Origin of the sequence: Streptomyces sp. NPDC048196, assembly GCF_040652715.1 — a bacterium.
Lineage (GTDB): Bacteria > Actinomycetota > Actinomycetes > Streptomycetales > Streptomycetaceae > Streptomyces > Streptomyces siderophoricus.
The window spans coordinates 1-113421 of sequence record NZ_JBEZMM010000017.1 but is presented as its reverse complement, the minus strand read 5'-3'; the positions used below and the strand labels follow the sequence as shown (position 1 = coordinate 113421).

General features: G+C 73.0%; 103 protein-coding genes and 1 pseudogene (1 of these 104 only partly in view). 50 read left to right on the top strand and 54 right to left on the bottom strand.

The features are described from left to right. The 3 genes from AB0E02_RS19165 to AB0E02_RS19155 all read left to right on the top strand — a co-directional run. A protein-coding gene (locus AB0E02_RS19165) for an SH3 domain-containing protein (protein ID WP_362140835.1) crosses the window boundary here: on the top strand, positions 1-375 show its 3' portion. 27 nt of this gene lie to the left of the window's left edge; only the last 375 of its 402 coding nucleotides appear in the window; its start codon lies beyond the left edge, outside the window; it ends in the stop codon at positions 373-375. Between the two features lie 143 nt (positions 376-518). Next, positions 519-1577, top strand: a complete 1059-nt coding sequence (locus tag AB0E02_RS19160; protein ID WP_362140833.1) for a teichoic acid biosynthesis protein C — start codon at positions 519-521, stop codon at positions 1575-1577. A 154-nt stretch (positions 1578-1731) separates the two neighbouring features. Next, entirely contained in the window at positions 1732-2613 is an 882-nt protein-coding gene (locus AB0E02_RS19155) for a helix-turn-helix domain-containing protein (RefSeq protein ID WP_362140831.1), read from the top strand. A gap of 25 nt (positions 2614-2638) precedes the next feature. On the opposite strand, the gene AB0E02_RS19150 is transcribed toward AB0E02_RS19155, so the two are convergent. The 7 genes from AB0E02_RS19150 to AB0E02_RS19120 all read right to left on the bottom strand — a co-directional run bounded on the left by AB0E02_RS19150 (position 2639) and on the right by AB0E02_RS19120 (position 11126). Further along, entirely contained in the window at positions 2639-3334 is a 696-nt protein-coding gene (locus AB0E02_RS19150) for a GIDE domain-containing protein (protein ID WP_362140829.1), read from the bottom strand. Between the two features lie 235 nt (positions 3335-3569). After that, positions 3570-4535, bottom strand: a complete 966-nt coding sequence (locus AB0E02_RS19145; protein WP_362140827.1) for a pirin family protein — start codon at positions 4533-4535, stop codon at positions 3570-3572. Between the two features lie 91 nt (positions 4536-4626). After that, complete coding sequence (gene ddaH, locus AB0E02_RS19140; protein ID WP_362140825.1) at positions 4627-5403, bottom strand: dimethylargininase; 777 nt, start codon at positions 5401-5403, stop codon at positions 4627-4629. Between the two features lie 80 nt (positions 5404-5483). Continuing rightward, the gene (locus AB0E02_RS19135) at positions 5484-5873 is read right to left on the bottom strand and encodes a GntR family transcriptional regulator (RefSeq protein ID WP_030812404.1); all 390 of its coding nucleotides are present in this window, start codon (positions 5871-5873) and stop codon (positions 5484-5486) included. 129 nt (positions 5874-6002) lie between these two features. Further along, the gene (gene asnB, locus AB0E02_RS19130; protein ID WP_362140823.1) at positions 6003-7853 is read right to left on the bottom strand and encodes an asparagine synthase (glutamine-hydrolyzing); all 1851 of its coding nucleotides are present in this window, start codon (positions 7851-7853) and stop codon (positions 6003-6005) included. 974 nt (positions 7854-8827) lie between these two features. Next, entirely contained in the window at positions 8828-9841 is a 1014-nt protein-coding gene (locus tag AB0E02_RS19125) for an NAD(P)-dependent oxidoreductase (RefSeq protein ID WP_362140821.1), read from the bottom strand. Between the two features lie 115 nt (positions 9842-9956). Beyond that, positions 9957-11126 (bottom strand): lactate 2-monooxygenase, encoded by a 1170-nt coding sequence (locus AB0E02_RS19120; RefSeq protein WP_362140819.1) that lies wholly within the window; start codon positions 11124-11126, stop codon positions 9957-9959. Positions 11127-11301: 175 nt separating this feature from the next. On the opposite strand from AB0E02_RS19120, the gene AB0E02_RS19115 reads away from it, so the two are divergent. Together AB0E02_RS19115 and AB0E02_RS19110 are read left to right on the top strand one after the other, a co-directional pair. After that, positions 11302-12597, top strand: coding sequence for a helix-turn-helix domain-containing protein (locus AB0E02_RS19115; protein ID WP_362140817.1), 1296 nt, complete (start codon positions 11302-11304; stop codon positions 12595-12597). Between the two features lie 429 nt (positions 12598-13026). Further along, positions 13027-14109, top strand: coding sequence for a substrate-binding domain-containing protein (locus AB0E02_RS19110; protein ID WP_362140815.1), 1083 nt, complete (start codon positions 13027-13029; stop codon positions 14107-14109). Positions 14110-14183: 74 nt separating this feature from the next. On the opposite strand, the gene AB0E02_RS19105 is transcribed toward AB0E02_RS19110, so the two are convergent. Beyond that, positions 14184-14918, bottom strand: a complete 735-nt coding sequence (locus AB0E02_RS19105; RefSeq protein ID WP_362140813.1) for an HAD family phosphatase — start codon at positions 14916-14918, stop codon at positions 14184-14186. A gap of 140 nt (positions 14919-15058) precedes the next feature. Then, positions 15059-15538, bottom strand: coding sequence for an Lrp/AsnC family transcriptional regulator (locus AB0E02_RS19100; protein ID WP_362140811.1), 480 nt, complete (start codon positions 15536-15538; stop codon positions 15059-15061). A 327-nt stretch (positions 15539-15865) separates the two neighbouring features. Here AB0E02_RS19100 and AB0E02_RS19095 point away from each other — a divergent pair, with 327 nt between their 5' ends. Together AB0E02_RS19095 and AB0E02_RS19090 are read left to right on the top strand one after the other, a co-directional pair. Continuing rightward, positions 15866-17371: an FUSC family protein gene (locus AB0E02_RS19095; RefSeq protein WP_362140809.1), complete on the top strand. Its 1506-nt coding sequence runs from the start codon at positions 15866-15868 to the stop codon at positions 17369-17371. A 208-nt stretch (positions 17372-17579) separates the two neighbouring features. Beyond that, entirely contained in the window at positions 17580-18665 is a 1086-nt protein-coding gene (locus AB0E02_RS19090; RefSeq protein ID WP_362140891.1) for a lactonase family protein, read from the top strand. 16 nt (positions 18666-18681) lie between these two features. Here the strand turns inward: AB0E02_RS19090 and AB0E02_RS19085 are convergent, their stop codons facing one another. From AB0E02_RS19085 to AB0E02_RS19055, 7 genes are all read right to left on the bottom strand, one after another. Next, positions 18682-19023: a nuclear transport factor 2 family protein gene (locus AB0E02_RS19085; RefSeq protein ID WP_362140807.1), complete on the bottom strand. Its 342-nt coding sequence runs from the start codon at positions 19021-19023 to the stop codon at positions 18682-18684. A gap of 294 nt (positions 19024-19317) precedes the next feature. Continuing rightward, the gene (locus tag AB0E02_RS19080; RefSeq protein ID WP_362140889.1) at positions 19318-20184 is read right to left on the bottom strand and encodes a hypothetical protein; all 867 of its coding nucleotides are present in this window, start codon (positions 20182-20184) and stop codon (positions 19318-19320) included. A gap of 162 nt (positions 20185-20346) precedes the next feature. Further along, positions 20347-21372 (bottom strand): BadF/BadG/BcrA/BcrD ATPase family protein, encoded by a 1026-nt coding sequence (locus tag AB0E02_RS19075; protein WP_362140805.1) that lies wholly within the window; start codon positions 21370-21372, stop codon positions 20347-20349. Further along, positions 21365-22456 (bottom strand): phospholipid scramblase-related protein, encoded by a 1092-nt coding sequence (locus tag AB0E02_RS19070; RefSeq protein WP_362140803.1) that lies wholly within the window; start codon positions 22454-22456, stop codon positions 21365-21367. Before AB0E02_RS19070 ends, AB0E02_RS19075 begins: the two co-directional genes overlap by 8 nt. Before the next feature lie 23 nt (positions 22457-22479). Next, complete coding sequence (locus tag AB0E02_RS19065; protein ID WP_362140801.1) at positions 22480-23157, bottom strand: uracil-DNA glycosylase; 678 nt, start codon at positions 23155-23157, stop codon at positions 22480-22482. 174 nt (positions 23158-23331) lie between these two features. Beyond that, a complete protein-coding gene (locus tag AB0E02_RS19060; protein ID WP_362140800.1) occupies positions 23332-24417 on the bottom strand; it encodes an exo-alpha-sialidase in 1086 nt (361 codons plus the stop codon). Positions 24418-24595: 178 nt separating this feature from the next. Next, positions 24596-25699 (bottom strand): NADH:flavin oxidoreductase/NADH oxidase, encoded by a 1104-nt coding sequence (locus AB0E02_RS19055; protein WP_362140798.1) that lies wholly within the window; start codon positions 25697-25699, stop codon positions 24596-24598. A 183-nt stretch (positions 25700-25882) separates the two neighbouring features. On the opposite strand from AB0E02_RS19055, the gene AB0E02_RS19050 reads away from it, so the two are divergent. Next, entirely contained in the window at positions 25883-26254 is a 372-nt protein-coding gene (locus AB0E02_RS19050; protein ID WP_362140796.1) for a metalloregulator ArsR/SmtB family transcription factor, read from the top strand. 63 nt (positions 26255-26317) lie between these two features. On the opposite strand, the gene AB0E02_RS19045 is transcribed toward AB0E02_RS19050, so the two are convergent. Beyond that, positions 26318-27679, bottom strand: coding sequence for an FAD-dependent oxidoreductase (locus AB0E02_RS19045; RefSeq protein WP_362140794.1), 1362 nt, complete (start codon positions 27677-27679; stop codon positions 26318-26320). A gap of 136 nt (positions 27680-27815) precedes the next feature. Here AB0E02_RS19045 and AB0E02_RS19040 point away from each other — a divergent pair. Together AB0E02_RS19040 and AB0E02_RS19035 are read left to right on the top strand one after the other, a co-directional pair. Beyond that, positions 27816-28193: pseudogene (locus AB0E02_RS19040) on the top strand (DUF6214 family protein); the annotation flags it as partial. Positions 28194-28235: 42 nt separating this feature from the next. Beyond that, positions 28236-28997 (top strand): DUF6214 family protein, encoded by a 762-nt coding sequence (locus AB0E02_RS19035; protein ID WP_362140887.1) that lies wholly within the window; start codon positions 28236-28238, stop codon positions 28995-28997. Between the two features lie 60 nt (positions 28998-29057). Here AB0E02_RS19035 and AB0E02_RS19030 read toward each other — a convergent pair whose 3' ends face one another. Together AB0E02_RS19030 and AB0E02_RS19025 are read right to left on the bottom strand one after the other, a co-directional pair. Continuing rightward, positions 29058-29717, bottom strand: coding sequence for a helix-turn-helix domain-containing protein (locus AB0E02_RS19030; RefSeq protein ID WP_362140792.1), 660 nt, complete (start codon positions 29715-29717; stop codon positions 29058-29060). Between the two features lie 652 nt (positions 29718-30369). Next, positions 30370-31194, bottom strand: a complete 825-nt coding sequence (locus tag AB0E02_RS19025) for an SDR family oxidoreductase (protein WP_362140790.1) — start codon at positions 31192-31194, stop codon at positions 30370-30372. An 87-nt stretch (positions 31195-31281) separates the two neighbouring features. On the opposite strand from AB0E02_RS19025, the gene AB0E02_RS19020 reads away from it, so the two are divergent. The 5 genes from AB0E02_RS19020 (at position 31282) to AB0E02_RS19000 (ending at position 37482) form a co-directional block, all read left to right on the top strand. Continuing rightward, entirely contained in the window at positions 31282-32142 is an 861-nt protein-coding gene (locus tag AB0E02_RS19020) for a helix-turn-helix transcriptional regulator (RefSeq protein ID WP_362140788.1), read from the top strand. A gap of 197 nt (positions 32143-32339) precedes the next feature. Next, complete coding sequence (locus AB0E02_RS19015; protein ID WP_362140786.1) at positions 32340-33530, top strand: EfeM/EfeO family lipoprotein; 1191 nt, start codon at positions 32340-32342, stop codon at positions 33528-33530. Between the two features lie 5 nt (positions 33531-33535). Beyond that, positions 33536-34795: an iron uptake transporter deferrochelatase/peroxidase subunit gene (gene efeB, locus AB0E02_RS19010; protein WP_362140784.1), complete on the top strand. Its 1260-nt coding sequence runs from the start codon at positions 33536-33538 to the stop codon at positions 34793-34795. 160 nt (positions 34796-34955) lie between these two features. Continuing rightward, complete coding sequence (locus AB0E02_RS19005; RefSeq protein ID WP_362140782.1) at positions 34956-36794, top strand: alkaline phosphatase family protein; 1839 nt, start codon at positions 34956-34958, stop codon at positions 36792-36794. Positions 36795-37065: 271 nt separating this feature from the next. Next, on the top strand, positions 37066-37482 hold the full coding sequence (locus AB0E02_RS19000) for an Asp23/Gls24 family envelope stress response protein (protein WP_310726277.1): 417 nt from the start codon (positions 37066-37068) through the stop codon (positions 37480-37482). A gap of 74 nt (positions 37483-37556) precedes the next feature. Here the strand turns inward: AB0E02_RS19000 and AB0E02_RS18995 are convergent, their stop codons facing one another. From AB0E02_RS18995 to fdh, 10 genes are all read right to left on the bottom strand, one after another. After that, positions 37557-38540, bottom strand: a complete 984-nt coding sequence (locus AB0E02_RS18995) for an SMP-30/gluconolactonase/LRE family protein (RefSeq protein ID WP_362140885.1) — start codon at positions 38538-38540, stop codon at positions 37557-37559. Between the two features lie 38 nt (positions 38541-38578). Then, positions 38579-39223 (bottom strand): diguanylate cyclase, encoded by a 645-nt coding sequence (locus AB0E02_RS18990; protein WP_362140780.1) that lies wholly within the window; start codon positions 39221-39223, stop codon positions 38579-38581. Positions 39224-39225: 2 nt separating this feature from the next. Then, positions 39226-39594, bottom strand: coding sequence for a low affinity iron permease family protein (locus AB0E02_RS18985; protein ID WP_362140778.1), 369 nt, complete (start codon positions 39592-39594; stop codon positions 39226-39228). Positions 39595-39702: 108 nt separating this feature from the next. Next, positions 39703-40368 carry an HAD family hydrolase gene (locus AB0E02_RS18980; RefSeq protein ID WP_362140777.1) on the bottom strand — a complete coding sequence of 222 codons (666 nt, stop codon included), beginning with the start codon at positions 40366-40368 and terminating at the stop codon, positions 39703-39705. A 59-nt stretch (positions 40369-40427) separates the two neighbouring features. Further along, complete coding sequence (locus AB0E02_RS18975) at positions 40428-40742, bottom strand: DUF6479 family protein (RefSeq protein WP_362140775.1); 315 nt, start codon at positions 40740-40742, stop codon at positions 40428-40430. Positions 40743-40783: 41 nt separating this feature from the next. Beyond that, positions 40784-41722 carry a Ku protein gene (locus tag AB0E02_RS18970; protein ID WP_362140773.1) on the bottom strand — a complete coding sequence of 313 codons (939 nt, stop codon included), beginning with the start codon at positions 41720-41722 and terminating at the stop codon, positions 40784-40786. Positions 41723-41847: 125 nt separating this feature from the next. Next, the gene (locus AB0E02_RS18965) at positions 41848-43137 is read right to left on the bottom strand and encodes an NAD(P)/FAD-dependent oxidoreductase (protein WP_362140883.1); all 1290 of its coding nucleotides are present in this window, start codon (positions 43135-43137) and stop codon (positions 41848-41850) included. A 48-nt stretch (positions 43138-43185) separates the two neighbouring features. Continuing rightward, the gene (gene nrfD / locus AB0E02_RS18960; protein ID WP_362140771.1) at positions 43186-44208 is read right to left on the bottom strand and encodes an NrfD/PsrC family molybdoenzyme membrane anchor subunit; all 1023 of its coding nucleotides are present in this window, start codon (positions 44206-44208) and stop codon (positions 43186-43188) included. Beyond that, positions 44205-45122 (bottom strand): 4Fe-4S dicluster domain-containing protein, encoded by a 918-nt coding sequence (locus AB0E02_RS18955; RefSeq protein ID WP_362140769.1) that lies wholly within the window; start codon positions 45120-45122, stop codon positions 44205-44207. Before AB0E02_RS18955 ends, nrfD begins: the two co-directional genes overlap by 4 nt. Beyond that, the gene (fdh, locus tag AB0E02_RS18950; protein ID WP_362140767.1) at positions 45119-48388 is read right to left on the bottom strand and encodes a formate dehydrogenase; all 3270 of its coding nucleotides are present in this window, start codon (positions 48386-48388) and stop codon (positions 45119-45121) included. Before fdh ends, AB0E02_RS18955 begins: the two co-directional genes overlap by 4 nt. Before the next feature lie 197 nt (positions 48389-48585). Here fdh and AB0E02_RS18945 point away from each other — a divergent pair, with 197 nt between their 5' ends. After that, positions 48586-49233, top strand: a complete 648-nt coding sequence (locus AB0E02_RS18945) for a DNA polymerase ligase N-terminal domain-containing protein (RefSeq protein WP_362140765.1) — start codon at positions 48586-48588, stop codon at positions 49231-49233. A gap of 45 nt (positions 49234-49278) precedes the next feature. Continuing rightward, the gene (locus AB0E02_RS18940) at positions 49279-49818 is read left to right on the top strand and encodes an isochorismatase family cysteine hydrolase (protein ID WP_362140763.1); all 540 of its coding nucleotides are present in this window, start codon (positions 49279-49281) and stop codon (positions 49816-49818) included. Between the two features lie 92 nt (positions 49819-49910). On the opposite strand, the gene AB0E02_RS18935 is transcribed toward AB0E02_RS18940, so the two are convergent. Then, complete coding sequence (locus AB0E02_RS18935; RefSeq protein ID WP_362140761.1) at positions 49911-50390, bottom strand: DUF5709 domain-containing protein; 480 nt, start codon at positions 50388-50390, stop codon at positions 49911-49913. Between the two features lie 114 nt (positions 50391-50504). After that, positions 50505-50921 (bottom strand): DUF2795 domain-containing protein, encoded by a 417-nt coding sequence (locus AB0E02_RS18930; protein ID WP_030412664.1) that lies wholly within the window; start codon positions 50919-50921, stop codon positions 50505-50507. 308 nt (positions 50922-51229) lie between these two features. On the opposite strand from AB0E02_RS18930, the gene AB0E02_RS18925 reads away from it, so the two are divergent. Next, positions 51230-52372, top strand: a complete 1143-nt coding sequence (locus tag AB0E02_RS18925; protein WP_362140759.1) for a Vms1/Ankzf1 family peptidyl-tRNA hydrolase — start codon at positions 51230-51232, stop codon at positions 52370-52372. A gap of 37 nt (positions 52373-52409) precedes the next feature. On the opposite strand, the gene AB0E02_RS18920 is transcribed toward AB0E02_RS18925, so the two are convergent. Beyond that, entirely contained in the window at positions 52410-53873 is a 1464-nt protein-coding gene (locus tag AB0E02_RS18920) for an MFS transporter (protein ID WP_362140882.1), read from the bottom strand. Positions 53874-53896: 23 nt separating this feature from the next. Then, on the bottom strand, positions 53897-54844 hold the full coding sequence (locus AB0E02_RS18915; protein WP_362140757.1) for a nucleoside hydrolase: 948 nt from the start codon (positions 54842-54844) through the stop codon (positions 53897-53899). Positions 54845-55088: 244 nt separating this feature from the next. Here AB0E02_RS18915 and AB0E02_RS18910 point away from each other — a divergent pair, with 244 nt between their 5' ends. From AB0E02_RS18910 to AB0E02_RS18900, 3 genes are all read left to right on the top strand, one after another. Beyond that, complete coding sequence (locus tag AB0E02_RS18910; RefSeq protein WP_362140755.1) at positions 55089-56126, top strand: LacI family DNA-binding transcriptional regulator; 1038 nt, start codon at positions 55089-55091, stop codon at positions 56124-56126. Between the two features lie 79 nt (positions 56127-56205). Continuing rightward, positions 56206-56724 carry a lytic polysaccharide monooxygenase auxiliary activity family 9 protein gene (locus AB0E02_RS18905; protein ID WP_362140753.1) on the top strand — a complete coding sequence of 173 codons (519 nt, stop codon included), beginning with the start codon at positions 56206-56208 and terminating at the stop codon, positions 56722-56724. 188 nt (positions 56725-56912) lie between these two features. Then, positions 56913-57860: a hypothetical protein gene (locus AB0E02_RS18900; protein WP_362140880.1), complete on the top strand. Its 948-nt coding sequence runs from the start codon at positions 56913-56915 to the stop codon at positions 57858-57860. A 186-nt stretch (positions 57861-58046) separates the two neighbouring features. Here AB0E02_RS18900 and AB0E02_RS18895 read toward each other — a convergent pair whose 3' ends face one another. Together AB0E02_RS18895 and AB0E02_RS18890 are read right to left on the bottom strand one after the other, a co-directional pair. Then, positions 58047-58439 carry a DUF779 domain-containing protein gene (locus tag AB0E02_RS18895; RefSeq protein ID WP_362140751.1) on the bottom strand — a complete coding sequence of 131 codons (393 nt, stop codon included), beginning with the start codon at positions 58437-58439 and terminating at the stop codon, positions 58047-58049. Positions 58440-58556: 117 nt separating this feature from the next. Then, positions 58557-58985, bottom strand: coding sequence for a cupin domain-containing protein (locus tag AB0E02_RS18890; RefSeq protein WP_362140749.1), 429 nt, complete (start codon positions 58983-58985; stop codon positions 58557-58559). 152 nt (positions 58986-59137) lie between these two features. Here AB0E02_RS18890 and nsrR point away from each other — a divergent pair, with 152 nt between their 5' ends. The 4 genes from nsrR (at position 59138) to AB0E02_RS18870 (ending at position 62968) form a co-directional block, all read left to right on the top strand. After that, entirely contained in the window at positions 59138-59581 is a 444-nt protein-coding gene (gene nsrR / locus AB0E02_RS18885) for a nitric oxide-sensing transcriptional repressor NsrR (protein WP_362140747.1), read from the top strand. A 114-nt stretch (positions 59582-59695) separates the two neighbouring features. Further along, positions 59696-60910, top strand: coding sequence for a globin domain-containing protein (locus AB0E02_RS18880; RefSeq protein ID WP_362140745.1), 1215 nt, complete (start codon positions 59696-59698; stop codon positions 60908-60910). Positions 60911-60951: 41 nt separating this feature from the next. Continuing rightward, entirely contained in the window at positions 60952-61380 is a 429-nt protein-coding gene (locus AB0E02_RS18875) for a hypothetical protein (RefSeq protein WP_362140878.1), read from the top strand. A gap of 220 nt (positions 61381-61600) precedes the next feature. Beyond that, positions 61601-62968 carry an FG-GAP and VCBS repeat-containing protein gene (locus AB0E02_RS18870; protein WP_362140743.1) on the top strand — a complete coding sequence of 456 codons (1368 nt, stop codon included), beginning with the start codon at positions 61601-61603 and terminating at the stop codon, positions 62966-62968. Between the two features lie 21 nt (positions 62969-62989). Here the strand turns inward: AB0E02_RS18870 and AB0E02_RS18865 are convergent, their stop codons facing one another. Beyond that, complete coding sequence (locus AB0E02_RS18865) at positions 62990-63367, bottom strand: helix-turn-helix domain-containing protein (protein ID WP_362140742.1); 378 nt, start codon at positions 63365-63367, stop codon at positions 62990-62992. Positions 63368-63541: 174 nt separating this feature from the next. On the opposite strand from AB0E02_RS18865, the gene AB0E02_RS18860 reads away from it, so the two are divergent. The 4 genes from AB0E02_RS18860 to AB0E02_RS18845 all read left to right on the top strand — a co-directional run bounded on the left by AB0E02_RS18860 (position 63542) and on the right by AB0E02_RS18845 (position 67417). Continuing rightward, a complete protein-coding gene (locus tag AB0E02_RS18860; RefSeq protein ID WP_362140741.1) occupies positions 63542-64513 on the top strand; it encodes an NADP-dependent oxidoreductase in 972 nt (323 codons plus the stop codon). A 98-nt stretch (positions 64514-64611) separates the two neighbouring features. After that, positions 64612-65064 carry a VOC family protein gene (locus tag AB0E02_RS18855; RefSeq protein WP_362140739.1) on the top strand — a complete coding sequence of 151 codons (453 nt, stop codon included), beginning with the start codon at positions 64612-64614 and terminating at the stop codon, positions 65062-65064. 134 nt (positions 65065-65198) lie between these two features. Then, positions 65199-65804 carry a TetR family transcriptional regulator gene (locus tag AB0E02_RS18850; protein ID WP_362140737.1) on the top strand — a complete coding sequence of 202 codons (606 nt, stop codon included), beginning with the start codon at positions 65199-65201 and terminating at the stop codon, positions 65802-65804. 152 nt (positions 65805-65956) lie between these two features. Then, on the top strand, positions 65957-67417 hold the full coding sequence (locus AB0E02_RS18845; RefSeq protein WP_362140735.1) for an FAD-dependent monooxygenase: 1461 nt from the start codon (positions 65957-65959) through the stop codon (positions 67415-67417). Positions 67418-67511: 94 nt separating this feature from the next. Here the strand turns inward: AB0E02_RS18845 and AB0E02_RS18840 are convergent, their stop codons facing one another. Continuing rightward, on the bottom strand, positions 67512-68252 hold the full coding sequence (locus AB0E02_RS18840; RefSeq protein ID WP_362140734.1) for an SDR family oxidoreductase: 741 nt from the start codon (positions 68250-68252) through the stop codon (positions 67512-67514). Positions 68253-68523: 271 nt separating this feature from the next. On the opposite strand from AB0E02_RS18840, the gene AB0E02_RS18835 reads away from it, so the two are divergent. Genes AB0E02_RS18835 through narI form a run of 4 tightly spaced genes read left to right on the top strand, consistent with a single transcriptional unit; the run spans position 68524 to position 75284 of the window. Next, positions 68524-72255 carry a nitrate reductase subunit alpha gene (locus tag AB0E02_RS18835; RefSeq protein WP_362140732.1) on the top strand — a complete coding sequence of 1244 codons (3732 nt, stop codon included), beginning with the start codon at positions 68524-68526 and terminating at the stop codon, positions 72253-72255. Between the two features lies 1 nt (position 72256). Beyond that, entirely contained in the window at positions 72257-73918 is a 1662-nt protein-coding gene (gene narH / locus AB0E02_RS18830; RefSeq protein ID WP_362140730.1) for a nitrate reductase subunit beta, read from the top strand. Next, entirely contained in the window at positions 73915-74544 is a 630-nt protein-coding gene (narJ, locus tag AB0E02_RS18825; protein ID WP_362140729.1) for a nitrate reductase molybdenum cofactor assembly chaperone, read from the top strand. The genes narH and narJ overlap by 4 nt, the downstream gene beginning before the upstream one ends. Next, a complete protein-coding gene (gene narI / locus AB0E02_RS18820) occupies positions 74541-75284 on the top strand; it encodes a respiratory nitrate reductase subunit gamma (protein ID WP_362140727.1) in 744 nt (247 codons plus the stop codon). Before narJ ends, narI begins: the two co-directional genes overlap by 4 nt. Here narI and AB0E02_RS18815 read toward each other — a convergent pair. Beyond that, a complete protein-coding gene (locus AB0E02_RS18815) occupies positions 75262-77166 on the bottom strand; it encodes a chloride channel protein (RefSeq protein WP_362140725.1) in 1905 nt (634 codons plus the stop codon). The two genes, narI and AB0E02_RS18815, sit on opposite strands and share 23 nt — an antisense overlap. Positions 77167-77682: 516 nt before the next feature. On the opposite strand from AB0E02_RS18815, the gene AB0E02_RS18810 reads away from it, so the two are divergent. Beyond that, positions 77683-78036 (top strand): DoxX family protein, encoded by a 354-nt coding sequence (locus AB0E02_RS18810; RefSeq protein ID WP_362140723.1) that lies wholly within the window; start codon positions 77683-77685, stop codon positions 78034-78036. A gap of 84 nt (positions 78037-78120) precedes the next feature. Here the strand turns inward: AB0E02_RS18810 and AB0E02_RS18805 are convergent, their stop codons facing one another. Then, entirely contained in the window at positions 78121-79617 is a 1497-nt protein-coding gene (locus tag AB0E02_RS18805) for a prolyl oligopeptidase family serine peptidase (RefSeq protein WP_362140721.1), read from the bottom strand. Further along, positions 79614-80189 carry a helix-turn-helix domain-containing protein gene (locus tag AB0E02_RS18800; RefSeq protein ID WP_362140719.1) on the bottom strand — a complete coding sequence of 192 codons (576 nt, stop codon included), beginning with the start codon at positions 80187-80189 and terminating at the stop codon, positions 79614-79616. Before AB0E02_RS18800 ends, AB0E02_RS18805 begins: the two co-directional genes overlap by 4 nt. Before the next feature lie 228 nt (positions 80190-80417). On the opposite strand from AB0E02_RS18800, the gene AB0E02_RS18795 reads away from it, so the two are divergent. Continuing rightward, the gene (locus AB0E02_RS18795) at positions 80418-82865 is read left to right on the top strand and encodes a SpoIIE family protein phosphatase (RefSeq protein WP_362140717.1); all 2448 of its coding nucleotides are present in this window, start codon (positions 80418-80420) and stop codon (positions 82863-82865) included. A 9-nt stretch (positions 82866-82874) separates the two neighbouring features. Here AB0E02_RS18795 and AB0E02_RS18790 read toward each other — a convergent pair whose 3' ends face one another. Both AB0E02_RS18790 and AB0E02_RS18785 read right to left on the bottom strand, forming a co-directional pair. Further along, a complete protein-coding gene (locus tag AB0E02_RS18790) occupies positions 82875-84398 on the bottom strand; it encodes an aldehyde dehydrogenase family protein (protein WP_362140715.1) in 1524 nt (507 codons plus the stop codon). Positions 84399-84465: 67 nt separating this feature from the next. Then, positions 84466-85779 carry a GAF domain-containing protein gene (locus AB0E02_RS18785; RefSeq protein WP_362140713.1) on the bottom strand — a complete coding sequence of 438 codons (1314 nt, stop codon included), beginning with the start codon at positions 85777-85779 and terminating at the stop codon, positions 84466-84468. A 174-nt stretch (positions 85780-85953) separates the two neighbouring features. Between AB0E02_RS18785 and AB0E02_RS18780 the strand changes: the two genes are divergently transcribed. After that, complete coding sequence (locus tag AB0E02_RS18780) at positions 85954-86409, top strand: TetR/AcrR family transcriptional regulator (RefSeq protein WP_362140711.1); 456 nt, start codon at positions 85954-85956, stop codon at positions 86407-86409. Between the two features lie 93 nt (positions 86410-86502). Here AB0E02_RS18780 and AB0E02_RS18775 read toward each other — a convergent pair whose 3' ends face one another. Further along, positions 86503-87783: a glycoside hydrolase family 18 protein gene (locus tag AB0E02_RS18775; RefSeq protein WP_362140709.1), complete on the bottom strand. Its 1281-nt coding sequence runs from the start codon at positions 87781-87783 to the stop codon at positions 86503-86505. Between the two features lie 361 nt (positions 87784-88144). Here AB0E02_RS18775 and AB0E02_RS18770 point away from each other — a divergent pair, with 361 nt between their 5' ends. From AB0E02_RS18770 to AB0E02_RS18760, 3 genes are all read left to right on the top strand, one after another. Then, positions 88145-89317 (top strand): acyl-CoA dehydrogenase family protein, encoded by a 1173-nt coding sequence (locus tag AB0E02_RS18770; RefSeq protein WP_362140707.1) that lies wholly within the window; start codon positions 88145-88147, stop codon positions 89315-89317. Between the two features lie 161 nt (positions 89318-89478). Continuing rightward, positions 89479-90621: a hypothetical protein gene (locus AB0E02_RS18765; protein ID WP_362140705.1), complete on the top strand. Its 1143-nt coding sequence runs from the start codon at positions 89479-89481 to the stop codon at positions 90619-90621. Further along, positions 90618-91748 (top strand): phosphotransferase family protein, encoded by a 1131-nt coding sequence (locus tag AB0E02_RS18760; protein ID WP_362140703.1) that lies wholly within the window; start codon positions 90618-90620, stop codon positions 91746-91748. Before AB0E02_RS18765 ends, AB0E02_RS18760 begins: the two co-directional genes overlap by 4 nt. Before the next feature lie 75 nt (positions 91749-91823). On the opposite strand, the gene AB0E02_RS18755 is transcribed toward AB0E02_RS18760, so the two are convergent. Continuing rightward, positions 91824-92249, bottom strand: a complete 426-nt coding sequence (locus tag AB0E02_RS18755; RefSeq protein WP_362140701.1) for a hypothetical protein — start codon at positions 92247-92249, stop codon at positions 91824-91826. A 208-nt stretch (positions 92250-92457) separates the two neighbouring features. Between AB0E02_RS18755 and AB0E02_RS18750 the strand changes: the two genes are divergently transcribed. The 5 genes from AB0E02_RS18750 (at position 92458) to fxsA (ending at position 98184) form a co-directional block, all read left to right on the top strand. Next, complete coding sequence (locus AB0E02_RS18750) at positions 92458-92898, top strand: Lrp/AsnC family transcriptional regulator (protein WP_030412641.1); 441 nt, start codon at positions 92458-92460, stop codon at positions 92896-92898. Positions 92899-92965: 67 nt separating this feature from the next. After that, the gene (locus AB0E02_RS18745; protein ID WP_362140700.1) at positions 92966-94606 is read left to right on the top strand and encodes an amidohydrolase; all 1641 of its coding nucleotides are present in this window, start codon (positions 92966-92968) and stop codon (positions 94604-94606) included. A gap of 511 nt (positions 94607-95117) precedes the next feature. Then, positions 95118-96791 (top strand): apolipoprotein N-acyltransferase, encoded by a 1674-nt coding sequence (gene lnt, locus AB0E02_RS18740; RefSeq protein WP_362140876.1) that lies wholly within the window; start codon positions 95118-95120, stop codon positions 96789-96791. Further along, a complete protein-coding gene (locus AB0E02_RS18735; RefSeq protein WP_362140698.1) occupies positions 96788-97543 on the top strand; it encodes a polyprenol monophosphomannose synthase in 756 nt (251 codons plus the stop codon). Before lnt ends, AB0E02_RS18735 begins: the two co-directional genes overlap by 4 nt. An 80-nt stretch (positions 97544-97623) precedes the next feature. Further along, on the top strand, positions 97624-98184 hold the full coding sequence (gene fxsA / locus AB0E02_RS18730) for an FxsA family membrane protein (RefSeq protein WP_362140696.1): 561 nt from the start codon (positions 97624-97626) through the stop codon (positions 98182-98184). Positions 98185-98360: 176 nt separating this feature from the next. On the opposite strand, the gene AB0E02_RS18725 is transcribed toward fxsA, so the two are convergent. The 4 genes from AB0E02_RS18725 to AB0E02_RS18710 all read right to left on the bottom strand — a co-directional run bounded on the left by AB0E02_RS18725 (position 98361) and on the right by AB0E02_RS18710 (position 101916). After that, on the bottom strand, positions 98361-98738 hold the full coding sequence (locus tag AB0E02_RS18725; protein WP_026170122.1) for an RNA polymerase-binding protein RbpA: 378 nt from the start codon (positions 98736-98738) through the stop codon (positions 98361-98363). A 258-nt stretch (positions 98739-98996) separates the two neighbouring features. Beyond that, positions 98997-100397: an MFS transporter gene (locus AB0E02_RS18720; RefSeq protein ID WP_362140695.1), complete on the bottom strand. Its 1401-nt coding sequence runs from the start codon at positions 100395-100397 to the stop codon at positions 98997-98999. Positions 100398-100441: 44 nt separating this feature from the next. Further along, entirely contained in the window at positions 100442-101242 is an 801-nt protein-coding gene (locus AB0E02_RS18715) for a glycerophosphodiester phosphodiesterase family protein (protein ID WP_362140693.1), read from the bottom strand. Then, positions 101239-101916, bottom strand: coding sequence for a hypothetical protein (locus AB0E02_RS18710; RefSeq protein ID WP_362140690.1), 678 nt, complete (start codon positions 101914-101916; stop codon positions 101239-101241). The genes AB0E02_RS18715 and AB0E02_RS18710 overlap by 4 nt, the downstream gene beginning before the upstream one ends. Before the next feature lie 107 nt (positions 101917-102023). Between AB0E02_RS18710 and AB0E02_RS18705 the strand changes: the two genes are divergently transcribed. Then, the gene (locus AB0E02_RS18705) at positions 102024-103529 is read left to right on the top strand and encodes a PLP-dependent aminotransferase family protein (RefSeq protein ID WP_362140688.1); all 1506 of its coding nucleotides are present in this window, start codon (positions 102024-102026) and stop codon (positions 103527-103529) included. A gap of 32 nt (positions 103530-103561) precedes the next feature. On the opposite strand, the gene AB0E02_RS18700 is transcribed toward AB0E02_RS18705, so the two are convergent. Beyond that, positions 103562-105232, bottom strand: a complete 1671-nt coding sequence (locus AB0E02_RS18700; RefSeq protein WP_362140685.1) for a hypothetical protein — start codon at positions 105230-105232, stop codon at positions 103562-103564. Positions 105233-105387: 155 nt separating this feature from the next. After that, entirely contained in the window at positions 105388-105582 is a 195-nt protein-coding gene (locus AB0E02_RS18695; protein ID WP_030412631.1) for a hypothetical protein, read from the bottom strand. A 228-nt stretch (positions 105583-105810) separates the two neighbouring features. On the opposite strand from AB0E02_RS18695, the gene AB0E02_RS18690 reads away from it, so the two are divergent. Beyond that, entirely contained in the window at positions 105811-106251 is a 441-nt protein-coding gene (locus tag AB0E02_RS18690) for a YchJ family metal-binding protein (RefSeq protein ID WP_030804071.1), read from the top strand. 13 nt (positions 106252-106264) lie between these two features. Here the strand turns inward: AB0E02_RS18690 and AB0E02_RS18685 are convergent, their stop codons facing one another. Both AB0E02_RS18685 and AB0E02_RS18680 read right to left on the bottom strand, forming a co-directional pair. Continuing rightward, the gene (locus AB0E02_RS18685) at positions 106265-106648 is read right to left on the bottom strand and encodes an RNA-binding S4 domain-containing protein (RefSeq protein ID WP_362140681.1); all 384 of its coding nucleotides are present in this window, start codon (positions 106646-106648) and stop codon (positions 106265-106267) included. 66 nt (positions 106649-106714) lie between these two features. Beyond that, positions 106715-107839 (bottom strand): Ku protein, encoded by a 1125-nt coding sequence (locus tag AB0E02_RS18680; protein WP_362140678.1) that lies wholly within the window; start codon positions 107837-107839, stop codon positions 106715-106717. A gap of 30 nt (positions 107840-107869) precedes the next feature. Here AB0E02_RS18680 and ligD point away from each other — a divergent pair, with 30 nt between their 5' ends. Together ligD and murJ are read left to right on the top strand one after the other, a co-directional pair. Beyond that, positions 107870-108763, top strand: a complete 894-nt coding sequence (gene ligD / locus AB0E02_RS18675) for a non-homologous end-joining DNA ligase (protein WP_362140677.1) — start codon at positions 107870-107872, stop codon at positions 108761-108763. Positions 108764-108826: 63 nt separating this feature from the next. Continuing rightward, positions 108827-110464, top strand: coding sequence for a murein biosynthesis integral membrane protein MurJ (gene murJ, locus AB0E02_RS18670; RefSeq protein ID WP_362140875.1), 1638 nt, complete (start codon positions 108827-108829; stop codon positions 110462-110464). Between the two features lie 34 nt (positions 110465-110498). Here the strand turns inward: murJ and AB0E02_RS18665 are convergent, their stop codons facing one another. Continuing rightward, a complete protein-coding gene (locus tag AB0E02_RS18665) occupies positions 110499-110687 on the bottom strand; it encodes a hypothetical protein (RefSeq protein WP_362140674.1) in 189 nt (62 codons plus the stop codon). Positions 110688-110730: 43 nt separating this feature from the next. Continuing rightward, complete coding sequence (locus tag AB0E02_RS18660) at positions 110731-110901, bottom strand: hypothetical protein (protein ID WP_362140672.1); 171 nt, start codon at positions 110899-110901, stop codon at positions 110731-110733. Between the two features lie 139 nt (positions 110902-111040). On the opposite strand from AB0E02_RS18660, the gene AB0E02_RS18655 reads away from it, so the two are divergent. Next, the gene (locus AB0E02_RS18655) at positions 111041-111670 is read left to right on the top strand and encodes a class I SAM-dependent methyltransferase (protein ID WP_362140669.1); all 630 of its coding nucleotides are present in this window, start codon (positions 111041-111043) and stop codon (positions 111668-111670) included. A 229-nt stretch (positions 111671-111899) separates the two neighbouring features. Further along, on the top strand, positions 111900-113063 hold the full coding sequence (locus AB0E02_RS18650) for an MFS transporter (protein WP_362140873.1): 1164 nt from the start codon (positions 111900-111902) through the stop codon (positions 113061-113063). Positions 113064-113421: the final 358 nt, after the last annotated feature.

Sequence of the window (113421 nt, the reverse complement as noted above, 5' to 3'; positions counted from 1 at the left end):
GTGGTCGCCCTGGTGGCGGCTCTCGCGATGGTCCCCGCGGTGGCGGTGGCCGACTCCGGTCCGTGCCGCCATCCCGGGCGGCACACGGACGCGGTCCACCACAGCAGTGGTGTGCCGGTGGTCGCCGGCCGTCATGTCCGGTACGCCCAGGGGGAGGTGGTGACTCCGCCCGGTGTGCCGCTGAACGTCCGCTCGGGGCCGGGTGTCAGGTACCGGGTGATCGATGCGCTGCGTTCGGGGAGCGTGCACGGGCTGCGGTGCACGACGACCGGCAGCCGCGTGCACGGCAACCCGTACTGGTACAAGCTCGCGCACCGGCCGGGCTATGTCTCCGCCCACTACGTCCATGCGTTCGGCACCGTGCCGTGGTGCTGAATGCCGTGGTGCCGCTGTCCGTGGCGCTGATCCCGTCACGACGGGCGCCGCGCGGGCGCTAGCGGCGCCCGGATGACCTCCGGCCGCCCGCCCGTGCACGGCGGTGGGCGGGCGAGCGGCCGGACCGATTGCCTGGAGGCTTGATGAGCACGGACTTCTCCGCGGCGGGGCCGGGACGCCGAGCGGTTCTGGGGTGGCTCGGCGGTGCCGCGGTCGCGGGCGCGGTCGTCCCGGGGCGGCGGGCCCTCGCGGCGGCCGGTCCGCCGCGGACCGCGGCGGGGCGGGTGGGGGCGCCGCCGGACCGGGCGCTGCCCGCACTGGCCGCGGCGGGGCGGCAGTTCCTCGCCGGGCGGCTGCGGCACACCACCGTGCTGCAGTCGTTCGTCTTCGACGAGCGCCGGGGGCACGTCTATGCGCTGCAGGTGGTGGCGGGCGGCGTCCGGCTGGCGGGCGAGCGGGCGGCCGTCTCGCACGCGGCGCGGGTCCGGCGCGGCGATCTGTGCCTGAACCGGCTGGAGCTGGACGGGTCGCCGGCCGGGTACATGTATCTGAAGGGCTTCGGGCACGGGGGTTCGATCGGCCTGGAGGAGTCCTGGGACGGCGTCACGCTGTGGACCGAGTGGGACGCCAACCCCGCCTCCGGGTACGGCCGCGGGCTGTGCCGCTTCCGGTTCACGGACGGGCGGGTGCTGTCGCGGACCGCCCCCGGCCTGCGGACCTACCGGCCGCTGTCCGGATCCACCAGCAACTCCCCCGCCGTCGACCCGGTGCACCGGCGCCTGTTGCTGCGGTACAAGAGGCGGGGAGTACCGCACTTCGCGCTGCATGATCTCGACCGGTTCCGGGCCGGGTTGTTCCGGCCGCTGATCACCTTCGCCCAGCCCGGGGCCCACCTCGGGCTGCCCTTCCAGGGCATGGCCCTGCACGGCATATCCGCGTACCAACTGCTCGGCAGCGCGTACGGCGTCGGCAATGCGCCGTCCTCGGGCGGCAACGCCCGCCTCTACCGCATCGATCTGCGCACCGGCAGGTCGGTGTGGCAGCAGATCGACCGGACGGCGCCGGAGTTGTCCCCGCGCGAGCCGGAGGGGCTGGCCGTATGGCGGGGCGGTGACGCCGGCCTGCCGCGGCTGTGCCTGGGCTTCACCGAGGGCCCGGCGGGCGGCCGCAGCTTCCGTCTGTACGAAAAAGCGCTCAACTGACCTTTCCCTCCCTTTCCGCACGGTGTGTCATCAACCGCTGGTCATGGGTACACATTCCGCCATCCAGGAGGAATCAGACGCCCCGGGCAACCGGTTGGGGCCTCTGCGGGGGAACCACTGCCGCATCGGCGGCAGGGCGGTAAGGGAGGCGCACATGGTGTCCCGCTGGCGGCCGCTGCCCGACACACTCGATCCGGCCGGGCAGCTCCTGGCCCAGGAGCTGCGCGTACTCAAGGAGCGGACCGGGCTGAGCCTGGACGGGCTGGCCCGGAAGACGCCCTACAGCAAGTCCGCCTGGCACCGTTACCTCAACGGCGAGAAGCTGCCGCCGCGCGCCGCGGTCGAGGCGCTGGGCCGGGTGGCCGGGGCGGACCAGCTCCGGCTGCTGGGGCTGTACGAAGCGGCGCACCGGGCCCGTACGGCACCGGCACCGGCACCGGTGCCCGCCGGGAACGCGCCGGTCACCACGGAGTTCGGCCCACCGGCGGCGGCGACCGGCCCCGCGCGGCGGAAACTCCGCGGCGCCGCGGTCCTGATGGCCCTGACGGCTGTGCTCGCCACCATGGGGGCGGCGGCCTCGATCGCGAGCATCCCGGCGCACGCGGTACGGGCCGAGTGGACGGCGCCCGACACCTGCCACGGCCACCGGTGCCAGGGCCGCTACCCGAAACGGTTCGGCTGCCACCGCGACGCCCGGGTCCAGAGCACGATCACGGATGCCACCTACACCGTGCGGCTGCTGTTCAGCCCGGTCTGCGGCACGGTCTGGTCGGAGGTGCGACCGCGTTCCGGCGGCGCGGAGAAGGTGTCGATCTGGGTGGGCCGCGACGCCCGGCTCACCTCGCATCCGGGCGGCCGCGCGGGACGCGCCGTCAGTCCGATGCTGGCCACGGAGGACCTGCACAGCGCGGTGGCCTGCGCCCGGGTGGCCGACCGGGTCGCCTGCACCGGCGCGCTCGAACTCAGGACCCCGGCCCGCCCCGGCCCCGACCACGACCTGCCGGACCCCACCTTCCTGCTCCACGCGGCCCGCTGAGCCGCTTCGAGGTGGGGGCGGACGCTCAACGAACGATCGCCAGGACCAGGAACACCGTTCCCGCGACGGCGGCGAGCCCCGCCCCCAGCCCGAAGGCCCACACCTTGTTGTTCTCGCCGCGGAGCAGTTCCTCCTCGGACTTGACCGACATGACGAAGACCCCGCCCTCGACCGGCGCGCCGACCGCCAGCCGGCCGTCCCCGTCGGCGGCCTCGCCGTGTACGTAGAACCGGCTGCCGGGCCGGACGACCCACTCCTCGCGCTGGTACCCGATCGTCCCGTCGCCGCCCCCGAGGTCGAGGCTCAGCGGCCCGATCTGAAGGCGCCTGCCGCCTCCCCCGGTGTGCGGGTCGAACCGGTCGAGCACCTTCTCCGCGCCGACGACCTCGTGGTCCCCGGGGCGGATCACCATGCTTCCGGTCGCGTCCGTCACGAAGAACGCGGTGGAGCTGGAGTGCTCGGAGAGCACATCGGTACACGTCCGGCGCCTCCGGTTGCCGCTGCCGTCGCGGTAGACCTCTTCGTACTTGCGCGTGATCCGGTGCTTGTGCCACACGCAGTCCACGCCCTCCAGCTCGGAGCGCAGCACCCCGTCCTTGTGCGGGCGGGTCTGGCCCACGACCTCACAGCGGTACCGGAAGTGCCCGGCCCCGGCGGCTGCCGCGGCCGCCTCGTGCAACGCCCGCAGATCCGCCACCGGCAGGGTCTCGGTGCTCTCCATGGCCCGCGCCCGTGCGTGCGCCACCCGTACCGCGTACGCACAGAGCACCGCAACGACCAACCCGCCCAAACCTATCCAGACCACTTCGAACCCTCGCTTCGCCCGCCCCCCTCCGACCGCGCGACCTTATCCGGGGCGTGCCGGGGCGGGGCAACCCCGGCGGGCGCGGGCCGCCGGGGCGCGGGGCGGGGAAGCGCCGCCGGCGGATCGCCCGCCCCGGGCACCTCGCGGGTCGTCAGCGCTCCCGTCCCCGTGGCTTCAGGACCACCGGGGGCAGGTCGGGGGCCGGGAGGCGGGGGCCGGCGTAGCCGTGGACGGTGCCGAAGCGGGTGGTGTCCATCCAGTCGGTGCGGGCCTCGGCGATCTCCTCGTGGCTGCGGCCGACGAAGTTCCACCACATCACGATCTGCTCCTCGAACGGTACGCCGCCCAGGAGCAGCAGGCTGCTGTCGGAGTGGGCGCGGAGCGGAAGGTCGGTGCGGCCGCAGCCGAGGTAGAGGAGGGCGCCGGGGGCGAGGCGGACGCCGTCGACCTCGGTTTCGCCGGAGATGGTCAGGGCCGCGTACTCGAAGTCGGGGTCGAGGGGGAGGCGGGTGTCCGTGGTGGCGGCGAGGGTGAGGTCGGCGCCGACGAGGGGCGAGTAGGTGGTGCCCGGGGACGCCGCGCCGTCCAGTTCGCCGAGGATGACGGTGGCGGTGAGGCCGCCGTTGCCGCCGGTGACCCGCGGCAGGTCGGTGTGGTGCTCGAAGTGCGCTGCGGTGTGGCGGTGTTCGCCGGGGAGGGCGACCCACAGCTGGGCGCCGTGCAGCAGCGGGCCGTGGCCGCTCGGGGATTCCTCGGAGTGGGCGATGGCCGCGCCGGACGTCATCAGGCCGAGTTCGCGCGGGCGGATGGTCCGCAGGCTGCCCACGCTGTCGCGGTGCAGCACCTCGCCCGCGTGCAGCCAGCTGACGGTCTGCAGGCCCATGTGCGGGTGCGGCGGCACCTGCATACCGGGCTGGTCGACGATGTCGTCGGGGCCGTAGTGGTCGACGAAGCACCAGGCGCCGACCATCCGCCGGCCGAGGTTGGGCAGCAGCCGGCGGACCACGGTGCTCTCGCCGAGCGGCACCTGTTTCCCCGGCTGGAGGTCGCGGACCGGGCCGGTGCGGCCGGTGCCCCCGCACAGACTCGGCGCGGGTCTGGTATCGAGGTTGCTCATGGCGTCACGATAGGCCGGGTGCGGGGGCGGGCGGCGGCAGGCGCGAGGTGCCCGGGTGCGGCGGCGGGGACGGACCGGCGCGCGGCAGGGCTCAGGCGTAGAGGCCGCGCAGGCGCACGGAGAGGCAGGTGACGCAGCCCTCCAGTTTCTCGAACTCGGAGATGTCCACGGGGACGGGCCGGTAGCCGAGGTCGGTGAAGAGGGCGGCGGAGCCCGGGGCGCCGGCGGACATCAGGAGGGCGTCGCCGCCGAGGTGGACGACATGCGCGCCGGCCTCCTCCGGGACGGGCAGGAAGCGCGGGAAGGCGGCCGGGTCGTCGACCAGCGGCGGGTGGCCGATGACGGTGCCGTCGGGGAGTGCCGTCACCGCGGACTTGAGGTGCAGCACCCGGATGACCGGTACGGCGATCACGCGGGCGCCCAACGGCTCGAAGGCCGCGCGGAGTTGGCGCACCCCTTCGGCGTTGGTGCGGCCGCCGCGGCCCACGTAGACCGTGTCCCCGATCTTCAGGACGTCGCCGCCGTCCAGGGTGCCGGGCGACCGGATCGCGTTGACGGAGCAGCCGAGCGCCTCGACGGCCTCCCGGGCGGCCGCAATCTCGGGCCTGCGGGTGTCGGCACCGGGGCGGGCGAGCAGTGCGACGTTGCGGAACATGACCATGGTGTCCTCGACGAACACCGCGTCGGGGCAGTCATCGGCGGGGGCCACCTCGGTGGTCCGCCAGCCGTGGTCCCGCAGGGCCTGGACGTAGCCCTCCCACTGGCGCAGGGCGAGTGCGGGGTCGACCGGGCGCCGGGCGATGTGGGTGACCAGACCCTCGGCGAGGCGCGGGCCGGGGCGGCGGACGAGGGCCTGTTTGCCGGTCATGGGGTGGCGGTCCTTTCGGGAGGCGCGGTGGGGAGTGCCGTAGGGGGCCGGGTGTGTTCGGGCCCCCGTGGTCGTGCCCGTCAGTCCTCGGCTCCATACGTGGCGCGCAGGGCGTCCTCGACGGCGGTGCGGGCGGCGCGCCGGTCCAGGCCGAGGCGCTGGACGCGCCGGGCGTAGCTCTCGGCGGCCGCGGCGGCCTCCTTGTCCGCGGCGTCGCCGGCCGCCGCGATGAAGCTGCCGTTGCGGCCGCGGGTCTCGATCACGCCGTCGGTCTCCAGGGCGCGGTACGCCTTGGCGACGGTGTTGGCGGCCAGGCCGAGGTCCTCGGCGAGGCCGCGGACGGTGGGGAGCTTGTAGCCGACCGGCAGCGCGCCCTCCCGGGCCTGGTCCGCGATCTGGGTGCGTACCTGCTCGAAGGGCGCGACGGCCGAGGCCTGGTCGATGGTGATGCTCACGGTCTGGGGGGACACGGGGGCGCTCCTGGTGGTGCCGTGATGTGTTTGTGGCACCCATTGTGCGCCAGGAGCGCCCGGCCTGCCGGGAGCACGGCAGGGGCGGTGCGGACGGGAAGCCCGTAGGGGCGGGCTCCCCGGGGCTCGCTAGACCTCCAGGGTGGTGCCCGTGGTCCGCAGCCAGGCGTTCATGCCGAGGGCCAGTTCGGCGCCGGGGCGGATGTCCTGGGTCGCGCCGTCGGCGGTGACCTCGGCGAGCGTGCCGGGGTCCAGGAACGGCCGGACGGGGGCGTCGTGGTCGGCGGCCAGCGCTCTCAGTTCGGCGCGCAGCGCCTCGCCGTAGCGGGGGTCCTGGGTGCTGGGGTACGGGCTCTTGACGCGGTCGGCGACCACGTCGGGCAGGACGTCGCGGGTGGCGGCGCGCAGCAGCGACTTCTCCCGGCCGTCGAAGGTCTTCAGCGACCAGGGGGTGTTGAACACGTAGTCGACGAGACGGTGGTCGCAGAACGGAACCCGGACCTCCAGGCCGACGGCCATACTGGCGCGGTCCTTGCGGTCGAGGAGGATCTGCACGAAGCGGGTGAGGTGGAGGTAGCTGATCTCGCGCATCCGGCGCTGGTGGCCGGTGTCGCCGTCGAGGTACGGCACTTCGGCGAGCGCCTCGCGGTAGCGGCGGTTCTCGTAGCCGGGCAGGTCGAGCTTGGCGAGCAGTCCGGCGTCGAGCAGCGCCTCGCGGACCGCGGTGCCGCCGGCGAAACGGCCGGAGAGGCCCGCGGCGATCCAGGGGAAGGTGTCGGCGTGCACGGCCGCGGGGTCGTGGAACCAGCGGTAGCCGCCGAAGACCTCGTCCGCGGACTCGCCGGACAGGGCGACCGTGGACTGTTCGCGGACGGCCTTGAACAGCAGGTAGAGCGAGGTGTCGCCGTCGCCGAAGCCGTTGGGCAGGTCGCGGGCGGCGAGCACCGCGGCGCGGTGGCCGGGGTCCATCAGGGCGGCGGTGTCCAGGACGATGTCGTGGTGGTCGGACCCGACGTGCGCGGCGAGGGCGTGCGCGTACGGCCCGTCGGGGGTGCCGCGCAGATCGTCGGGCCGGAAGTTCTCGGTGTAGCCGGTGAAGTCGACGGCGAACGAGCGCACCGGGCCGCGGCCGGCTTCCGCCAGCGCTTTTGCGGAGAGCGCGGTGATGGCGGAGGAGTCCAGTCCGCCGGAGAGCAGGGTGCACAACGGTACGTCGGCGATCAGCTGACGGGTGACGATGTCGTCGAGCAGGGCGCGGATGTGCGCGACGGTGGTGGCCCGGTCGTCGGTGTGCTCGCGGGCTTCGAGGGCCCAGTAGCGGCGGACGGTCAGGCCGCCCCGGCGGACCCGGACGAGGTGGCCGGGGCGGACCTCGTGCATGCCCTTGTAGACGGCGTGGCCGGGCGTCTTGGTGAAGGTGATCAGCTCGGCGAGGCCCTCGGCGTCGACGACGGGCCGGACGTCGGGGTGGGCCAGGATCGCCTTGGGCTCGGAGCCGAACAGCACGCCGTCGGGGGTGGGGTGGTAGTAGAGCGGCTTGATGCCCATCCGGTCGCGGACCAGCAGCAGTTCCTCGGTGCGCGGGTCCCAGAGCGCGAACGCGTACATGCCGTTGAGGCGGTCGGCGAACGCCTCGCCCCATTCGAGGTAGGCGTGCAGCACCACTTCGGTGTCGCTGCTGGTGCGGAAGGAGTGACCCGCCCGCTCCAGTTCGGCACGCAGTTCGCGGTAGTTGTAGACCTCGCCGCTGTACGTCGTGACGAGCACGGTACGGCCGTCGTGGTCGACGGGCATGGGCTGCTTACCGCCGTCGATGTCGATGACGGCGAGCCGGCGGTGGCCCAGGGCGGCGTGAGCGCCGAGCCAGATCCCGGCGGCGTCCGGGCCGCGGCAGGCCATGGTCTCTGTCATCGCTTCGACGGTGGGGCGCTGGGTGGTGAGGTCGTTGTCGTAGGCGATCCATCCGGTGATTCCGCACATCGTGGCGGCTCCTCCTTCGTGGGCGGCCGGCCGGCACTCTCCGCTGACGGCCGACACGATCACCGTACGCCCAAATAGATGTACCCACCACCGAACCGCGCCCGAACCACCCCGATCGAGCCATGCGCTGCGCTTGGCTTTCCGCCCACGTACCCGCCTGTCCCGCCGCGGGTCTCGCTCGCCGTTGCCGCTTGGCGGCGCCCCGCACGTACCAGTCCGTCCCGCCGCGGGGCTGCTCCCGTTGTGTGCTTTGCGGCGCCTCGCACGTACCAGTCCGTCCCGCCGTCGGGCTTGTTCGCCGTTGCGCCTGCGGCGGGCTGGGTTTGTGGTGGGTGCGGTGACGGACCTCCGGGGCCTTGTTCGTGGACTGCTGTCGCTTTACGTCCACGAACAAGGCCCCTCCGGCCCGTCCCCTCCCGTTGGGGGAGTGTGCGGGCAAGTGGGGGCGCGCGTCGTATCGCGTACACCTGACGTCGCCGGTCAGCGGGAATAGCTCCGCCCGCGTGTCCGGTTGTGGCCCCGCAGGGGGCCTTCGTGACCCTTACGGGATCTGTTCGACCCACCCCTACGGGTCCCAAGAGCCCCTTGTATCCCCAACGCCCACCCCCACCCACCTTCTTCCCATCCCCAACGGGAGGGGACGGGCCGGAGGGGCCGGTGTTTGGGACGTAAAGCGACAGCAGTCCCAAACACCGGCCCCGGAGGCCCGTCACCGCACCCGACACCCACCCAGCCCGCCGCAGGCGCAACGGCGAGACCACCCGCGCCGCGGCAGACAGCCACGTACGCGGCGCCGCAAAGCGCAACGGTGAGCGAGCCCCGCGGCGCAGCAGACGGGTACGTGCGGGGGCGCCGCAAAGCGCAACGGCGAGACGACCCGCGACGGGACAGACGGGTACGTGGGCGGCGCCGTAAAGCGCGGCGCCCCGCGGCGCAGCAGACGGGTACGTGGGCGGCACCGCAAAGCGCAGCGACTAGCCGACTATGTCGCGCAGGGCGTTGCCCTCCAGGTGGGTGAGGACGTTGTGGACGGCCGCCAGGGCGATGCGGACCAGTGTTTCGCGGGTGACGCCCGCGACGTGGGGGGAGAGGACGACGTTCGGGGCCTTGAGGAGCCGGAGGGCCGCGGTGGGCGGTTCCGGGTCGAAGACGTCGATGCCGGCGCCGGCCAGGGTCCCGGCGGCCAGCGCGTCCGCGAGGGCTTCCTGGTCGATCAGGGCGCCGCGTGCGGTGTTGATGACGAAGGCGGTCGGCTTGAGCAGGGCCAGCCGCTCGGCGTCCAGGAGGTGCCGGGTCGCCTCGGTGAGCGGGGCGTGCAGGCTCACGTAGTCCGACGTGCGGAGCAGCTCGTCCAGGTCCACATGGCGGGCCCCGCCGAGCCGGGCGGCGGTTTCCGGGTCGACCGGACGCGGCCCGGCGTAGACGATGCTCATGTCGAACGCGACGGCGCGCCGCGCCACCTCCACGCCGATGTGGCCCAGGCCGATGATGCCGAGGGTCTTCCCGGACAGCTCGGTGATCGACTGCTGCAGACGCGGCAGTGCCCAGTCCGCCTCGGTCAGCGCCGTGTGGGCGGGGACCAGCCGCTTGGCGAGCGCGAGCATCAGGGCGAAGGTCTGCTCGGCCACGTTCTGCTTCTCGGCGCCGCTGGAGCCGATGTTGCAGACCGGGACGCGCTGCTCGCGGGCGGCGGCCAGATCGACGTAGTCGAAGCCGTGGCTGGCGCACTGGACCAGCTCCAACTCCGGTGCGGCGGCGAGGTGTTCGGCGGTCACGGGGCCGAGGCCGGTGATGATGACGTGCGCCGCGGCCAGCGCCGCGGGGTCCTCGTCGGTGCTCTCGACGACGGTGACCCGGGCCTGGCCGGGAAAGACGCCGGCCAGCGCGGCGCCGGCGGCGCGGCCGCCCACGTGCGGGGAGACGACGGCGAGGACGTTCTTCATGGTGGGCCTCTCGGTGTCGGGCGCGGTGTGCGCCGCGGTGGTCATGCGGTGGTCATGTGGTGGTCATGCGTGGTCATGCGGAAGGTGGGGTGGGGGAGTCGGCGCGGGGCGCACCGGACGCGACGGTTGCGTGGGCGCGACGGTTGCGTGGACGCGGCGGCTACGCGGACGCCGTGGTGAGGTCGTCGGCGGTCAGCGTGCCGGGGCGGGCGTGCCCGGACAGGGCGAGGGTGAGGTCGAACTCGGCGAGCAGACAGCGGATCACGTGCTCGACGCCGGCCTGGCCGTCGAGGCCGAGACCGTAGGCGTACGGGCGTCCGACCAGCACCGATTCCGCGCCGAGCGCCAGCGCCTTGACGATGTCGTCGCCGGTGCGGACACCGCTGTCGAAGAGCACGGTGAGCCGGTCGCCGGCCGCCTCGACGACGCGGGGCAACGCGTCCGCGGCGGCGACCGAGCCCGCCACCTGACGGCCGCCGTGGTTCGAGACGACCACGCCGTCCACGCCGGCGTCGGCCGCCCGCAGCGCGTCGTCCGGGTGCAGGATTCCCTTGAGCACGATCGGGCCGTCCCAGTTCTCCCGCAGGAACGCCAGGTCGGGCCAGGTCTTGGCGGGGTCGGCGAACATCCCGACGAAATGCATCACGGCCGCGTTCGGGTCCTCGTGGACCGGCTTGGCGAGCCCGGCCCGGAACGCGGGGTCGGAGAAGTAGTTGGCGGTGCCCACCCCGTGCAGGAACGGCAGGTACGCCTGGTCGAGGTCGCGCGGCCGCCAGGCGAGGAGCGGGGTGTCGAGGGTGACGAACAGCGCGGTGAAACCCGCCGCTTTCGCCCGTTGCAGAAAGCTCCGGGTGACCTCGCGGTCCTTCGCCCAGTACAGCTGGAACCACCGTTCCCCGTCGCCCATCGCCTCGGCGACCTGCTCCATGGGGGTGCTGGAGGCGGAGGAGAGGATGTACGGGACGCCGTGCGCCGCGGCGGCCCGGGCGGCGGCGGACTCGGCGTCCGGATGCAGGATCGACAGCACCCCGACCGGGGCGAGCGCCATCGGCGCCGGCAGCCGGCGGCCCAACACCTCCACGGTCAGGTCGCGTTCGTGCACGTCGCGGAGCATCCGCGGGACGATCCGCCGGCGGTCGAGGGCGGCCCGGTTGGCGGCCGCGGTGCTGCCGCTGCCCGCACTGCCCGCCACGTAGCCGACCGGGCCGGGGCCCAGGCGGTGTTCGGCGAGCTCCTCCAGCCGGGTCAGATCGGTCGGCAGCCCGGGTACCGCGCCCGTCATGCCGTTGAGGTAGATCTCGTACTGGAAGTCCGCCCAGTGCTTCGCCATCCGGCCGTCCCGCCTCTCGTGCGCTTCTCGCGTCTCCCTGGGGCCCGCGGATCGGGGGCGACCGCGCGTGGGTCGCGACCGCCGGTCCGTCGGGCCGTCCCCGCGATCCTGGCGACAGTGACAAGATCCGTCCACGGTGGTGCGCACATTCTTCCGCTGCGACTATCACCCTGTGATGAACGACCGCGAGCGGATCCGGCTGGAGCTGACCGCCACTCCCCGTGTCGTCGACGCCATCGTGGACGCGGTGCACGCGCAGGTCCCGGCGTACGCGGCGCTCGACGGCCGCCGGCTGTCGGAGGTGCGGGCGATCGCCGGCTGGGCGCTGGACCGGCTGCTGCACCTGTGGGCAACGGACGGCGCGATGGAGCCGGCCGATCTGCGCCGGTTCCGCGGTATCGCGGCGGCCCGGGCCGCCGACGGCCGCCCCGTACAGGCCGTCCTGCGGGCCTACCGGGTCGCGGCGACCGTCATCGCGGACGAGATCGCCCTCTGCACGCCCCGGCCCACCGCCGAGGACGCCTTCGCCCTCACCCGGATGCTGCTGACCGCGCTGGACACCCTGGCCGAAGAGATGGCGGGGACCTATGCGGCCGCGAACGAGGACCTCGCGGGGGACCGCGACCGGGCGCTGCGGCTGCTCCTCGACGATTTGATCGCCGGGCGGCACGCCTCCATCGGCGCCCTGACCGGTCGCGCCACCCGCTTGGGCGTCCAACTCCCGGAGCCGTACTGCCTGCTGGTGGCCGAACGGGCCGAACGGGCCGAACCGGCGGAACCGGCGGAACCGGCGGAACCGGCCGAGGCGGCCGAACCGCTCCAACCGGGCCAACAGGGCCGGCCGGGCCGGGCCTCCGCGCCGTTGTCGCCGGCCGGTGTGGACACCGGGCCGGCCGTTCCGGGGGAGCCGGCGGACGAGCTGCTCGCGGCCCTGACCGGTCATGCGGGTGCGGGGCCGTCCGACGTCACCGCGCTGGCGACGGTCCGGGGATCCCGCCTCGTCCTGCTGCTCCCGGCCGGCGCCGAAGCGGCCGTGCCCGCGGCGCTGCTTGCGCGGGCGCTGCGCGGCTGCGCGATATCCGGGGAGAGCCTGGAGCGGATCGCGGTGGCCCACCGCCTCGCCGCCGACGCCCTGGACACCGCCCCCGCGCACGCCCACCACCCCGCCCGCCTCCTCACCGACGGGGACGCCCAGGTCCTCGCGCTCCTCGCCGGCCGCCCCGCCACCACGCCCGACCAGATCGCCCGGTTGGTGCTCGATCCGCTTCTGCACCCCGGGCGGCGGCACCTCCTGGACGCGCTCACCGCCTACCTCGACACCGGCTCCGCGAATGCCGCCGCCCGCACGCTGGGCCTCCACCCGCAGTCGTTGCGCTACCGCCTGCGCCGCATCGGGGACCTCACCGGACGCGACCCCCGCGACCCGTGGCAGCGGCTCACCCTGGACATCGCACGCACCATCGGCCACTGACCGCCTATCGGGTGGGCCGCCGCTTTCGGCGTGAAAGTCGACCACCCAGAAATAGGGGAAGCAAGGAGCGAAAGCTGCCAGGAAAGCGTGTCTCTCGCTAAACGGACCTTTTGCGCCGATAGCTCGCCATGTGCGGTCCGCGGGAAAAAGGGGATGAGTCGCCGCCTCGATGTACACAACAGCGAAGTTGATGCTCGCTCAGGGTGATCAGGTAACTCCGGCCCGACGCAGGTCGGTTGAAGTTCTGGCGGTCCGATAGGGGTGGAGTGTTCACTCCGCGTATCCGGACTCCTGCTTCCTTCGGAGCCTCAATGCGCACTCCGCTTTCGCATCGTTATTGCTTCGATTCTTGACGATCGGGCAGGTGGTGGCGTTCACTTCAGCCGTTCTGGGCCGGGTCAGGCGGCCCCAGTGGGAGGTACCGAAAAAATGAATGCAATAATGCGGCGTGCGCTCACCGGCGCAATGGCGCTTTCTCTTGCGGCGCCATTGGCGGCCTGCGGCCAAGATCACCAGGACGCGGGTGCCGGCAAGGACTCCATCGGTCTGCTCCTCCCGGAGAACAAGGCGGACCGGTACGAGAAGTTCGACCGCCGCATCATTACGTCGCGGGTGGCCTCCCTCTGCCTCGAATGCAAAGTGGATTACAGCAACGCCGAGCAGCAAGTCAGCACCCAGAAAAGGCAGTTCGACGCCCTGGTGAAGAAGGGTGTCAAGGTCATCATCCTTGACCCGGTCGACTCCCAGGCGGCCAAGAGCTGGGTGGACGCGGCCGCCAAGAAGGGCGTCAAGGTCATCGCCTACGACCGGCTCGCCGAGGGTGACGTCGCGGCGTACGTGTCCTACGACAACGAGAAGATCGGCCGGCTCCAGGGGCAGGGCATTCTCGACGCTCTCGGATCGCAGGCGGCCAACTCCGACATCGTCATGATGAACGGTTCGCCGACCGACCCGAATGCGCCGGCCTACAAGAAGGGCGCGCATGACGTCCTCGACGACAAGATCCACAAGATCGTTTATGAGAAGGACATCCCGGACTGGTCCGCGGTGACCGCCAAGAAGAAGATGTCCGACGTCATCAAGGCGCGCGGTGCGCAGGGATTCGACGCGGTCTACTCCGCCAACGACGGTATGGCCGGCGGTATCGCCGAGGCACTCAAGTCGGCGGGCCTCAAGAACATTCCGGTCGGCGGCCAGGACGCCGAACTCCCCGCCCTCCAGCGCGTGCTCGCCGGCACCCAGTCCTTCACCATTTACAAGGAAGTCCGGCCGGAAGCCGAAACGGCCGCAGAAATCGCCTTCCGGCTGCTCCGTGGCAAGAAGATCAGCTCGCTGACCTCCACCGTCGTGACCAGCAGCAGCAAGGCGGGCATCCCGGCCCGACTGTTCAAGGCGCAGCTCGTCGACCGGAAGAATCTGAAGGACACCGTCGTCCGCGACGGAGTGGTCCGTGTCGATCTGCTCTGCGCCGACGACCTGGCCTCCGCCTGCGAGTCGCTCGGCCTGGAGTGACCCCGTCGCAGGCCGGTTGAGCGGGACGGCCATGCTCCGCGCCTCGGCCCGGAGCGTGGCCGTCCGGCGGACCGTCAGGACGGCCGCGCGGCCTCTCCCACCGGCTGCCCCGCCGCCCGCCCCAGCCACTCGTACGCGGCCCGGGCGGTGAAGTCCCGCCGGCCGCCCCGGAACAGCAGCCCGGCGCCCGCGAAGCCCGGGTCGTCGGCCGTGCCGGGCACGTACGGGACCGCGATGCACCGCATCCCGGCCCGGGCGGCCGCGAGCGCACCGGGCGCCGCGTCCTCCAGCACCACACAGTCCGCGGGCGCGACCCCCAGCCGGCGCGCCGCCTCCAGGAACACATCGGGTTCCGGCTTGCCGCGCGCCACCTCCTCCGCCGACACGACGGTCGGCAGCAGCCCGTCGAGCCCCGTCCCCGCCAGCACCACCTCGATCGCGGCCCGCGAGGAGCCGGACGCCACCGCCATCGGATGCCCGGCCGCGGACAGCCGCCGGACCAGGCGGAGCATCTCCGGAAAGACCTCGGTGTGTGCCCGCGCCAGCTCCAGATAGAGCCGGTTCTGGCCCGCGAGGAGCTCGTCCACGGGCGCGTCGATCCCGAACTCCGCGCCGAGGATCTCCAGCGTCTCCCGCGTCCCGATGCCGATGAAGCGGGCGTGCTGCTCCCAGCTGTAGTCCGGCACGTCGTAGCCGGCCAGCAGCCGCCGACCCGCCTCGTAGTAGTTCGGCTCACTGTCCACCAGCGTGCCGTCGAGATCGAAGATCACCGGGGTGGGCGTGACCGGGGAGGCGGGGGAGGAGCTCATGCCCACCAGCATGCCAAGACGCCCCGCCCGGAACGCCGACCGCCGAACCGCCGACCGGGCTCACTGCCGAACCGGTTCACTGCCGAAACGGCTGACCGGCGAACCGGCTGACCGCCGAACCGGGTCATCGCCGTCCCGGTTCACCGCCGCCGCGCGGTCCCGCCCACGTCCTCGACCAACGGCAGCATCCGGTGCGGCACCCGCTCGCGCAGCGCCATCTCGGTCCGCGTACGGACCACCCCCGGCAGGCTGATCAGCCGCTGGATCACGTCCTCCAGATGCGCCGCGTCCCGCGCCACCACCCGGGTCAGCAGATCGCCGCCGCCGGTCGTCGAGAACGCCTCGATGATCTGCGGCACCTCCGCGAGGGCGTCGGCCACCTCCTCCAGATGGCCCTGGGTGACCTCGATGTGCACGAAGGCGAGCAGCGGATGGCCGAGCGCGGCGGGCGACAGCCGCGGCCCGTACGCCGTGATCACCCCGTCCCGCTCCAGCCGGTCGAGCCGCGCCTGCACGGTGCCGCGGGCCACGCCGAGCAGCCGGGCGTACTCCCGCACGCTGGTGCGCGGCTGCTCCAGCAGCAACCGGAGGATCTTGGCGTCCAAGGCGTCCACGGGCACGGTGCACGGCCTCCTCACGGTCGGCGGACTCTGCCGGTGAATGTACCAATGGCCCAGCATCCGGGCCGCCGGGGCGAACCGGCAGCCGGGCCGCCGCCCCGCCCCGGCAGGGCACCGGCCAGCGCGGACACCCCGTGCGCTGCCCCGCACGGCCCGGCCATTGGACCTCCTCCGAACCGGAATGACCGCCACCGTCTGGGCCAATGGCACAGCGATTTCGGCGTCTGTTGAGCCATTCGCCGGAGAGATGTTCTGATGGTGCGGTCGATGGCGCTGCGGATTCCGCGGCGCCTTTGTCATGCCGGACCGTCGAAGGGTGGGGAAGCAGTGCTGAAGAGGGTGTTCGTGGCTCCGGACCCGGGGTGGCTGCGGCTGCGCAGCGCCGTCCGGGCCGTCCTCGGCATCGGCCTGGCGGTCGCCGTCTGCGGCCTGGCCGGGCATTCCCTGGTCGCCGCCGTCACCGGCGGGCTCGCCGCCCTGCTGGCCCTCTTCACCGTCACCGACGCCACGGTCCGCGGCCAGGCCGTCACCACCCTCCTGCTGCCCGCCGTCGGCTTCCCCGTGCTCGCGGTCGCCGCGGGGCTGCACGACCTCCCGCCGGCCCGGGACGCGGCCTTCCTCGCGATCATGGGCCTGGGCGTCTACGCCCGCCGCTGGGGCCCGCGCGGCCACGCCCTCGGGGTGTTCGCGTTCATGATGTTCTTCGCGACGCAGTTCCTGCACACGGTGCCCGGCCAGCTCGTCGAGCTCTACGGCGCCGTCGCCCTGTCGATCGCGACGTCCTCGGCCGTCCGGTTCGGGCTCTGGTGCTACGAGCGGAAGCTGCCGCCGGCCGCCGCGCCCGCACCGCCGTCCGGGACGGGACTGGCCCGTACGACCACCCGCCAGGCGATCCAGGCGACGCTCGGCGGCGGTTTCGCCCTCCTGGCGGGCCAACTGCTCTCCGACCAGCGCTGGTACTGGGCCGTCGGCGCCACGTGGTGGATCTTCGTGAACACCGCCTCCCGGGGCGAGACCCTGGTCCGCGGCTTCCGCCGGGTCCTCGGCACCGTCCTCGGCATCGCCGCCGGAACGGTCGTGGCCATCCCGCTGCACGGCGCCGCCGTCCCCTCGGCGGCCCTGATCGCCCTCTGCGTCTTCGGGATCTTCTACACCGCCCCGGTCTCGTACACCTGGATGATGTTCGCGGTGACGGTGATGGCCGGCCTGCTCTACGGAATCCTCGGCGTCCTGAACCCGGACCTGCTGGCCCTCCGCCTCACCGAGACCGGCGTCGGCGCGCTCGGCGCGGTACTGGCCGTCCTGCTCGTCCTGCCGGTGACCACGCACGCCACCACGGACGCCTGGATCGAGCGCGCCCTGCGCTGTGTGCACGCCTGCGCCACCGAGGCCGCCGCCCGGCTCGCCGGTTCGGAGACCGCCGATCCCACCCCGCGGATCGCCGAACTGGAACTGCTGCTCGGCCGGGTCCGGCTCTCCCTCGCCCCGCTCGTACACCCGCTGAGCCCGCTGCGCGGCCGCAAGGAGAAGGCGCGCCGGGTGCTGGCGCTGCTCGACGACTGCGCCCGGGAGGTCCGTGGGCTCGCCTCGATCGCCGCGGACCCGGAGGCCTCGCACGACGACCGGCTGGCCGCCGCGTGCTGGCGGGTGGAGGCCGCCGTGGAGGCCCTCACCACACCGGGCCGGGCCCGCGCCGCCACCGAGACCGGGACGGCCCACGAGTCCGCGGCACCCGAGCCCGCACTCGCCCACCTCCACGGCCTGGAACGCGCCCTGTCCGACCTGGCCGCTCCGTTGCGCAGCACCCGGCCCTCCCCGCTCGCCGGCGCCTGACCGTCCCGTACCGGCGACGTCCGTACCGGCGGTGTTCGTACCGGTTGTGCGTACAGCCGGCGCCCGTACCGGTCGTCCGTACCAGCGGCTCCGACACCGGTGGCGTCCGTACTGGCGTGTCCGCCGTGTCCCGCGGTAAGGGATACGTACGCCGGGTGCGGGAAGCGTCCCGGTGCGAACGGGCCGGTGGGCGAAGGGCGGAGCGGTGATGGGCGGGGCGGCGAACGAAGTGGGTGCCGAGGCGGAGGGGGCGCTGCCGGGGCGGCGGGCGTACATCGGGTCGTTCACCGCGAACGGCGGACGCGGGATCACCACCGCGGCGGTCGACCCGGAGACGGGGGCGCTCACCGTGCTGCATTCCACCGACGCCGTCCCGAACCCCTCCTACCTGGTGCCGGACCCCGGTGGCCGGCGGCTGTACGCGGTCAGCGAGACCGCCGACGGGGCCGCGGCCGCCTTCCTCCTCACGCCCGGCGGGCCCGAACTGATCGGCCCCGCCGTCCCCGTCGGCGGCGCCGATCCGACCCATCTCACCCTGGTGGAGGGCCGTCTGGTCACCGCCAACTACAGCTCCGGCAGCGTGAGTACGCTCCCGGTGGGAGAGGACGGTTCGCTCGGCGCAAATACCGGAGTGCTCGCCCATGAGGGCAGCGGACCGCAGGCCGACCGCCAGGAGGCGCCGCACGCCCATGCCGTCGCCTCCGCGCCGGACGGGCGGTGGCTGCTCAGCGTCGATCTGGGCACCGACTCCGTGCGGATCTGCGCGTTCGCCGACCCGGCCGGCGGGGCGCCGGCCGTGCACGACGAGGTGCCGCTCCGGCCCGGCAGCGGCCCGCGCCACCTGGCCTTCCACCCCCACGGCCACCACGTCTACGTCATCCACGAACTCGACCCCGCGGTGACGGTCTGCCGGTGGGACGGGGCGCGCGGGGCCCTGACGCCGCTGGGGGAGTGCCGGCTGCTGCCGGACGGGGTGGCGGCGGCCGGAACGTACCCCTCCGGACTGGTCGTCTCTCCGGACGGACGGTTCGCCTGGGCCGCCAACCGGGGCCACGACAGCCTCTCCGTGCTCGCCCTCGACCCGTCGGGCGGCGCGGCGACCCTGGTCACCACCGTGCCCTGCGGCGGCCACTGGCCGCGCGCCCTGGCCCTGCACCCCGACGGCCGGCACCTCTACGTGGCCAACGAGCGCTCCGGCGACGTCACCTGGTTCACCGTCGACCCGGAGAGCGGGGTTCCGGAGCGGGGCGGCGCGATCGAGGCGCCGGCGGCCTCCTGCGTCGTGTTCGTCTGACGGGTGGTCCGGGCGCTCACTCCCGCGGGAAGCGGCCGCCGAAGTAGACCTGGGCCTCAGAGATCCGGCAGTTCCGCACCGTCTGCACCTCGACGTTGCGGTGGCGCTCACCGGTCGTCAGCTCGTACTCGTAGCGGACGTAGACCTGTTCGTCGTCGATCTCGACCATGTCCAGGATCTCCTGGTGGCGCAGCCGGTCCGCCGTCGGGAAGCACACCTCCAGGAAGGTGGCCCGGTCGATGTGGTCGTCCTGGGGGCTGGTGAAGACGAAGTCGTCGGCGAGCAGCCGGTCGATGGCGTGGCGGTCCTGAGCGAGGTAGGCGGCGAAACCGGCTCGGACGATGTCGATGTTCGACATGGGCTTCCTTCGCGTTCGGATGAGCGCCCGGGGAGGGGCCGTGTGCGGTCCTCTCGCGAGCGTACGGCTCTCCGGGGCACCCTGCCGCCCCCGCCGCGCTCCCGAGCCGTCTGACGGCCGTCTGCGCCGCTCACGACACGAACCGGACCGCCTCCTTCCGCCCAGGAAGCGTGCTGTCCGCCGGGAAGCGTGCCGTCCACCCGGAAAGGGCGAAGGGCCGCCCCCGCACGCTCGGTGCGGGAACGGCCCTTCGTCGGTACGGATACCGGTGGTTGCGTTTCGGACGTGCGCTCTCTAGCGGACCGGGACCCCCGGGGTCTGCGTCGGGAGGGTGATGCCCACCGATGCGGCGTAGTTGGAGAGCACCAGCCGGCCCACCGCGCCGTACGCGCCCAGGGACTCGGCCGCCGCGCAGCCCGCCTCCGCCGCGGCCGCCCCCACAAGGCCGTCGGCGATCTCCGGGCCGATCAGGTACGGAGCCAGCGCCAGCTGCTGCGAACCGGACTCGCGCAGTTGCTCGGCCGTACGGGAGATGGCGCCCTCCTCGTCCAGCGCGGCGGCCAGCACCGGCACAGCGAGCCGGGCGGACAGCAGCATGCCGGTGATCCCGGCGGCCTGCACGGCCTCCTCGCCGCCGACGGTGGCGAGGATGATGCCGTCCGCGGCCGTCGCGACCGTGAACAGCCTGGCCCGGTCGGCGCGCGCCAGACCGGCCTCGGAGAGCCGGACGTGCAGCGCCTCGGCGAGCAGCGGGTGCGGGCCGAGGACGTCGGTCAGCTCGGCGCCCGAGCCGCTGTTCATCATGGCCTGGCGTATCCGGCGCAGCAGCGCGCTGTCCGGGCCGGCCAGCAGCGGGACGACCACCGCGACCGGACCGGGGTCTTCCTGTCCGTCGGCGCTCTCCCGGGCCCGGCGCTCGGCGGCGGCCTGCGCCAGCACCGCTTCGAGCGACGGGAACTCGTCGTCGCCGCCGTCGACGTAGCCGATCCGGGCGTCCAGACCGGGAAGTTCGGAGCGGGCGATGCTGGAGACCTCCTCCGCCAGGCTGCGCGCGGCGGAGGAGGGGGTGCCGGGTACGGCCAGCACCAGGGCGGGTGCGCCCTCGGGTGCGGCGAGCGGCTCCGGCCTGCGGTGGCGGCCGGACTGCCGCGCGCGCGGCATGCGTACGGGCAGGCCGGGTGCGCCTCCCGGGCTCGGGGGTGCGGCGTCGAAATTGGGCGAGCCAGGTGCGGGCCCAGTGGGGGAACTCATGGCGCCGCATGCTAACGCCTCGGACCCCCCGTCCGCGGAGGGAGGGTTCGGTGCCGAGGTATCCGTCCCGATTTATCCCGCGCGTCGGTCGCGCTGCCCCGGCGCAGGCCGTGTGATCTGCAACAACTTCCCATCGGCGGGGAGTTTCAGTCGGTCGCGGGCGAGCGCCGCGGCGAGGGTCAGCGCCCCGTCGAGCGGTGTCCCGGCGGCGGGAGTCAGCGGGGTGTGGGGCAGCCGTTCGGCGAGCGCGGTGCGCAGCGGGGCCAGCAGCGGTTCGCCGAGGCCGAACAGTCCGCCGGTGCAGGCCACCGCGCGGCCGGCGCCGGGCGGGCAGACGGCGGCCGCGGCATCGGCGAGATGGCCGGCGGCGGCGTCCAGGATGCCCCGCGCCACCGCGTCGTCCGCCGCGGCCGACCGGCCGACCTCGGGCGCGAACGAGGCCAGGACGGCGGGCCGGTCGGGGCGCGGGTAGAGCACCCCGGGCAGCCCGGCGACCGGGCCGAACACCGCCTCCGCACGCGCCAGGAGGGCGGCCGAACCCCCGGGCCGGCCGTCGTACGCGCGCAGTGCGGCCTCCAGCCCGGCCCGGCCGATCCAGGCGCCGCTGCCGCAGTCGCCCAGCAGATGGCCCCAGCCGTCCGCGCGGCGCCAGCCCGCCTCCTCGGTCAGGTCGGTGCCGAGCGCGATCATGCCGGTGCCCGCGGCGACCACCGCGCCGGGCCGCTGCCCGAGGGCCCCGGCGTACGCGGTCACGGCGTCGGCCGCGAGGGCGAGCCCGCGCACCCCGTACGCGGTGGCCAGCGCGCCGGGCAGCCGGGCGCGCAGCTCGTCTCCCAGGGAGGCCATACCGGCGGCGCCGACACACACGGCCGGGAAGTCCCGCGCCCCGACCTTCTGCGCCAACTCCCCGGCCAGCGGCAGGAGTTGGGACAGCAGATGGTCCGCGTCGATCCCGGCGGGGCCGGTGCGCACCGGCTCGCGGGAGGTACGGACGGCCAGTGGCCGCGCCGCGGTGTCGTCGGTGCGGGCCACCGCGACCCGCAGACCCGACCCGCCCGAGTCGACGCCGAGCACATGGCCGCCGGAGGCGTCAGCCAAGGCCCCGGGCGTCCTGCTTGAGGGCGGTGTCGACGGTGAGGGCCGTGGCGACGACGAGGCTCAGCAGCGGATCGGGCAGCTGCTGGTGGATCTGCAGGACGTAGTTGTCGGCGGTCGTGAACATCGTCTTGGCAAGGCCCTCCCAGGTCTTGGTGATCCGGGCGATCTCGGTGTCGGCGTGGTCCACGATGGCGAAGTTCCAGGCCCGCCAGTTCTCGGCCTTGATGGCGCCGATCTGCTGGCCGTTCACCATCATCCCGAAGTTGATCTTCCCGATGGCGTTCTGCTGGACGATCTCGCCGACCGGCGAGCCGTCCGGACGCTCCACGATGACCCGGGACTTGATGAGCTTGGCGGGCCGGGTCAGCACCAACTGCGGCTGGCCGTAGGCGTCCCGGATCTCCAGCTTGTGGGTCATGTACTGGTCGAGGCTGGAGACCACCCGCAGCACCTTCTTGGCCGTGCTCTGGCCGACCTGGACGACCGCGCCCAAGGTGTTGCCGTGCTGGTCGAAGACGCCGTACTCGTTGGTGACCTCGATGAGCTTGGCCTTCTGGTTGACCACCAGCACCGGCTCGGTGAACAGCGTCCCACCGCCCTGGCCCGCCGGTGCCACCCCCGCCTGCTGCTGCACCTGCTGCGCCACGCCGGCCCCGGCGTACGGGCCGGGCTGCTGTCCGGGCATCGGCTGCTGGCCGTACGGCTGCTGCATCGGCTGCCCCTGGCCCTGCGGGCCGTGGCCGGGCTGCCCGTACGGGGCGCCGCCCTGCGGCTGGCCGGGGTACGGCGCCTGACCCGGCACGGACTGCTGCGGCGCCTGCTGCGGGGCCATCTGCTGCTGCGCCATCTGTTGCTGCGCGGGCTGCTGGGCGGCCGGCTGGGGCTGCTGCCCGGCGGGCTGCTGGGCCGGGGCGTACTGCTGCTGCGGCTGCTGGGGGCCGGGCTGCGCGGTCCGGTCGGGGGCGGCCGGCTGCTGTCCCGGGTGGGTGTGCGCCGTCCACTGGGACCCGTCCCACCAGCGGAGTTGGTGGGGGGTGCCCTGCGGGTCGGCGTACCAACCCGCAGGGATGTTCGCATTCGTCATGCCAGGCACACTATCGCCCGGGGTCAGGGCAGCCTCCAGTCGACGGGCGCCGCGCCCTGCCGGACCAACAGGTCGTTCGCCCGGCTGAACGGCCGGGAGCCGAAGAAGCCCCGATCCGCGGACATCGGGGACGGGTGCGCGGACTCGACGGCCGGCAGGTCGCCCAGCAGCGGCCGCAGATTCCGTGCGTCGCGCCCCCACAGGACCGACACCAGCGGACGGCCGCGGGCCACCAGCGCGCGGATGGCCTGCTCGGTGACCTCTTCCCAGCCCTTGCCGCGGTGCGCGGCGGGCTTGCGCGGCGCGGTCGTCAGCGCTCTGTTCAGCAGCAGGACGCCCTGCCGCGTCCAGGGCGTCAGATCGCCGTTCGACGGCCGGGGCAGGCCGAGGTCGGAGTGCAGTTCGCGGAAGATGTTCTCCAGGCTCCCGGGCAGCGGACGGACGTCCGGCGCCACCGAGAAGCTGAGCCCGACCGCATGCCCCGGGGTGGGGTAGGGGTCCTGTCCGACGATGAGCACCCGTACCTCGTCGAACGGCTGCTGGAAGGCACGCAGCACGTTGTTGCCGGCCGGCAGGTAGGTACGCCCCTGGGCGATCTCCGCCCGCAGGAAGTCGCCCATCGCGGCGATCCGGTCGGCGACGGGCTCCAGCGCTTTGGCCCAGCCTGGTTCGACGATGTCTTCAAGAGGTCGTGCAGCCACGGGGTCACCCTACTGGCCGAAGCGCCTTCCCCTTCAATTCCCCGCCATCGACGGACCGGGCCCGGCCGGCCGCGCACGGTCCACACCTGGAGCACCCAACTGTCGTACGGATCCGTGTCGTTCCTCCTTCTTGTCCGGTGGTCCGGGTGACGGCGTCACCTGCTTTCCCTCCTGTCAGGCCACCGCCGCCGCCCGGACGCACAGCACGTCCGGCAGATGGGAGGCGAGCTGCTGCCAGCTGTCGCCGTCGTCCGCGCTGGCGTAGATCTCGCCGTTGCGATTGCCGAAATACACCCCGGCGGGGTCGGCGTCATCGACGGAGAGGGCGTCGCGCAGCACCGTGCCGTAGTGGTCCTCCTCGGGGAGGCCGTGGCTCAGCGCCTCCCAGCTGCGGCCGGCGTCGGACGTGCGGTAGACCCGGCAGCGGTGCTCCGCGGGCACCCGGTCGATGTCGGCCGTGATGGGGAAGAGGTAGGCGACATCGCCGCGGTGCGGATGCGCGGCCACCGCGAAGCCGAAGTCGGAGGGCAGGCCGGCGCCGATGTCCGTCCACTGCGCGCCCGCGTCGTCGCTGCGGTAGACGCCCCAGTGGTTCTGCAGATAGAGCCGGTCGCGGTGGACCGGGTCCTGGGCGATCTTGTGGACGCACTGGCCGAACTCCGGATGCTGGTCCGGCAGGAAGACCGCCTTGACGCCCTTGTTGGACGGCGCCCAGCTGGCGCCGCCGTCCAGGGTGCGGAACACCCCGGCCGTGGACACCGCGACGGTGACCGCGTCGGGGTCCCGCGGGTCGGTGATCACCGTGTGGACCGCCAGCCCGCCGCCGCCCGGTACCCACTGCTCACGGCTCGGGTGCTCCCACAGCGCCCGGACCAGCTCGAAGGTCTCGCCGCAGTCCTCGGAGCGGAACAGCGCACCGGGCTCGGTGCCCGCGTACACCACGTCCGGGGCGGCCGGGCCCGCCGGATGCAGCTGCCACACCCGCTCCAGCGAAGTCCCCGTGTCGCTCGGGTACTTGACCGCGGGGCGGGCGGGCTCCTGCCAGCTCTCGCCCAGATCGTCGGAATGGAACACCGACGGGCCCCAGTGGGCGCTGTCGGCCCCGGCCAGCAGCCGGGGGGTCGCACGGCGGGTGTCGATCCCGAGGGAGTACACCGCCTGCGAGGGAAAATGCGGACCGCTCAACTCCCATGTGCCGCGCCGTCGCCGGCCGATGAAGAGCCCTTTGCGGGTGCCCACTGCGAGTAGTACGTCAGTCATGGCCCGAACCTCCGGGACGCCGTTGTCTCAGATAGGGGCAAGTCTGCACCCGACCACTGACAACGGCGTCCCGAAGCGCATCCGCGCAGGTCGGACGGCGTGCGACGGCGTGCCGCACGGCCGTCCCCGACGGTGCGCGACGGCCGCCGGACCCCGTCCCGCGAGGCGTCGGGCCCGCTCAGAGGGCGCGGTGGTACGCCTGCGGCGTCCGGACCTCGGCGCCCAGCTCCCGCGCCGCGTGCTGCGCGAAGCTGGGGGAGCGCAGCAGCTCCCGGCCGAGCAGCACGGCGTCCGCCTGGCCGGCCGCGATGATCTTCTCGGCCTGCCGCGCCTCGGTGATCAGTCCGACGGTGCCCACCGCCAGGCCGGTCTCCTTCTTGACGCGCTCGGCGAACGGCACCTGGTAGCCCGGACCGGCGGTGATCCTGGCGTCCGGGGCGTTGCCGCCGGTGGAGGTGTCCAGCAGGTCGATGCCGTGCTCCCGCAGGTCCCGGGCGAAGCGCACGGTGTCGTCGGCGGTCCAGCCCGTGCGGTCGTCGCTCGCGTCCTCGGTGAGCCAGTCGGTTGCCGAGATCCGGAAGAAGACCGGCAGCTCGTCCGGCCACTCGGCCCGCACGGCGTCCACGACCTCCAGCGCGAACCGCGTCCGGTTCTCGTACGAACCGCCGTAGGCGTCGGTGCGCCGGTTGGTGAACGGCGAGAGGAACTGGTTGATCAGGTAGCCGTGCGCCCCGTGGATCTCGGCCACCTCGAAGCCGGCCGCCAAGGCCCGTCGCGCGGCCGCCCCGAACTGCCCGACCAGTTCACGGATCTGCGCCACGGACAGTTCCGCCGGCGTGGCGAACCCCTCGTCGAACGGCAGCGGGCTCGGCCCCACCGGCTCCCAGCCGTGCCGCTGGCCGGGCAGGATCGGGCCGCCGCGGTTGACCCAGGTGCGCTCGGTGGACGCCTTCCGCCCGGCATGGGCGATCTGGATGCCGGGGATGGTGCCCTGGGCCTTGAGGAAGGCGGTGATGCGCCGGAAGGCCTCGGTCTGGGTGTCGTTCCACAGCCCGAGGTCGTACGGGCTGATCCGGCCGTCGGGATGCACCGCGGTCGCCTCCGTGAGGATCAGCCCGGTGCCGCCGGCCGCCCGCGCGGCCAGGTGCTGGAAGTGCCAGTCGTTGGGCGTGCCTTCCTCGGGGCCCTCGGGGGCCGCGGAGTACTGGCACATGGGCGCCATCCAGAGGCGGTTCGGGACGGTCAGCGAGCGGAGGGTGAGGGGCTCGAACAGTGCGCTCACGGCGGACTCCTGTACCTGGTGTGCCGGGAAGGACGGGAGCCGGACCGGCCCCGTGCTCGTACGATAACCGCCGTACTACGGCAGGTGTCAAACTACGATGCTTCTCGTACAATGAGCCTGCGGACCGGGCGTCAGGTCCCCGGAACCCGTCAGAGCGGGCCCGCAGACCCCACAGGAGCCGTCATGCCGACCGATACGACTTCCCCGGGCGCCGTGCCGGGATCGCGCGCGCTCGCGCACCCGGACCGCGAGGAGATCCGGCTCGCCGACGTCCTGCACGCCCTCGCCGACCCCATGCGCCTGCGGATCGTCTGCACGCTCGCCGCCGCCGAGGGCGAGCTGAACTGCGCGGACATCGAGCTCCCGGTCAGCAAGTCGACCTGTACGCACCACTTCCGGGTGCTGCGGGAACACGGCGTGATCCAGCAGTTCTACCGGGGCACGGCCAAGATGAACCGGCTGCGCACGACCGACCTGGAAGAGCTCTTCCCCGGCCTGATCGACGACGTCCTGCGGGCGGCCGACCTCCAGGACCGCCGGCTCGGGGAGCGGTGAACCCACCCCGCGCCGGCGCGCCCCCGCCGCACCGTTCTGCGCCGCCCGCCCCTTTCCAGCAGGTCATGTTGCCGCCCGGGCCGCCTCCAACAAGCCCGCCCAGTCCGGCAGTTTGACCGTGCCGCGTCCCATTCCCTGGCCCCAGGCCGCCTCGGCGGCCTCGATGGCGAGCCAGCCCGGCCACAGGACCGGCCGCTGCCCCGCCCGGGTCAGCGCGGCCACCGGGTCCCCGGCCGTCGCCCGCCCCGCCGATGCGGCCGCGTCCGCCAGCAGCGACCGCGCGGTCTCCTTGGCGCACGGCCGGTTCGTGCCGATCACCCCCGTAGGGCCCCGCTTGATCCAGCCCGCCACATAGACGCCGGGCAGCGGTACCCCGTCCCGCAGCACCCGCCCCGCGCTGTGCGGCACCGTCCCGGTCGCCTCGTCGAACGGCAGCCCCGGCTGCGGCGTCCCCCGGTAGCCGACCGAGCGCAGCACCAACTGGCCCTCGATCTCCTCGAATCGGCCGGTCCCGGTGACCCCGCCCGACCCGTCGGGCGCGGTCCGCTCGAACCGGACGGCCCGCACCCCGCCGGCGTCCCCGAGGATCTCCACCGGCCGCAGGAAGAACCGCAGATGGATCCGGCGCCGCCGGCCCACCGGGGCGCCGCCGCCGGCCGGCTGCTCCGCCCAGCCGCGCAGCACCTCGACGTTCCGCCGGGCCACCGCCGGCAGCCCGGCCGGGTCGCGGTACGCCGGATCCAGCGCCAGCTCCTCCGGCCGCACCAGCACCTCGGTACCCGGCAGCGATCCCAGCTCGCGCAACTCCTTGGTCGTGAACTTGGCCTGGGAAGGCCCGCGTCGGCCCACCATCCACACGTCCTCGACCCGGCTGTCCGCGAGCACGCCCAGCGGACCCTGCGGGATGTCGGTGGCGGCCAGCTCGGCGGCCGCCCGCGAGAGCATCCGCGCCACGTCCACCGCCACGTTCCCCACCCCGATCACGACGGCCGACCGCGCCGAGAGGGCGAAGCGGGTCGCGGCAGCGTCCGGGTGCGCGCTGTACCAGGCGACGAAATCGGTGGCCGGGTGGCTGCCGGGCAGGTCCTCACCGGGGATGCCCAGATGCCGGTCGGTGGCCGCGCCCACGCAGAACACCACCGCGTCGAAGATCTCCCGAAGCTCCTCGACCCCCAGCCCCGGAGCCCCGGCCTCCACGTTCCCCACGAAGTGCACCCGCGGGTGCTCCAGCACCGTACGCAGGTTGTTCTGCAGCGATTTGATCTTCTCGTGGTCGGGGGCGACCCCGTAGCGCACCAGGCCGTACGGGCACGGCAGCCGGTCCAGGACGTAGACCTCGATGTCCGGCACGGCCTCCTGCTCGATGAGGGACTGGGCGGTGTAGACGCCGCTGGGTCCCGAACCGATCACTGCGACACGAAGCACGAGTGGCCCCTTCCGCGGGATAACCCCAGGATCGCACCGGCGGGCGCGCGACGGGAGATGCGCTATCGGGGTTGCTCCCGGTGGGATGAGCGTGCCGCGCTACTGGGCCGGGTGGGCTGGAGGCTAGGTTTTCAATGTGTCGGAAAGTGACTTTTATACCGTTAATCACCGATATGAAGCCCAGGGCGCGCCACGGGAGTGGCCCACGTGGGAGCTGCAGGCGCACGGCTCGGCCGCGCCCGCCCGCACGCCCGCCGCACCGGACGAGCCGGCCGGCCCGACCGCACCCCGGCCCGACCCGCTGGGCCCCTGGTGCAGCGCCCGGCTGACCTTCGCCGACGGCGCCCGCATCGACGTCCTCGTGACGGTCTCCGACGACCACATCACCGTCGAGGACGTCCGGGCCGATCCACCGCTCACCCTGGACGGCCTCGCCGACCTGGCCCGCTGGATCGAGGGCCCCCTGGACGACGCCTTCCGGGCGGCCACCGGACGTCCACGGAAGCACCGCCCGACACCCCGCCAGCCCGGCCCGGCCGCCGGATCACCGGAGCGGATGGTGCGCCCGGCCGGCGCACCCACGACCGGCCCGGCACACAGCACACCGGCCGGCCCGCTCCAGGAACCGTCGGCCGGCCCGGCACCCGGCCCGACGGCTGCCGTGGGGGACACCTCGGCGACCGGCCCGACGGCCGGCACGGCCGGCGTGACAGCCCCCTCGCCGACCGGCCGGGCCGCCGGCGCGCCGGACGCCCCGCTGACCGATCCGCCGGCGGAACGGCCGGCCGAGGGACCGACGGCGCCTACGGGGTCGACGACGGGCCCGGCCCGCGCCATCGGAGCGACGGCCGGGGTCACCGGACCGCCGCAGCCGCTCGACGGGCAGCCGGCCGACCCGGCAGCAGACGCGGACGGCGGGGCGGAGGCGACGGGCGCGGAAGGCGACGAGCGCGCCCAGGCAGGGGCAGGGGCGGAGGCAGGGGCCGAGGTCGAGGCAGCGGCAGAGGGCCGCGCCGAGACCCAGGAGCGGACCGGGCCAGGAACGGGCGAGGTGACGACGCAGGGGGACGCGACGCAGGGGGACGCGACCGAAGGGGATGCGTCAGCGGCACGCACCCGCTCGGCGCCGCTCGCCCGGAAGCGGGTCGCCGAGCGCCGCAAGCTCGCCGCGGATGCCTACCGGCAGGCCCAGCGCGAGGGACGCGACCCGGTGCTGGCCGTCATGCTCGCCACCGGACGCAACCGCCGGCGCTCACTGCGGCTGATCGCCGGCGCCCGCGACGAGGGCCTCTTGACGCCACGTCACAACAAACGCTGACACGGCCGCCACACCCCTACGACACCGACGACCGTCAAGCCAACCCGCCGAACTTCCCCCTCAACTACCTGCCAACTGGCGGGGGTTGTCGCGCGGCCGGGCCACCGCGCCGGGCCTCTCGCCCGGCGGTACCCCCAACTCCCAGTCCAGCCCGTACCGCTGGAACAGCTCGGCCCGCAGCCGGGCCCGCGGCATCGGGGCCCCCGGCAGCAGCATCGGCACCACCGCGCCCATCAGCAGGGCCCGCAGCAGTGGATAGTCGGTGTCCGGGTCCGTGGAGCCGTACGCCACGACCGTCTCCCGCAGCAACTGCGCCAGCCGCTGCTGCTCGGGGCACTGGATGAATCCCTCGGCCGTCAGGATGTTCGCCATGTGCGTACGCATCAGCAGCGCCCGGTCGTGCGCCAGTCCGAGGATCGCGTCGATGGCCCGGGCCAGCAGTTCCCGTCCGGCGCCCGGCCCGGTGGGCCGTGGTTCGCGTTCCAGTGCCGCCTGCAGGGTGAGGTGCATCAGCCGGTGCACCGCGGACTGCAGCAGCTGTCGCTTGCCGGGGAAGTAATACGAGATCAGCCCGCGCGCCGCGCCGGCCCGCTGGGCGATGTCCCCGAGCGTCGTCGCCTCGTACCCGCGCTCCCCTACCAGATCAACCGTCGCTTGCAACAGCCGCTCGCGGGAGCGCCGCCGCAATTCTTCATTGACCGATGCGCTGCGGGGAGACATCCTGTAACTCCTGCGTTGACTGGCTGAGAGCCAATATACTCAGACAGCCACCGGAAGTCCGTCGGCTCGGGCGGAATCCGGAGAGCGGCCTGATTCGGGCGACGCGGGGGATCGCCCGAATCGGGTGGGGTCTGGCCGGGGTTGCCGTCAGGACCTGCGTACTGGCAGGTCACGCGGGCTGACCCCGGCTCAGGCCGCAATATACGGGGCGCAGGCCGTCGACGATGACGCGGAGGGGCGCCGGTTGCCTGGACGCGTTCCACCAGGGGCCGCATCGCTTCCCGCAGGTCCTCGATGCGCTGGGTGAGGGTGTCTCCGCAGGCGCCGCCGAGTGCCTCGCTGATGCCGTAGCTCTCATGTTGGGCACAGGTGTTCCGGGTGGTGGCCGGTGCGGGCAACCATCCCTTTCTGAGCGGTACTTGTGGGCCTCGGGGATCGATTCCACCGCGGAGGGCTTCCATGTGGCCCGGCTGTAGGCCCGGCTGGGCCTCGACCTGCGTACCGTTTCATGCACCGTCCCGGACTTCGGCGCCGGACTGCGGCTGCACCGCCTTCTCGACGCGGTCAGGCTCTCCGCGGAGACCGGGACCCGTCAGAGCGTGGCCTGACGGGTGGGCACTCCGTGCGTCGGGTGCAAGTGCGCCGTGCCGGCTCAGGCCTGCATGCCGCCGTCGACCCGGAGGACCGTGCCCGTGACGTAGGAGGAGCGGTCGCTGAGGAGCCAGGCGGCGGCCTGGGCGATCTCCTCCGGGTCGGCGGCGCGGCCCAGCGGGGTCCGGGCGTTGAGCTGATCGATGATGCCGGGGGTCTTCTCGTCCCATTCGTGCAGCATCTCGGTGAGCGTGGTGCCGGGCGCGATGGCGTTGACGCGGATGCCTTCCGGGCCGTAGGTGGCGGCTGCCGAGGCGGTGAGGCTGTTGAGTGCCCGCTTCGCCGCACCGTAGGCGGGCAGCCAGGGGTTGGCCATCAGGGCGCCGACGCTGGAGGTGTTGACGATGGCCCCGCGCCGCGCGGTGGCGCGGATCGCGGCGATCTCGGCGTTCATGGCCAGCCACGGGCCCTTGAGATTGACCGCGCAGACGCGGTCGAAATCGGCCTCCGACAGCTGGTCCATCGGGCCGGGCGGCTGGCCCGTCGCGCCGTTGTTGAAGGCCACGTCGAGCCGGCCGTACAGCTCCACGGACCGGTCGACGGCGGCCCGGACGCTCGCCGGGTCGGCCAGGTCGCACACCACGTACTCCGCGGTGCCGCCGGCCGCCCGGATCTCCTCGGTGACCGCCTTGAGCTGGCTCTCCGTACGGGCCGCGAGGAGCACCCGGGCGCCCTCCCGGGCGAACAGCCGGGCCGCCGCCGCGCCGATGCCGCGACCGGCACCGGTGAGGAAGGCGACCTTGCCGGCGAGCAGGCCCAATGCACCCGAGGACGCAGAGGAGTCGGAGGGCTGTGAGGTCGTGGTGGTGACCGGTGTGTGGTTCATGCCGATGAGCCTGGGGCCGGCCGCCCCGCGCATCCAGGCACCGGCAGTACCTGGCTGGGCGTCGCGGCGCCCCCGCACACTGGGGAGATGGATCGACGAGTACGACGTGAGCTCGGTGGCTTCCTGCGCAGCAGACGCGAACGCATCACCCCCGCCGACGTGGGGCTGCCCGCCGGGCCGCGCCGCCGTACCCCGGGGCTGCGCCGCGAGGAGGTGGCGCAGCTGGCGTTCATCTCGACCGAGTACTACACGCGCCTGGAGCAGGCGCGTGCCCCGCACCCGTCCCGCGAGGTGCTGGCCCAGCTGGCCCGGGCACTGCGCCTGTCGGACGCCGAGCGCGACCACCTGCACCACCTCGCCGGTGCCCCGCCCGGGCCCCCGCCGGGGCCCTCGCGGGAGGTGCGGCAGAGCATCGTCGACCTGCTGCACCGGCTGCCGGAGGCCGCGGCGCTGGTGATGTCGGCGACGTACGAGGTCATCGCCTGGAACGAGCTGGCCGCGGCCCTGATGGAGGACTTCTCCGCCCTCCCGCGCCGGGACCGCAATCTGATCCGGCGCACCTTCCTCGGCCCCTACCGGGACCACCGGCGGCTGTACGGCGTCTCGGACGCGGACGAGTTCGCCCGGACCTCGGCCCAGCACCTGCGCGCCGCCGCGGGCCGCTACCCCCACGACCCGGAGGTGACCGGCCTGGTCGAGGAACTCCTCGCCGGCAGCGAGGAGTTCGCCCGGCTCTGGGCCGCGCACGACGTCACCGACCGTCCCACCTTCTGCAAGACCTTCGCGCACCCCCTCGTCGGGCCGGTGACCGTTCGCTGCGACGTCCTGGACATCGCCGACCGGGACCAGTGCGTCGTCATCTACACCGCCGCCCCCGGCTCGCCGTCGGAAGAGGCGATGCGGCTGCTGTCGGTCGTCGGGACGCAGCGGATGGAGGTCTCCGGCTGACCGGCCGACGACGGTGACGGGCGTCCGCCCGGTGAACTGCCGGGAAACTCTCGGACTCTGTCCGGGCGAAGGGGTGTTCGGAGCCGGGACGCTGCCTAGCATGGAGGCCGGCGCCGTCCGGTGGGGAGGAGACCCGACCGGGTGACGCCGAGCTCGCCGGGGCAGGGACCGGGACCAGCACGAAGGCCAGGAGCAGCATGGGAGCCACCGCTCGGACCAGGGCCGTCGGTGGTGTGCTCGTGGTCGGTGGGCTGCTGGCCGGGCTGTTGCTGACCGGTGGGGCGGACGGCGCGGAGGCGGGGCGGGTCGCGCCGGACGGGTTGCCGCACACCGGCATCGAGGTGTCGCCCGGCGGCTGCGGCCGCGGATGGCAGCACCCACGCCCCGGGCTCCAGGTCTTCGACCTGCACAACACCTCCGACACCGCCGCCGAGGTCTACCTCAAGAACCCCGCCGACGGTTCCGTCCACGGCGAGGTGGAGGGCATCGGGCCCGGCACCACCCGCCAGTTGCGGGTCCGGCTGGGCCGGGGCGCGTACGCCTTCATGTGCCTGCCGGACGACGCGCACGCGGTCACCGGACCGACGGTGCGGATCGCGGGCGGCGGCCCGCCCGGCCCGGCCGCGGCCCCGGTCACCGAGCACGATCTGATCCCCCCGGCGCTGGCCTACCAGAAGTGGGTCGCCAAGGGCCTGGACGGCCTCGTCGGCCGGACCGGGCGGCTGCGGGACGCCCTGGCGGACGGCGACCGGGCGGCGGCCGAGGACGCCTGGCTGTCCGCGCACCTCGCCTACGAGCGGCTGGGCGCCGCCTACGGGGCGTTCGGTGACGCGGACGGGAAGATCAACGGCACCACCGCAGGCCTGCCGGACGGCGTCCGGGACCCGGCCTTCACCGGCTTCCACCGGATCGAGTACGGGCTGTGGCACGGCCGGTCCACGGCATCCCTGCGCGGACCGTCCACCGCACTCGCCGACGCCGTCAAGGCGCTGCGGGACGACTGGGCCGAGGCCCGGATGGAACCGGCGGACCTCGGCCTGCGGGCCCACGAGATCCTGGAGAACACCCTCCAGTTCGAGCTGACCGGGCGGACCGACTACGGCAGCGGAAGCAACCTCGCCACCGCCCGCGCCAACCTCGACGGCACCCGCGCCGTGCTCGCCCGGCTGCGCCCCCTGCTCGTCCCCCGGTACCCCGAACTACCGGCGCTGGAGCGGCAGTTGGGCCGGGCGCAGGAACTGCTCGACGGCTTCCGGCGGGACGGGCGCTGGACGCCGCTGGACCGACTCGACCGCCGGCAGCGGGAGCGTACCGACGCGGTGCTGGGAGACCTGGTGGAACGGCTGGCGTCGGTGGCGACGCTGTGCGACGCGCGCAGAACGGTGTGAGCGGAATGAGTGGCGTGAACGGAGTCGGCAGACGGGGATTCCTGCGGGGCGCGGCCCTCGCCGGGGCCGGGCTGGCGGCCGGCGGTGCGGCGCCCGCGCAGGGTTCGCCGGGGGCCGGCGGCACGGTGCCGGTGCCCGGCCCCGCACTCGGGACCGTTGCCGCACCCCCGGTGCCGTTCCACGGGCCGCACCAGGCCTCCGTGCTCGCCCCGCCCCGCCGGGTCACGGCCTTCACCGCGTTCGACGTCACGGCCGCCGACCGCCGGGAGCTGGCCGAGCTGCTGAGGACCCTCACCGCCCGGGCCCGTGCCCTGACGGACGGCGGCACACCCGCGGACCCGGGCATCACCGGCCCGCCCACCGACTCGGGCCTCCTCGGGCCGCGGCTCCCCGCCGGCGCGCTGACGGTGACGGCCGGCGTGGGCGCGGCCCTCTTCGACGACCGGTTCGGACTGCACGGCCGGGCACCGCGCCGCCTCAAAGTCATGCCGACCTTCCCCGACGACGACCTCCGCCCCGAGTGGTGCCACGGCGATCTGAGCCTCCAACTGTGCGCCGACGACACCGACACCGTGCTGCACGCCCTGCGGGACATCGCCCGGCACACCCGGGGCGGCATGCAGGTGCGCTGGCGGATGGACGGCTTCAGCAGCCCGCCCCGCCCCTCCGGCACGCCCCGCAACCTCATGGGCTTCAAGGACGGCACGGCCAACCCGGACGCCGGGTCCGGCCGGGAGATGGACCGGCTGGTCTGGGCCGGCCGGGACTCCGGCGAACCGGCCTGGGCGGTCGGCGGCAGCTACCAGGTGGTGCGGCTGATCCGCATGCTGGTGGAGTTCTGGGACCGGGTGTCGCTGACCGAACAGGAGCGGATGTTCGGCCGCAACCGCGAGACCGGGGCGCCCCTGGACGGCGACCACGAACACGACACCCCGCACTACCCCGACGATCCCAAGGGCGACGTCATCCCGCTGGACAGCCACATCCGGCTGGCCAACCCCCGCACCGCGGCCACCGACGGCCAGCGGATCCTGCGCCGCTCGTACAACTACGACCAGGGCGTGGACCGCAACGGCAACCTGGACATGGGCCTGCTGTTCTGCTGCTACCAGCGCGACCTGGCCGCCCAGTTCGAGGCCGTGCAGCACCGGCTCGCCGGCGAACCGCTGACGGATTACCTCACCCCGTTCGGCGGCGGCTACTTCTACGCCCTGCCCGGTGTCCGCGACACCTCGGACTGGTACGGCCGGGCCCTGTTCGCCTGACCGGCGGCCGCAAAGGGTCAACACCCGGTCAAGCTTTGGCCCGGCTTACCTGACTGAGTGTTCACCCGCCCGTCATCATGGCTCTGCCGAGCCGCTGCCCGCCCGGCCGAGCATCCGGGCGTACAGCACGACCACGTCCCCGTCCGGAGGGTGAACGAGCATGGCAAGCAGGGGAAGACGACCGGCGATAAGGAGCCTGGGGGCCCTCGTGGGCGCCGCGGCCCTCACCGTCCTGGGCACCACGGCGCCGACCTGGGCCGCCGGGCACCAGCCCACCCCCTCCCGAACGGCCACCCCCATCAAGCATGTGGTCGTGCTCTTCGACGAGAACATCTCGTTCGACCACTACTTCGCGACCTACCCCAAGGCCGCGAACACCGACGGCACCCGCTTCACGCCGTCCCCGCGCACGCCCCGGGACATCGACAACCTGCGCACCGCGGGTCTGCTCAAGCACAACCCCAACCAGTACGCCCCCAAGCGGCTGACCCCGCAGCAGGCCATGACCTGCGACCAGAACCACGACTACGGGCCCGAGCAGTACGCCTACAACGGCGGCAAGGCCGACCGGTTCGTCCAGAACACCGACTCGGGCAAGTGCTCCGGCGGCCTCTTCGGCGAGCCCGGACTGGTGATGGACTACTACGACGGCAACACCGTCACCGGGCTGTGGAACTACGCCCAGCACTACGCCCTCAACGACCGCTCCTTCAGCACCACTTACGGCCCCTCCACCCCGGGCGCCCTCAACCTGGTCTCCGGGCAGACGCACGGCGTCGTCTCCATGGACCCGGCCTCCAGCACGGAAAACCCGCGGCAGACCGACAAGCCCGACCCGCACGCCGTGCACTCGCCCGACGCGCACGGCGTCGGCACGATCATCAGCGACCCCGACCCGGCGTACGACGACTGCTCCAACAAGGACCACACCGGCAAGAACGCGCTCGCCGCGATGCAGGGCCGCAACATCGGCGACCTGCTCACCGCGCGGCACGTCAGCTGGGGCTGGTTCCAGGGCGGCTTCCGCCCCAGCACCGCGTGGGACGGCCAGGACGGCCACTACGCGAAGTGCGGCGGCACCACGCACTCCAACGTCGGGGGCGCGGCGGTCGTCGACTACAGCCCGCACCACGCGCCGTTCCAGTACTACCGGTCCACGGCGAACCCGCACCACCTGCCGCCCAAGAGCGTCGACGAGATCGGCCACGCCGGACCGGCCAACCACAACTACGACCTGACCGACTTCGACGCCGTGCTGAAGGCGGGCAAGCTGCCCGCGGTCAGCTTCGTCAAGGCCCCCGAGTACCAGGACGCGCACGCCGCCTACTCCGACCCGATCGACGAACAGCACTTCCTCGTCGACCGGATCAACCGCATCCAGCAGTCGCCGCAGTGGAAGGACACCGCCGTCGTCATCGCCTACGACGACTCCGACGGCTGGTACGACCACGCCTACGCCAAGCCGCGCAACGGCTCGAAGGACACCTCGACCGACTCCAACGGCAAGGCCACCGACAGCCCGGCCTGCCAGGCGGGTCCCGCGGCCGCCGGCGGCTATGCGGACCGCTGCGGCCCCGGCACCCGGCAGCCGCTGCTGGTGGTCTCGCCGTACAGCAAGGTCAACACGATCGACCACACCCGCACCGAGCAGACCTCGATCATCAAGTTCATCGAGGACAACTGGCACACCGGCCGGATCGGCGACGCCGCCTTCGACAGCCGGGCCGGCTCGCTGAAGAACATGTTCGACTTCCGGCACCCCAACAACAAGCAGGTGCTGCTCAACAAGGACGGCTCGGTCAGGTCCGTCGGCCCGGTGCGGCACATCGCCCCGATGGCGGCCACCATCGACCCGGGCCCGGCCGTGCAGGACACGGCCGCGACCACCGAGTCCGCCTTCCCCCTGCTGCCGGCCGCGATCGGCGCCGCGGTGGTGGCGGGCGGGGTGACGGCCACCGCCCTGGTGCTGCGCCGCCGCCGGGCCGGCGGGGCCGCCTGACCCCGTGAGACGACCCCGGCGGCCGCGTCCCACGGGACGCGGCCGCCGGTGCGTCCGCTGCCGAACGGGAGGTCGCCGCCGCGGTGGCCGGACGTCCGGTTGCCGTCGAGCGTGGAGCGGGGCCACCCGGCCGACAATTCCGGTTGCCGGGTCGGCAAAGGAGGAGAGGCGGCCTCATCTGCCGGGCTCTAGCGTGAAGAGAGGGCCGACGCTGTGCTCCGTTCGGAGCACACGGCACGAAGCACAGGCCACGGAGCGAGGGGTGAACGGGATGACCGAGGTCACCGAGCACGGGTCGCGGAACGCCGGGACCCTCGGACGCACGACCATCGCCGACGGCGTGGTGACGAAGATCGCTTACCTGACGGCCGGTGATGTGGTCGGTGTGCACGCCCTGGGCAGCGGGCTCGCGCGGTCCGTCGGCGAGCTGCGCAGGCGGGTGCCCGGCGGAGGGTCGGGCGGCACGCACGGGGTCAAGGTCGAGGTCGGCGAGAAGCAGACCGCCATCGACCTCGACATCATCGCCGAGTACGGCGAAGTGATCCCGGACGTCGCCCAAGCGGTCCGCGAACAGGTCATCGCCACGGTCGAGCGGATGACCGGTCTCGAGGTCGTGGAGGTCAACATCGCGGTGAGCGATGTGAAACTCCCCGACGAGGAGGAGGAAACGGTCGAGCGGGTCCGGTAGGCCCGGTCCGCGGCAGTCATGCCGGGTGGGCGCCATGCGAGGACGCCCCCCGGCCGACGGCTGCCGCGGCCGTTTCAGTGCCCGGTCAGCGACTCCGCGCCGGGCAGCGCGCACACCGCCATACCGCGGTGGGCGACGCTGGCCAGGACCAGCCGGCTGCCCGTACGGCAGACCGCGGTGACCATCCGGTACGGCGACCTGGCGGCCCGCAGGTCCCACACCCGTTGCCCGTCCGGGCGGATGCCCAGCACCCGTACGGTCGGATGCGGCGGCGGGATCGGACGTACCCGCCGCATCGTCCGCCAGGCCGCCCGCCGCACCGGGTGGGGGAGGGCGTGCACCAGCTCCAGGGCCGGTTGGCGCGGCCCGGCGAGGGCCACCCAGAAGACGCCGTCGTCGGCGAGGGAGATGTTGTCGGGGTGGCCGGGCAGGTCCGCGGCCAGGAGCTCGGAGTGGCCGGCCCGCGGCCCGGTGAGCCGGTAACGGCGCAGCCGGCGGGCTCCGGTCTCGGCCACGAGGAGGAACGACCCGTCCGGCGCCAGCGCCACACCGTTGGCGAACTGCAGCCCCGACAGCAGGACTTCGGGCGTGCCGCCGGGCCGCAGCCGCAGCAGCCGGCCCGTCCCGAGGTGCTCCACGATGTCGCCGGGCCACTCGTCCAGGCCGTAGCGGCGGCTGGAGACGGTGAAGTAGACCGTGCCGTCCGGCGCCGCGGTGACGTTGCTGCAGAACCGCAGCGGCTCGCCGGCCACCTCGTCGGCCAGCACCCGGACCGTCCCGTCCCCGGTCGTGAGCTGCAGCAGCCCCCGGTAGGCGTCGCAGACGAGCAGCTCGCCACCGGGGAGCGGATGCAGACCGAGCGGCCGGCCGCCGGTGTGGCCCACGACCTCCGCCCGGGCCGACCGCGCCGCCCGGTCGGCCGCACCCGCCTCCGGCAGCCGCACCCGCCAGATCGTGCCGTCCGCGGCCCCCGTCAGGACGTTGCCGTCGGCGTCGGCCACCACGTCCTCGGGCCCGTCGATCTCGGGAGCGACGATCCGCGCCGGCGGGAGCGGCAGCGGCCCCCCGCCGCCGGGCCGCCGCCCCTGGACCGCGCTCACCGGCCGCGCCGGAGCCGGGCCGCCTTGACGCACCGGGTCATCTCTTCGGCGTACGGCAGCACGATGCAGGCGCCGATGCCGAGGCCGATGCCGGCCAGATAGCGGGCGGACAGCGGGTTCTCCTTGGGCAGCAGCTTCCAGTCGTCGGGCCTGCGGCCGCCGCGCAGCGTGGCCCGGGCCTGGTCGGAGTGGAGCGTGCACAGGAACGCCAGCGCGGTCAGCGGCAGGACCTCCAGGAAGCTGTGGATGTGCTGCTCGACCGGGTGCAGCTCGCGCTCGCCGTCCGCCAGGCCGACGTCCCACAGGGCGGTGGCGGCGTGCGCCAGCGCGGCACCGCCCATCACCGTCAGGACCAGCGGATTGATCTTGGCCAGCAGGCCCATCGCGACCGGCACCCCGGCCTCGGTCATCATCAGCGCGTGCACCGCCGATTCCCGCACCCCGGTGGTGTCCTCGATGCGGGTGCGCCGGTGCATGGCCCAGTCCGCCACCGCCGGGACCAGCCACAGCGGCATCACGCCGTACAGCAGGAACCGGCGGTTGGCGTCGTCGACGTCCATCGGCCGGCGCGACACGGCGGGCGCGGCGGACCGGCGCCGGCCGCGCCAGGCCCGGGCGACCGGGCTCTTCTTGAGGTCCATGCTTAGGTTTCCTCCTCCAATCGGATCGCCTTCCTCAGGTCCTCCGCGGCCTTTCCGCCCTCGCCCTCGCGGGATTCCAGCAGCGCGGCCGCCAGAGCGTCGAGTTTCCGCTGGATCGCGTGTTCGGCCCGCAGCTCGGAGTTCTTGAGCAGGGCGAGGAGAAGCAGCGTCACCGCGGTCATGAAATCCCCCGCCAGCAGTTGCCACGCCAGTGACAGATGGGCGAGGTGAACGGCGAGGAACAGGGCGATCAGGATGAGGCAGAGCACGAAGAAGAGCGGGGAACTGGTGAAATGCGAGGCCTTTTCGGCCAGTTCGGCGAACCGCCCCCGTTCCTTACCGCCGCGGTTCACGGGATGACGAAGGGACATGGCTCCTGGATACTCGATGGGCCGCCACGGGCGGAGACCGCCATGCCGCCGGCCGGCCCGGCAATTTCACCCGCCCGGCCCTTTCCGTCGTTCAAGCGACGGGTCCGGTCACTTGAGCAGGGACGAGTCCAGCCGGGCCAGCAGCGCGGCCGGTCCTTCGTAGACCTCCCGCGCACCGGCGTCCAGCAGCTCGCTGCGGCCGTAGCCGCCGCTGAGCACGCCCACACAGGGCACCCCGGCCCGGGCACCGGCCTTCATGTCCCAGACCGTGTCCCCGACGAAAACCGCCCGGCCGGGCTCGGTGCCGGCCTGCGCCAGCGCCTGTTCGACGAGGTCGGGGGAGGGTTTGCTGGACTCGACGTCGTCCGCGCCGGTGACCGCGGTGAGCGCGTCCTCGGCGTCCAGCGCGGCGCGCATGGCGCTCAGTTCGCCGCCGCCCGCCGAACTGGCTAGCACCACCGTCCAGCCGCGCCCGGCGCAGGCCCGCAGCAGCTCGGCGGCGCCCTCCAGCGGCGCCAGCCGGGACCAGTACTCGGCGAAGAGCGTCTTGTGCGCCGCGCTGATCGCGGCATCGCCCTCGCGGTCCCGGTCCGGGCCCAGCAGATGGCCGATGAGATGGTCGGCGCCCATGCCGACGGTGCGGTGGATGGCGGCCGTCGGCACCCGGTGGCCGGCCTGGCGGAACGCCTCCCACCAGGTGACGGCGTGCAGATAGGTGCTGTCGACGAGGGTGCCGTCCATGTCGAACAGGGCGGCTCTGCGGTCCGCGGTCATGGGTGCGCCTCCTTCGGAGCGGCCGGGGCTGGTCACGCGTGCCGATTGCCGGGCCGTGCCTACTCGCGGCGCCGGGACTCGATGCCGTTGCCCTTCAGCTCGTGCGGTGTGCGCCGGTGGTCGGTCCGGGGGAGTTCATCGGGCTCGCGGCGCTCCACGACGTCGCCCACCGGCCCGCCGTGCGGCAGCCGTGGCTGCGACTCGGGGTGGGGCGGGCCCGGCTCGCGCTTCCTGATGCGCCGGCCCCACACGAACGCCGCGAGCAGCAGGGCGACGACGAGGACCCCGACGATCGTGAGCAGTGCGCCGCTCGTCCCGTGACCGGCGGCGAGGTGCGCGGACAGATGCGTCGTTTCCACGGTCAGCGTCTCCATTCCGGGCGGATACCCGGCACCTGCCCGAACAAGCGCCGGTATTACGCGGTGAGGGCCTTGATGAGGTCACCCCGGTTCATCGACGAACGGCCGGGAATACCGGCCTCGGTGGCGAGTTCATAGAGCTCCGACTTGCTGCGCCCTTCCAGGTCGGAGCGCTGCGTACGGCGTTTTGCGCCCTTCGCCTTCGTGGCCTTCCGTTCGCCCTGTGCGGTGTTCAAGCTGGCGTTGAGGACGTCCATCAGATCGATGACATTGGTGGATTCCGGCGCCTCGGCCGCCTTCTCCACCGTCTCGCCCTTGCTCTTCGCCGTAGCGAGCTTGCGCACGCGTTCCTGATAGGTGTCGCGGTAGTCCTCGGGATTCCACGGGATGGCCAGGGCCTCGATCAGCTGGAGCGCGGTCTTCAGTTCCTTCTCGGCGGGTTTCGTCCGCCCGGGCAGGTCCGGCACCTCCCGGTGCGGGTCGCGCACCTCGTCCGCCCAGTGCAGCGTGTGCAGCGCGAGGACGTCGTCCTCGGCCTTGACCGCGACCAGGTACTCCCGGTTGCGCATGACGAACGTGGCGATCCCGGCCTTCCCCGACCGGTCCAGGGCCCGCTGCAGCAGCGCGTAGACCTTGGCGTACTCCTTGCCGCCGGGACCCAGGTAGTAGGTCCGGTCGAAGAAGACCGGCTCGACCTCCGCCAGCTCGACGAAACCGCTGATCTCCAGCGCCCTGGACCGTCCCGGGGCGATGTCCGCCAGCTCCTCCGGCTCCACCAGGACGTAGGCGTCCCCGGCGTCCAGGCCCTTGACGATGTCGTCGGCGGCGACCTCCTCGCCGGTGCGCTCGTTGACCCGCTGGTTGCGGATCCGGTCGGCGGTGCCGCGCTGGACCTGGTGGAAGTGCAGAGTGTGGCTGTCCGTGGCGGTGTACAGCCGTACCGGCAGCGTGACCAGCCCGAAGGTCAGCGAACCGCTCCATACCGGTCGTGCCATGGATCGCACCTCTTCGCACCGGACGTGCCAGGGGCCTGGTCCTCTCCATGGCACGACCGATCGGCGGTGATCGCATCCCAGCGCGGGCCGGACGCCGGATCCCGGGCCGGTCGCGAGGACCGGCCCTAGCGCGGCACCCGGGCCACCTCCGGTGTCTCGGTGTCCAACGGCACCGACCAGGACCGCACCAGGCCGAGCTGGACGCCCTGGCGGGGCAGCACCGCGTCCAGGAGCCAGTCGGCGGCCACCCGCACCCGGTTCCCGGGCATCGCCATCAAGTGGTAGCCGCGGGTGACGGCACTGGCGAGCGGACCGGACAGCGGGACGTGCAGCGGATTCGCGGCGGCCTGGACGCCGCCCAGGTCGACCATGAACCCCAGGTCGTGGTGTTCGTAGGCGCGCGCCGTGCCGTGGCCGCAGGACGCCGCCACGTTGCGCGCCGCGACCTTGCCCTGCCGCTGGGCGTGCTGGGCGGTCATCGGCGTCACCTTGCCCGGACGGGTCAGGTCCGGTACGGCCGCGGCGTCACCGCAGGCGAACACCTCCGGCCGGCCGGGCACGCCCAGGTACTCGTCGACGCACAGCCGCCCCCGGTCGGTGGGCAGCCCCATCGAGGCCACCAGCGGGTCCGGGCGGACGCCGACGCACCAGATCAGGCTGCGGCTGTCGATGAACTCGCCGTCGTCCAGCAGCACCCCGTCCGGGGTGGCCTCCTTGACCGACGTGCCGGTACGGACGTCCACCCCGCGGCCGCGCAGCACCCGCTCGGCGGTCCGTGAGAGCCGCTCGTCGAGCTCCGGCAGCAGCCGGTCGGCGATGTCCAGCAGCAGCCAGCGCGGCCGCGGACCGTCCCGCAGCCCGGTGTTCTGCCGGGCCAGGGCATCGGTGAACAGCACGCCGTGGGCGGCGACTTCGGTACCGGTGTAACCCGCCCCGACGACCACGAAGGTGGTCCTGGCGGCCCGTTCGTCCGGGTCCTCGGCCGCCCCGGCCAGTTCGCACTGGCGGGTGATGTGGTCGCGCAGGTAGAGCGCCTCGGGCATCCCGCGGAAGCCGTGGGCGTGCTCGGCGACACCGGGGATGGGCAGCAGCTTGTTGACGCTGCCGACGGTGAGCACCAGCCGGTCGTAGTCCAGCGTGCCCTCCCGGTCCTCCGGGTCGGTGTACGCCACCCGGCGGGCGTCCAGGTCCACGTCGTGGGCCTGCCCGAGGACGAGCCGGACGCCCGGCAGGGTCCCGGTCAGCGACACCGAGATCCGGCGCGGCTCCAGGATCCCGGCCGCCACCTCCGGCAGCAGCGGCACGTAGAGGAAGTAGTCATGGGGGTTGAGCAGCACGATCTCGGCGGCTCCCTTGGCCGTCCGGGAGAGGGTGCGGGCACATTCGTAGCCGGCGAAACCGGCTCCGACGATCACGATCCGAGGACGACGTCGATGCACGTGGACTCCTGCGGTCGAGGACGGTCAGTCTGTCGATTGCGGTGTTTCCCGGCCGTCCGGGCGGGCGGTGGCCGGGCCCGGTCCCGGTCCGCCGGACGGTTCCTTCGTGGCGCGCTGGGGGACGACGGTGTACGCCGGGTCCTCGGCGGAGGCGATCCCGGCCGCGAAGACGCCGAACCGGGTGCACGCCGACCCGGCCAGCAGCGCCAGCCCGGCGGCGACGGCCGCCGCCCGGGAGCGGCGGGCGGCGAGCGCCGCGGTCACCGCCCCGGCGCCGAGCAGCAGTTCCGCGCCGTGCAGCAGCCGCCCGGCCCGGCCCTCCCGGTAGGTCTCCGCCACCATCCCCAGCCGCCGCTTCGCCGCCCGGGACGCCGCCGCATCGGCAGCGGCGGCCAGTACGGCGGCGCAGCGTACGGGCGCGGTCTCGTGGAGCGGCGCCAGCACCAGTGCCATGCCGGACGCCGCGGCGGTCGCGGAGGCCGCGAAGAGATAGGGCAGTTCGCGGTGTGCGCCGTGCCAGGCCGGCACCGCGGTGTCCGCCGCGAGCACGGCGGTGTACGTGGCCACGGCCGGCCCCAGCGCCGCGGCGGCCGCGGTGGCGGCGGCGCCGGCCCGCGGCAGCCGCCCGCCGACCGCGCACACCGCCGCCACCCCGGCCGCCGGCCCGTAGCCGCTGAGCAGCCAGGAACCGACGCTCATCGGCGAGGTCGGCTTGATGACGCGCAGCATGTTGCCGAACCGGGCGGGCCGGCCGAGGTCGTGGACGAGCGCCGCTGTGGACAGCGAGACGGCCGCCAGCGACGAGACCTTCATCCCCCTCGCCAGCGTGGTCCGGCCGGTCAGCTGGGCGCCCGCGGCGAGCACCGAGCCGGCGCCCGCCAGGCCGCCGAGGAAGAAGTATCCGGCGATGTCCCGGGCCGACCAGGAGGGTGCCTTGATGACCGGACGGCCGTAGTAGGAGTCGAACTCGGCGCGCGGGACCATGAGTTCCTCGCCCTTGCGGGACCGCCGTGCGCGCCGGTCGCCCGGCCTCTCGGGCCGGGTCATCGCCGCCCCCTTCCTCGCAGCACGGCGGGCAGCGCGAAGGACAGCGCGAAACCGCCGGCCATCGACAGCGCCGCCGCGCCGGCGTGCTTCCACATCGCGGGCAGGTCCCGGGTGGTGACCTGCGGGTCCGGCGGCAGCCCGTAGACCTCCGGCTCGTCCAGCAGCAGGAAGAACGCCCCGTCGCCGCCGACCCCGTCCGCCGGGTCGTGGCCGTAGAGGCGGGCCTGGTCCACCCCGGCCGCATGCAGCTGGTCCACCCGCAGCGCCGCGCGTTCGCGCAGCTCGTCGAGCGGGCCGAACTGGATCGACTCGGTCGGGCAGGCCTTGGCGCAGGCCGGTTCCTGTCCTGCGCCGAGCCGGTCGTAGCAGAGCGTGCACTTGAACGCCCGGCCGTCGGACGGGCGTTGCTCGATCACGCCGTAGGGACAGGCCGGGACGCAGTAGCCGCAGCCGTTGCAGATGTCCTCCTGCACCACCACGGTCCCGAACTCGGTGCGGAACAGCGAGCCGGTCGGGCAGACGTCGAGGCAGGCGGCGTGGGTGCAGTGCTTGCAGACGTCGGAGGACATCAGCCAGCGCAGCTCGCCGCCGGCCGACTGGTCCGCGTCCCCGGCGAGCGGCAGCACCGTGCGGCCCTCCGGCGCGGGCACCGGCGGATGCGGCGCCGACTGCTCGATGAAGGCCACGTGCCGCCAGGTGGACGCCCCGAGCCCGGCGGTGTTGTCGTACGACATGCCGGTGAGCGTCAGCCCGTCCTCCGGGAGGGCGTTCCACTCCTTGCACGCCACCTCGCACGCCTTGCAGCCGATGCAGACGGAGGTGTCGGTGAAGAACCCCACCCGGGGCGGGGCACCGGTGTGTCCGGCATCCCCGGCCGGATCCGGCTCAGGGCCGCTGAGCAGGCTGTCGGTCATGGCCTTCGGTCCTCTCCGGTGTGCTCGGTGATGCCCGCACGCCGCCGGTACTCCGCCACCAGGCGCGGCAGGGCGGGCCCGCGCGGCCGGCGGCCCGGGCGGATGTCGGCGGTGAGTGCCTTGTCCTCCTGGATGTGCGAGTTGGGGTCCAGCACGATCGCCATCAGCTCGTTGGCCGCGTCGCCGGTGACCACCCCGTTGGGGCCCCAGTGGAACGGCAGCCCGATCTGGTGCACCTCGCGGCCGTGCACGGTCAGCGTCCTGATCCGGTCGGTGACCGCCACCCGCGCCTCGATGGCGTTCCGGGCGGTGACGATCGTCGCCCAGCCGTTGTGCGTCAGCCCGCGCTCGGCGGCCAGCCGCGGGGACACCTCGCAGAACAACTCCGGCTGCAGCTCGGCGAGATGGGACGACCAGCGGCTCATCCCGCCCGCCGTGAAGTGCTCGGTCAGCCGGTGGGTGGTCAGGACGTACGGGAAGACCTCGGCGCCCGGCTCGTCGCCGCTGGGGTGGTAGCGGTTGCCCTCCCGGACGTAGCGCTGCTGGGTGGGGGAGCGTGGTCGGTCGGGGTAGAGCGCGTTGCCGAACGGCGAGTCCTGCGGCTCGTAATGGGTCGGCAGCGGCCCGTCGAGCAGCCCGGACGGGGCGAACAGCCAGCCCTTGCCGTCCGCCTGCATGATGAACGGGTCGTCGCCGCGCAGCGCGTCGGGCCCCCTCGCCCCGGGCGGCGGTACGTGGTCCGGCGCCCGGTCGGGCACGAAGTCCGGCACGTCGTGGCCGGTCCAGCGGCCCGCGTCGGCGTCCCACCACACATACGCCTTGCGGTCGCTCCAGGGCGTGCCGTCGGGGGCGGCCGACGCCCGGTTGTAGAGGATCCGGCGGTTCGCCGGCCAGGCCCAGGCCCACTCGGCGGCGACCCAGTCCTGCTCGGTGTGCGGGGTGCGGCGGGCCGCCTGGTTGACGCCGTCCGCGTAGACCCCGCAGTAGATCCAGCAGCCGCAGCGGGTCGAGCCGTCGTCCTTCAGCTCGGTGTAGGCACGCAGCGGGGCGCCGTCCGGGCCCTGCCCGTTGATCTCGGCGAGGACGGCGGCGGCGATCGGCTCCCGGTGATCGCCCTCGACCGGATAGTCCCAGGTCAGGTCCTGCACCATGCGGTCCCGCGGATCGGTGGACGCGGCCAGCTTCTCCTTGATGCGCCGGCCCAGGTGGTACATGAACCACAGGTCGCTGCGGGCGTCGCCGTCCGGCTCGACGGCGGCGTGGTGCCACTGCAGCCAGCGGTTGGTGTTGGTGAACGACCCGGACTTCTCGGTGTGCGAGGCGGCCGGCAGGAAGAACACCTCGGTCCCGATGTCCTCGGTGGCGAGTTCGCCGCTCTCGATCTCGGGCCCGTCCTGCCACCAGGTCGCCGACTCGATGAGCGAGAAGTCGTGGACCACCAGCCAGTCGAGGTTCGCCATGCCCAGCCGCTGCAGCCGGGTGTTGGCGGAGCCCACGGCGGGGTTCTCGCCCATCAGGAAGTAGCCCTTGCAGACGCCGTCCAGCTGCGCCATCACGGTGTCGTAGGTGCTGTGCGAGCCGGTCAGCCGCGGCAGGTGGTCGAAGCAGAAGTCGTTCTCCGGGGTCGCGGCATCGCCGTAGTACGCCTTGAGCAGACTGACGAAGTACGCCCGCATGTCGCCCCAGAAGCCCTTGTCGGTGCGGCTCGCGGCGATGAAGGTGTCCAGGTCCTCGTGGGTGTGCGCGTGCGGCATCGGCAGGTAGCCGGGCAGCAGGTTGTAGAGCGTGGGGATGTCGCTGGAGCCCTGGATGGAGGCGTGGCCGCGGAGCGCCTGGATACCGCCGCCGGGACGGCCGATGTTGCCCAGCAGCAGCTGCAGGACGCTCGCGGCCCGGATGTACTGGGAACCGGTCGCGTGCTGGGTCCAGCCGACCGCGTAGACGAAGGCGCTGGTCCGCTCCCGCCCGGAGTTCGAGGTCAGCGCGTCGCACACCTGCCGGAACGTCTCGCGCGGGATCCCGCAGGTCCGCTCGACCAGCTCCGGGGTGTAGCGGGCGTAGTGCCGCTTGAGGATCTGGTAGACGCACCGGGGGTGGGTCAGGGTCGGGTCCCGCGGCGCTTCGGCGGCGGCCTGCGGACCGCCCGAGCCGTGCGTCTCGGCGTGCCCGGGGGCGTGGTGGGAGGCCCCGCGGAGGTCCTCCAGCCGGCGGTCGTGCAGCTGCTCGACGTCGCCGGCCGGGGCCTGGACGTCGGTGCCCTCGTACTGCCAGCTCGACGGGTCGTAGCAGCGCCCCTCCTCGTCCAGGCCGGAGAACACGCCGCCGAGGTCCTCGGTGTCGCGGAAGTCCTCGCTGATCAGGGTGGCGGCGTTGGTGTAGGCGAGGACGTACTCGCGGAAGTCCTTCTCCTCGGACAGGACGTGGTGGATCAGCCCGCCCAGGAAGGCGAGGTCGGTGCCGGCCCGGATCGGCACGTGCAGATCGCACAGCGCGCTGGTCCGGGTGAAGCGCGGATCGACGTGGATGATCCGGGCGCCCCGGGCCTTGGCCTCCATCACCCACTGGAAGCCCACCGGATGCGCCTCGGCGAAGTTCGAGCCCTCGATGACGATGCAGTCCGCGTGCTGGAGGTCCTGCATGAAGGTGGTCGCCCCGCCGCGCCCGAACGAGGTCCCCAGGCCCGCGACCGTCGAGCTGTGGCAGACCCGGGCCTGGTTCTCCACCTGGACCACGCCCAGCCCGGTCAGCAGCTTCTTGATCAGGTAGTTCTCCTCGTTGTCGAGGGTCGCGCCGCCCAGGCTGGCGATGCCGAGCGTGCGGGCCACCCGCTTGCCGTCCGCCTCCCACTGCCAGGTGTCCCGGCGGGTCTCGATCACCCGCTCGGCGATCATGTCCATGGCCGTGTCCAGGTCCAGCGGCTGCCAGTCGGTGCCGTACGGCCGGCGGTAGAGGACCTGATGGCGCCGGGACGGCCCGGTCGTCAGCTGCAGCGTCGCCGAGCCCTTGGGGCACAGCCGGCCCCGGCTGACCGGCGAATCCGGGTCGCCCTCGATCTGGACCACCCGGTCGTCCTTGACGTACACCTGCTGGCCGCAGCCGACCGCGCAGTACGGGCAGACCGACTTCACCACCCGGTCGGCGGTCTCGGTCCGCGGCCGGAGCGCTTCCGTGCGCGCGGACATCGCGGCGCGTCCGCGGCCCAGCGGATCGCCGCCGGTCAGCTGCCGGTACACGGGCCAGTCACGCAGCAGCCTCCCCACGCCCATGGCTCCTCCAAGCACCTCGCATCGTGCGGTCAGGATCCAAACTCGCTCCTGCGGCCCTCGCGTGCCCCTTGGCGGGCGTGTTACTCACCCAACCGGGCACTCGAAGGGCCGCGGGGCGGGCCCCGGCCGCACGTGCGGTGCCGCCCGCCGCGCGCCACAGTGAGAGAGGCGGCAGCCGAGGAAAGGCGGGCGGACCCGTGAGTGGCAGCAACGGACTGACGACGTACCGCGGCAAACGGCACTTCGACCGGACCCGCGAGCCGCAGGGCGGGCAGACCTCCTCCGGCGCCTCCTCCGGGGACACCGACACCCCGTGCTTCGTGGTGCAGATCCACGACGCCAGCACCCTGCACTTCGACTTCCGGCTGGAGGTCGACGGCGTCCTGAAGTCCTGGTCGGTGCCGAAGGGCCCGTCCACCGATCCGCAGGACAAGCGGCTGGCCATGCCCACCGAGGACCATCCGCTGGAGTACCGGGAGTTCGAGGGCGTCATCCCGGACGGGGAGTACGGCGCGGGCACCGTCATCGTCTGGGACGAGGGCAGCTACCGTCCGCTGCCCGGGAGGAAGAAGGGGCGCACCCGCACGTTCGCCGAAGCCCTGGAGCAGGGCCACGCGTCCTTCTGGCTCGACGGCAGCAAACTGCACGGCGGCTATGCGCTCACCCGCTTCCGCGGCGGCGACGGCTCCGGGAAGCGGGAGTCCTGGCTGCTGGTCAAGGAGAACGACGACCGGGCCGAACGGCGCGGCACCCCCGATGCCCGCCGGGCCCGGTCCGTCCGCAGCGGGCGCACCCTCAAACGGGTCGCCGAGGAGGAGGCCGGGGAACAGGGGAACCCGCGATGAGCGGGGCGTGCGCCCGCCCGGCCCGGGGCTGACCGGGATTCCGCCATGTCCGGCACCGCACTCATCGTGATCGACATGCTCAACTCCTACGAGCACGAGGACGCCGAACTGCTGCTGCCCTCGGTGCGCGCGACGGTGCCCCGGCTCACCGCGCTGCTCGAACGGGCCCGGGGGAGCGACACCGAGGTCATCTACGTCAACGACAATTTCGGCCTGTGGCGCTCGCACCACGACGAGATCCTGGACACCGCGCTGAGCGGCCCGCACGCCGATCTCGTGGAGCCGGTACGGCCCGACGAGAAATCACTGTTCGTGCTGAAGGCGCGGCACTCGATCTTCTACCAGACACCGCTGGAATACCTGCTGCGCCAGCACGGCATCGAGACCATCGTGCTCTGTGGCCAGGTCACCGAACAATGCGTGCTCTATTCGGCGCTCGACGCCCATATCCGGCACATCGGCGTCACCGTCGTCGAGGACGCCTGCGCGCATATCCACCGCGATCTCGCGGAGGCCGCGCTGCGCATGATGGAACGCAATATGCAGGCCCGTATCGTCCGGTCCACCGCCGAGGAAATCTTCTGACCGCTCGCGGCGGCGGCGCCTGAAATCCCACGGCGGACGTGGCGAGAGGTTCGGCGAAAGGCATTCCGCGACCACGGGGCCGTATTCCGGGACTATGCCTCCCGCTCCCCGTCCCCCGCATTGTCGCGGGCGATGTGCACCGCGGCCTCCTCGGCGGACGCCGCACCGCCGTCGATGCCGACGTCCCGGGCGGCGATGTCGTCGCTGCCGCCGCGCCAGAAGCCCTCGTCGGTGCCCACGAGCCGGCCGGCCCGCTCCTCGCCGCACTCCAGATCCACCGGTTCGCCCACGCCGCCCGGCAGATCGCCGATGCCGTCGCCGTCGACCGGGAGCACGTCCGGCACCTCCACGGCCAGCCGGTGCTCCAGCGACTCGCGGTCGTGCAGTTCCCGTGCCGTGGTGCCCTCGTGGTTGACCACGAAGGGCCGTTCGGGCGGCGAATAGCCGGTGTCCAGCATGGCGTCGAGGTCCGGCTCGTCGAGGGCGTCCTCCATGTCCAGATCGTTGGGGTTGTCCTGGGGGTCGGAGCTGGGCGGCTGGTAGACCTCGTCGCCCATCGCGTCGTCGGACATGACCGCCCTCCCTCTCCCGTCCGCTCGTCCCGTCGCGGGCCGCGGCGGGTCTCTCTGCCACCAATTGTCCGCCTCCCGGCGCCGCTCGGCAGCGTCAGGAGGCGGACGGCCGGGTCAGCGCCGCACGTGCTCGGTGTGCAGTCCGATGGCCTCGGCGATGGCCTGGACGTTGACGTACCGGTCGTGGGCCGGCAGCCGTTGTGCCAGCTCCACCAGCCGGTCCGGCGCGTGGTTGCGCCGCAGCGTCTCGATGATCGTGTTCTTGTCGGCGGGATACAGGCTCCGGCCGAGGTGCTGGGCGAGTTCGGAGCGCAGTCCGACGTCCTGCTCGGTCATCCCGCTCGGCGTACCGCCGCGGTAGTCGCTCGCGGGCGACCACGCCGGCACCGGCTGGTCCTCGCCCGCCGGCTGGAGTTCGTGTTCCTCGTCGGTCCGCAGCGAGCGCTCCGCGGCCAGTTGCCCGCGCAACTGCTTCTTCATCATGTCGTCCCGGGCGGGGCCGGTCTTGTCCATTCCGTGTTCCATGACCATCGCTGCCTCCGGTCTGACGAGTCCTACCGACCCGACGCGTTTCTCCCAGTTTCCCTGGTCCTTCTGCCCTAACAACCCGGAGCGGTCAATTCAAGCCCCTGTACGGAATTCACCCGGGCCGGCACGCTGGGTGACTGCCCGAGGCATATCCCGGGTCGAACCGCAATGCATACGCCCTGGGAGATCGGGAATTCGTAGGACAGCCAACCGCACACCAGTCAGCAGCCGACGCATACGCGTCCCACCGCATACGCAGCCAACCGCAGACAAGCCCCACGCATACCGGGAGAACCCAAGGAGGCAGCGCCATGCGACTCTCGCTCCTTCGACCGGTCATCGATCGGCCGGGCCCATGGGCAACCGTCTATGCCGATATTTCGCACGGCACCGAGGACGCCGAAAAACAACAGGAGTTGACGGCGAGCGCGACCACCGCACAGCTCTTCGCGCTCGGCGCGGACGAGGCCACCTGCGGCGCCGTGCACGAGGCCCTGGTCACGCGGCGCGAAGGGGAACCGCAGTCGCACGCCGGGCGGGTGCTGTTCGCCACCAACGGCCACGTCGTGCTCGACGCGCCGCTGCCCGGGCCGCCGCCCACGCCCTTCGCCGCCTGGGGGCCGGTGCCCCGGATCGCGCCCTTCCTGGCCGCGATCGGCGACGACCCCGTCTGCCTCGTGGTCCGGCTGGACCGCACCGGGGCGGACCTCGCCGTCCTGGGGCAGCAGGGCACCGAGGACGACGCCGGCAAGGTCACCGGCGCCGAGTGGCCCATCCACCGCACCACGTCCTCGGACTGGTCCGAAACCCACTTCCAGGCGAAGGTGGAGAACACCTGGGAGCAGAACGCCGCGGAGATCGCCGACGCGATCAGCCGGACCGCCCGGGAGCACGGGGCGGAGGCCGTCATCCTCATCGGCGACGCCCGCGAGCGGCACCTCGTGCACGAGAAGCTGCCGGAGCAGCTGCGCGGCATCACCTACGAGAGCGAACACGGCGGCCGCGCGGCCGGCTCCCAGAGCGACCTGGTGGAACGGGACATCGCCCAGGTCCGGGCCGAACAGGAACGCCAGCACGTCGTGGAGATCACCGACCGCTTCCGTACCGGCGAGGGCCCCGGCGGCAAGAGCGCCCCGCACGCCGCGGCCGGCATCCCCGCGCTGGTCGAGGCGGCCCGGGAACACCGGATCGACACCCTGCTGGTCGACCCGCACGGCGCGGACACCGGACGCCAGGTCTGGGTCGGTGAGGGCGCCGACCAACTGGCCGTGCGCGGCACCGAGTTGCAGTACCTCGGCGAGGTGCGGCCGGCCGCCGCCCGGGCCGACGACGCGCTCATCCGGTCGGCCGCGGCCAGCGGCGCCGAGGTCGTGATCGTCCGCGATCCCGAACGGGCGCCCTCCGGCGGGCTCGGCGCCATCCTGCGGTGGACGGACGAGCCGACGCCGGAGTGAACCGCCCGGGGATCCCCCGGTGGCGCGCCGCGAGCCCTCAGTCCTGGGCCTCGGCCGCCACCGGCTTCGGGATCAGGAACGAGGTGGCGATCGCCGCCGCCAGGATGACCACACCGGCGATCATGCCCGCGGTGTAGCCGCCGGCGGACGCCGGATCGGCCGGTGTGGCGGCGGTCTTGACCGCGTAGAGCACCGCGAAGCTCAGCCCCGCGCCGAGGTTGAACGCACCGGCGTTCAGGCCGGGCAGGAAGCCCGGGTTCTCGCGGGGGGAGAGCACGATGCCGAGCCCGTTGAGGACGATGTTGGCCACGCCGGCGTAGGCGACGCCCACCAGGATCGAGGTCACCAGCAGCAGGACGTGCGAGTGGCTGTGCATCGTGGCCAGCATCAGCACCACCGTCGCCACCGAGCCGACCAGGCCGCACCGCAGTACCCGTCCGTAGCCGAAGGTGGCGGCCAGCCGCCCGGCCAGCGGGCCCATGGCCAGACCGGCCAGCGCGTACGGCGACAGCGTCCACCAGGCGGACGCCTCCGCGCTCATCCCGAGACCGGCCTGCGCGTCCTGCGCGAACGCCGGGATCAGCCCGTTCATCACGGCGAACACGCCGGTCATGGTCAGCACGGTGGTCAGCAGGGTCGCCCAGGTCGCGCGCTGCTTGAGGTGCCTGGTCGCGACCAGCGGGTGCCCGCTGCGGTTCTCGGTGCGCCAGAAGAGGCCGAAGGCGGCCGCGGCCAGCGCGACCAGGACGGCGATCAGCGGCCAGTTCGCGGCGGCCAGCTTGCCCGCCTCGTTCAGCGCGATCAGCAGCGAGCCGACCGAGACGACGAGCAGGGCGACACCGGGCCAGTCCATCCGGCGGCCGCCCGCCGCGTCCGGAGCCGGCGCCCGGGACTCCGGGGTCAGGGTGGCGACGAGCACGGCCGCCAGCGCCGCGACGACGGCCATCGCCCAGAACACCGAGCCGAAGCCGTGGCTGTCGGCGAGGTAGCCGCCCGCCAGGGAGTCCACGCCGGCGATCCCGCCGTTGACCGCGGTGATCACGCCGAGCAGGGTGCCGTACCGCTTCGGCTCCTGCACCTCGACCCGCAGCATGATCAGGCACAGCGGGACGACCGGACCGCTGACGCCCTGGATGACGCGGCCGGCGAACAGCATCGGCACGCTGGTCGCGAGCGCAGCGACCACACAGCCGACGACCATCAGGGCGAGCATCCCGGTGAGCACCCGGCGGCGGCCGATGACGTCGCCCAGCCGCGGGAGGAACAGGGAGAACAGGGCCGCGGAGGTGAAGAACGCGGTCTGGGTGAGGCCGATCTCGGCGGAGCTGGCACCGAGGGTGTCCTCGATGTTCTTCAGCGCCGGGCTGAGCATGCTGGCGTTCAGCTGGAACGCGAAGCAGGCTGCCAGCAGCGCGGTGACCAGCACCCCGATGCGGACGCCGGAGCCACCGCCCCGCGCTTCGACGGTGGACCGGGTGGCCTGGGTGGTGGAGGTGTTCATGCCGTTCGTACCGTTCGTGCCGTTCATTCCGCTACGTCGCCGATCCGCTCCAGCGCGTCCACGACCAGGTTCCAGAACCGCTCGTGGTCGAGCTTGACCGCGACCTGGGTGGTGCAGTCGTCCGGTGCGGGCGCGCGGAAGTCCGTCACGGTCATCCCGACGGTCAGCGCACCGCGCAGCTCCACGTCCACCGGGGCCCGGCGCACGGTCATCACGTCCGGGTCGATGACGTACGCCACCGCGCACGGGTCGTGCACCGGCGGGTGCTCGAAGCCCTGGTTCTCGCGGTAGGCCTCGCGGAAGAAGTCCAGTAGTTCCAGCACGAACGTGGCCGGCTTGGTGCCCACCGCGGCGATCTTCTTCTCGACCGCGGGGGTGGCCAGCGCCTGGTGCGTGAGGTCCAGCCCGACCATGGTGACCGGCCACTTCTCGTTGAAGACGATGTGTGCCGCTTCGGGGTCGATGATGATGTTGAACTCGGCGACCGCGCTCCAGTTGCCCTCGTGGTAGCCGCCGCCCATCAGCACGACCTCGCGGACCCGCTCGACGATCCGCGGCTCCTTGCGCGCGGCCAGCGCGATGTTGGTCAGGCCGGCCGTGGGCACGATGGTGATCTCGCCCGGCTCGTGCGCCATCACGGTGTCGATGATCAGGTCCACCGCGTGCCGGCGGTCCAGTGCGAGGGTGGGCTCGGGCAGCTCCGGGCCGTCCAGACCGGTGTCGCCGTGGATCTCCGGCGCCGTCTCGATGTCCCGCACCAGCGGACGCGGGCAGCCGGCCGCGAAGGGCACACCGGTGATCCCGGCGATCCGCGCCACGGACAGCGCGTTGCGGGTCACCTTCTCGACCGACGCGTTGCCGACCACGGTCGTCACGGCGACCAGCTCGACATCGGGATTGCCGTGTGCCAGGAGCATGGCGATCGCGTCGTCATGCCCCGGGTCGCAGTCGAGGATGATCTTTCTGGCCAACGGACGAGCCCCTTTGCTCTGCGGAACGGTGGTGCGGTGGTGCTGGGGTGAAGTCTCTGGGTGCGCCCGCAGGAGGCGGCTACCGCCGGAAAACGTTCTCCGAGAATTTCGCCCATCGCTCCTTGCGATGTCAACGAAATGTGAGCCATACGACCGCTTGATCCCGCTCACGGACACGGTGGGTGAGCGGTGATAACGTTTGCCGCCCTCATCCGGTACGGGTCGACAAAAGGGGCGCGCCGCCGTGGCCGAAGTGACCTTGAAGGACGTCGCGCTGGCGTCCGGCTGCTCCATCGCCACGGTCTCCCGCGTGCTCGCCGGCACCCGTCCGGTCGGCGCCGAGACCGCCCGCACCGTCCGCGCGGCGGCCGAGCGCCTCGGCTACCGCCCCAACCACGTCGCCCGCGCCCTGCGCAGCCGCTCCACCGGCACCGTCGGGCTGGTCCTGCCGCAGATCACCAACCCGTTCTTCCCCACCCTCGTCCGGGAGCTGGAGCACGCCCTGCACGCCGAGGGCCGCGCGGTCCTGCTCGCCGACTGCGACGACGACCCGGCCACCGAGGCGGTCCGGATCAGCGCCCTGCTGGCCCGGCAGGTCGACGGACTGCTGCTGATACCGGTCGACGAACGGCACAGCCGGGAGGCGGTGGCGGCCGCCGCCGCACAGGTGCCGCTGGTCCTGCTGGACCGCGGCTGCGGCCCCGGCGTCGCCGACTCGGTGGCCGTCGACAACGCCGCCGGAATGGCGCTCGTACTGGCCCATCTGGCCGCCACCGGGCGCCGCCGCCCCTGCTTCATCGGGGCCGCCGGCACCGCCTCCGCGGCCGTCGAGCGCCGCACGGCGTACGAGAACGGCGCCGCGGCCCTCGACCCCGCGGCACCCGGGCGGCTCGCCCTCGGCGACTTCTCGGTGGAGTGGGGCCGGGCCGCCGTCGACCTCCTGTGGCCGGCCCGCCCGGACGCGGTGGTCTGCGCCAACGACCTGATCGCGGCCGGCGCGCTGCAACGGCTGCGGCAGTTGGGCGCGGACGTCCCGGGCGAGGTCGCGGTCACCGGCTTCGACGACATCCCGCTCGCCGGGCTGGCCGACCCCGCGCTCACCACCGTCCGGCAACCGGTCGCCGACCTCGCCGCCGAGGCCGCCCGTCTGCTGTCCCGGCGCCGGGCCGGCGGTGCGTCAGGGCCGGGCCACACGGTCCGCCTCGCCCCGGAGTTGGTGGTCCGGGCCTCCAGCGGGACGGCGGTCGCGGTCGCTGCCGACGGGCCCTTCCGGACCCCTTGACCGTACACGGTCACGGAGTAAAGTCCAGACCAATCAGTGCATCCCTCGCGCCTCTCACCCCCCTCGCGAAAGGGTTGACATGAACAAGAAAAGAAGGCTGGCCCTCGCCATCGGTGCCGGCATCGCCCCGCTGCTGGTCGTCACCCTGCCGGTCACCCCGGCCGGCGCCCACGGATACGTCTCCTCACCCCCCAGCCGACAGGCGCAGTGCGCCGCCGGAACCATCGACTGCGGCCCCGTCAAGTGGGAGCCGCAGAGCGTCGAGGGCCCCAAGGGGCTGACCAGTTGCAGCGGCGGCAACAGCCGGTTCGCCGAACTCGACGACGACGCCAAGGGCTGGAAGGTCACCCCGATCGGCCACACCCAGACCTTCACCTGGCGTCTGACGGCCCGTCATGCCACCAGCACCTGGCAGTACTTCGCGGGCGGCAGGGAGGTCGCCGAGTTCAGCGGCGGCGGCGCACAGCCTCCGCAGACCGTGACCCATACCGTCAACTTCGGCAGCATCACGGGCAAGCAGAAGATCCTCGCGGTCTGGAACATCGCCGACACCGCGAACGCCTTCTACGCCTGCATCGACGTCACCATCGGCGGCTGACCGGTCGGCGGCGGCCGACCCGCTTCCGCCGCGTACGTCCCCCTCGTCCCCCTCGTCCCCACCCGCCCCGTCGCCCTGCGGTGTCACGGCAGTGTTCCGTGGTCAGCGGGGTGCCGGGGCCGGCCGGCGCACCCGTTACGATCGGCCCATTCATGGCCGTTGTGCGTGGCCGCTGCCGGGAGGAAGAGATGGGCCTGTTCCGCCGAGGACCGAAGCGGGATTCCCGCGACCTGGCACGCGACGGGGAGTTCAGCTTCTTCTCCGAGCGGGAGGGCGGGGTTTTCCGGTCCCAGGTCCGGCAGGCCTTCGCCGAACAGGGCCTGGAGGTCACCGCGTACGCGGGGGTGGTCACCGACTCGTCGGGGCGTCAGTTCGGCCTCGGCAACCTCGCCGCGGTGTGCCACCGCGACCGGCGCGGCGAACGCGCCTGGCCCGGGCTGATCCGGGACCACGTCGGCAAGGTGCTGCGCACCATGGACGGCCCGCAGCCGCTGGAGGTGCTCTCCGCGGACGAGATCCGGGCCTGCCTCTACCCACGGGTCGTCGCCCAGGAGACCCTGCCCGCTTCGGACGCCTTCCGCTACGGCCGGGAACCGGCCCCCGGTCTGTGCGAGGTGCTCGCGCTCGATCTGCCCGAAGCGGTGCAGATGCTGAGCGAGGACTCGCTGAGCGACCTCGGGAACGTCGCCGAACTGCGGATCCGGGCCATGAACAACCTCCGCGCCCTGCCCGTCGAGGGGCACGAGACGGTACGCCGCGGCGACGGCTCGGCCTTCGAAGTCCTGCTCGGCGACTCCTTCTTCACCGCCAGCCGGGTGCTGGTGCTCGACGATCTGGTCCAGCGGCTCATGGGCACCGGGCTCACCCCGGACGGTGCGCTGGTCGCCATGCCGTTCCGCCACCAACTGGCGTTCCACCGCATCCAGGACGCCCAGGTGATCCCGGCGCTCCAGGCCATGGCACAGTTCGCCGCGGCCGGCCACGAGGACGCGGCGGGGGCCATCAGCCCGCGGGTCTTCTGGTGGCGCCGGGGCATGATGACCCCGCTGAGCGAGCCCGACGGGGACGGCCTGCGCGTGGTCGTCGACGGGGAATTCCAGGAGCTGCTCGAACGCCTGGTACAGGGCGAGAGCTGACCGGGCGGACGAGGCCCGAGCGGGCGGACGCGACCCGGCCGGAGACGTCGTTTCCGCGAACCCGAAAGATTCTTCCCCGAATCCTCACAGAAGGGGAACCACTTCGCGCTCCCACCCGTTCCTATAGGTGAGACCCCACGCTCTCCCCCGTGCGTGGGGTCTCACCACGTTCTCCCGCCCGGCCCCTCAGTCGTGGGCCGGCCGGGTCGCCGGCTCCTCGGTCAGCAGCCGCGAGCGGATCAGGAACCGCACCCCCTCGGGCGCCTCCAGGGAGAATCCACTGCCCCGCCCCGGTACGACGTCCACGGTCAGATGGGTGTGCCGCCAGCGCGCGAACTGGTCCGCCGACATCCAGAAGTCCACCGGCTCGGGCACCCCCGCCACCGCCAGCCGCCCCAGCAGCACGTCCGACCCGCCCGTACGGAATTCCCCCGCCGGGTAGCACATCGGCGCACTGCCGTCGCAGCAGCCGCCGGACTGGTGGAACATCAACGGCCCGTGCTGTTCCCGCAAGGTCCGCAGCACGGCACCCGCCTCCGCGGTCACCGCGATCCGCTCCACACCGGCATCCGCGTCCACAGCCGCACCACCCTCCATGTCAACGCCCGGCAGACGCCCTTCAGTCAACCCCCTACGAGGTTGCGCGAGGGTTGCACGGCCGGTCCAGGGCGGAAGCGGTGCCCGACCGGCCGCGGTTCACGGCCGGAGGCGGTCGGCGGACGGGGGCGGCTGGATCTGCATGCCCGGCCGGCGGCGGTGGACGGTCAGGTAACCGAGGCCCCCCGCGCCGGCGACGAGGCCGCGGGTGGAACCGTGCGGCAGCCAGACCAGGCTTCCTTCGCCCAGCGGGTGCGCACCGTCCGTGCGGAGCAGGGTGCCGTCACCGGCGACGACCAGCAGGAGGACGTCGAGGTCCGGCTCGGTGTGCGGATCCACCCGCCCCGCGGGCGGGATGCGGACGACATTGGCGTCGAGTTGCCGTCCCGGTTCCGCCAGGCGCCACAGCGCTCCGGCCGGCGCGCCGTCGAGCGCCGCGCGCGCGGTCAGGGCCCCGGCGTCGCACAGCACGCGGGGGACCGGTGCGTCACCGGCCGGTCCGGGGGAGCCGTCGTTTTCCACAGTCATACACGTGCCCTGTTCGATGTGCGGTGCCACCGCCGGCGGGACGGGCTCTCGGTGGCCCCTGCTCGCCGGCAGTCTCGCTCGTGACGCATACCACACCGTCACGGGCGGATCTGAAGGGGAATCCTACATGCGTCTTTGTTAACGTCCGGTTTGTGCGGCTGACGAAGTTCACCGACCTGGCGCTGCGTTCCGTGATGCGCCTGGCGGTCTCCGGAGAGGGCGACCCGCTGACCACGCGCGAGGTGGCCGAGGCCATGGACGTGCCCTACACCCACATGGCGAAGGCGGTCACCCGCCTCCAGCGCCTGGGTGTGGTGGAGGCGCGCCGGGGGCGCGGCGGCGGCCTGGCGCTGACCGGTCTCGGCCGGCAGGCGTCGGTCGGCTGGCTGGTCCGGGAGCTGGAAGGCGAGGGTGAGGTCGTCGCCTGCGAGGGCGACCCGCCGTGCCCACTGCGTGCGGCCTGCCGCCTGCGCCGGGCGCTGCGCGACGCCCAGGAGGCGTTCTACGCCACGCTCGACCCGCTCACCGTGGCGGACCTGGTGGCCTCGCCCACCGGCCCGGTGCTGATCGGTCTGGTCGGCCGCCCGCCGGAGTGACCCCTCGCCACCGGCACACCGCCCTGCGGACGGCCGGTGCGCGTACCCCTGCATGCCCGCACCCCCGCCCTGCGCATCTAAATAAGAAGATCGTTTACCAATTAAGGAGTCGCGGTGCTCTCCGAGCAGTCCACCCCGGTCGTCCGGGCCTCCCTCCCGGCGGTCGGCGCCGCCATCGGCGACATCACCGAGCTGTTCTACCGGAAGCTGTTCGACGCTCATCCCGAGCTGCTGCGGGACCTGTTCAACCGGGGCAACCAGGCCAGCGGGGAGCAGCAGCGCGCCCTCGCCGGCTCCATCGCGGCGTTCGCGGGCATGCTGCTGGAGGACCCGGACGCCCGGCCCGACACCATGCTGGCCCGGATCGCGCACAAGCACGCCTCCCTCGGCATCACCTCCGACCAGTACAAGATCGTCCATCGCCACCTCTTCGCGGCGATCGCCGAAGTGCTCGGCGACGCGGTCACCCCCGAGGTCGCCGCGGCCTGGGACGAGGTCTACTGGCTGATGGCGAATGCGCTGATCGCCGTCGAGGCGCGGCTCTACCAGGAGGCCGGCGCGGCCGAGGGCGACGTCTGGCGCCGCATGGAGATCGTCGAACGGCGGCAGGAGACCCCCGACGCGGTCTCCTTCGTCCTGCGCCGGGCCGACGGCCGCCCCACCGCCCCCTTCCGCCCGGGCCAGTACGTCAGCGTCCAGGTCGAACTCCCCGACGGCGCCCGGCAGATCCGCCAGTACAGCCTGTCCGCCGCGCCCGGCCGCGCCGATTGGCGCATCACCGTCAAGCGGGTCCGGGCCGGGAACGCGAACGCCGCAGCCGGCGGGCAGCCGGACGGCGAAGTGTCCAACTGGCTCTGCGCCCACGCCCGTACCGGGGACGAGCTCACGGTCTCCGTCCCGTTCGGCGACCTCGTGCTGCCGGAGGGGGAGGCCCCACTGCTCCTGGCGTCCGCCGGTATCGGCGTCACGCCCATGCTGGCCATGCTCGACCACCTCGCCGCCGGCGGATCCACCCGCCCGGTGACCGTCCTGCACGCCGACCGCACCCCCGCCGACCACGCCCACCGCGGTGAACAGCGCAGCCTGGTGGGCGCGTTGCCGGACGCCCGGCTCCATCTCTGGTACGAGCAGCCGGACGACCAGGCCCCGGAGGCGTCGACCGGCCGGGTCGATCTCGCCACCGTCGACCTCCCCCCGGGCGTGACCGCCTACCTCTGCGGCCCGCTGCCCTTCATGCGCGCGGTCCGCGGCGACCTGCTGCGCCGCGGCGTCCCCGCGGAAGCCATCCACTACGAGGTCTTCGGCCCGGACCTGTGGCTGGGGCAGTGACCGCCATGCACGCCATGAACACCATGCACGCCACGAGCACCGTGCACGCCGCCCCCGCCGCCGTGGCCGTCGCGGCGACCTTCGTCTGGCTGGGAATGGTCCTCGCCATCTCCTTCCTGGAGGCGCCCCTGAAGTTCCGCGCCCCCGATGTGACCGTACGCATCGGCCTCGGCATCGGCCGCCTCGTCTTCCGGGCACTGAACCGGGTCGAGGCGGTGCTGGCCGTCGTCGTGATCACCACGGTCGCCCTCGGCCGTCCCCCGGCCTCCGTGGTGATCCCGGCGGCCGTCGCCGTCCTTGTCCTGGCCACACAGCTCACGGCGATCCGCCCGGCCCTGAACCGCCGCTCCGACCGGGTGCTGGCCGGCGAGGAACTCCCGCGCTCCCGCGCCCACTTGCTCTACGCCGTAGCCGAGTCGCTCAAGGCACTCGCCCTGCTGGCCCTGGGCATCGCGACACTGACGGCCTGAGCGCTGACGGCCTGAGCGCCCGTACGGGGGAGGTGCGACCGGCGGGCTCGCGCCTCGCGCCGGCGGTCCCACCTCCTACGCGCCGGTGGCACAACCCTCGGGCCGCTCAAGTGGTCTCCTCCGTGCCGCGGTTGCCGGACTGCGCACCGCGGCAGCCAGCCAGGGCCTCGCGCCCCGCCCGAACCGGAGATCCCACACACTCATGCGACCCCATACGCTCATGCGCCAGCCGTTTCGTTCAGCCCTCGCGACGACCACCGTCGCCTCGCTCACCGGCGGACTGCTCTGCCTCCCGGCCGGTGCGGTGGCGGCCGCCACGCCTGCCGCGCCCGCCGTGGCCGGAGACGACTTCAACGGTGACGGATTCCGCGATTACGCGTCCGCCTCCTGGGCCGCCGCCGGTGGCGCCGTCCGCGTCGTCTTCGGCACCGCGCACGGCCCCGGCACCGCCTCGCAGACCATCGACCAGGACAGCCCCGGCGTGCCGGGAGCCGACGAACCGGACGACATGTTCGGCGAGGTGCGCGCCGCGGCGGACTTCAACCGCGACGGTTACGGCGATCTCGCGGTCGCCGCGCGGGGCGAGAAGGTGAACGGCCGCGAGGACCAGGGTGCGGTCACCATCCTGTGGGGCTCCAGGAAGGGCCTGTCCGGCGGCACGTCCCTCCCCGGCAAGGCGGCCCCGCAGTCGTACGGCTACTTCGGAACCGACCTGGCCGCCGGGGACTTCAACGGCGACGGCAGGCCCGAGCTCGCCGCGATCAACGCCGGCGAGACCTACGTCTACCAGGGCACGTTCTCCCGCAAGGGGATCACCGGCCCGGTCGCCCACCCCGACCGCAGCAACCACGTCGCCGCACATCTGATCGCGGGCCGGGTCACCAAGGACAAGGCGACCGACCTCGTGGTCATCGGCGAAGCGGCCTTCCCCGGGACGCGCACCGAGGGGAACGCGTGGTTCCTCAAAGGCGGTGCGAAGCTCACGTCCGGCAAGGTGCTGACGGTCAACTCCGCGGACTTCCACGTCGGGGACGGTCTGATCGCCGACTTCGACAAGGACGGCTACGGCGACATCGCCATCGGAAATCCGGACGACGCGAAGGGCCGGGGCGCGGTGACCGTCTGGCGCGGCGGCGCCCAGGGCCCCACGACCGCCGCCCGTATCACCCAGGCCACCGCAGGGATCCCCGGTACCCCCGAGCCGGAGGACGCTTTCGGCGCCTCGCTCTCCGCGGGCGACATCGATCACGACGGGTACCCCGACCTCGCGATCGGCGCGTACGGGGAGAAGTTCGACGACAAGGCGTACGCGGGGGCCGTCCACGTCCTCCGCGGGCGCCCGGGCGGCCTCTCCGGAAGCGGCTCCCAGTACGTCACCCCTGCCACCCCGGGTATGCCCCGATTCCCCGGTTCCGAGGACTCGTTCGGCGCGGCGGTCCGACTGCGCGACACCGACCGCGACGGCCACGCCGACCTGTTCGTGACCAGCACCGGTGGCGCACTCCGCCTGCCCGGCAGCGCGACGGGCGTCACGACCGCCGGGGCCACCTCCGTCGACCCCGACCTGGTCGACGGCTTCCTCCAGTAGGCCGACGGGTCGGGGCCCACGTCAGCCCGCTGTGGCGGCCGGGCTGCCGATCTCGTCGAGGTGGGCCTCGACCCAGTGCCGTACGGCCGCGAGCGGGTGGGCGACGCTGCGTCCCAGATCGGTCAGCGCGTACTCGACGTGCAGCGGTACGGCGGGGATGACGGTCCGGTCGACGAAGCCGCCGGTCTCCAGCCGCCGCAGGGTCTGCGTCAGCACCTTCGGGCTGACGCCCTGGAGCCGGCGCTGCAGGGCCCCGAAGCGCTGCGGTCCCTCCTCCATGGCGCCGATCGCGAGCGCCGTCCACTTGTTGGACAGCAGATCGAACACCTCGCGTCCCGGGCACAGCGCCGCGTAGACGTCGTGTTCGTCATGGCTCCCGGTCCTGCACGTCGTCGTCATCCCCTGCCACCTCTCCACCACCTCGATACTTCCCTTTGGATAGTAACCGCCCTTGCTGGTTACTACTCCCTCCGAGGTAGCTTCCGGGACGCGCGGCGAGGGTGCGGTCCACCAGACCTCCCCGTCACCGCCGCCACCACCCGTTGTCCCGCCCCAGCACTCAGGAGCCACCCCATGACCACCCCCTCCACCACCATGCGCGCCGTCGTCCAGGACGCCTTCGGCGGTCCCGAGGTGCTGCGCGTCGCGCAGGCCGCGCGGCCGGTGCCGTTGCCGACCGAGGTACTGGTGCGGGTGCACGCCGCCGGGGTCAACCCGGTCGACTGGAAGACCCGGGCCGTGGGCGGGCTCGGCGTGCTCGGTGACCCGCCGTTCACCCTGGGCTGGGACGTCTCCGGCGTGGTGGAGGAGGTCGGCTTCGGCGTCCACACGCTCAAGGTGGGCGACGAGGTCTTCGGCATGCCCTGGTTCCCCCGGGCCGCCTCGGCCTACGCCGAGTACGTGACCGCCCCGGCCCGGCAGTTCGTCCGCAAGCCCGCGGTCCTGAGCCACGAGGAGGCGGCGGCGGTTCCGCTGGCCGCGCTCACCGCCTGGCAGATCCTGGTCGACGCCGCGGACGTCCGGCCCGGCCGGCGGGTGCTGATCCACGCCGCGGCCGGCGGGGTGGGTCACTTCGCCGTGCAGATCGCCCGGCACCTGGGCGCCCATGTCATCGGGACGGCGCGTGCGGGCAAGCACGAGTGGCTTCGGGAGCTGGGCGCCGACGAGCTGATCGACTACACCGCCGTCCGCTTCGAGGACGTGGTGAAGGACGTCGACGTGGTGGTCGACCTCGTCGGTGACGCGGTGGACGCGACGGGCACCCGTTCCCTCGACGTCCTGGCCCCGGGCGGGCTGCTGGTCGTCGTACCGTCGGACGTGGCGCCGGAACTCGCGACCCAGGCCGAGGACCGCGGCCTGCGCACGACCCCGTTCCTCGTCGAGCCCGACGGCGCGGCGCTCGCCCAGGTCGCCCGGCTGATCTCGGACGGCGCCCTCTCCGTCGAGGTCGCCGACGTCTTCCCGCTGGAGCGGGCCGCCGACGCCCACCGCCTCGGCGAGACCCGGCGCACCCGCGGGAAGATCGTCCTCAAGGTCACCGACTGAGCAACGCCCTCGCGCGAGCCGGTGCGCTTCTCCGCCGAGGAGGCATAGTGATCAATCGGGCGATGCGCCGTGCAACTGCCTCCTGAGGGGAGAGTCTTATGGCACTCGGTTGGAAAGTGGTCTTCGACGCCGGCGACCCGCACCGCCAAGCCGCCTTCTGGGCCGACGCGTTGGACTACCGGATCGAGGACAACAGCCCCTTGATCGAACGACTGCTGGCCTCCGGGGCGGTCGAGGAAAGTCTGTGCATCGAGTTCCAGGGGCGGCTGTTCTGGCGGGACGCCGCGGCCGTCCGGCACCCCGAGGACCCGTTCGACCCGCTCAGCGGCGCCGGCCGGGGCAGACGCCTGTTGTTCAACCGCGTTCCCGAGCCGAAGGCGAGCGGAAAGAACCGGCTTCACCTCGACATCCACACCGAGGCGGGCCGGCGGGAAGCGACCGTGGCCCGGTTGCGGGAGCGCGGCGCGACCCTGGTCCGGCACGTGAAGGAGCCCGGGGGCGAGTGGTCGCTGCTCACCGATCCGGAAGGGAACGAGTTCTGCGTGGCCTGAGCGGGACGGCGCGTGGCCTGAGCGGGACGGCGGACTGAGCGCCACCGCCGCCAGAAGGAACGCCGCCGCTCCGAGCGAAACTTGCGTGGCGCGCATATTTGCGTGTCACGCAAGATTTGCTACCGTCTCCGGTCATGGGGTTGCGAGAACAGAAGAAGGCCGAGACGCGTGCGGCGCTCAGCTGGGCGGCGGTCCGGCTGACCGTCGAGCGCGGCTTCGGCAACGTCAAGGTGGAGGACATCGCCGAGGCTGCCGGAGTCTCCCCGCGCACGTTCAACAACTACTTCTCCAGCAAGGGAGAAGCGATCGTCGCCCGCCACCTCGACCGCATTCTCCGCATCGCGGAGGCGCTGCGCGCGGGCCCGGCGGAGCCGCTCTGGGAGGCGCTCACCCGCTCGGTGCCGGCCCAGTTCGGGCCGGACGCCGAGACGGCCGCTCATCCCGTCGCCGACGCGGCCCGGTGGACGGCCGGCGTGCGCATGATGGTCTCCGAACCGGCCCTGCAGGGCGAGATGTTGCGGGCCGGCGCCATCGCCGAGGCCGAGATCGCCGCGGCCGTCGCCGACCGTACCGGTACCGATCTGCACCAGGACCTGTACCCGCACCTCGTCGCGTCCGCAGTCGTCGCCGCGATCAACACCGCCACCGCGCACCACCTCCGCACCGACCCTCCGGTACCTGTGAGCCGCCTGCTCGCGGACGCCCTCACCCGGTTCGCGGCGGGCCTGTCGGCCCCGTAGGAGTCCACCCGACAGGGCCCCCCAGGGCTCGTCCCGCAGACGCGCACCCGAGGAATTCACCCCGAGGAATCCACCCGTAGGCCACACCCTCCCGGACCGGAAGCCCGGCGGCGGTCGGGCCGATGGCCCCTGCCCGGAAACGGAAACCACTCATGATCGACGTCGTCATCGCGGGCGCCGGACCCAACGGCCTGATGCTCGCCTGTGAGCTCGCCCTGGCCGGTGTGCGCCCGCTCGTCCTGGAACGCCTCGCCGAACCGACCTCCGAGCAGCGCGCGAACGGCCTGGTCGGTCAGGTCGTCCGCATGCTCGACCGGCGCGGCCTGTACGAGCGGCTGACCGCGCCCGGTGCCCCTGCCACCCCTCGGCCGGCACCCGGCCACGTCTTCGGTGCGTTCCCGCTCGACCTGACCGGCCTGCCGGACAACCCGCTCCACACCTTGCAAGTGCCACAGCGCCGGATCGAGCGGATGCTCGCTGGGCGCGCGGCCGAACTGGGCGCCGAGGTCCGCCGCGAGCATGAGGTCATCGGCCTGACGCAGGGCGAGCGGTCGGTGGTGGTCGAGCTGCGCGGGCGCAAGCCGGTCGAGGCGGCGTTCCTGGTCGGCGCCGACGGCGGGCACAGCGTGGTCCGCAAGCTCACCGGGATCGACTTCCCGGGCGTGACCAGGGACGACTCGGTCTCGCGCACCGGACATGTGAGCGTGCCCCGGGAGCTGGTCGGGCCCGATGGCGGGCTGGTCGTGCCCGGCTTCGGCACCGTGCCGCCGTTCCGGCACCTGCGGACCGAAGGCGGTCTGATCGCCTGGGCCCCGTTCCCCGGCGGCGATCCGCTGCTCAGCACGGTGGAATGGGGGCAGCCGGCCGAGGGCGAGGCCTCGCTCGACGCGCTTCGGGCCAGCGTCTCCCGGGTGCTCGGCGCGGACCTGCCGCTCGGCCCGCCGAACGGGCCGGGACCGCACTCGATGAGGCGGCTGTCCGGCGGCAACACCCGGATCGCGTCGCGCAACCGCGCGGGCCGGATATTCCTGCTCGGTGACGCCGCACATGTGCACTCGGCGATCGGCGGCCCGGGGCTCAACCTGGGCCTGCAGGACGCGGTGAACCTCGGCTGGAAGCTGGCCGCGGCCGTGCGCGGCCACGCACCGAAGGGACTGCTGGACACCTACGAGGCGGAACGGGCCCCGGCCGCCCGGCGGGTCGCCATGCACACCCAGGCGCAGTCGCTGCTGACCCGGCCGGGCGGCGAGGTGACGGCGTTGCGGGAACTCTTCGGCGAGTTGCTGGCCCAGCCGGCGACGCGGCAGCACCTCGCGGATCTGCTGTCCGGCGCGGACCTCACCTACGACATGGGGCCGGCGACCGGAGCGCTCGTCGGCCGCTGGGCACCGGACCTGCCGGGCCTGCGCGAACTGACCCGCACCGGCCGGCCGCTCCTCCTGGACCCGACGGGGACCCTCGACGCAGGCCCCTGGGCCCCGCACGTCGGCACCGTGGCCGTCCCCGAACTCGACACCGCCCTGCTGCTCCGGCCCGACTGCTACGTCGCCTGGCAAGGCACCACGGGCGACGGCCTGCATGAGGCGCTGGGCACCTGGTTCACGGCGGCTTGAGCGACGCGGTCCGTAGCGTGCCAGAGGTGCCAGAGGTGCCAGAGGTGCCCGGGGTGGCCGTCCGCCCGCGCCGCCGCCCCGGGTCCCTGGCGCGTCAGGTGAGGTTCAGCCCGCCGTCGAGCAGGATGACCTCGCCGGTGAGGTAGCCGTTGGCGAGCACCGACGCCACCAGGTCGGCGACGTCGGAGGGTTGGGCCGGGCGGCGCATCGGCGCGCGGTCCCGCCAGATTTCGTGCGCGTGCGCCCAGTCCTTCGTCATGGGCGTGTCCACCAGCCCCGGAGCCACCGCGTTGACCCGTACGTCGGGCGCGAGCGCGGCCGCGAGCAGCCGGGTCACGTGGTTCAGCGCGGCCTTGCTCGCCGCGTACGGCACCGAGGAGCCCTTGGGGCGGACCCCGGCGTGGCTGGTGACGTTCACGATGCTGCCGCCCGCCGGGGCTTCGCGCAGGGCCGGCAGCGCCGCCGTGCACAGCACCCACGGCGCGATCAGGTTGACCTCCAGCAGCTGCCGCCAGTCCGCCGGTGTGGCCGCGGCCAGGTCATCGTGCGGGATCGGCCAGCTGATGCCCGCGTTGTTCACCAGCACGTCCAGCCGCCCGTACCGGTCGAGCGCCGCCTCGGCCAGCCCGCGGGCCTCTTCCTCCACCGCCAGATCGGCCCGTACGTACGCACCGCCGAGCTCCGCCGCCAGGGCCTCACCGGCCTCCGCGCTGTTCCGCGAGTGCACGACGACCCGCATGCCGTCCGCCGCCAGCCGCCGCGCGACGGCTTCGCCGATGCCCGACGTGGACCCCGTGACCAGGGCAACGGGCCGATCCGATGGTTCAAGCGTCATGAGCGGGAATCCTGCCACGGCCACACCGGGCGAGAGGGTGTGGGGGCGTGGGGCCTCGGAGTCTCGGGGTGTCCGAAACTGTTCGGTCAGAAAGACAATGACGCCGCCAAACATTGCAAAGTGCAATGAAAGCCTTCGCCAGCTCTCGCTAAATGCCCCGGTATGTTCTATTTGCTCGTTGATCCCCGGCGGGATGCTGGGTGAGCAATCGAGGGCGATCCGCCTCCCCCGGAGGTGGTGCTCCATCGCGTTCACAAGAGAGTGGTGGGCTGTGGTGCGAGGCAGGGCGAGGGCGGACGCGGAGCGTGCGGCGGCCGAAGCGGCCGACCGGCTGCTCAGGGCGGGCCAGTTGCTGCGGAGGGCGCCGACGACCCTCGATCTGCGGGCCGTGTACCGCACGGACCAGTCCGTCAACGACAGTGCGTACCGCGAGCGGTGGGCCCACGACAAGGTGGTGCGCTCCACCCACGGCGTCAACTGCACCGGCTCGTGCTCCTGGAAGGTCTACGTCAAGGACGGGCTGATCACCTGGGAGACCCAGGAGACGGACTATCCGTCGGTCGGCCCCGACCGGCCGGAGTACGAGCCGCGGGGCTGTCCGCGCGGTGCCTCGTTCTCCTGGTACACCTACTCGCCCACCCGGGTGCGCCACCCGATGGCGCGGGGCGTGCTCGTGGAACTGTTCCGGGAGGCGAAGGAGCGGCTCGGCGGTGACCCGGTGGCCGCCTGGGCGGAGATCACCTCGGACCCGGAGAAGCGGCGGCGGTACCAGTCGGCGCGCGGGCAGGGCGGTCTGGTCCGCATCGGCTGGGACGAGGCCCTGGAGATCGCGGCCGCCGCACAGGTGCACACCCTCAAGGAGTACGGCCCCGACCGCATCGCGGGGTTCTCGCCGATCCCCGCCATGTCGATGGCCTCCCACGCCGTCGGCGCGCGCTACCACTCCCTCATCGGCGCGCCCATGCTCTCCTTCTACGACTGGTACGCCGACCTGCCGATCGCCTCGCCGCAGGTCTTCGGCGACCAGACCGATGTCCCCGAGTCGGGGGACTGGTGGGACGCGGCGTACCTGATGCTGTGGGGCTCCAACGTGCCGGTGACGCGGACGCCGGACGCGCACTGGATGGCCGAGGCGCGCTACCGGGGCCAGAAGGTCGTGGTGGTCTCGCCCGACTACGCGGACGCGACGAAGTTCGCCGACGAATGGCTGCATCCGCACCCTGGCACCGACGGCGCCCTGGCCATGGCGATGGGCCATGTGGTGCTCACGGAGTTCTTCGTCCAGCGGCAGGTCCCGTACTTCACCGACTATGTGAAGCGTTTCACCGATCTGCCGTTCCTCGTGGCACTGGAGGAGCGCGGCGCCGGCCGGTACGTGCCGGGGAAGTTCGTCACCGCCGCCGATCTGGGACTCGCCCCGCACGCGGCGGAGGAGGCGCGGCAGTGGATGCCGGTGCTCGTCGACGCGGACACCGAGGACGTCGTCGTACCGAACGGGACGATGGGCGACCGGTGGACCAAGGGCGGGGAGGGCGCCTGGAACCTGGACCTGGGCGGCATCGATCCGCTGCTGTCCTTCCACGGTCACGAGGACGCCCACGGTGGTGGCTCGGGCGTCGAGGTGACGCTGCCCCGGTTCGACGAGCCGGGCCGCACGGTGACCCGTGGCGTCCCGGTCCGCGAGATCGGCGGGCGGCTGGTGACCACCGTCTTCGACCTGCTGCTCGCCCAGTACGCGGTGCCCCGCCGCGGACTGACGGGTGAGTGGCCCACCGGCTACGACGACGCGGCGCAGCCCGGCACCCCGGCCTGGCAGGAGGAGATCACCTCGGTGCCGGCCGCCGCGGCGGTCCGGGTGGCACGGGAGTTCGCCCGCACCGCGGAACGGAGCCGGGGCCGCTCCATGATCGTGATGGGCGCGGGCACCAACCACTGGTTCCACTCCGACACCATCTACCGGACGTTCCTGTCGCTGCTGATCCTCACCGGCTGCCAGGGCGTCAACGGCGGCGGCTGGGCGCACTACGTCGGCCAGGAGAAGGTGCGGCCGTACGCGGGCTGGCAGCAGCTGTCGTCGGCGGCGGACTGGGTGCGGCCCTCGCGCCAGATGGCGGGCACTCCGTACTGGTACCTCCACACCGGCCAGTGGCGCTACGAGTCGTACGCCGCCGACGCGCTGGCCTCGCCCACCGGCCGCGGAACCTTCGCCGGGCAGCACACCGCCGACCTCGTGGCACAGTCCGCCCGGCTCGGCTGGATGCCGTCGTACCCCACGTTCTCCGCCAACCCGCTCGACCTCGGACGGCAGGTGCGCGAGAGCGGCCAGGAACCGGGCGACTGGGTGGCGGACCGGCTCGCCGCGGGTGAACTGGACTTCGCCTGCGAGGATCCGGACGCGGCACCCAACTGGCCGCGGGTGCTGACGGTGTGGCGGGCCAACCTCATCGGCTCGTCCGCCAAGGGCAACGAGTACTTCCTGCGGCATCTGCTCGGCGCGCGGGACAGCGCCGGCGCCGAGGAGGCGCCGCCGGAAAGCCGCCCCCGAACGGTCACCTGGCATGCGGACGCCCCGCACGGCAAGCTCGACCTGCTGCTCTCCCTCGACTTCCGGATGACCTCCACCACGCTCTTCTCCGACCTCGTGCTGCCGGCCGCGACCTGGTACGAGAAGCACGACCTGTCCAGCACGGACATGCACCCCTACGTGCACGCCTTCAGCCCCGCCATCAGCCCGCCCTGGCAGGCCCGCACCGACTTCGAGATCTTCCACGGCCTGGCCGGCAAGCTCAGCGAGCTGGCCGCCGGCCGCCTCGACGTGGCGTACGACCTGGTGGCCACCGCCCTGCAGCACGACACCAAGGACGAGACCGCCCAGCCCGGTGGGCGGGTCACCGACTGGCGCGACGGACCGGAGCGGCCCGAACCGGGTCGCAACCACCCGAAGATGACGCTGGTGGAGCGCGACTACACCGCGATCGCGGACCGGATGGCCACGTTCGGGCCGCTGGCCGAGGAACACGGCATGACGGTCAAGGGGGTGACCGTCATGCCGGGCCCGGAGGCGGGCTGGCTGGCCGCGCGGTGCGGCACGGCCCCCTCGGGACCGGCCCGCGGACGACCGCTGCTCGACACCGACGTCAAACTGTGCGAGGCGATCCTCGCCCTGTCCGGCACCACCAACGGACGCCTCGCGGCCGAGGGGTTCGACCGGCTCGCCGACCGGGTCGGCCCCGGCGCCGGGCTCGCCGAGCTGTCGGCGTCGGTGGCCGAGCGCCGGGTGGTGTTCAGCGACACCCAGCAGCGACCGGTGCAGGTCGGCGCCAGCTTCGAATGGTCCGGCAAGGAGGCCCCGGACCGCCGGTACGCGCCCTTCACCATCAACACCGAGCACCACAAGCCCTGGCACACCCTCACCGGCCGGCAGCACTTCTACCTCGACCACGACTGGATGGCCGAGCTGGGCGAACAACTCCCGGTCTACCGCCCGCCGTTGAACATGGCCGAGCTCGGCGAGAGCGGCCCGGCCGGGCGGCCGGGCACGGACCGCGCGGTCACCGTCCGCTATCTCACCCCGCACTCGAAGTGGTCCATCCACTCCGAGTACCAGGAGAACCTCCTGATGCAGACCCTGGCCCGCGGCGGCCCGGTGATCTGGATGAGCCCCGCCGACGCCGAGGCGATCGGGGCCGCCGACAACGACTGGGTGGAAGCGGTCAACACCAACGGAGTGGTGGTGGCCCGCGCGGTGGTCTCGCACCGCATGCCGACGGGCACGGTGTTCATGTACCACGTACAGGAACGCCTGGTGAACGTGCCCAGATCCGAGGCGACCGGGCGGCGCGGTGGCGTGCACAACTCCCTGACCAAACTGCTCATCAAGCCGACCCATCTCATCGGCGGATACGGCCAGTTGTCGTTCGCCCCGAACTACTACGGCCCGACCGGCAACCAGCGCGACGCCGTGACGACGATCCGCCGCCGCGCCCAGGACGTGGAGTACTGACATGAAGCAGAACAAGGCCGGGCGCCCCCGCACGGCACCCGGGCCCGGCCGCCCACGGGTCATGGCGCAGGTGGCCATGGTCATGAACCTCGACAAGTGCATCGGCTGCCACACCTGCTCGGTCACCTGCAAACAGACCTGGACCAACCGCACCGGCACCGAATACGTCTGGTTCAACAACGTCGAGACCCGCCCCGGCCAGGGCTACCCCCGCGGCCACGAGGACCAGGACAGGTGGAAGGGCGGCTGGCAGCTCAAGCACGGCCGGCTGGTCCCGCGCACCGGCGGCCGCGCCCGGCGCCTGGCCCGGCTCTTCGCCAACCCCGAACTGCCCACCCTCGACGACTACTACCAGCCCTGGACGTACGACTACGAGAACCTGACCACCGCCCCGCTCGGCGACGACCTCCCCACCGCCCCGCCCCGCTCCCTCATCGACGGCCGCCCCACCGCGGTCACGTGGGGCCCGAACTGGGACGACGACCTGGGCGGCGGCCCCGACCACCTGGCCGCCGACCCGGTCCTGCGCCGGATGAACGAGAAGGTCCGCCTGGAGTACGAGCAGGCGTTCATGTTCTACCTGCCGCGCATCTGCGAGCACTGCCTCAACCCGTCCTGCGTCGCCGTCTGCCCCTCCGGCGCGATGTACAAGCGGATCGAGGACGGCATCGTCCTGGTCGACCAGGACCGCTGCCGGGGCTGGCGGATGTGCGTGAGCGGCTGCCCGTACAAGAAGGTCTACTTCAACCACTCCACCGGCAAGGCCGAGAAGTGCACCTTCTGCTATCCACGGGTCGAGGCCGGTGAGCCCACCGTCTGCTCGGAGACCTGCGTGGGGCGGCTGCGCTACCTGGGCGTCATGCTGTACGACCCGGACAAGGTCGGCGAGGCGGCCTCCGCCGAGAACGAGCAGGACCTCTACGAGGCGCAGCTCGGCTGCTTCCTCGACCCGGACGACCCCCAAGTGGCGCAGGCCGCGGCGGAGTCGGGAATCCCGCACGACTGGGTCGAGGCCGCCCGCCGCTCACCGGTCCGCGCGCTGATCAGCCGCTTCCGGGTGGCCCTGCCGTTGCACCCGGAGTACCGGACGATGCCGATGGTCTGGTACGTCCCGCCGCTGTCGCCGGTGGTGGACGCGCTGACCGCCACCGGCCACGACGGCGAGGACCCGGCCAGCCTGTTCGGCGCCATCGACTCGCTGCGCATCCCCGTCGAGTACCTCGCCGAACTGTTCACCGCGGGCGACCCGGCCCCAGTGGAGGCCGCGCTGTGCCGGCTCGCGGCGATGCGCGCGCACATGCGGCGGGTCAACCTCGGCGACGAACAGGACCCGGGCATCGCGGCCGCGGTGGGCCTGGACGAGCAGGGCATCCTGGACCTCTACCGGCTGCTCGCCCTGGCCAAGTACGAAGAGCGGTACGTGATCCCGACCAGCTACACCGCCGGCGGCCCGCACGACGGGAGCGCGGACGGGTGCAGCCTGGACGTGGCCGGAGGCCCGGGGATGATGCCGGGCCGGGACGCCGACGCCTTCCACGCCGCACCCGCCGCGGGACCGGCCGGCCCCGGCACCGGACTGCACGGCCGCGTCAACCTCCTCAACTGGAACGGAAGGGGACGGCCCGCCGGGCTCTTCCCCCGCGTGGCGGAGCCGCGGCGGTGACCCGCCCCGTCGGCCCCGTCGTCCACCAGGCTGCCTCCCTGCTCCTCGGCTACCCGGACCACGACTGGCCGCAGCGGCTGCGCACGGTTGACTCCGCGGTACGCCAACTCCCGGGTGCGGAAATGGAGTTTCTGCTCGGCTTCTGCACGCGGATGGCGGGCGCGGACCCCCTGGACCTCGCCGCCCGGTACGTCGCCACCTTCGACCGCAGCCGGCGGCGCTGTCTCTACCTCACGTACTACACCGACGGCGACACCCGCCGCCGTGGTTCCTCCCTGGCCCGTCTCAAGTCCCTCTACCGGCAGCACGGCTGGGTGCCGCCGGAGGAGGAGCTGCCCGACTTCCTGCCCGTCGTCCTGGAGTTCGCCGCCCGCAGCCCGGCGGCAGGCGTCCCGCTGCTGACCGGGTACCGAGCCGCTCTTGAAGTGCTGCGCTTCGCCCTGATCGCCTACCGCAGCCCGTACGCCGACCTCCTCCAGGCCGTCTGCCTCGGCCTTCCGGGGGCGTCGCCGGCCAGCCGCGAGGAGGCCCTCAGGCTCGCCCGTACCGGGCCGCCGACCGAGACCGTGGGCCTGGATCCGTTCCCCGCCCAACCGCAACCGAGCGACCGAGGAGCCCGCAGATGAAGCATCTGCACATCGCGCTGTGGGGCGTCCTGCCCTATCTCACGCTGGTCCTGCTCGTCGCGGGGGTGACCTGGCGCTACCACTACGACCGGTTCGGCTTCACCACCCGCTCCAGCCAGCTGCACGAGAGCAGGCTGCTACGGATCGGCGGCCCGCTGTTCCACTACGGCCTGCTGTTCGTCATCGCCGGACACATCGCGGGGCTGCTCGTACCGGAGTCGCTGACCGACCGGCTGCACATCAGCGAGCACCTGTACCACGAGAACGCCCTGCTGGTGGGGGGTGCCGCGGGCCTGGCCACCGCGCTGGGCCTGGCCGTACTCCTCTACCGCCGGCTGCGCGTCCCCGCGGTACGGGCCGCGACCGGCCGCAGTGACCGGGCCGTCTACCCGCTGCTCACGGCGGTGCTGCTCGCGGGCCTGACCGCAACGGCCTCCGGCGTGGCCGCGCACTCGTACGACTACCGCCTCGGCGTCTCGATCTGGTTCCGCAGCCTGTTCGCCCTGGACCCCGATGTCTCCGCCATGGCGCAGGCGCCGCTCGTCTACCAGGTGCACGCGCTGCTGGCGATGGCGCTGTTCGCGCTGTGGCCGTTCAGCCGCCTCGTGCACGCCTTCACCGCGCCGGTCGGCTACCTCGTCCGCCCCTACGTCGTCTACCGCTCCCGCACACCGGCCGCGCCGTACCGCCATCCGGCGGTCGGCGCGGCACGCGGGATCAGCAGCCGGCGGCGTCGCTGAGCGCCTCGGCGGATGCCGCCAGGGCCGGCTTGCGCTGCCGCGGCCCCCGCCGGAACGGGGTGAGGACGCGTTCGGCGTGCTGTTCCTCGTGCAGGTCCACCCGGCGCGCTTCGAGCAGATGACGCAGGCTCAGGATCCCCTCGACGCGGTGCGGCGCGGTGCGCGGGGTGACGACGACGCGGGTGACCTGGTGGGCCGCCATGCGGTTGGCGATGGTCCGCAGGGTCTCGTCCGGATGGGCGGTGATCGCGGGACGGGCGAGACCGCCCAGCTCCCGGTCGTCGTCCGGAGCGCCGTGCAGCAGTTCCGCGCGGGTGACGACCCCCGCCAGGCTTCCCTCGCCGTCCAGGACGGGGTAGAGCCGCTGGGCGAGGACGCCGTCGGCGTCCCGGGCCTGATGCGCCTCGCGCAGCCGGGCCCCGGCCTCGCCGGCGGTCTGGTCCGTGCGGAACGTGAGGGTGACGGGGGTTTCCAGCTGGCGTACGAGGTGGACTTCCAGGGGGTCCACGGAGTACTCGCGGGTGAGGTGGAGGCCGCGGCGGGCGATCTTCTCGGTGAGCACGGACCGCTTGAGGACGATCACCGACAGCAGATACGCCGAGGACGCGGTGATCACCATCGGGAGGAGGGCGTGGAGCTCATGGGTCAGTTCCACGCAGAAGACGATGCCGGTCAGCGGCGAGCGCATGACCCCGCCCAGCACGCCCGCCAGTGACACCAGGGCCCAGAAGCCGGGGCTGACGGAGGGGAAGACGAGCCCCTCGGCGGCCCCGAGCGCGCCGCCGATCATGAACATCGGGGCGAGGACGCCGCCGGAGGTGCCGGAGCCCAGGGAGAGCCCCCAGATCAGCGTCTTGACGACGAGGATGCCGAGGATCAGCCCGACGGTGGCGCGGCCGGTGAGCAGCTGGTCGATGACGTCGTAGCCGACGCCCAGCGCGCGCGGCTCCACCAGGCCGCCGAGTCCGATGACCGCGCCGCCGATGGCGGGCCACCACATCCAGTGCAGCGGCAACTTGGCGAACAGGTCCTCGGAGAAGTAGACGAGCCACGTCGCCAGAAGGGCGAGGAGCCCGGCGGCGAGCCCGGCGACGACACACAGTCCGTAGACGGAGACCGGCAGTTCGGTGGGGACGTGGGCGCCGCCGAAGAGCGGCTCGGTGCCCAGGAGCGGTCCGCGTACGAGGGTGGCGGTGACCGCGCCGACCGCGACCGGCAGGTAGGAGCGGGGCCGCCACTCGAAGAGCAGCAGCTCGACGGCGAGCAGGATGGCGGCGAGCGGGGAGTTGAAGGTGGCCGCCATGCCCGCGGCGGAGCCGGCCACCAGGAGGGTCTTGCGTTCGTCGGTGGTGACGCGGAGGAACTGGGCGAGGATCGATCCGACCGCGCCGCCGGTCATGATGATCGGGCCTTCGGCGCCGAACGGGCCGCCGGAGCCGATGGATATCGCGGACGAGACCGGCTTGAGGACCGCGACGCGCGGCTGGACCCGGCTGCCTCCGACGAGGATCGACTCGATGGCCTCCGGCATGCCGTGGCCGCGGATCTTCTCCGACCCGAACCTGGCCATCAGCCCGATGACCAGCCCGCCCAGCACCGGCATGCAGAGGATGAGCCACCAGTGCGCGGTGGAGCCCGGTGTGGCCCCGCCGAAGGAGAAACGGCCGTGGAAACACAGGTTGGTGCACAGGGCGATCAGTTTGAGCAGCCCCACGGCGACGAGCGCGGCGACCGCCCCGACGGGCACGGCCAGGCCGGTGATCACCGCGACCCGGGGCAGGACGTGGAAGTCGCCGAGATCCGCGATCTTCTCGCCGGAGGGGCGACCGGGGCTCTTCGCTCCTGTCTTCGTCTGATTCCGGGCGGCGTCGGGCCGGGCCACGGGGTACCTCCGCTTCGTCTGGCTGAAAAGGAACAGGCCACTGTCGGCGGACCCGCGAACCGGCCCCCGGACGTCAGGGGGCCGGGCGTGGTCACACAGCGGCAGGGGGCGGGCGTCATTGCCCTGGGAAAGGGAGCGGGCAGTGGCCCCGGTACCGATACCGGTGCCGGGCTCAGTCGCGGTGCGATCCGCTCCGCTCTCTGGTCATCGGCGCGCACTGGTGGTGCTGGTCGATGGAACGGCGGACGGCGACACGCGCCTCACGCCCGTTGGACCGGCCCTGCCGCGCCGCACAGGATCGGTCATCGCACTCACCGTAACATTGCACAGTGCAATAATAAATATGACGGCGATAACAGCTTGATGAACCGGCCTGGTGGGAAAGGCGGCGGACCGCCCGCGCTGCCTGCCCGCGCCCTCCTCGACGTGGTGATGTCACGAATCGCCGGCCCGCGCTCGTCCCTCGTTCCGACAGCTGTTACAGCGCTCCCCCGGCTACGAAACGAGGTATCTGCCGTGATCCACCCGTGGTGGCTCTTCGCCGGCCTGGCCGCCGTCCAGCTCGGCGACGCAGCACTGTGTCTCAGGCCCGTCGCATTCGTCCGGGCCTGCCTGGAGGATGTCGGCTTTCCACGCCGGTACTGGAGGTGGCTGCCCGTGCTGAAGACCGCCTCGGCGGCCGGCCTGATCGTCGGCATCTGGTTCCTGCCGCTGGCCGTTCTCACCACCGCCTCACTGGTGGCCTACTTCCTCGTCGCCATCTCCCTGCACGTACGCGCCAAGGACTACGGGCGCAACCTCTTCCTCAACGCCACCGCCATGCTTGTCCTGTGCACGTCCACACTGGTCGTCGCGCTCCAGGCGGGGTGAGCCCGGCCCACGGCGCGGGCGCGGAGGGCTCGCCGGGGGGCGTCTTCGGCCGCCGTGGCCCCGGGCCGGGAGTCGCGGTGTTCCTCACGGACGCAACGTCCCCCACCACAGCGCCCACGGCACGAACAGCACCGCCGTCACCATCAGCGTCGCCCGCGCCACCCCGGGCCGGACATGCGGACGCGACCCGGCCGGGGTGCGCTGCCCGTTCCGCCGGCGCCGGACCGTCACCCCGGTCAGCACGACCACGCTGACACTCAGCGCCTGCGCCACCAGCCATCCCGACGGACGCCCCGCCACCACCGGTCCCGCCGCACCCCCGTCGCCCACCACGTACACCGCAAGGGGGCACAGCACCGCGGTGGTTACCGCCACGAGGCCCAGCCCGGCCAGCCAACGCCGCAGGGCCGCTCCCCGGGCCGGGCCGGGCCGCGGGCGCCGCGCGATCCGTCGTAGCGCCCCGCTCACCGGATAGGCGGCGAACCCCAGGAGCAGCAGTACGGGAGGCAGCCAGGCGTACCAGGCCCCGGCTGCGGGGGCACTGGACACCGGCTGCGGCGGGGCGGAGGCGGTGCTCGACCGGGGAGGGTGACCGGCGGCCACCGCAGCCACCCAGGAGGTGAGGGTGTGGACGTAGCCCGGGGCCAGCGCCCCCAATCGCTTGCCCTGATAGAGCGGTCCGGCGATCCGGTCGAAGCCGTCCGAGGTGCGGTGGCCGTTGTGCGCGGCGTCCCGGAGGAAGCGGACGACGACATGCCGGTTGCCCGCCCCGGCCAGGGTGCGCCGAAATATCTGCGCGCTCTCACGCGGTGGCACCTGCCGGTCGTGATCGCCCCACAGGGCCAGCACCGGCGTGTGGCGCAGCCGCCGCAATGCCGGCAACGGATCGAAGTCTCCCTCGGGGAACAGGCCGGTGGAGGCGACGAGTTGGGCGGCGGGCCCCTCCAGGGCGGGCAGGAAGGACCCGGTGATGCCGCGATGCCGCAGATGGGTGGTGAGGTTCCAGGTCTGGGTGCGCAGGGGCGAGTGGCCCGGCCCGCCGATGGTGATCACGAAGCCGACGTCGGAGGAGCGCGCGGCGGCCAGCGGGGCGACCCAGCCCCCCTCGCTGAACCCCCACAGACCGACGTGGTGCGGATCCACCCCCGGCCGGCCCCGCAGCAGCCGCACCCCGGCCACGGCGTCGGCCGCCAGCAGACCGAAGTCGCGGTCCAGCCTGGAGTAGCGCACCGTGCGCTTGTCGTACACCAGCGTCGTGATCCCCGCACGGGCGAAGGCCTCGGCCTCCTGCCGGTACTCCTCGCGAGGCCCCGGACCCGACCCGCCGATCAGCACGATTCCGGGCCGGGCAGGCGCCCTCTGGGCCGTGGCTGTGCTCAGCACCGTTCCGTGCAGGACGAGCCCGTCACCACCCCGGAAGGAAACCTCCTGGTGGACCAGGCCCGCGCCGTCCTGGACGCGTCCGTGCGACCGGTGACCGTCGGCCCGGGCCACACCCGCGGGCACCGGCGCAGCCGCAAGGACGACCGTCCCCACCACGGCCACCAGCGCGGATATGCCTCGACGGAACGAGAGCCTCACGCCGTGCCGTCCTCTTCACCGATCTCGGGGAACCCGAGCAGACGGACCAGGACGGCGCGCGCCTCGGGAGCCGCTTCCTCCTGCGTGGGGGAGTACCGGTGGACCAGCGCGATGTACTCCTCGAAGAACTCCCGGAGTTGCGCCGGATCGAGTCGTAGCGTGGCACGGGAGAAGATCGCCGCATCCGCCCAGGAGCCGAGGGTGTCACGCGCCGCCTCGAACTGCCGGGCGCTGTCGAGAAGTTCGGCGAGGTTCAGCCGGTGCATCTGCGTCAGCGCCTCGCGCATCTGCGGCGTCTGCCGGCTGTACGGCGGGAACCGCCGGTCCCCGGGCACCGCCCGCCACCACCGTTCCCGCCCCTTCGCCAGCTCGGGCGCCTCCTCGATGAACCCGTGCCTGGCCATCTGGCGCAGGTGATAACTGGTCAGTCCGGTGCTCTCGCCCAGTTCGCGGGCGAGAGTGGTGGAGTTGGCGGGGCCCTTGCGCAGGCACTGCTCGATCTTCTGCCGCATGGGGTGCGCGAGCACCCGGAGGGCCTCCACGTCGCTGATTTCCTGAGGTTCGGGTGGCATACAGGGCAGCTTAGAAGTTGCAAAGCTCCCTTGCAAGGCGGATTTGCAACTCTGCCTGCTGAGCCGGGACCCGAACCAACGCAGGTGCCTGCCCGGCCCGTTCAAGGGGAACAACGCCTGGACCACCGCCCGCAGGCGGCTGCCCCCGACGAATGCGCCGATCCGCTCACCGCCGGCCCTCCCGGCCTCGGCGCGCGATCTCGCCGGGGTGGTACGAGGGTGGTAGTGATGGACACACCGGTGACGACGTTCAGCGAGAGTCCCGACGACCCGTTCGCGGTGCGTCGCTCGGCCTCCGCGGTGCTGGACGAGACAGGGCGGGTCGTCGGCTGGAGCGAGCGTGCCGAGGCGCTGCTCGGCTGGTCGCCCGAGGAGGTGCTGGGACGGGCGGCCCGCGACCTGCTGATCGATCCCCGCGATGAAGACGTCGTCATGGCGGCGGTGGCGGCCTGCGTGAGCGCCGGCGGCTGGTTCGGGGTCATCCCTGTGCGGGACCGGGGTGGTGAACGGGTCGAGGTGGGGTGCCGGGCCCGGGCGGTGGTGCGGCAGGACTCCCGCATCGAGTGGTTCCTCGCGAGTGCGCCCGCGGAGCAGGTGATCCAGTGGGAGACGGACCGGTCGGTCCTGGACGGGATGTTCCGCCGGTCCCCGATCGGTCTCGCCGTCCTCGCCCCTGACCTGAGCCTGCTGCGGGTGAACCGGGCGATCGCGCGGTTCGGCGGCCTTCCGGCCGAGCACTACCGGGGGATGCGCACCGGAGACTTCGTCGTCGACCGGGACACGGCCCTGGTGGAGTCGGGGCTTCGGCGGGTGCTCGAAACGGGCGAACCGCTGATCTTCACCGAGCAGCCCTGCCATCTGCGGCACGACCCCCACACGGAGATGTTCGTCTCCGTCTCGGCCTTCCGGATGCAGGATGCGTCCGGGCGGATCCTCGGTGTCACCGAGCTCGTCGAGGACGTCACCGACCGCTACCGGGCGCGCCGGAGACTGGCGCTGCTCAATGAGGCCGGCGCCCGTATCGGCACCACCCTCGACGTGGAGGCCACGGCGCGTGAGCTGGCCGAGGTGGCGGTCCCCGACCTCGCGGACTGCGCCTCCGTGGATCTGCTCGAACCGGTGACCCGCGGTGAGGAGCCGGACCATGAGCCGTCGGCCGCCCTGCGCAGGACGGCCGTGCGGAGCGTCTCGCCGGAGACGCCGCCGGTGATGTTCCCGGTGGGCCACACCATGCACTTCCCCCCGGAGGCACCGCAGGCCAGATGCCTGGCCGAGCGACGTCCCGTCCTCGAACCGGTCCTGGAATTCTCCCCCGCCTGGTCGACCCTGGACCCGGCCAAGGTCGAGCGGGTCCTCGAACTGGGCGTCCACTCACTCATCGTGGTGCCGTTGGTCGCGCGCGGCCTCGTGCTGGGCGTGGTGAGCCTGTGGCGGTGGCGCCGGCCCGAGCCGTTCGAGGAGGACGACCTGACGCTGGCCGAGGAGTTCGCCGCCCGCGCCGCCGTATCCATCGACAACGCCCGGCGCTACACCCAGCAGCAACAGGCCGCGGTCGCGCTGCAGCGCAGCCTGCTCCCGCGCGAGGTGCCCGAGCACCACGCGGTCGAGATCGCCCGTCGGTACCGGCCGGCCGACACCACCGCCGGCGTCGGCGGCGACTGGTTCGACGTCATCCCGCTCTCCGGACTCCGGGTCGCCCTCGTCGTCGGCGACGTGGTCGGCCACGGCATCCACGCCGCGGCCACCATGGGCCGGCTGCGCACCGCGGTCCACACCCTCGCCAACCTCGACCTGCCACCGGACGAGGTGCTTTCCCATCTGGACGACCTCGTGGACCGGCTGGCCGCCGAGCAGGAGGCGACCGACGAGAACTCCCCGCAGATCGTCGGCGCGACCTGCCTGTACGCGGTCTACGACCCGGTCCACGGGCGCTGCGCCCTCGCCCGCGCCGGCCACCCGCCGCCCGCCGTGGTGACCCCGGACGGACGGGTGGACTTCCCCGATCTGCCGGCCGGCCCGCCGCTCGGCCTGGGCGGCCTGCCCTTCGAAGCCACCGAATGGGACCTGCCCGAGGGCTCCCTCCTCGTCCTCTACACCGATGGACTCCTGGCGGCCTGGCGCCGCGATCTCGACGAGGGCCTGGCCCTCTTCCGCGAGGCGCTGAGCGATCCCGCCCGGTCACTGGACGACACCTGCAAGGCGGTGGAGGACGCGCTGCTCCCCGAGAGCCCCCGCGACGACATCGCGTTGCTCGCAGCGCGCACCCGCTGCCTGGCCGAACACCAGGTGGCCACCTGGGAGTTGCCGGCCGAACCGACCGCGGCCGCCGAGGCCCGGAAACTCGCGGCCGCCCAGCTCCACGACTGGGGCCTGGAGGACATGGCCCTCACCACCGAGCTGATCGTCAGCGAGCTGATCACCAATGCCTACCGCTACAGCAGCGGTCCGGCCACCCTCCGGCTCATCCGGGACCACCACCTCATCTGCGAGGTCTCGGACACCAGCAGCACCTCGCCCCACCTGCGCCACGCCGCCACCACCGACGAAGGCGGCCGTGGCCTCTTCCTGATCGCCCAACTCACCGCCCGCTGGGGCACCCGCTACGTACGCAACGGCAAAACCATCTGGGCGGAACAGCCGGTGGAATCGGCGTCCACGGGGGTGGGAAGTGCGTAGGACGGGCGCCTAGAAGAAGCCGAGCTTCTTCGGCGAATACGACACCAGCAGGTTCTTCGTCTGCTGGTAGTGGTCCAGCATCATCTTGTGGTTCTCGCGGCCGATGCCGGACTGTTTGTAGCCGCCGAAGGCGGCGTGGGCCGGGTAGGCGTGGTAGCAGTTGGTCCAGACGCGGCCGGCCTGGATGGCGCGGCCGGCGCGGTAGGCGGTGGAGCCGTCGCGGGTCCAGACGCCGGCGCCGAGGCCGTAGAGGGTGTCGTTGGCGATGCCGATGGCGTCGTCGAAGTCGGAGAAGGGCGCCACGGCGACGACCGGGCCGAAGATTTCCTCCTGGAAGACACGCATGTCGTTGTTGCCCTCGAAGACGGTGGGGCGGACGTAGTAGCCGCCCTCCAGCTCGCCGCCGAGTTCGGCGCGGGTGCCGCCGGTCAGGATGCGGGCGCCTTCCTTCTGGCCGATGTCCAGGTAGGAGAGGATCTTTTCGAGCTGGTCGTTGGACGCCTGGGCGCCGATCATGGTGTCGGTGTCCAGCGGGTGGCCCTGGACGATCTTCTCCGTACGGGCCACGCCGGCCGCCAGGAAGTCGTCGTAGTGGCCGCGCTGGATCAATGCGCGGGACGGGCAGGTGCACACCTCGCCCTGGTTGAGGGCGAACATGGTGAAGCCCTCCACCGCCTTGTCGAGGAAGTCGTCCGCGGCGGCGGAGACGTCGTCGAAGAAGATGTTGGGGCTCTTGCCGCCCAGTTCGAGCGTCACCGGACGCAGGTTCTCCGAGGCGTACTGCATGATCAGCCGGCCGGTCGTGGTCTCGCCGGTGAACGCGATCTTGGCGACCCGGGGGCTGGACGCCAGCGGCTTGCCGGCCTCGACGCCGAAGCCGTTGACGATGTTGACCACGCCGGGCGGCAGCAGGTCGGCGACCAGGCTCATCCAGAAGTGGAGGGAGGCGGGGGTCTGTTCGGCCGGTTTCAGGACGACCGTGTTTCCCGCCGCCAGCGCCGGGGCGAGCTTCCAGGCGGCCATCAGGATCGGGAAGTTCCACGGGATGATCTGTGCGACCACGCCGAGCGGCTCGTGGAAGTGGTAGGCGACGGTGTCCTCGTCGATCTCCGACAGCGAGCCCTCCTGGGCCCGGAGCGCCCCGGCGAAATAGCGGAAGTGGTCGACCGCGAGCGGGATGTCGGCCGCCAGGGACTCGCGTACCGGCTTGCCGTTCTCCCAGCTCTCGGCGACCGCGAGGGCTTCGAGGTGCGCCTCCGTCCGGTCGGCGATCCGGTTGAGGACGGCGGCGCGTTCGGCGGCCGGGGTACGGGCCCAGCCGGGCGCGGCCGCGTGCGCGGCGTCCAGTGCCCGCTCGACGTCCTCGGCGGTGCCCCGGGCGATCTCGGTGAACGGCGCTCCGTTGACCGGCGTCGGATTCTCGAAGTACCGGCCCGCCGCGGGCGCCACGAACTCGCCGCCGATCCAGTGGTCGTAGCGCGGCAGATAGCTCATCACGGCATCGGCGGAACCCGGGTTGGCGTAGCGGGCCATGAGGCGGCCTCCCCATCACTCTCGGTGCGGTGCCCGCCGCTCCCGTGCGGCGGACGATGGGCGCACCCTAGGGCGGCGGAGGTTGCCGGAACGTTGCGCTGCGCGCGGCGGCCGGGGCGGGCGCCGCGCCGCCGGTCAGGCCGTACGCGGCGCGCAACCGGTCCGCGGTGGCGCGCGGCACGCCGCGGGCCGGTGACCGCTCCGGCAGCGCGTCCACCAGGGCCTCCCAGACCTCCAGGTCGTCCTCGCCCCACGGCGTACGGGACCACGCGCCCAGCAGTCCCGGATCGCGCGCGGCGAGCAGGGCGGCGCGCAGCCGGTCGGCGAGCGCGTCCCGCAGCCGCCGCACACCGGGTGCCTCCGACGACGGCAGCAGCGGGCCGCGGTAGCCGTCCAGCGCGGACCACGGGTCGCCGGCCGCCAGCCGTTCCTCGACCGTGCCGAGGTCGGTCTCCACCGGCCGGCTCAGGCGGTACGGACGCGAGTGCAGCAGGCCCCCGACGAGCTGCCGCAGCCGGGACAGCTCGGCGCGCAGCGTCACCGGGCGCATCTCGCGCTCGCCGTAGAGCTGGACCGTGAGCTGATCGCCCGTCAGCCCCGCGGGATGACGGGCCAGCAGCAGCACGATCTCGCTGTGCCGGCGCCCGAGCCGCAGCCGCCGGCCGTCGACGACCAGCAGCGCCTCGTCCCGTCCGAGCACGGACAGGTACGCGCCCGGTGCCGGCGTCCCGGCCGCGAGATGGGCCTCCGCGGCCCGGGCGGTGGCCTGCACCAGGGCCAGGCTGTGCGGGCTCGCCAGATGGTCGCCGCCGGTGATGTCCACCGCGCCCAGCAGCCGCCCGGTCCGCGGATCGTGCAGCGGCGCGGCCGCACAGGTCCAGCGCTGCACCTGCCGGTTGTAGTGCTCGGCGGCGAAGATCTGCACGGCGTGGTCGGCGGCGAGCGCGGTGCCGGGTGCGTTGGTGCCGGCGTGCGGCTCGTCCCAGCGCGCGCCGACCACGAAGTTCATCCGCTCGGCGCTGCGCCGCACCCCGCGGTGCCCCTCCACCCACAGCAGCCGCCCCTGCTGGTCGCAGACGGCCAGCAGATGCGCCCCGTCCTGCGCGATGCTGCCCAGCAGGTCCCGGAAGACGGGCATCGCGCGGGCCAGCGGATGGCTCTCGCGGTGGGCCCGCAGCGCCGCCTCGTCCAGTTCGATCGGCGCGGCACCGTCCCACGCGGCCCGCGCATGCGCGGACCGGCGCCACGACTCGGCGACGACCCGGCGGACCGGCGGGGCGACGGTCCCGTCGGCCAGGAACGCGGCATGGGCCCGGCGCACCGTCCGGGTGCGCTCCACCGGATCGGCACCGGCCTCCATCGCCAGCCAGGGGTTGACCACGTGTCACCTCTCCGCAGCGGCTCCTGCACCGTACGTGCCGATGGTGCTCGGCCGGGACGGAGCCGTAAACCCCGCCTGCCCGCCGTCGCTCAGGCGTGCGGATGTCCCGCGTGCAGCCGCAGGCGCGTCCGGGATGATCAGGTCCGAGGCGGCGCGGTACGGCGGTCGGGGCTCATGACGCTCTGTCATACGCCCTGTACGTCACGGAAGGCCGGGCTGGTCGAGCGGGGCGGCGCCACCCACGACCTGCCGCCGGCCGCACGCGTGCAGCGCACCGTCGACGGCCATCTGCGCTACGCCCAGCACCACCAGGCCGCCTACCGCGCCCTCCTCACCGGCGGGGTCGGCTTCGACGCCGAGGTGATGGCGATCCGCGACCCGGTGCGCGCCCGGCTGCTCGGCACCATCGCGCTCGGCGCCTGGGGCCGTACCGACCTCCCGCCGCTCGCCCGCACCGCGCTGACCGGCTGGCTCTCCGGCGTCGAGGGCGTCACCCTGGACCGGATCGCGGAGCAGGAGGTGCCCCGCGAGACGGTGGTGGCGCTGCTGGTGCGCGGGCTGGGCGACACCCTCCGACTGATCGAGGAGTTCGAACCGGCCTGCCCGGCCCCGCCGCGGTCGCCCGTCTGAGACCGGCGGGGCGCATGCCGGGCCGGCGGGGCGGCATGCCGGACGGGCGGGAGGTCGCCACCTCCCGCCCGTCCGGGTCCCGTGCGCCGACCGCTAGTTGATCGCCTTGATCAGCTCGCCGTTGGTGGTGTCACCGCTCAGTTCCCAGAAGAACGTGCCGCCCAGGCCCTGGGCGTTCTTGAAGGCCATCTTGGTCCCGATGGTCTCCGGGGTGTCGTAACTCCACCACTGGTCACCGCACTTGGCGTACGCGGTGCCGCCCACCTTGCCGGTGGCCGGGCAGCGGGTCTTGAGCACCTTGTAGTCGTCGATGCCGGCCTCGTACTTGCCCGGCGCGGCACCGGTCGCGGTGCCGCCCGGCGCGTCCTGGGTGACGCCCGACCAGCCGCGGCCGTAGAAGCCGATGCCCAGCAGCAGCTTGCTCGCCGGCACCCCGAGGCCCTTCAGCTTGGCGATGGTGTCGGTGGTGTTGAAACCGGCCTTGGGGATGCCGTGGTACGACGAGAGCGGGGAGTGCGGCGCGGTCGGTCCCTTGGCGTCCCAGGCGCCGAAGTAGTCGTACGTCATCGGGTTGTACCAGTCGACGTACTGGGCGGCGCCCGCGTAGTCGGCGGCGTCCATCTTGCCGCCGGCCGAGGCGTCCGCGGTGATCGCCGCGGTCACCAGGTTGTTCCCGCCGAACTTCGCCCGCAGCGCCTTCATGACGTTCGTGAAGGCGTCCTTCCCGCTGGTGTCGCAGGTCAGACCGCAGGCGTTGGGGTACTCCCAGTCGATGTCGATGCCGTCGAAGACGTCCGCCCAGCGCGGGTCCTCGACCAGGTCGTAGCAGGACTGCGCGAAGGCGGCCGGGTTCTTGGCGGCCTCGCCGAAGCCGCCGGACCAGGTCCAGCCGCCGAAGGACCAGATCACCTTGAGGCCGGGGTGCAGCTTCTTGAGCTTCCTGAGCTGGTTGAAGTTGCCGCGCAGCGCACCGGCGTCCCAGGTGTCCGCCTTGCCGTCGACGCTCTGGTCGGCGGTGTAGGCCTTGTCGTAGTCGGCGTAGGAGTCACCGATGGCGCACCTGCCGCCCTGGACGTTGCCGAAGGCGTAGTTGATGTGTGTCAGCTTGGCCGCCGACCCGGACGTCTCGACGTTCTTGACGTGGTAATTGCGGTCGTAGACACCCCAGTTGGTGAAGTAGCCGACCACCTTGCTGCCCGCCGCGGCCGGCTTCGCCGTGGGGACGGCGGCCGCGGACGGGTGCGGGGCGGAGGTGCCGGCCGGGTGGGCGGAGGCCGGGCCGGCGAGCAGAGTGCCGGCCAGCGCCGCGGTACACAGCGCGGTGGCGGCGGCGATCAGCCGGCGCGGCGATCGCCTCCGGTGCGGTCTGAGCATGTCGTCTCCTCGGAGGGGGGCGAGGGGGAAGCTTGCGGACCTGCGTTCCGAATTGGCATGAACGCGTTGAACGTTGAGGAGAAGGTAGAAGGACTAGACCAGTGCGTCAATGGTTCGGACCAATTTCACCGGCGGTCGGTAGCGGCACCCCGTGCCACCCGGGTAGGGGGCCGGAACCCTTATCCGCAGTTGATCAACCAGTGACGCGGGGCCGCCGATCGGGCATACTCCTAGCGCCACAGCCGCAGGTCATCGCCTTCCGCGACCCGGAAAGCGATCATCGGCCTGGCACTACGGAAACGGCGCCGCCGCCCACCCCGCGTGCGTCGCCGCAGCGCCCGACAGGGAGGAGAGCGCCGCCATGACCGAGTACGGCCCCCGGCCGGTGGACCGCAGGCTGCCCACGGAGGAAGCCCGCGACCTGATGACGCTCGTGCGAGAGCTCGCCGAGCGCGAGATCAGGCCGACCGCCGCCGAGGAGGAGGACGCCGGCCGCTTCCCCCGTGAGACCTTCCGGCTGCTGTCGGAATCCGGACTGCTCTCGCTGCCCTACGACGAGGAATTCGGCGGGGGCGGCCAGCCCTACGAGGTCTACCTCCAGGTCGTCGAGGAGCTCGCGGCCGCCCGCCTCACCGTCGGCCTCGGCGTCAGCGTGCACACCCTCGCCTGCCACGCCCTCGCCGGCTACGGCACGAAGGAACAGCGCGCCGAACACCTCCCCGCCATGCTCGGCGGCGGCCTGCTGGGCGCCTACTGCCTCTCCGAGCCGTCCTCCGGCTCCGACGCCGCCTCGCTGACCACCCGCGCCGAACGCGAGGGTGACTCCTGGACCCTGAACGGCACCAAGGCCTGGACCACCCACGGCGGGGTGGCCGACTTCTACACCGTCCTCGCCCGCACCGGCGGCAGCGGCGCCCACGGCATCACCGCCTTCCTCGTGCCCGGCGACGCCGACGGCCTGAGCGCCGCGGCCCCCGAGCGCAAGATGGGCATGAAGGGCTCGCCGACCGCCCAGCTGCACTTCGACGGCGTCCGCGTCCCCGACGCCCGCCGCCTCGGCGACGAGGGCCAGGGCTTCGCCATCGCGCTGTCCGCCCTGGACTCCGGCCGCCTGGGCATCGCCGCCTGTGCCGTCGGCGTCGCCCAGGCGGCGCTGGACGAGGCGCTCTCGTACACCGCCGAGCGCCGGCAGTTCGGCCGCCCCCTGGTGGACTTCCAGGGCCTGCGCTTCATGCTGGCCGACATGGCCACCCAGATCGAGGCCGGCCGGGCGCTCTACCTCACCGCCGCCCGGCTGCGGGACGCCGGTCTGCCGTTCTCCAAGGAGGCGGCGATGGCCAAGCTCTTCTGCACCGACACCGCGATGCGGGTCACCACCGACGCCGTCCAGCTCCTCGGCGGCTACGGCTACACCCTCGACTTCCCGGTCGAGCGCTACATGCGCGAGGCCAAGGTCCTGCAGATCGTCGAGGGCACCAACCAGATCCAGCGCATGGTCATCGCCCGCCACCTCGCGGGCCCGGAAGGCCGCTGATCTTCACCGGGCGGGCCGGCGCACCCGGCCCGCCCGCTTCTCGACACCTCTCACCCCGACCGGGGTCTGGCCGTCCGCGCCGAGCTGACGTACCGTCAACTCCCCGCCGCGGCCCGCGAGTCCAGGCGGTGCCCGGCCTGCCCGAGCGCCCAGGAGGAGAAGTGTCCGACCGTCCCATCGCGCTCGACGAATACCCGATCCACCAGGTCCCGCTGTCCCTGCGGCACGTCGCCACCGGCGACCGCAACGCCTACGACCGGTGCATCTTCCACGTCCTGGACCACTCGGGCCGGGCCCTGCTGATCGCCGGCCTCGGGGTCTACCCCAACACCGGCGTCATCGACGCCTACGCCACCCTCCGCCTCGGCGATCGGCTGCACGCCGTACGCGCCTCCGACGCGCTCACCGACGACCGGATGGCGCTCACCGTCGGCCCGCTCTCGATCACCGTCGAGGAGCCGCTCGCCCGGCTGCGGCTGACCTGCGCCGCGGACCCCGGCGACCCGGACGGCCTGGCGTACGACCTGACCTGGACCGCGGCCTTCCCGGCGACCTGGGAACCGCACCACACGCAGTACCGCGGCGACCGGCTGACGCTCCAGGCCCGGCGGTTCGTCCAGGCCGGCACCTGCACCGGCCGGATCCGCGTCGCGGGGGAGGAGATCGCCGTCACGGCGGGGGAGTGGAGCGGGACGCGCGACCGCAGCTGGGGCGTCCGGCCGATCCCCGGCGAGGACCCCGGACGGGCCGGGGAGGAAATGCGGACCGAGGGCTTCCACTGGATCTGGTGCCCGGTCCGCTTCGACGACCGGTTCGTCATGGTCATCGTCCAGGAGGACGCCGACGGGTACCGCACCCTGAACGAGGCGCGGCAGGTCCGCCCGGACCGCCCCGACGTCCAACTCGGCTGGCCCCACACGGACATCACCTACCGCCCCGGCACCCGGCACCCCGAGCGCGCGGTCGTCCACCTCACCGGCCCGGCCCGCGAACCACTGGACCTCACCGCCGAGATCCTCACCTCCTCGCCCCTGGCCGTCGGCGCCGGCTATCCCCCCGCTGATCCTGTCGACGACTGGCAGCACGGCACCTGGCGCGGCCGCGGCTGGACCGACCGCCGGGTGTACGACCTCAAGGACCCGGCGGCGCACCCCCTCGCCCACTACGGCGTCACCGACCACGCCGCCCGCTTCACCCTCGACGGCCGCACCGGCTACGGGATCTTCGAACACGGCAGCTTCGGACGCCATGACCCCAGCGGCTTCGCCGACCACGCCGCGGTGGCCCCGGAGTCGGACCGATGAGCACCGCGCCCCGGCCCCGCACCACCACCCGCGACCCCGACGAGCTCACCGCCCGGCTCACCGCCTGGCTCGGCACCCGGCTCCCCGGCGCCCGCGCCACCCGCACCACCGTCCCCGGCTCCAACGGCATGTCCAGCGAGACGCTGCTCTTCGACATCGAGCACGCTCATCCGCCGTCCCCCAGGCTCTCGGCTTCGCCCGAGCAGGGAGGGACCCCCATGCGCTGCGCCCTGCGGCTGGCCGCCGACCCGGCCGCGTACACCGTCTTCCCGCGCTACGACATGCCCCGCCAGTACCGCACCATGCGGCTGGTCGCCGCGCACACCGACCTCCCCGTGCCCCGCACCCTCTGGCTGGAGGAGGACCCGGCGCACCTCGGCGCGCCGTTCTTCGTCATGGCCCGGGCCGACGGCCGGGTGCCGCCGGACGTCATGCCCTATACGTACGAGGGGAATTGGCTGTCCGGAGCCACCGACACCGAACGCGACCGGCTGGAGGCCGCCAGTGTCGGGGTGCTCGCCCGGCTCCACGACCAAGTCCCGCCCGCCGAGGCCGAATTCCTCTCCGCCGCCGGAACCGGGAGCGCCCTGCAGCGGCACGTCGCGGCCCAACGCGCCTACTACGCCTGGGTCGTTGCGGACACCCCGCGCTCACCGCTGATCGAGCGCGGCTTCGCCTGGCTCGCCGACCACTGGCCCGCCGATCCCGGCGAGACCGTACTGACCTGGGGCGACGCCCGGATCGGCAACATCGTCTACGACGGTTTCGAACCCGCCGCGGTACTCGACTGGGAAATGGCCGCGCTCGGGCCCCGGGAACTTGACCTGGGCTGGATGATCTACCTCCACCGCTTCTTCCAGGACCTCACCGAAGGCAGCGGCCAACGCGGGCTGCCCGGTTTCCTGCGCCGGGACGCCGTCGAGAGCCGCTACGCCCGGCTCACCGGGCACACCCCGCGCGACATGGAATTCCACACCCTCTACGCGGCGCTGCGGCACGCCGTCGTGATGCTGAGAGTGGCCTACCGCCAGGTGCACTTCGGGGAGGTGCCGGTACCGGAGGACGCCGATGCGCTGATCCTCCACCGGGACAGCCTGGAGGCGATGATCGAGGGCCGGTACTGGTGAGCCACTGAGGCCGGACCCTGGCCCCGGTACGCGTACGAGGAACACCGCGGCCGCCGGACGGCCGCGGGCGGAACGTCAGGCGCTGTGGCGCATCCGCGGCACCCGCAGCGGACGGGTGCCGGGCCCGCCGATGTGCGAGAACGGCTGGCGGCGCCAGTCCAGGCCCTCCGGCAGGGTCAGCAGCACGGCCGCGTCCTGCTCCTGGGCGTCCAGCGCGTCCTCGGTCTCCGGGGCCTCGGCCGCCGGCCGGCCCGAACCCTGGCACACCGTCAGTCCGAAGGGATTCCACGGAGTCGGGCACAGCGCGTGCTCGGGAAGGGCGTCCTCGTCCGCCAGCAGCGCGATCGGCTGCAGGCAGTCCGGGCAGGTCACCCGGTAGATCTCGAAGGTGTCGAAGGCGTCGTACGCATCGTCGTCGCCGGTGAGGCCGGAACTGTCGCCCTCCTGGGCGCCGATGTTCGCGGCGGCGGAGTCCTGCTGAAGGCGTCGCATGATGTCCATCCCCCTCGGGTGGGCCGCGGGGACCGCTGACTTCCTTGACGGGCGGTCCTGGCCACCACCAGCAATTCCCTTCATGCCGCGCGCATAATCGCGACCGCCCCACGGACACGGGTTCACCCATGTGGCATTGGTCACACGGCAGGGCGCGGGGGTGTCCACGATCCGGCGCACGATGCGCATACGCGCCCGCGCACAGTAGGTTGAACGGGTGGAGGAGTTGGACCGACAAATCGTGGATCTGCTCGTCAAGGACGGGCGGATGAGCTACACCGACCTGGGCAAGGCGACCGGCCTGTCCACCTCGGCGGTGCACCAGCGGGTGCGCCGCCTGGAGCAGCGCGGCGTGATCCGCGGCTACGCCGCGATCGTGGACCCGGAAGCCGTGGGCCTGCCGCTCACCGCCTTCATCTCGGTCAAACCCTTCGACCCCAGCGCCCCCGACGACATCGCCGACCGGCTCGCCGAGGTCCCGGAGCTGGAGGCCTGCCACAGCGTCGCCGGCGACGAGAACTACATCCTCAAGGTCCGGGTCGCCGCCCCGCTCGAACTGGAACACCTGCTCACCCGCATCCGCACGCTCGCCGGCGTCTCGACCCGCACCACCGTCGTGCTGTCCACCCCGTACGAGTCCCGCCCGCCGCGCATCTGACCCGAAGGACACCCTCGGGTGCCCCCTGCGTGCGGAGCGTGCCCGCCCAGGGGCCAGACTGTCCGGTATGAGCGAGCACATCCCCGACCCGGCTTCCCCCCGTACGGTTCTGCTGCGCGGCGGTGAGGTGCACAGTCCCGCCGACCCCTTCGCCACCGCCATGGTCGTGGAGGGGGACCGCATCGCCTGGGTCGGTGAGGAGGGCGCGGCCGATTCCTTCGCCGACGGCGTCGACGAGGTCGTCCGGCTGGACGGGGCGCTGGTCACCCCGGCGTTCACGGACGCACATGTGCACACCACGGCCACCGGGCTCGCGCTCACCGGCCTCGACCTGCTCGGCGCCACCTCGCTGGCCGACGCGCTGGCCCGCATCCGGGCCCACACCGACGCCCGCCCGGCGGACCGGATCCTGCTCGGGCACGGCTGGGACGCCAGCGCCTGGCCCGAGGGCCGCCCGCCGTCCCGCGCCGAACTGGACGCCGCCACCGGCGGCCGGCCGCTCTACCTCACCCGGGTCGACGTGCACTCCGCCGTCGTCACCACCGCCCTGCTGGACCTCGTCCCCGGCATCCGCGACCGCGTGGGTTTCCGCGCCGACGCCCCGCTGACCGGGGACGCCCACCATGCGGCCCGCCGCGCTGCCTTCGCCACCGTCACCCCCGCCCAGCGCGCCGAGGCCCAGGCCGCCACCCTGGCCCGGGCCGCCGCACTCGGCATCGGCAGCATCCACGAATGCGCCGGCCCGGAGATCTCCGGCGAGGACGACTTCACCGCACTGCTCGCCCTCGCCCGGCAGGGGACCGGCCCCCGCGTGGTCGGCTACTGGGCCGAGGCGGTCGCATCCGCAAAGGACGCCGAGCGGATCCGTGAGCTGGGCGCGATCGGCGCCGCGGGCGATCTGTTCGCCGACGGCTCGCTCGGCTCGCACACTGCCCATCTGCACGCCCCGTACGCGGACGCCGACCACACCGGCACCGCGCAGCTCGACGCCGACGCGATCGCCGCCCATGTCGCCGCCTGCACCGAGGCCGGCCTGCAGGCCGGCTTCCACGCCATCGGCGACGCCGCCCTGACCAGCGTCGTCGACGGCGTACGGGCCGCCGCCGAGCGGGTGGGAACGGACCGCGTCCGGGCCGCCCGGCACCGCGTCGAACACGCCGAAATGCTCACCGCGGCCACCATCGCCGGCTTCGCCGAGCTGGCCCTCACCGCCTCCGTCCAGCCCGCCTTCGACGCGGCCTGGGGCGGCACCGACGGTATGTACGCCGCCCGCCTCGGCGCCGAGCGGGCAGCCACCCTCAACCCGTACGCCGCGCTGCTCAAGGCCGGTGTGCCGCTCGCCCTGGGCTCCGACAGCCCGGTCACCGCGCTCGACCCCTGGGGCACCGTGCGCGCCGCGGTCTTCCACCGCACCCCCGGCCACGGCATCTCCGCCCGCGCCGCCTTCACCGCCCACACCCGGGGCGGCTGGCGGGCCGTCGGCAGGGACGACGCGGGCGTCCTGGTCCCCGGCGCGCCCGCCGACTACGCGGTCTGGCGCACCGGCGACCTGGTCGTCCAGGCCCCCGACGAGCGGGTGGAGCGCTGGTCCACCGACCCCCGCTCGGGCACCCCCGGCCTGCCCGATCTCACCCCGGGCCGGGACCTCCCGGTGTGCCTGCGCACGGTCGTCGGCGGCCGCACGGTCTTCGGGCCGCCGATCGAGTGACATCGGGCGGGCAGGTCCCTTCACGGCCCGTGCTTGCCGCTACTCGCCCCACCAGGGGCCGCTCGTTGCTGACCTGGGACGACGCGAAAACGACGCAGGCGGAGCACCTGTTGACAGCAGGCGGTCGGCGGCCGGTAGGTTCGGCCGAGTCCACCACAGGACGTCCGACCGGGAGACCTCCGCGCAGTCGTCGAACGCAGCTGGGCCATGGGGCGGTGCGCCACGGCACACCGCCACTGGGAGCCAGGTCCAGCACCAGCGGTACGGGGCGACGGAGGGTTTCGGCTGGTCGGCAGGTGCGACCCGGGTGGGGCCCGGACGCTCAGTAGACAACGGCTCTCGGTCGACCCGCAGCCAGCGGGTCCCAGGTCGGCCCGAAGGGCGCCCGGGCCCCGATCCGCACCCGTCTTCGGTGTTCTTCACCTTCTGCGCACCCCGCACCCACGATTCCGGTCATCCGATGTACGGTCAGCTCACATATGCATGACCTGCTGCAGGAAGGCCCGTGACCGTGCCGTCGGGTTCCGACACCACCCAAGAAGCCGTGCGCGGCCCCTCGCCCGGCGGCGCGGTGCCGCCCACCACGACCGGCGCCCCGGCCGCCCCCGTGCGCCCGGGACGGACCCGCCGCCTGCTCTCCCTGGCCCGCCGGGAGGCGCTGCGCACCGGCCTCGCGGTCGTCTCCGGCGTCGCGCTGGGCCTGGCCTTTCCGCCGTACGACCTGTGGCCGCTGTCGCCGCTGGCGGTGGCCGCGACGGCCCTGCTGACCCGCGGCCGGACCGCCCGCCAGGGCGCCTGGACCGGCCTCGCCTTCGGCCTGCCGTTCTTCCTGATCCTGCTCAAGTGGCTGCACGTCGTCGGCTGGGACGCCGTGGTGGGCCTCTCGTTCGCCGAGGCGCTCTTCGTGGCGCTGCTCGGCGCCGGGCTCGCGCTCACCTCCCGGCTGCCGGCCTGGCCGCTGTGGGGTGCCTGTCTGTGGGTCGCCGAGGAATGGGCCCGCGACCGGCTGCCGTTCGGCGGCTTCCCCTGGGGGCGGCTGGCCTTCGCGAACACCGGCTCGCCGTTCACCCCGCTCGCCGCGCTCGGTGGCGCCCCGCTGGTGACCTTCGCGGTCGCGCTGACCGGCACGCTGCTGGCGGCCTGCGCCGCCGTGCTGTGGGGCCTGCGCGGCAACGGAACGGTCCGCCGGGCGGTGCCGGCACTGGAGGCGTTCGGGCTGGCCGCCGCGGTCACCGCGGCCGGGGTGCTGGTGCCGGTCCCCACCAAGGCCGACGACACCGTCGACATCGCCGTGGTCCAGGGCAACGTCCAGCAGGCCGGAATGGACTTCCTGGGCCGCCCCATGAAGATCCTCGACAACCACGCCACGGCCACCGAGAAGCTCGCCGCCGACATCAAGGCCGGCCGCGCCAAGAAGCCGGACCTGGTCATCTGGCCGGAGAACTCCTCCGACCTCGACCCGTTCCAGTACCCACAGGCGTACGACCGGATCGACGAGGCGGTCAAGGCGATCGGCGTGCCCGTGCTCGTCGGCGCCCTCGTGGACCATCCGTCCAAGAAGGGCTACGTCTTCAACGAGGGCATCGTCTGGGACCCGAAGAAGGGGCCGGGCGCCTCGTACACCAAGCAGCACCCGGTGCCGTTCGGCGAGTACGTACCGTTCCGGGAGCAGCTCAGCAAGATCATCACGCGCTTCCAGCGGGTGCCGCGCGACTTCTATCCCGGCGACCACACCGGCCTGCTGCAGGTCGGCCCCGCCAAGCTCGGCGACGTCATCTGCTTCGAGGTCGCCTACGACGAGATCGTGCACGACACCGTCGGCGCCGGCGCCCGGGCCCTGGTCATCCAGACCAACAACGCCACCTACGGGCGCACCGGCCAGCCCGAGCAGCAACTGGCGATGTCCAAGCTGCGCGCCGTCGAGCACGGCCGCGCGGTGGTCACCGCGGCCACCAGCGGCATCAGCGCGGTGGTCGCTCCGGACGGCACGGTCACCCACCGGATCCCGGAATTCACCCAGGGCGTGGTCTCCGCCCGCATACCTCTGCGGAACGAAACGACGCTCGCCGACCGCGTCGGCGCCGCACCTGAATGGGCGCTCGCTATCGTGGGCCTTCTGTCCTGTGCCGCCGCGGTGATCGGTGGCCGGCGCGGGCGTACGAAGGACGAGAAGGGGCAGCAGTGACAGACGGTCAGCGGCGGTACGGTCCGCTCGGCACCACCTTGGTGATCATCCCGACGTACAACGAGGCGGAGAACATCAAGCCGGTCGTCTCGCGGGTGCGGGCCGCCGTCCCCGAGGCGCACATCCTCGTCGCGGACGACAACAGCCCGGACGGGACCGGCAAGCTGGCCGACGAACTGGCCGCCGAGGACGATCAGGTGCACGTCCTGCACCGCAAGGGCAAGGAAGGGCTCGGCGCCGCCTATCTGGCGGGCTTCCGGTGGGGCATCGACAACGGCTACGGCGTGCTCGTCGAGATGGACGCCGACGGCTCGCACCAGCCCGAGGAACTGCCCCGGCTGCTGACCGCCCTCAAGGGCGCCGATCTGGTCCTCGGTTCGCGCTGGGTGCCCGGCGGCCGGACCGTCAACTGGCCCAAGTACCGCCAGTTCATCTCCCGCGGCGGCAGCACGTACTCCCGGCTGGTGCTGGACCTGCCGCTGCGCGACATCACCGGCGGCTACCGCGCCTTCCGGGCGGAGACCCTCCAGGGGCTCGGGCTCGACGAGGTGGCCTCCCAGGGCTACTGCTTCCAGGTCGACCTCGCCCGGCGCGCGGTGCAGGCCGGCTACCACGTCGTCGAGGTGCCGATCACCTTCGTCGAACGGGAGCACGGCGACAGCAAGATGAGCCGGAACATCGTCGTCGAGGCACTGTGGCGGGTGACGGCCTGGGGCGTCGGCTCCCGGGTGGACAAGCTCCGCGGCCGCTGACCCGGCGCCCGGGCCCCGGACATGATCCGTACCCGTCGTCCGCGGGCGGTCCGACGGGGCGCGCCAGGCACACTTGAGGCATGACGTTCGGAGCCATGCCCCCGCCGAGTCCCCGCCCGCCCCAGCGCTCGCGCGCCCGCCGGTTCGCCCCCCTGGGCATCGCCGCCTGGATGGTGCTGGAGATCTGGCTGCTGACCCTGGTCGCCGGGGCCACCAACGGCCTGACCGTCTTCCTGCTGCTGGTCGCCGGGGTGATCGCCGGCGGGTACGTGATCAAGCGGGCCGGCCGCCGTGCCTGGCAGAACCTCACCGAGGGCCTCCGGGCGGGCGCCGATCCGGCCGCCGAGCAGCCGGCGCCGTCGGGCAACGACCGCCAGGGCGGCGGCAATACGCTGCCCATGGCCGGCGGTCTGCTGCTGATGATCCCCGGACTGGTCTCCGACGTCCTCGGGCTGCTCTGCCTCTTCCCGCCCACCGGCCGGCTGATCCGGCGGCGGGCCGAGAAGCTGCTGAACCGGCCGGTCTCCTACGCTCCGGGGTCGTTCGGTGACGCCTTCCAGCAGGCCCGGATGCACCGGCCGGACGGCAAGGTCGTCCAGGGCGAGGTGGTCCGCGACGACGAGCCTCCCCCGAGCTCTTAAGGAGCAGGGAGGTGCCCCCACCCCCGCGCCGCCAGGACCCGCCGCTGACCGGCTGAGCAGCCGGCCGGCCGAGGAGCCGGCCGGCGCACGCCGGAAGACGACAAGGGCCGGGGCCACTGCACTTGTGCAGTGGCCCCGGCCCTTACGCGCTGGTGTTGCGGCCGCAGGTCGTGCCGTCAGGCGGACTTGCGGTTGCTGTCGCGCGGATGCACCGCGATGTTCATGGTGCCGGAGCGAAGGACCGCCAGCCGTTCGGCCAGCACCTCCTCCAGCTCCTCGCGGGTGCGCCGCTCCATGAGCATGTCCCAGTGCGTACGCGCGGGCTTACCCTTCTTCTCCTCAGGGCCGTCGCCATCCACCAGGAGCGAGGGTGCACCGCACACCTTGCACTCCCACTCCGGCGGAATCTCGGCCTCAACCGAGAACGGCATCTCGAATCGATGTCCGTTCTGGCATGCGTACTCCACCGCCTGGCGCGGGGCCAGGTCGATGCCGCGGTCGGTCTCGTAGCTGGTCACCACGAGGCGCGTGCCGCGGAGAGCTCGCTCACTCATGAATCGTGCCTCCCGGGCTTGTCGCCCACAGGACAGGTGTCGCTGTCGTCGTCATCCGGTCAACGTCCGGTCGGCGGTGAAGATTCCCGTAATCGGGACATGTGCGTCGCCCGTCGTGCCGCCCCTTGTTGTACCCACCGGCGCCCGGTTTGTCACATCTGGCAGCAGATGTCACCCAGCGCCTTCCTTGCTTGAGCGCGCAGTAACGGTCCGCCTGGTGAGCCAAAGGCGTATACTACCGGCCCGCGCGCCCCGGGGCTAAATCCGATCAGGTACCGGGTTCCCGGCCGCCGCGATCGCCCGCTCCACCGGCACCCTCGCCAGCAGGACGAACCCGATCACGAAGAAGGCCGCCAGGGACACGATCGCGGCCCGGTAGCTCCCCGACAGCTGGTAGGCCACCCCGAACACCAGCGGGCCCAGCCAGCTCACCCCGCGGTCGCTCATCTCGTACGCGGAAAAGTACTCCGCCTCCTTGCCGCGCGGGACCAGATGCGAGAACAGCGACCGGGACAGCGCCTGGCTGCCGCCCAGTACCAGCCCGATGCCGGCGGCCAGCGCGAAGAACCACACCGGCGCCCGCGCGGGCAGCACCCAGCCGGCCGCGACCGTCAGCGTCCAGGCCGCCAGCGAGCCCAGGATCGTCCGCCGGGCGCCGTGCCGCCGGGCCAGCCGGCCCATCAGCAGGGCGCCCGCCGCGGCCAGCACCTGCACCAGGAGGACCGCCATGATCAGCGTCGTCTGGTCCAGGCCGAGCTCCTCGGAGCCGTAGACCGACGCCTGGGTGATCACCGTCTGCACGCCGTCGTTGTAGACGAGATAGGCCAGCAGGAACGACAGCGTGAGCGGGTGCCGGCGCATGTCGCGCAGGGTCTCCCGGAGCTGGCGCCAGCCCTGGCCGAGCGGGCCGCCGCCCGTCTCCGCGCGGCCGGGATCGGGGGCGGTACGGGAGCCGGGGGCCGTCGCGGCCCGCCGGTCGCGCAGCCGCCGCAGCGGGATCAGCGAGAACGCGCCCCACCACAGCCCGGCCGAGGCCAGGCAGATGCGCACGGCGACGCCCTCGGAGACGCCGAAGGAATCGTGCGCGCCGTAGAGGACGAGATCGGCGACGAGCACCAGCGCCCCGGAGACATAGCCGAACGCCCAGCCCCGCGAGGACACCGCGTCCCGTTCGTCGGGCGTCGCGATCTGCGGCAGGAAGGAGTTGTAGAGCATCGACGACACCACGAAGCCGACGTTCGCGACGACCAGCAGCGCCCCGCCCAGCAGATAGCGGTCACCACCCAGGAAGAACATGCCGGTCGTCGCCGCGGCGCCGGTGTACGCGCACACGCCCAGCAGCGGCTTCTTGCGGCCGGTCCGGTCGGCCAGCGCCCCGGCCAGCGGCATGACCACCACGGACAGCAGCAGCGACACCGACACCGTGTACGCGTAGAAGGAGCCGGCGCGCACCGGGACGCCCAGCGGGTGCACGAAGCCGTGCGGGTCCGCGGCGGCCCGGGCCACCGACGTCAGGTACGGGCCCAGGAAGACCGTGAGCACGCTCGTCGAGTAGACGCTGTTCGCCCAGTCGTACCAGTACCAGCCGCGTTGCTCGCGGCGCCGGGCGGCCGTCTCGTCGACGACCCCGGCCACGGCCTCTGCGCTCTGCACGCCCACCCCCGTCTTCCCGTCCCCGTTCCGCCGCGGACGGCCCGGGGGCGTCAGACCCAGCTCCCCCGCTCGGTCAGCACCGTCCGCAGCGTCTCTATCTGGTCGGTCATGATGCCATCCACCCCCAGGTCGAGCAGGGCCTTCATCCGATCCGCGTCGTTGACGGTCCAGACGTGGACCTGCATGCCCAGGGCGTGCGCGGCGCGCAGGAAGAGCGCGTCGACGACCGGGAGGCCGGTGTGCCGCTCGGGGACCTGGACGCAGACCGCGCTGCGCCGCACGGCCGCGCCCAGCAGCCGGTCCAGCGGCAGCGCCCCGCGCCCGTACGAACGCATCCGCAGGCCGGCCACGCCGCGGGTGCCGAGCGAGCTGGCCATCCGGCCGCCGGCCAGCCGCTGCGCGCGGGCCACCCGGGCCTCCGAGAACGAGCCCACGCACACCCGGTCCCAGGCCTGCGTGCGGCGCAGCAGGTCCAGCAGCGGCTCCAGTGCGGACTCCGCCTTGAGGTCGACGTTCCAGCGCGCCTCGGGGAACTCCTCCAGCAGTTCCTCGAAGAGCGGGAGCGGCTCGCGGCCGTCGACCCGGGCCCGGCGCACGGCCCGCCAGGGGAGGTCCGCGATGGCGCCGCGGCTGTCGGTGACCCGGTCCAGGGTCGGGTCGTGGAAGGCCACCAGCCTGCCGTCCGACGTGGTGTGCACATCGGTCTCCAGATAGCGGTAGCCGAGGCCGACCGCGCGCCGGAAGGCGGCGGCGGTGTTCTCCAGGCCGTCCGCGGCCCCGCCCCGGTGGGCGAAGGGCAGCGGTGCGGGGTGGTCGAGGTAGGCGTGGCGGAGGCGTGCTGCGGTGGTCACTTCCGCAGTATCGCGCGCGCAGGTGAAGACCCGGTGCCGGCCACCACACGGGACGGTGCCGGGGCAAGGCCGGAGATCGCGAAGCGGCGGAGGAAGAACTGCGCCAGCGGGCCGATGGCCAGGGCGTAGAGGACCGTGCCGACGCCGATCGAGCCGCCGAGGAGGAAGCCGGCCACCAGCACCGTCACCTCGATGCAGGTCCGCACCAGGCGCACCGGGCGGCCGGTCCGCAGATGCAGTCCGGTCATCAGGCCGTCGCGCGGGCCGGGCCCGAACCGGGCCGCGATGTAGAGGCCGGTCGCCGCGCCGTTCAGGACGACCGCGAAGGCGAGCAGCGGGATGCGGGCACCGAGGGAGGACAGTTCCGGAAACCAGGCCAGGGTCAGGTCCATCACGACCCCGAGGATCACCACGTTCGACACCGTGCCCAGACCGGGGCGCTGGCGCAACGGGATCCACAGCAGCAGGATCAGCGCGCCGAAGGCGACGGTGACCGTGCCGATCGACAGCCCCGTATGCCGGGATATGCCCTGGTTCAGTACGCTCCAGGGCTCCAGGCCCAGATCGGCGCGGAGCATCAGCCCCATGCTCACGCCGTACAGCACCAGCCCCGTGTAGAGCTGGACCAGCCGGCGCGCCAGTACTCCGCGCGGCGAGCCGGACTCCCTCGTCATGGACACGAAAATTCCCCCTCATGGCAGGATTGGACCGAGGCATGACACCATGTGGCATGTCCGGGCTCGCGAAGTAGAGCCAATTGCGGGAAGGTGGACTGATCTTCATGGCCCAGTGGACTTCGGCCGTCGGCGCGCCCCAACTCGCCCGGCTGCTCCGGTCGCAGGACTCCCGCGAGGTCCAACTCGCGGGCGGCGGACGCCGGTTGCCCGCCTACCGCGGCCTCGCCGACGGCATCCGCCTCCTCGTGCTCGAAGGCCGGATACCGGTCGCCGCCCGGCTCCCCGCCGAACGCGAACTGGCCGCCGCCTTCGGTGTCAGCCGCACCACCGTCGCCGCCGCCTACGAAGCACTGCGCGCCGAGGGGTTCCTGGAGTCCCGGCGCGGCTCCGGCAGCTGGACCGCCGTCCCCGCCGGCAACCCCCTGCCCACCCGCGGCCTGGAGCCCCTGCCCCCCGAGGCCGCCGGCTCCATGATCGACCTCGGCTGCGCCGCCCTCCCGGCCCCCGAGCCCTGGCTCACCCGCGCCGTCCAGGCCGCGATGGCCGACCTCCCGCTCTACGCCCACACCCACGGCGACTACCCGGCCGGCCTGCCCGTCCTGCGCCAGGCCCTGGCCGACCGCTACACCGCCCGCGGCATCCCCACCATGCCCGAACAGATCATGGTGACCACCGGCGCGATGGGCGCGGTCGCCGCCATCTGCCGGCTCTGTACCAGCCCCGGCGAGCGGGTGGCCGTCGACTCGCCCTCCTACGCCAACATCCTCCAGTTGATGCGGGACGCCGGCGCCCGGCTCGTCCCGGTCGCCCTCGGGGAGCGGCTGACCGGCTGGGACATCCCCGTCTGGCGCCAGGTGATGCGCGACGCCGCGCCGCGCATGGCGTACGTCGTCGCCGACTACCACAACCCCACCGGCACCCTCGCCACCGAGGACCAGCGCCGCCGCCTCGTCGACGCCGCCCGCTCCGCCGGCACCCTGCTCGTCGTCGACGAGACCATGACCGAGCTCCGGCTCGACCCGGAGACCGAAGCCCCGCCGCAGGTCTGCTCGTTCGACCCGGCCGGCAGCGCGGTGATCACCGTCGGATCGGCGAGCAAGGCGTTCTGGGCCGGGATGCGGATCGGCTGGGTGCGCGCCGCCCCCGACATCATCCGCAGCCTGGTCGCCGCCCGCGCCTACTCCGACCTCGGCTCACCGGTCCTCGAACAGCTCGCCATCGCCTCGCTGCTGGAGGGCGAAGGCTGGGAGCAGGCCGTCGGCATCCGGCGGGACCAGGCCCGGGAGAACCGCGACGCCATCGTCGCCGCGCTCCACCGCCACCTCCCGGACTGGGAGTTCAGCGTGCCGCACGGCGGCCTCACGCTCTGGGTGCGCACCGGCGGACTGTCCGGCTCGCGGATCGCCGAGGCGGGGGAGCGGCTGGGCGTACGGGTGCCGTCCGGCCCGCGGTTCGGCGTGGACGGCGCCTTCGAGGGCTTCGTCCGGCTGCCGTTCACGGTCAGCGGAGCGGTCGCCGACGAGGCCGCGGCCCGGCTGGCGGGCGCCGCGCGACTGGTCGCCACGGGCGCGCCGGTGGACACCGAACCACGGCACTCCTTCGTTGCCTGACGGGCCCTCAACTGCCGGGCGTGGTAGGAGGATCAACCCTCCGCGCGCAGTGCCTCCACCGAGCCGCCCCGGGCCGTCCGGGACTCGCCGCCCTTGACGATCGACACCCGGGGCACCGGTCCCACCGGCTCGGCGGCGGCCGCCGACGCGTCCCCCGCCGGCTCCTCGCCGGCCGGGACCACCCGCTCCGGCAGCAGGGCCAGCACGGCCTGCCGGTGTGCCTCGCCGGTCGCCTCGTCCAACGGGTCGGGGGTCGCGGGCACCTGCAGACGCAGCACCTCGGCGGTCCCCAGCCGCACGTAGCCGCGCCCCGGCGGCACGCTCGCCGTCGGCGTGGTGTGCGGCGGCGCCCCGAGCACCGCCCGCACCTCCTCCGCCGTGGCGGACCCGAGCACCACCCGCGCCTTGGTGTGCGCCCGCACGGCCTCGCCGAGCAGCTCGGCGTTCTCGAACTGCTCCGCCACCACCACCGTCACCTGGGCCGCCCGGCCGTGCCGCAGCGGCACCTGCAGCCACCGCTGAGGATCGTCCCGCCCTTCCGCGGACGCGAGGTGGGTCAGCGCCGACGGCCGGTCCACCAGGATCCACAGCGGCCGCCGGACATCCTCCGGTACGGGCCGGCCGGCCTGCCGCGCACGGTTCGCGGTGACCAGCCGCCGCTCGGTCTCCTGCGCGGCCCACTCCAGCGCCGACAGCGCCCCGGCCAGTCCGCTCTCCACGCCCAGCACGCCCCGGCGGCCGGCCAGGCAGCCGAACTCACCGGCGCCGCCGCCGTCCACGACCAGCAACTCGCCGTGCTGCAGCGCCTGCAACGCGATCGAGCGCAGCAGCGTCGTACTGCCGGCGCCCGGCGGCCCCATGGCCAGCAGATGCGGCTCCGTGGAGCGCTGGCCGGTGCGCCACACCACCGGGGGCGCGTCCCGGGTCCCCGCGTCGCCGTCGACCGGCAGCGTCCGCCGCACGGCGTCGGCGTCGGTGAACCCGAGCACCGTCTCGCCCGGTGAGGTGACGAAGCGCTGCGCGGTGATGTCGGTCGGCAGCGCGGCGAGCGCGGTCACGGTCAGCTGGTTGGTCAGCTCGTCCCAGGCGAAGTGGTACTCCCGGCCGCGGCCGGCCTTGGCGTACAGCACCTGCTCGATGCGGACCCGGGACTGGTCCTCACCATCGGTGAAGTACGGCGGGTACTTCAGCCGGAGCCGCGCCAGCCGCCCGTCGTCGAAGGCGTACTCGGGGAACGCCGCCGTCCAGTCGCCGCCGGGCGCGTACAGCGGACCCGGATCGCCCTCGACGGCCAGATACGGCACCAGCGCCTCGTACAGCGCCCGCAGCCGCTCGGTCTCCGCCTCGCTGGGGCCGGTCTCCACCGGGACGCGTTCCCGCCCCGCCCAGGCCCCCGCGATCATCGTCGCGATCAGCGCCAGCAGCGGCCCGTACGGCACCAGCGCCACGATCAGCACGCACGCGCCGATGAAGAACAGCGCCGGTCCGCGCTGCTCCTTGGGCGTCTCGGCCCACCGCCCCCGGCCGGCCACCGCCAGCCGGCGCAGCCCCCGGCCGATGGTGATCAGCGGGTGGAACACGTCCGAGGCGCCGTCGGCGGCACTGCGCGCGAAATCGCGTCCGCGCAGCAGCGACACGCTCTGCGCCACACGGGCGAGCGGTACGCGGTCGGTCAGGATGCGGGGCAGAGGACGCCGGGCCACATCGTCTCCAGGTGCTCGTGCGGTGGTCGGAGGAGCTCGGTCGGGCGGCGGGCCGGGGGCGGGCGGCGCGTGGCGGCCGCCCCGCCCCCTGGCCGCTGATCGGGAGGGACCCGAAGGGGGAGGGACCCCAGGGGGCACCCCCCGGGGAGGCATCCCTAAAGCTTGATCCCCCCGAGGAGGCTCGCCAGGCTCGCCCCGCCGGCCTTGATGCTCGGCGCGATGGCGGAGCTCGCGAGATAGAACCCGAAGAGCGCGGAGACCAGCGCGTGGGACAACTTGAGGCCGTCTTTGCGGAAGAACAGGAAGACGATGACACCGAGCAGGACGACGCCGGAAATGGACAGAATCATGGGGTGTTCTCTCCTGGGTGGTGGGGACGGTCACCTTGAGTTCTTCCAGCCTCACAGGTCGCATCAAGCCATAAGAAGCCGCAAACGGGTGATTTGTCGTTGAAATTCCCTATATGGGCGCAGCTTCAGGGCGTGTCGCCCCGGCGTGTCCGGCACCACCGCCCGGCCGGCCCCCGTGCACCCCCGGCGCGTCGCGAACCGCCCCCGCCGACCCGGCACAATCGTGGGGTGCCGAAGTCCAAGAAGAAGCCGGCCGGCCCGCCGCGCCGCCCCGCCGCCGTGACCCCCGCCGCGCCCTGCCCCTGCGGCCGCGCCGCCACCTACGGCGACTGCTGCGCCCCCTTCCACCAGGGCAGCGCCGCCGCCCCGACCGCGGAGCGGCTGATGCGCTCGCGCTACAGCGCCTTCGCCGTAGGGGACACCGGCTACCTGCTGCGCACCTGGCACCCGTCCACCCGGCCGGCCGCCCTCGACCTCGAACCGGCGCAGCGCTGGACCCGCCTGGAGATCCTGGGAGCCACCGGCGGCAGCGCCTTCCACACCGAGGGCACGGTGGAATTCCGCGCGCACTACACCCTGCACGGCCACGCCGACAGCCAGCACGAGCACAGCCGCTTCGTCCGTCAGGACGGAGCCTGGGTCTACCTCGACGCGCTCCCGGACGCCTGAGGAACCCGCGGGGTCAGTCGATGCCGTGCCCCCGCAGCTGGTCGATCTCCCGGCGGTCGCGCTTGGTGGGACGCCCGGTGCCGCGGTCGCGGAGGCCCATCAGCGGGATCTCCTCGCGGGGCGGGGGCGGCGGGCTGTTGTCGACGAAGCACTCCGCGGCGACGGCCGCGCCCACCCGCTTGCGCACCAGCCGCGAGACCACCACGATCCGCTCCCGGCCGGCGTGCCGCAGCCGCACCTCGTCGCCGCTGCGCACGGCGTGCGCCGGCTTCACCCGCTCGCCGTTGACCCGTACGTGCCCCGCCCGGCAGGCCGCCGCGGCCAGCGAACGGGTCTTGGTGAGCCGCACGGACCAGATCCAGCTGTCGATACGGGTGGTCCCCTCGTCTGAAGCCATACCGAAACTCTAGAACGGGCGGGGGAGGAGGAAAGCGCGCGGCCGGGGCCCGCCGCGGGTGAAGACCTAGCCGGACTTCTTGGCCGCGCCCCTTTTGGCGGTGCTTTTCTGCGCGGCGCTCTTCTTGGCCGCACTCTTGCCCGCCGTGCTCTTCGCCGTCGCGCTTTTCGCCGCTCCGGTCCTCGCCGCCGTGCTTTTCTTCGCCGTGCTCTTCTCCGGGGCGGACTTCGCCGTGGACTTCGTGGCCGTGGTCTTCGCCGTCGTGGATTTCTTGGCGGCGGCCTTCTTCTCCGGTGCCTTCTTCTCCGCTGCCTTCTTGGCCGGTGCGTTCTTGGGTGCGGCCTTCTCCGCCGCCCTCCGCCCCCGTATCGGTGTCACGGACGCCGACTCCGCCTCGCCCTCCGCGGCGTCCGTCCGCCCTTCCCGCGCCGCCCGCACGCTCTTCTCCAGCGCCGCGGTCAGATCGATGACCCGGGCGGACGGCCCCGGGGCGGCCTGAGCGACCGGTTCCTCGCCCTCCAGCTTGGCGGCGACCAGCTCCTCCACGGCCTCCCGGTACTCGTCGTGGAGTTCGGCCGGGTCCAGCTCACCCAGGGAATCCATCAGGGTCTCGGCCAGCGACAGCTCGTTCTCGCGGATCTGCACGGCCTCGGGGGCCACGCCGGCGGCCGGCCGGATCTGGTCGGGCCACAGCAGCGCATGCATCACGATCGCCCCCTCGTACGCCCGCAGCATCGCCAGCGACTCCCGGCCGCGCATCGCCACCTTGCCGATTGCGACCTTCCGGTGGTGCTCCAGCGCCTCCCGCAGCAGCGCGTACGGCTTGGTGGCGGCCGCCCCGTTGGGGCCCAGGTAGTACGCCTTGTCCAGCTGGAGCGGGTCGATCTCGCCGGGGTCGACGAAGGACAGGATCGTCAGCGTCTTGGACGTCGGCATCGGCAGTCGCGACAATTCGTCGTCGCTGACCGGCACGATGATGTCGTCGCCCGGCGGCTGGTAGCCCTTGCCCACCTCTTCGTTCGGGACTTCCTCACCATCGAGCTCACAGATCTTGCGGTACTGGATCTGCGCCCCGTCCTTTTCGTGAATGCGGACGAAAGAGACCGACGAGGTCCGGTCCGTGGCGCTGTACGTCTTCACGGGGATGGTGACCAGCCCGAAGGAAATTGACCCATTCCAGATAGAACGCATATTTCATCCCTTGTGTGGGATTCTCATCGTATGTCGCCGATCACCATGGTGGAGGGGCGGCGCCTCTCGCTGACCAACCTGGACAAGGTCCTCTATCCGGAGACCGGCACCACCAAGGGTGAGGTGCTGCACTACTGCACCACCACCGCGGACGCGCTGCTCGCGCACCTGCGGGACCGGCCGCTGTCCTTCCTGCGCTATCCCGACGGGCCCGACGGCCAGCGCTTCTTCACCAAGAACGTGCCACCCGGCACGCCCTCCTGGGTGAAGACCTGCGACGTCCCCCATTCGACGTCCGGACCCACCCGGCAGGTCGTGATCGACGGCCTCGCCGCCCTGGTCTGGGCCGCGAACCTGGTCGTCGAACTGCACACCCCGCAATGGACGTGCCGGGCACCCGGCATCGCCGACCGGCTGGTGTTCGACCTGGACCCCGGTGAGCCCGCCACCATCGTGGAGTGCTGCCTGGCGGCCCGGTGGCTGCACGCCCGGCTGGGCGCCGACGGCCTGGACGCACACGCCAAGACCAGCGGCTCCAAGGGGCTGCACCTCATCGTCCCCATCGAGCCGGCCCCGTCCGAACGGGTCACCGCCTACGCCCGGCACCTCGCCGTCGAGGCCGCCCGGGCCCTGCCCGACCTCGTCGTCCACAAGATGACCAGGTCGCTGCGCCCGGGCAAGGTCTTCATCGACTTCTCGCAGAACTCCGCCGCCAAGACCACCGCCGTCGCCTACACGCTGCGCGCCCGCGCCACCCCCACCGTCTCCACCCCCGTCACCTGGGACGAGGTGGCCGACTGCACCGACCCGGCCCAACTCACCTTCCTCTTCAGCGACATCGCCCCCCGCCGCGCCGCCCACGGCGATCTGCTCGCCCCGCTCCTGGACCCCGACCGTGCCCGACCGCTACCGGGAGCGGCATAGATTGTCCCCATGATCGAGGGGACATCGGACGACACCATGCAACTACGCCTCACCGGCCCGGAGATGGCCGCCGGCAAGGCGACCACCGGCGAAGAGGAACCCGCGGGCGGGCTGGCCCGCTCCTCGCTCCTGATGGCGGTGGGCACCGTGGTGTCCCGCGCCACCGGACTGTTCCGCAACGTGCTCCAGGCGGCCGCGCTCGGCACCGGACTGCTCGCCACCACCTACAACACCGCCAACGTCGTCCCGATGAGCCTCTACACCCTGCTGATCGGCGGCGCGCTCAACTCCGTGCTCGTACCGCAGCTGGTCCGGGCCCGGGCCGAGCACCCGGACGGCGGCCGGGCCCACGAGCAGCGGCTGGTCACCCTCGTCCTCAGCGTGCTCGCGGTGGGCACCCTGCTCTCGGTGTGGGCCGCCCCGCAGATCGTCGCGCTCTACACCCCCGACACACCCCGGACCCACGCCGCCTTCACGCTCACCGTCGTCTTCGCCCGCTTCCTGCTCCCGCAGATCTTCTTCTACGGCCTCTTCTTCATCCTCGGCCAGGTCCTCAACGCCCGCAGCAAGTTCGGCGCGATGATGTGGACGCCGGTCCTCAACAACGTGGTGCTGAGCGCGATGTTCGGCCTCTACCTCGGGCTGCTGGCCGGCCCCGACCGGATCGAGGACATCACCCCCGGCCAGATCGATCTGCTCGGCCTCGCCACCACCGGCGGCATCGCCCTGCAGGCCCTGGCCCTGGTCCCGTTCGTGCACGCGGCCGGCTTCCGCTTCCGGCCGCGCTTCGACTGGCGGGGCAGCGGCCTCGGCAAGAGCCTCACCGCGGCCCGCTGGACGCTGCTGTTCGTGCTCGCCAACCTGGCCGCGATGACCGTCGTCACGCACTACGCCGGCTCCGCCGACCGGCAACTCCCCACCGCGGGCGTCGGATACACCGCCTACAGCTACGCCCAGACCATCTGGACGCTGCCGCAGTCCATCGTGACCGTCTCCCTGGTGACCGCCCTGCTGCCCCGGATGAGCCGGGCGGTCGCCGAGCACCGCCTGGACGACCTGCGAAGCGACCTCTCCCGGGCCCTGCGCGTCAGCGGCGTGCTCATCGTCCCGGCCGCCTTCTTCTTCGTCGCGCTCGGCCCGCAGACCGCCCAACTGCTGTTCGCCCACGGCTCGGTGAACGCCGCCTCGGCCGCACCCGCCGGCCACATGCTGCAGGCCTTCGGCCTCGGCCTGATCCCGTTCTCCGCCCAGTACCTGCTGCTGCGCGGCTTCTACGCCTTCGAGGACACCCGTACGCCGTTCTGGACCGGCGCCGGCATCGCCGCCCTCAACATCGCCCTGGCCACCGCCTGCCACCTGCTGCTGCCGGCCCGCTGGGCGGTCACCGGCATGGCCGCCGCCTACACCGTCGCCTACGGGGCCGGGCTGCTGCTCACCGCGCTGCTGCTGCGCCGGCGCCTCTCCGGACGCCTCGACGGCCGCCGGCTGTGCCGGACCTACGGCAAGCTGACCGGCGCCGCCGCCGTGGCCGGCGCGGTGGCCTGGGCCGTGGCCCGGGCGTGCTCCGGGGCTCCCGTCCCGCACTTCTGGGCCCCCGTCCTGGCGCTGGTCGCCGGCGGCCTCACCATGGCCCTGCTCTTCCTGGCGCTCGCCCGGCTCCTCAAGGTCACCGAACTGCGTACCCTGCCCGGCATGCGGTGACCCCCAGACCGGTGGCTCACCTCGCGCCGGCCGGTCACACGGCGTGCGGCCGGGCCCAGGACGCCCGGCCGGCCGCCTCGATCCAGCCGATGACGGCCCGGACCGTGGCGTCGCCCAGCCCCGAAATCTCCGCGACCGCGACCGCGTCGTCGGCCTCCGGCGCGATGCCGGCGGCGGTCAGCGCGACCTGGAGGTCCGGCCGCCGATGACCGGGCAGTGCCACCGGGCCCTGCAGCCGCTCCTCGGGACGCGGCGGCAGCGGCCGGTCATCGGCCCGCCAGGGCAGCGCCCGGCACCCGGTCCTCCGGACGGGGCGGCGGCAGCCGCAGATCGGGCGGCAGCGCAAGGGTGTCCAGCCGGTCCTCGGCACGCGGCGGGGCGAGCGTGTATTCCGGTGCCGCGCCGTACGGCGGGGGAGTGGGACGGTCGAGCGGCATCGGGACCTCCACGGCTCGCGGGAACGGATCAGCTCTGACAACCCTCCGGAAGCCGCGAATGCCCCGCCTGGTTGCGGCGCACGCACGGATTCACCCGATGGGACCACGCGGAACCGGCCGGGCCGGTTACGGTGACCCGATGCCGCTCACCGACGCACCGGCGCCGCCGGATCCGTACTGGAACCACAACGTGCACTACCACCGGCTGGTGCTGGACGCGGTGCCGGAGGGCTGTGCGCGGGCGCTGGACGTCGGCTGCGGTGACGGCCTGCTGGTCCGCAAACTGGCCCGGCGGATCGGCGAGGTGACCGGCGTGGACCGCTCCGCCGCGATGCTGCGGCTGGCCCGCGAGAGCAGCGCCGGAGCCCCCAACGCCACCTTCCTGGCCGCCGACTTCATGGCGGAGGGTGCCCTGCCGGGCGGCTACGACCTCGTCACGGCCGTGGCAGTCATCCACCACACGGAGTTCGCCGCCGCGGCCCGTCGTCTGACCGGTCTGCTGGCGCCCGGCGGCCGGCTGGTGGTCGTCGGGCTGGCCGCCAACAAAACCCCCTGGGACTGGCTCGTCAGCGGCGCCGGCCTCCCCGCCGCCCGCCTCCGGACCCGCCGTCACGGCGGCAAGTCCGGGCCACCCGGCATGCCGGTCATGGACAGCGTCATGACCTGGGGCGAGGTCCGGCGCGCCGCCCGCGCCTGCCTGCCGGGCAGCCGTTACCGGCGCCATCTGCTGTGGCGCTATTCGCTGGTATGGGACAAACCGCGGGGCTGACGCCGTGAGGTGACGCCTTGACGTGACGCCGTGAGGTGAAGCAGGCGACGCTGTGACGTGATGCCGGCGACGCCGTGAGGTGACGCCGGTGACGCCTTGATGTCGCGTGCTCTTCGAAGCGCACGCCATCACACATTCTGAAACGATCGATCCAAAATGCTGTACAGTCCTGTCCGTCCAAGTAATGTAATGATCAGTCCAGAAAGGTGAGGTGGACGGCCGGATGACCATGCCGCGCCCTGTATATGTGCTGGCCATGGGGGTTTTCGCCATGGTGACCAGCGAGTTCGTGGTGGCCGGGCTGATGCCCCAGATGGCCGCCGGACTGACGGTGAGCGTCCCTCGGATCGGCTATCTCATCACCGCCTTCGCGGTGGCCATGTCGGTCGGCGGCCCCTTCCTCGCCGTCGCCGTACTGAAGCTGCGCCAGAAGACGGCGCTGATGCTGCTGTTCGGAATATTCCTGGCCGGCAACGTGCTGGCCGCCCTCGCCCCGGACTACGGGACGATGCTGGTCGCCCGCATCGTCACCGGGGTCGCCTCACAGGCCTTCTTCGGCGTCACCGTCTCCCTCTGCGTCCAGCTGACTCGCCCGGAGATCCGCGGCCGGGCCATCGCGGTCGCCATGAACGGGCTGATGCTCGGCACCCTGCTGGGACTGCCGCTGTCGACGGTCGTCGGGGAACGCCTCGGCTGGCGGGCGGCGTTCTGGGTGATCTCGGCCATCGCCGTACTGGCTGCGCTCGCCACCCTCGCCGGCGTGCCGCGCCTGGGCCGGGCCGAGGGCGGCGGCAGCGTACGGGAGGAACTCGCGGCCTTCCGGAAGCCCCGGCTGTGGCTGGTGCTGTCCACCAGCACCCTGATCATCGGCGCCACCTTCGCCGCGTTCAGCTACTTCCACCCGCTGCTCACCGAGGTCACCGGCTTCTCGGCGGGCACCGTGCCGCTGCTGCTCCTCGGCTACGGTGCCGCCACCGTCGTCGGCAACACCGTCGTCGGGCGACTGGCGGACCGGTACACCGTCGGCGTCCAGTTCGTCGGACTGACACTGAACGCGCTCTTCCTCGCCGCCTTCGCCCTCCTCGCCGACCGCGCCGTACCGGCCGTGCTGCTGATGACGGGGATCGGACTGGTCGGCGTCACGATGAACCCGGCCATGGCCGTAAGGGTCCAACGGGCCGGAAACGCCGGCCCGTTGGTGAACACCGTGCACTCCTCCTTCATCACCCTCGGCGTCATCGTCGGCTCCTCCGCCGGGGCCCTGGCCATCGCCTCCGCGGGCCTACGGGCCCCGTTGTGGCTCGGCGCGGCCCTGGCGCTCCTGGGCCTCGCCACGCTCCTCCCGGAACGGGGTCGCCTCTTCCCGGCACGGGGTCGCCTCCCACGTACCTAGCTTTCCCGCGGTTGCGCTTTGCGGCGCCCCCGCACGTACCTGGCTTTCCCGCCGCGGGGCGTCTCGCCGTTGCGCTTTGCGGCGCCGCGTACGTAGCTGTCCGTCCCGCCGCGGGGGTTGTTCGCCGTTGCGCTTTGCGGCGCCCCGCACGTAGCTGTCTGCTGCGCCGCGGGTGTTGTTCGCCGTTGCGCCTGCGGCGGGCTGGGTTTGTGTTGGGTGCGGTGACGGACCTCCGGGGCCTTGTTCGTGGACTGCTGTCGCTTTACGTCCACGAACAAGGCCCCTCCGGCCCGTCCCCTCCCGTTGGGGGAGTGTGCGGGTGAGTGGGGGCGCGCGTCGTGGAGGATGCACCTGGTGT

Bases quoted from the DNA above. Each gene is read 5' to 3' on its own strand.
- AB0E02_RS19160 (WP_362140833.1), top strand. From the start codon at position 519: ATGAGCACGGACTTCTCCGCGGCGGGGCCGGGACGCCGAGCGGTTCTG.
- AB0E02_RS19155 (WP_362140831.1), top strand. From the start codon at position 1,732: ATGGTGTCCCGCTGGCGGCCGCTGCCCGACACACTCGATCCGGCCGGG.
- AB0E02_RS19150 (WP_362140829.1), bottom strand. From the start codon at position 3,334: ATGGAGAGCACCGAGACCCTGCCGGTGGCGGATCTGCGGGCGTTGCAC.
- AB0E02_RS19145 (WP_362140827.1), bottom strand. From the start codon at position 4,535: ATGAGCAACCTCGATACCAGACCCGCGCCGAGTCTGTGCGGGGGCACC.
- ddaH (WP_362140825.1), bottom strand. From the start codon at position 5,403: ATGACCGGCAAACAGGCCCTCGTCCGCCGCCCCGGCCCGCGCCTCGCC.
- asnB (WP_362140823.1), bottom strand. From the start codon at position 7,853: ATGTGCGGAATCACCGGATGGATCGCCTACGACAACGACCTCACCACC.
- AB0E02_RS19125 (WP_362140821.1), bottom strand. From the start codon at position 9,841: ATGACCACCGCGGCGCACACCGCGCCCGACACCGAGAGGCCCACCATG.
- AB0E02_RS19120 (WP_362140819.1), bottom strand. From the start codon at position 11,126: ATGGCGAAGCACTGGGCGGACTTCCAGTACGAGATCTACCTCAACGGC.
- AB0E02_RS19115 (WP_362140817.1), top strand. From the start codon at position 11,302: ATGAACGACCGCGAGCGGATCCGGCTGGAGCTGACCGCCACTCCCCGT.
- AB0E02_RS19110 (WP_362140815.1), top strand. From the start codon at position 13,027: ATGAATGCAATAATGCGGCGTGCGCTCACCGGCGCAATGGCGCTTTCT.
- AB0E02_RS19105 (WP_362140813.1), bottom strand. From the start codon at position 14,918: ATGAGCTCCTCCCCCGCCTCCCCGGTCACGCCCACCCCGGTGATCTTC.
- AB0E02_RS19090 (WP_362140891.1), top strand. From the start codon at position 17,580: ATGGGCGGGGCGGCGAACGAAGTGGGTGCCGAGGCGGAGGGGGCGCTG.
- AB0E02_RS19085 (WP_362140807.1), bottom strand. From the start codon at position 19,023: ATGTCGAACATCGACATCGTCCGAGCCGGTTTCGCCGCCTACCTCGCT.
- AB0E02_RS19080 (WP_362140889.1), bottom strand. From the start codon at position 20,184: ATGCCGCGCGCGCGGCAGTCCGGCCGCCACCGCAGGCCGGAGCCGCTC.
- AB0E02_RS19070 (WP_362140803.1), bottom strand. From the start codon at position 22,456: ATGACGAATGCGAACATCCCTGCGGGTTGGTACGCCGACCCGCAGGGC.
- AB0E02_RS19060 (WP_362140800.1), bottom strand. From the start codon at position 24,417: ATGACTGACGTACTACTCGCAGTGGGCACCCGCAAAGGGCTCTTCATC.
- AB0E02_RS19050 (WP_362140796.1), top strand. From the start codon at position 25,883: ATGCCGACCGATACGACTTCCCCGGGCGCCGTGCCGGGATCGCGCGCG.
- AB0E02_RS19035 (WP_362140887.1), top strand. From the start codon at position 28,236: ATGGTGCGCCCGGCCGGCGCACCCACGACCGGCCCGGCACACAGCACA.
- AB0E02_RS19030 (WP_362140792.1), bottom strand. From the start codon at position 29,717: ATGTCTCCCCGCAGCGCATCGGTCAATGAAGAATTGCGGCGGCGCTCC.
- AB0E02_RS19025 (WP_362140790.1), bottom strand. From the start codon at position 31,194: ATGAACCACACACCGGTCACCACCACGACCTCACAGCCCTCCGACTCC.
- AB0E02_RS19020 (WP_362140788.1), top strand. From the start codon at position 31,282: ATGGATCGACGAGTACGACGTGAGCTCGGTGGCTTCCTGCGCAGCAGA.
- AB0E02_RS19015 (WP_362140786.1), top strand. From the start codon at position 32,340: ATGGGAGCCACCGCTCGGACCAGGGCCGTCGGTGGTGTGCTCGTGGTC.
- efeB (WP_362140784.1), top strand. From the start codon at position 33,536: ATGAGTGGCGTGAACGGAGTCGGCAGACGGGGATTCCTGCGGGGCGCG.
- AB0E02_RS19005 (WP_362140782.1), top strand. From the start codon at position 34,956: ATGGCAAGCAGGGGAAGACGACCGGCGATAAGGAGCCTGGGGGCCCTC.
- AB0E02_RS19000 (WP_310726277.1), top strand. From the start codon at position 37,066: ATGACCGAGGTCACCGAGCACGGGTCGCGGAACGCCGGGACCCTCGGA.
- AB0E02_RS18990 (WP_362140780.1), bottom strand. From the start codon at position 39,223: ATGGACCTCAAGAAGAGCCCGGTCGCCCGGGCCTGGCGCGGCCGGCGC.
- AB0E02_RS18985 (WP_362140778.1), bottom strand. From the start codon at position 39,594: ATGTCCCTTCGTCATCCCGTGAACCGCGGCGGTAAGGAACGGGGGCGG.
- AB0E02_RS18980 (WP_362140777.1), bottom strand. From the start codon at position 40,368: ATGACCGCGGACCGCAGAGCCGCCCTGTTCGACATGGACGGCACCCTC.
- AB0E02_RS18975 (WP_362140775.1), bottom strand. From the start codon at position 40,742: ATGGAGACGCTGACCGTGGAAACGACGCATCTGTCCGCGCACCTCGCC.
- AB0E02_RS18970 (WP_362140773.1), bottom strand. From the start codon at position 41,722: ATGGCACGACCGGTATGGAGCGGTTCGCTGACCTTCGGGCTGGTCACG.
- nrfD (WP_362140771.1), bottom strand. From the start codon at position 44,208: ATGACCCGGCCCGAGAGGCCGGGCGACCGGCGCGCACGGCGGTCCCGC.
- AB0E02_RS18955 (WP_362140769.1), bottom strand. From the start codon at position 45,122: ATGACCGACAGCCTGCTCAGCGGCCCTGAGCCGGATCCGGCCGGGGAT.
- fdh (WP_362140767.1), bottom strand. From the start codon at position 48,388: ATGGGCGTGGGGAGGCTGCTGCGTGACTGGCCCGTGTACCGGCAGCTG.
- AB0E02_RS18940 (WP_362140763.1), top strand. From the start codon at position 49,279: ATGTCCGGCACCGCACTCATCGTGATCGACATGCTCAACTCCTACGAG.
- AB0E02_RS18935 (WP_362140761.1), bottom strand. From the start codon at position 50,390: ATGTCCGACGACGCGATGGGCGACGAGGTCTACCAGCCGCCCAGCTCC.
- AB0E02_RS18930 (WP_030412664.1), bottom strand. From the start codon at position 50,921: ATGGTCATGGAACACGGAATGGACAAGACCGGCCCCGCCCGGGACGAC.
- AB0E02_RS18925 (WP_362140759.1), top strand. From the start codon at position 51,230: ATGCGACTCTCGCTCCTTCGACCGGTCATCGATCGGCCGGGCCCATGG.
- AB0E02_RS18920 (WP_362140882.1), bottom strand. From the start codon at position 53,873: ATGAACACCTCCACCACCCAGGCCACCCGGTCCACCGTCGAAGCGCGG.
- AB0E02_RS18905 (WP_362140753.1), top strand. From the start codon at position 56,206: ATGAACAAGAAAAGAAGGCTGGCCCTCGCCATCGGTGCCGGCATCGCC.
- AB0E02_RS18900 (WP_362140880.1), top strand. From the start codon at position 56,913: ATGGGCCTGTTCCGCCGAGGACCGAAGCGGGATTCCCGCGACCTGGCA.
- AB0E02_RS18890 (WP_362140749.1), bottom strand. From the start codon at position 58,985: ATGACTGTGGAAAACGACGGCTCCCCCGGACCGGCCGGTGACGCACCG.
- AB0E02_RS18870 (WP_362140743.1), top strand. From the start codon at position 61,601: ATGCGCCAGCCGTTTCGTTCAGCCCTCGCGACGACCACCGTCGCCTCG.
- AB0E02_RS18865 (WP_362140742.1), bottom strand. From the start codon at position 63,367: ATGACGACGACGTGCAGGACCGGGAGCCATGACGAACACGACGTCTAC.
- AB0E02_RS18860 (WP_362140741.1), top strand. From the start codon at position 63,542: ATGACCACCCCCTCCACCACCATGCGCGCCGTCGTCCAGGACGCCTTC.
- AB0E02_RS18855 (WP_362140739.1), top strand. From the start codon at position 64,612: ATGGCACTCGGTTGGAAAGTGGTCTTCGACGCCGGCGACCCGCACCGC.
- AB0E02_RS18850 (WP_362140737.1), top strand. From the start codon at position 65,199: ATGGGGTTGCGAGAACAGAAGAAGGCCGAGACGCGTGCGGCGCTCAGC.
- AB0E02_RS18845 (WP_362140735.1), top strand. From the start codon at position 65,957: ATGATCGACGTCGTCATCGCGGGCGCCGGACCCAACGGCCTGATGCTC.
- AB0E02_RS18840 (WP_362140734.1), bottom strand. From the start codon at position 68,252: ATGACGCTTGAACCATCGGATCGGCCCGTTGCCCTGGTCACGGGGTCC.
- narH (WP_362140730.1), top strand. From the start codon at position 72,257: ATGAAGCAGAACAAGGCCGGGCGCCCCCGCACGGCACCCGGGCCCGGC.
- narI (WP_362140727.1), top strand. From the start codon at position 74,541: ATGAAGCATCTGCACATCGCGCTGTGGGGCGTCCTGCCCTATCTCACG.
- AB0E02_RS18800 (WP_362140719.1), bottom strand. From the start codon at position 80,189: ATGCCACCCGAACCTCAGGAAATCAGCGACGTGGAGGCCCTCCGGGTG.
- AB0E02_RS18795 (WP_362140717.1), top strand. From the start codon at position 80,418: ATGGACACACCGGTGACGACGTTCAGCGAGAGTCCCGACGACCCGTTC.
- AB0E02_RS18790 (WP_362140715.1), bottom strand. From the start codon at position 84,398: ATGGCCCGCTACGCCAACCCGGGTTCCGCCGATGCCGTGATGAGCTAT.
- AB0E02_RS18780 (WP_362140711.1), top strand. From the start codon at position 85,954: ATGACGCTCTGTCATACGCCCTGTACGTCACGGAAGGCCGGGCTGGTC.
- AB0E02_RS18775 (WP_362140709.1), bottom strand. From the start codon at position 87,783: ATGCTCAGACCGCACCGGAGGCGATCGCCGCGCCGGCTGATCGCCGCC.
- AB0E02_RS18770 (WP_362140707.1), top strand. From the start codon at position 88,145: ATGACCGAGTACGGCCCCCGGCCGGTGGACCGCAGGCTGCCCACGGAG.
- AB0E02_RS18760 (WP_362140703.1), top strand. From the start codon at position 90,618: ATGAGCACCGCGCCCCGGCCCCGCACCACCACCCGCGACCCCGACGAG.
- AB0E02_RS18755 (WP_362140701.1), bottom strand. From the start codon at position 92,249: ATGGACATCATGCGACGCCTTCAGCAGGACTCCGCCGCCGCGAACATC.
- AB0E02_RS18745 (WP_362140700.1), top strand. From the start codon at position 92,966: ATGAGCGAGCACATCCCCGACCCGGCTTCCCCCCGTACGGTTCTGCTG.
- fxsA (WP_362140696.1), top strand. From the start codon at position 97,624: ATGACGTTCGGAGCCATGCCCCCGCCGAGTCCCCGCCCGCCCCAGCGC.
- AB0E02_RS18725 (WP_026170122.1), bottom strand. From the start codon at position 98,738: ATGAGTGAGCGAGCTCTCCGCGGCACGCGCCTCGTGGTGACCAGCTAC.
- AB0E02_RS18710 (WP_362140690.1), bottom strand. From the start codon at position 101,916: ATGACGAGGGAGTCCGGCTCGCCGCGCGGAGTACTGGCGCGCCGGCTG.
- AB0E02_RS18705 (WP_362140688.1), top strand. From the start codon at position 102,024: ATGGCCCAGTGGACTTCGGCCGTCGGCGCGCCCCAACTCGCCCGGCTG.
- AB0E02_RS18695 (WP_030412631.1), bottom strand. From the start codon at position 105,582: ATGATTCTGTCCATTTCCGGCGTCGTCCTGCTCGGTGTCATCGTCTTC.
- AB0E02_RS18685 (WP_362140681.1), bottom strand. From the start codon at position 106,648: ATGGCTTCAGACGAGGGGACCACCCGTATCGACAGCTGGATCTGGTCC.
- AB0E02_RS18680 (WP_362140678.1), bottom strand. From the start codon at position 107,839: ATGCGTTCTATCTGGAATGGGTCAATTTCCTTCGGGCTGGTCACCATC.
- ligD (WP_362140677.1), top strand. From the start codon at position 107,870: ATGTCGCCGATCACCATGGTGGAGGGGCGGCGCCTCTCGCTGACCAAC.
- murJ (WP_362140875.1), top strand. From the start codon at position 108,827: ATGGCCGCCGGCAAGGCGACCACCGGCGAAGAGGAACCCGCGGGCGGG.
- AB0E02_RS18660 (WP_362140672.1), bottom strand. From the start codon at position 110,901: ATGCCGCTCGACCGTCCCACTCCCCCGCCGTACGGCGCGGCACCGGAA.
- AB0E02_RS18655 (WP_362140669.1), top strand. From the start codon at position 111,041: ATGCCGCTCACCGACGCACCGGCGCCGCCGGATCCGTACTGGAACCAC.
- AB0E02_RS18650 (WP_362140873.1), top strand. From the start codon at position 111,900: ATGCCGCGCCCTGTATATGTGCTGGCCATGGGGGTTTTCGCCATGGTG.